Source organism: Collinsella aerofaciens, from assembly GCF_964243765.1.
In the GTDB taxonomy this organism is placed as follows: Bacteria; Actinomycetota; Coriobacteriia; order Coriobacteriales; family Coriobacteriaceae; genus Collinsella; species Collinsella aerofaciens_BU.
Genome location: NZ_CAXTGI010000005.1, coordinates 57,672 through 173,014, shown reverse-complemented (window position 1 = coordinate 173,014; position 115,343 = coordinate 57,672). Strand labels below are relative to the sequence as shown.

The following is a 115,343-nucleotide window of genomic DNA, read 5'->3' as shown; positions in this document are numbered from 1 at the left end:
CGCGACGGCTTGGAGCTCTTGTTGGTCAGAATCTCGACACGGTCGCCCGTCTTGATCTCGTGCGTGAGCGGGGCCACCGCACCGTTGATCTTAGCGCCTACGCAGTGGTTGCCGACCTCGGTATGAACGGCATAGGCAAAGTCGAGCGGCGTGGAGCCGGCACGAAGCGCCATGACCTCGCCCTTGGGCGTAAAGACGAAAATCTCCTGATCGAAGAGGTCGACCTTCAGCGAATGCAGGTATTCCTTGGCGTCGGTGATCTCATCAGACGCAGCCCAATCGAGCGAATGTTTGAGCCAGTTAATCTGGTCGTCCAAGCGCTGGGCATCATTGGTCTTAGACGCGGACGATCCGCCCGACTTCTTATATAGCCAGTGGGCGGCAATGCCGTACTCGGCCTGCTCATGCATCTCGTAGGTTCGAATCTGAATCTCGAGCGGACGAGCCGTGGGGCCGATAACCGTCGTGTGGAGCGACTGGTAGTTATTGACCTTGGGCATGGCGATATAGTCTTTAAAGCGACCGGGCATGGGGTGCCATAGTGTGTGCACCGCGCCGAGCGTGGAGTAGCAATCGCGCACCGAATGGGTAATAACGCGCAGCGCCACCAGATCGTAGATCTCAGAGAACTCCTTGCCCTTGCGCTTCATCTTTTGATAGATGGACCAATAGTGCTTGGAACGACCGTTGATCTGGAAGTCCTCCAGGCCAATGCGGTTGAGCTCGTCGGTGAGCGTCTTGATAGTCTCGGCCAGATAGCGCTCGCGAACCTCGCGCGACTCAGCCACCATGCGCGCAATGCGCTGGTAGGCATCGGGCTCCAAGTAGAAGAAGGACAGGTCCTCGAGCTCCCACTTAATAGAGCTCATGCCCAGACGGTCGGCCAGGGGCGCATACACGTCCATGGTCTCGCGAGCCTTAAACAGGCGACGGTCCTCACGCAGGGCTGCAAGGGTGCGCATGTTGTGCAGACGGTCGGCAAGCTTAACGATGATGACGCGGATGTCCTTGGACATGGCGAGGAACATCTTTCGCAGCGTGAGCGCCTGTTTCTCGTCCATGCTGTCGACTTCGATGTTGGTGAGCTTGGTCACGCCATCGACAAGCTCGGCCACCGTATCGCCAAACAGGCCGGAAACATCGGCAAGCGAGGTCTCGGTATCCTCGACGGTATCGTGCAGCAGCGCGGCGCACACCACATCGCAGTCCATCTTGAGATCGGCCAAAATGATGGCCACCTCGACGGGATGGTTGATGTACATCTCACCCGAGCGGCGCTTTTGGTTGCAGTGCTTCTCGGCAGCAAAGCAATAGGCCTGCTCCACCTTAGAAAAGTCGTCCTCATTCATATATTTGAGGCACAGGCGCTCCAGCTTGTCGTAGCTGTCCGCCATAATCTCGGGCGGCAGCTCATCGGCATGCTTATAGTGCTCCATCTCCGAGAACGGCTGGAGGGCGGAATCATGGGCGGTACGGGCTGCGGCATCCATCGAGGTCCCCTTCCCCTAGGCCCGCGGTACGATCGGGCGGTTAACTTTGGCTAGCATATCAGAAGCGCACGAATCGAGCGCCCAACTCCGGAAAGCCGAGAACTCCATGCGCGAACGCAAGCCCTCCAAATAGCGAATTGACCTGCTCAATTGCACACGGCCGGGGTTTTCGGCCATCGCGATGCGACGGGTGTCGTCAAACCCCGAAACGCGACAGAAGCCAAGCTCTTCGAAGATTCCCAGGCCACTTTCCACCGAGCGCTCGTCGACCGGCGTGCGGGCATCGATGGCAAGGCACATCTGCGCGATGTCGATATCGCTCGCGCTAAAGGAATCGTCCCCGGTCTTGCCGCGGTTGGAGCGCCACATGGTTTGCAGCGCGCGATAGAGCGTGACGAGCTCGTCGCGCTCGGGCGCATAGCAGTCGAGTAGGCGCTCGTTAATGCGGGCGTCGCGCGACGAATAGAGCAGGTGAATCACGGCGGGCTGTCCATCGCGACCGGCGCGGCCACTCATCTGGTTAAACTCAATCGCGCCAAACGGCATGTGATAGAGCACGACATGGCGAATATCGGGAAGGTTGACGCCCTCGCCAAAGGCAGAGGTCGAGACGATGCAGCTGAGGCTTCCGTCTCGGAATGCTTCCTCCACGCGGCGGCGATCGGAGCGCGCAAGCCCCGCGTTATAGAACGCGATATGGGTTGCGCAATCGGGCACACGCTTGCGCAACGTCTTGGCGAGCGCCACGGACTGGTCGCGCGAATTGACGTAAATGACGGTCTTCTCCCCCGTCGCCACGATCGACACCAAACGGTTCTCGCGGCTCGCAAGGTCGCGGTTGTCCTCGAGCTGCAGGTTCTCGCGCACCGTCTCGTCGACCACCGTGCGAGTGATCGGCAGCATGCGGGCAAGCTCGGCCACGACCGGAGCCGTCGCGGTGGCCGTCGCAGCCATAACAACCGGGTCGCCCAGGGCTTTGAGGATATCGGGCATGTCGAGATAGGCGCTGCGGTCGCCGCCCTTGGCAAGGCCGGCGTGGTGCGCCTCATCGATAACGACAAAGCCGATGCGGCCCGAACGCGCGAAGCGGTCACGGTGGATAGATAGGAACTCGGGCGTCGTGAGCACGATACCGGTGCGGCCCGAAGCTAGGCCGGCGAACACATCATCGCGTGCGGCCTCCACGGTCTCGCCGGTCAGCACGCCAACGCCAATGCCAAGCGCTGCCATCGTCGACGAGAGGTGATAGGCCTGGTCGGCAACAAGCGCACGCAGCGGATAGACAAAGATGCTCGCACGTCCGCGAAGGACAGCCTCGCGCGCAGCATGTACATGGAAGATGAGAGACTTGCCGCGGCCCGTTCCCATAACGGCCAAGACGCTCTGGTGGTCGGCCAAGGCATCGAGCGCCTCAACCTGCGCGCGGTGCGGCTGGTTCGATCCGATAAAGCTATGGATAAGCGAGCGCGTGAGCTCGGTATAGGAAAGCTGGGCGAGCGTCTCGCGCTTACGCGACTCCAGGCGCAGGCCGGAATCCGCCGGCTGCACGCCACGACGAAGCTCGCATGCCGGATCGTCGACGCTGGGCAGCGTGGTATCGCGGACCAGAACATCCTTGATCATGAGCTTGGGCTTCACACGCCCCTGCCAATGCTCGGCAACGGCCTCGAACACCAAGTCGACAGCGCTATCGCAGTTGATGAGCTTATCGATTTGCGGCACGCGGAACATAATGGCCGGCACACTCGCGGCGCCATCGGTCGCCACAAAGCGCATATGCTCGCCGGTTTTGCCCACCACGGCGCGGTCGCACATCGTCACGCCCTCGGCAGCCAGCAGCGGCACCTTGTTGCCCTGGCCAAACGGCTCAAGGCGGGAGATCTGCTCGATGGTCTCGATATTCAGCTCGGAAAGGTCGACGGTGGCGGCGACCTCGTCGGTGTCTTCAAAGTCCTCGGCGGGAAGCTCGGACAGCACGGCGGAAAGGCGGCGGCGGAACTCATCGAGCTTGGATGCCTCGATGGTCACACCCACCGCACCGGCATGTCCGCCGCGACGAATCAGCAGGTCGGAACAGCGCTCGACGGCGTCAAACAGGTTGACCTTGCCCACCGAGCGACCCGATCCGCGCGCAACGCCGTCCTCAATCGAGAAGAGCAGCGCCGGCACGTGATAACGGTTGGTCAGGCGGCTCGCTACGATACCCTTGACGCCCTCGTGCCAGCCCTCGCCACCCACGACGATTGCGCGACCGCCGTCATAGGTCTCCTCGACCTTTGCCATGGCGTCGCGTGTGAGCTCCGCCTCGATCTCGCGGCGCTGACGGTTGATTTCCTCGAGCTCGGCTGCCAGTGCACTTGCCTCGATAGGATCGCGGGCAAGCAGCAGGTCGAGCGCCAGCTTGGGATCAGCCATGCGGCCGGCAGCATTCAGACGAGGGATGAGCGAAAACGACAGGCCGTCGGCCGTAATGGTAGAAAGGTCGGCCTTGGCAAGTGCGGCAAGCGCGATATAGCCGGGACGGGCCGTCACGCGCATCTGTTGGATGCCCTCGGCGACCAGTGCGCGATTCTCGGGCGTGAGCGGCATCATGTCGGACACGGTGCCCAGCGCCGCGACCTCGATCAGCGAACGCCAATACGACGGCTTGCCCAAACGCTCGCCCAGGACCTGCACCAGCTTGAGCGCCACACCGGCACCGGCAAGCTCGCGCGAGGGACCCTCGTCCTCGAGCTTGGGGTCGGTCAGGGGCACGCCCTGCGGCACCTGGTCGGACGGCTCGTGATGGTCCGTGACCACCAAATCGATCCCCAGGCTCTCCAGATAGGAGACCTCCTCCTTGGCGGCAATGCCGTTATCGACGGTCACGATCAGGTTGGGTTGGGCGAGCTCGTTGACGCGGTCGAGCGCCGCACGCGACAGGCCGTAGCCCTCGTCAAAGCGATGCGGAATAAACGGCGTGACGTTGGCGCCAAACGAACGTAGCGCCTCGGTCAACAGACAAGTCGACGTAATGCCGTCGACGTCAAAATCGCCAAAGACCGCGATGTGCTCGTGGTTGCGAATAGCGCGCTCGACGCGGTCGGCAACGACCGCCATGCCCGGAATAATGAGTGGGTCGGCCCAGTCGCGATCGAGCGAAGGCGTCAAAAACAGCTGGCCTTCCTCGATGGATGTTATGCCGTGCGCAACCATAATGCGCGCCACCAGCCCGGGTATGCCCAGGCCAGCCGAAAGCTCCTTTTCGAGCTCGGGGTTTTGCTGAGCGACCGCCCAGCGATGCGTCGTCTTAAGCGATGACATAGGCGCCCACCCCCGATAGGGGCAGGTCGCCGCGATACCTCTCACGGTTCATAGCGATGAGTCCTCTGTGTATGCCCGCTTCGGCAGGCAGATCTGTTGAACGGATTTATTATACCGTGCAGAGCAGACGCAAATCGCCGCAGCACGCCGCGGTTTCGGTAAACGATGCCGGTAATAGCCCCGAAATATTCGAGCGTTTCTGACGCACGGACGCATGCGAGCGTCTAGCATATCCATTCAAAACGGGTTCACGGGCAAAGGGAGTCACAAGCGCATATGAAGCAATGGGTTGGACTGGGCAAGTTTCTCGCGGGGCACATGCAGGTCATCGTTCCGATTTGCGTGGCACTCGGCGTGCTCTTTCCCCAACAGATTGGCGTACTCAAGCCCATCGTTCCCACCTTGTTTGCCTTTATGACGTTTCAGGGTGCGCTCAGCAACACCTTTCACCAGGTAACCGAGGTGTTCCGCCGTCCGTTGCACCTAGTCTTGGCGCTGCTCGTCTCGGCGGTGCTTATTCCCATCGCGGCGTATGCCATGGGGTCACTCTTCTTTGGCTCCAACCCCAACCTTGTCTGCGGCATTGTGCTCGAATACAGCGTGCCCGTGGCCGTCACCGCTTTTATGTGGATCAGCATGTTCGGCGGCAACGGCCCGCTCGCGCTCACCATCATCCTGACGTCCTCGGTCATCTCACCTGTGACGATTCCGCTTACGCTCAAGCTCCTGCTGGGCGCCACCGTCTCGATCGACGTGCCGAGCATGATGCAGAACATGGCCTTTATGATCGCCATCCCCGCTGTGCTCGGTATTGCCATCAATGAACTCACGCGCGGCTGGGGCCACGAGAAACTCTCTCCCGTGCTCTCGCCCGCCTGCAAGTTCATGATGATGGGCGTCATCGCGTCCAACTCCACCGCTATGAGCGAGTACGTGCTGCACATAAACGCGGTGCGCCTGGAAGTCGCCCTCTTTATTTTGGTCTTCGCCATCAGCGGCTTTGTCGTCGGTTTTCTGGTCGCACGTGCGCTGCATCTGCCATATAGCGAGACGACTACCATGTGCTTTACCTGCGGCATGCGCAACATCTCTTCGGGTGCCGTCATCGCCACGCAGTACTTTCCGGGCGAGGTCGTGTTCCCCATCATGTGCGGCACGCTGTTTCAGCAGGTGCTGGCCTCGATTATCGGGCATCTCTTTGAGTGCCTAACCTGCGAGGAGCGCACCAAACAGCGCAAGCGGGTCGAAGCCGGCCGCGACGCCATGGCGCGCTAGGCTGTGCGCATTACGCGGGTGTTAGTCTTGCTATACGAGCGTTTCCAGATGCGCACGCAGACGCTCAGCATCGATATCGAGCGTCGTCTCGGCATTGACTTGGGCCAAACGATAGCCGACAAAGTAGGGCGAAACCACCCAACGCGGCAGCGCCTTGGCAATGGTCCGACCGCCCAGGTGATAGAAGAACAAGTTGTACGACTCTGCGCGACCACCGTGGTGCTCGTTTAGGATATAGCGCAGAGCTACCTGGATCGCATCGGCAAAGAGATCCGCCTCGGCTTGGTCTCGTGCGTCATCGCTGGCGGCGATTCCCTGCGGGGCTGAAACGTTGATCTCAAAGAACCCCATGATCGGTTCGGCTGAGATATTGACCGAGATTCTCCCCTGTTGCCAGACATTGATGCCTTCGAAATTGGCGGAAGCCAGCGAAGCATAGCCGTCTTCCTGCTCCAAACCCACAATCTGCATGTGCGGATGGACCAGACTGCCGCCCGAAAGTGGGCCCTTGTTCTTGTACATGAGAACGCTGCGATACTGTCGGGAGTCAATCATCCGCTGCCAGCAATCCAGGGCAAACCGCATAACATGATGCAGCTCGTCCGGCGCATAGGTCACCAGGTCGGCGTCGTGGTCGGACGACTCAATCAATACGGTCTGGCGAGTGGCCCGCAAGGTCTTAAACTTATTCTCGAGCCAGATGCAGCCACCGTCGCGCCGGATGATATTGGCGAGTTCCTCGGTATCGCAAAAGGGGCACGCGGTGCCGGGACGACGGTTGTCGTCGGGCTTACCGTTCGCCTGCTGAACGTCAAATACCAGCGCCACGGGTTATACCTCCAGCGGCACGATCTTGGTGCCATGGAGTTCGGAGACGCCCAGTGCCGCCGCCACGGTATCGCGATTGGCCGTGGAAATGCCGCCACCGGGAAGAATGGTCAGGCGGTCGCCCGCATACTCGATTAAACGAGCCAGGTGATCGAAATTATCCTCGATCGACGTACCGGCCGCGCCGCCATGCGTGAGGATGCGCGTAACGCCGCAGTCGGCAAGTGTATCAATCGCATCGAGCTGAGCCTCGGGCGAAAGCTGGTCAAATGCCATGTGGAAGGTGATGTCAAGGGACTCGCGCTTGCACTCCTCGGTCGCGCAGCCCGTAGCCATCACGAGGGCGCCGAGGGTGAGCTCGTCGAGCGCCCAGCCGCCGGCACAGGGCTTGCAGCAGCCAAAGACCAGGCCGTCAACGCCGGCGCTCACGGCAAGACCCAAGTCCATCTCCATCATGCGCAGCTCGTCCTGGTTGTAGTGAAAGTCACCGCCACGCGGGCGAATCATGCACATCACTCGCGCGTCATGCTCGTGAGCATAGCTGACCGTAGTGCTGATAACGCCGGCCGAGGGCGTGGTACCACCGACGGCAAGGTTGTCGCACAACTCGATGCGCTTAGCACCGGCATCGATAGCCGCCGGCACACGCTCAAAGTTCTCGGCACAAAACTCGTACAGCATAGATAGCCCCCAGGAGACATTTCGATTTTCACACGGCATTGTCGCACGTTAAATAGCAACCCGCACGATGGAACAAAACCTTGACAAGGAGTGTCCCAAAGTGCCGGCACATAAGGAACGTCCCCAGGTGCCACCTTGAGCGATGGGTACTCATTTAAGTACGTCCCCAATGAGTACCCGCAGGGGACAGACAGACCGGACTCCCTATACGACAACTGTTGACATCATATACTATGTGTCATATAGTAGGTGTTACACAGTATACTACGAAAGGAGGTGTGCGGATGGAGGCACAGATGAAGCGCGGCTTCCTCGAGGCCTGCGTGCTCGCGGCCGTCTCGGGCGAGGAATCCTACGGCTATCAGATCGTGAAGGACGTGCCCGCGAGTATGGGGCTCACGGAATCCACGCTCTATCCGTTGCTCAAGCGCCTGGAGAAGGCGGGCTGCATCACCGCGCGCTCCGCCGAGCACAACGGGCGGCTGCGGAGGTACTACCGCATCACGGACGCCGGGCGCGAGCGTATCGCCGAGTTCCTCGCCGAATGGCCATCCGTGCAGGAGATCTACCGTTACGTGGAGGGGGCGCACCATGACGCGCGATGAGTTCTTGAACCGGCTGGGCGAGCTTCTGGCCTGCCTGCCGGCAGATCAGGTAAAGGAAACGCAGGAGTTCTACGCGGAGGCCATCGCCGACCGTATGGAGGACGGCATGACGGAGGCCGAGGCTGTGGCCGCCATGGGCACGCCCGGTGAGGTCGCCGAGGCAACGCTCGACGAACTGCCCGCCGTGCCGCGCGCGATCGCGAGGACCAAGCGCAAGAGCACGGCACTTCTATGGGCGCTCGCCATCGTGGGCTCTCCGGTATGGATTCCGCTGCTGCTCGCGTTCGTCGCCGTTGCCGCTGCAGTCTACATCTGTATTTGGGTTCTTGCGCTCTGCGTGTGGATCGTGGCCGCGGCATTCGGGGGCGCGGGCCTGGTAGGGCTCCTGTTCGCCGTGGACGGCATCATTATCGGGCATGTTCCGTACGTTTTGGCCTCGATGGGAATGGGATTCGCTTCCATCGGTGTGGCGCTCCTCACGGGAGCCGGCGCCTGGACGGCGTCCAAGCAGATCGCGCGCCTCTCTGCCCTTTGGGCGAAGAAAGCCGTTTCGCCCTTCTGGAAAGATCGAGGCAATAAGAGCCGCATGGGCGCCGAAGCGGCGCCGCTCACGGCATAGGAAGGAGTGCAAACATGTCCAGCGTAAAAAGGATTTACCTTGCCGTAGCGGGTGGGCTTGTTGCCACGGGGCTCGTCCTGGCTGCTATCGGATTTGTGGCCTCCGGCTTTAACCTCGCTGTGCTCAACACGCAGATCGACCTGCGCGATGACACCATCATTCTGGGTGGTGTTGAAATAGACGACCCGACAGGGCTTCCACTCATCGAGCAGCTTGCCGAGGTCGGCGAGATCCATATTGGATCTGCAACGACTGGTTCGTCTTCTCCTCGCAAATGATCGAGCTCGTAGCAGCCGTCCCCCCCTTCGGGCGCACCACGACGGGCATGAGCACGCCGCGCTCGGAGCCTTTTTGCGAGACCTTCCGTCACGCTCTTCCTGCGTGGTGAACCGGTCATCGACCGACGAGAGGCTGATGGGAATCTCTCGACTTCGGGCCAATCCCGCTCACCGATCTGGTCTTCCTTCGTGATGCGCACATAAGCGAGCAGACACCGCGCAGAGCTTCAGCGCGGCCGCACTTCCACGTCTATGACGGAGGTGCCCGGCGGCGTCTTGGCGATCCCCTTGTTTGCAGGCGTTAGCGCGTGGGGATCGCCCACTCGGGGGTCGAGGTCGCCGAGGACGGCGGCGAACCTCGCGGTGTCATTCGACATCGCGAGGTTCCCGGACCATGACCACCTGGCCTCGTACCGCGGCATAGCCCCAAGGGTGAGGAGCTTCGGCACGTCGATCAGGGCGCCCGCGCAGCGTCGGCCGGTCCGCCGTTCGGCAGAACGGCGGAAGTCCCTAGCCGCCCAGGTAAGCCTTGCGGACGTTGTCGTCGTGCAGGAGCTCTTGGCCGGTGCCGGTCATGGTGATCTTGCCGGTCTCGAGCACGTAGCCGCGCGTGGCGATTGAAAGCGCCATCTGGGCGTTCTGCTCGACCAGAAGCACCGTGGTACCGGCCTTGTGCAGGTCCTCGACAATCTGGAAGATCTGCTCAATCAGAATCGGCGCCAGACCCATGGAAGGCTCATCGAGCATGAGCAGCTTGGGGTTGCTCATAAGGGCGCGCCCCATAACGAGCATCTGCTGTTCGCCGCCCGAAAGGGTGCCGGCGACCTGGCGACGGCGCTCCTTAAGGCGCGGGAACTGCTCGTAGACGCGCTCAAGGCCCGGAGCCACCGTGGACTTGGGCTGCGTGTAGGCGCCCATCTCCAGGTTCTCCTCGACCGTCATCTGCAAAAAGGCGCGACGGCCCTCGGGAACCTGGGCCAGGCCCTTGCCCACCAGTTTATCGGCAGGCGTATGGGTAATGTCCTCGCCCATAAACTTGATGGAGCCGGTCTTGGAACGCAGCAGGCCCGAGATGGTTTTAAGCGTCGTGGACTTACCGGCGCCGTTCGCGCCGATCAGGGCCACGATCTCGCCCTCGTTGACGTTAAAGGAGATGTCCTTGATGGCGTGGATAGCGCCGTACCAGACGTTGATGTTGTAGACGGAAAGCATCGGCTCTGCCATTTAGTTCTCCCCCTTATCCTGCTTGCCCAGATATGCCTCAATTACGGCATCGTTGTTCTGGATCTCCTCGGCCGTGCCCTTGGCGATGACCTTACCAAAGTTGAGCACGCAGATGCCCTCGCAGATGTTCATGACGAGCGACATATCATGCTCGATAAGCATAATGGCGATGCCAAAGGTGTCGCGGATCTTGACGATGTTCTCCATGAGCTCCGCAGTCTCGGACGGGTTCATGCCGGCGGCAGGCTCGTCGAGCAGCAGCAGTTTGGGGTTGGTGGCAAGCGCGCGGACGATCTCCAGACGACGCTGGGCGCCGTAAGGCAGCGAGCCGGCCTGCTCGTTTGCCAGGTGCTCCATATCAAAAATGGACAGCAGCTCCATGGCGCGCTCGTGGGCGGCCTTCTCGTGCTTCCAATACGTCGGCAGGCGCAGCACGCCCTCAAAGCCGGAGTAGCGCTCCTGGTTGTGCAGACCGACCTTGACGTTGTCCTCCACCGTCATGGTGTTGAACAGGCGAATGTTCTGGAAGGTACGGGCAATACCCATGCGGTTGACCTGATAGACCGACTTGCCCGAGGTGTCCTCACCGTCGAGCAGGATGGTACCGTGCGTGGGCTGGTACACCTTGGTGAGCAGGTTGAAGACCGTGGTCTTACCGGCACCGTTGGGACCGATCAGACCGGCGATCTCGGTCTTACCGATGGTCAGGCTAAAGTCGTCGACTGCCTTAAGGCCGCCAAATTCAATGCCCAAGTGGATGCACTCGAGCGCCGGGCGCTGGCCCAGGTCGCGGTCGGGAACGATGGCGCCAGAAGGATACGGGACCATCTTGCCCTTGTTGAACTCAAATTTACTGGGCATCGGCTGCCACCTCCTTCTTGGAAGCAAAGCGGTCCTTAATGCGTGCGAAGAACGCCTTGAGCTGCGGGTTGTTGGTAAAGATCATGACCAGGATCAGCACGATGGCGTAGATGAGCATGCGGTAGTCCGAGAACTGACGGAGCAGCTCGGGAAGCACCGTGAGCAACGCCGCCGCGATGACGGAGCCGCGCATATTGCCCAGACCGCCCAGGACCACGAATACCAGGATGAGGATGGACGTGTTGAAGTCGAACTTGGTGGCGGAGAGCTGCGAGAAGTTACCGCCGAAGAGGGCTCCGGCAGCACCGGCGAGAGCGGCGGAAACCACGAAGGCGATCATGCGGTACTGGGTGACGGAGATACCCACGGACTCGGCAGCGATCTTGTTGTCGCGCACGGCCATAATGGCACGGCCGGTACGGCTGCGGACCAGGTTGAGTACAATCACGAGCGCGACCATGACCAGGATGGCGCCGGCAAGGAAAGTCGAATAGGTCGACACGCCCGATGCGCCCTGCGCGCCCTTGATGATGGCGGTGCCGTCCTCGAGCAGGTGCAGGTCGTCGATCGTGGAGTTACCCGTGATGTTAAAGATCACATGCAGGCCGCGGGAGTCGACGCCCACAATGAGGCAGGTGACGATCTCTTTGATGATCTCGCCAAAAGCCAGGGTCACGATGGCCAGATAGTCGCCGCTCAGGCGCAGGACCGGGATGCCGATCAAGAAGCCCAGGATGGCGGCAGCGATGGCGCCGACCACGATACTGATGATAAGGCGCACCGGATCGGAGGGAACGGCGCTCTCCAGCGCGACCGCGGTAACGATTCCCGTATAGGCACCGACACTCATAAAGCCCGCGTGGCCCAGCGACAAGTCGCCCGCGATGCCGACGACGAGGTTAAGGGAGATGGCCATGACGATATAGGCCGTGATGGGAACCAGCTGACCGGCGATCATGCGCGGAATCATGTGGTTGGACTGCATAAAGAACACGATGGCGAACGCCACAAGGCACATGGCGTACGTAACAAAGTCGTGACGCGTCTGCTTGTCTTTAAGAAACTTCATAACGCTCACCTACACCTTCTCGGGGACGTACTTGCCCAAGAGGCCGGCAGGCTTGACGAGCAGGACGATGATCAGAACACCAAAGACGATGGAGTTGGCAAGGCTCGTGGAAATGTAGGCCTGCGCCATCGCCTCGATGATGCCGATGAGAATGCCACCGACAAAGGCGCCGGGGATGGAGCCGATACCGCCGAAGACGGCGGCGTCGAAGGCCTTGATGCCAGGCATGGCACCCGTCGTGGGCTGCAGCACCGGCGAGTAGGAGCACAGCAGCACACCGGCGATGGCGGCAAGGGCAGAGCCGATGGCAAACGTCATCGAGATGGTGCGGTTGACGTTGATGCCCATGAGCTGAGCGGCGGCCTTGTCCTCGGACACGGCGCGCATGGCTTTGCCCATCTTGGTCTTACCTGTAAAGAACATCAGGCCGGCCATGATAACCAGACAGGCGACGATGGTGACGAGCGATACGGCGCTCACGTTGAACTTGGCCAAGAACTCCGGCACCGGGAAGGTGACGAGCGAAGTGAAGTTCTTGGGCGTGGCGCCCCACAGAAGCTGCGCGGCATTCTGCAGGAAGTAGGACACGCCGATGGCCGTGATCAAAACGGCCAGCGGGCCTGCTTGGCGCAGCGGCTTATAGGCCAGACCCTCAATGAGAACACCGAGAACCGTGCAGGCCACGCAAGAGAGAATTACAGATGCCCAGCCCGGGAGGCCGAGATACGACGTGGCGCAGAACGAGACATAGGCACCGACCATGATGACGTCGCCGTGAGCGAAGTTCAGCATCTTGGCGATACCGTAGACCATGGTGTAGCCCAACGCGATGATGGCGTAGACGCTGCCCATGGACAGGCCGTTGACCAGGTATTGGATAAAGACCGTCATGTTCCACATCCCCCTTTCGAATAGGTTTCCAGTTGATGTATGAAACAGGGACGTTACACTGTCCCTAGATACCAAGCAAGCAGGGAAGGCCAAAACCTCCCCTGCTTGGGATCAAAACCGCTCTATGTAAGGCGGTCTATTAGGCCTGTACGTACTTGCCATCGGTGATAACGTACGCCGTGGGGTCCTTCTGGACCTGACCCTTATCGTTCCAGGTGAGCTTGCCGGTCAGACCGTCAACGGTAATCTTGAGCATAGCCTTGGGCAGCTTCTCGGCGACCTCGGTCGGGTCGGCGTCGACACCAAGACCGGCCTCCTTGAGGGCCTCGGCCACCGCGTGCACGCCATCGTAGGCGTCGGCGGCAAACTGGTCGGGGGTATCGCCGTACTTATCCTTGTAAGCGTTGACGAAGTCGGCGTTCTTCTCGTCGTCGGCGGAGAACGGGGTCATGAGCAGCAGACCCTCGGCAAGAGAAGTGTCGAAGCCCTCAACGCCCAGGATGCCGTCCATGCCGTCGCAGCCCATCATCTTGACGTCGTAGCCCATGTCCTTGGCGTTCTTGAGCAGGACCGAGGCAGGCGTGTAGTAGATTGGCGCAAAGATCATGGTGGCGCCGGCCTGCTTGGCCTTGGTCAGCTGGTTGGTAAAGCTCGTGGCGGAGTCGTCCTTAAAGGTCTCCTCGTCGACAATCTCGAGCTTGGACTCAGCGGCCTGGGCCTTAAAGGCATCCGCGACACCCGAAGAATAAGCGTCGCCGGAGTTATAGAACAGCACGAACTTCTCGTCCGCATACTTCTGCGCCAGGAACTTGGCAGCGTTGACGCCCTGGTTGGGGTCGGTGAAGCAAACCTGGAAGACGCAATCCTTGCCGTCGGTGACGTCCTCGGAGGACGCGGACGGGGTGATCATGAACGTCTTGGGGTCGTTGCCGCACTCTGCGGCAACGGCAACCGACGCACCCGTGGTGGTCGGGCCGACAAGGGCCTGCATGCCCCAGTCGAGCAGGGTATTAAAGGCGTTGACGGCCTTCTCGCCGTCGGCCTGGTCGTCCTCGGCCTTGCTGGCAAGCGGCAGCTCCTTGGTGGAGAAGTCCTTGCAGCCAAGCTCGACGCCCTGGGTAACGGACTTGCCGTAGGACGCGGCGGCACCGGTCAGCGGGCCGATGGTGCCGATCTTAAACGAAGCGTCGCCCGAAGCGGAACCGCTGTCGCCGCCGTTGGAGGAGCAGCCAGCTAGAATGGACATCGCCCCCAGACCTGCTGCGCTCGCGATAACGCTCCTGCGATTCATAACAGGGTTCAATGACTTACCGGTGAGGCTCGACATGCGGCTCTCCTCTCAAATCTCGTCGGGTTTTGGTTACCCGACAGGCCATCCTTCGCCGTGTTCGGCGTTCGCAAAATAGTAGACGCTTTAGTTGAGAAAAGTGGCGATTATTTCAACTTTTCTTTTGTTTTGTCCGTTTATCCATAGTTATGCGTATTTCTATTGGTTTATGCAGTTTAGACACTTTATTGTGTAAAAGTAATGTTTCCATTCTGTTACAAGCGTCCCCGCCCTGATTAAAACGGCCTCACCGGTAGCGCTTTATGCGCACTTAGGCGGCGATGTACTTGCCGTCCTGGATCACATAGGCTGTAGCGGGCTTCTCGACTTGGCCCTCGTCGTTCCACGTGAGCTCGCCCGTCAGACCCTCGATCTTGATCTTGCGCATGGCCTTGGCAAGATCGCCGGCAATGTCGGCGCCGTCGGCCGTAATGTCGATGTTTGCCTTATCGATAGCCTCGACAATCGCATGGACGCAGTCATAGGCATCGGCGGCAAACTGGTTGGGCGTCTCGTCGTAGGCGTCCTTATATGCCTTGACGAAGTCGGCGTTCTTCTCATCGTCGGCAGAGAACGGGGTCATGAGCAGCACGCCCTCGGCAAGAGAGCTGTCGAAGCCCTCGACGGAGAGCAGGCCGTCCATGCCGTCGGTACCCATGAGGGTCATGTCGTATCCCATGTCCTTGGCGTTCTTGAGCAAAACGGACGCCGGCGTGTAGTAGATCGGCGCAAAGATGAGCGTGGCGCCGGCCTCCTTGGCCTTGGTGAGCTGGTTGGTAAAGCTCGTGGAGGAGTCGTCCTTAAAGGTCTCGGTATCGACGACATCAAGTTTGGACTCCTTGGCCTGCTCGGCAAAGGCATCGGCAACACCCGAGCTGTACGTATCGCCGGAGTTGTAGAACAGGGCGATCTTGGCGTCTGCATACTTCTCGGCCAAGAACTTCGCGGCGCTGGCACCCATGGTGGGATCGGTGAAGCAAACCTGAAAGACCGTTGTCTTATCCTTGGTCACGTCGAGCGACGAGGCCGAAGGCGTGACCATGAGCATATCGTCGGCAATCTCGCCCGAGACGGCGACGGCAGCACCGGTGGTGACGGGGCCGACGAGCGCCTGCATGCCCCAGTCGCACAACGTATTGAAGGCGTTGATGGCCTTCTCGCCGTCGGCGACATCGTCCTCGGACTTAAGCGAGAGTTTGAGGTCCTTGGTCGAGAAATCCTTGGCGGCAAGCTTGGCACCCTTCTCGGCCGAAACGCCATAGGTTGCCGCGGCGCCGGTCAGAGGGCCGATGACACCGATCTTGAAGGTCTTGCCGTCATCGGCGGAGCCGCCGTCCGAGCCACCCGACGAACAACCAGCGAGTGCCGCGGTGCTGCCGAGCGCCGCGGCGCCGGCGAGAAAGTTCCTTCGGCTGAGCGTGCTGTTGATGTTGAACATGGTGTCCCCCTTTTTCGCTGGCCGCAGTGCGGTCGTCTTGCGGTACGGGGCAAACCTTATGGCGCAAACGTTGACAGTTTGTTACGGAGTTCCGTTTGTAGCGAGCATGTTTCCAATGTTTCCGCAGCGTTTCGGGGGTGCCGTTTTGTGCGACTCCTGTTGCCTGGCGAGCACGCGCCCTCGGTTCACGCTAGAATGCACTCAACCTTTAAGCGGTTAATCCATCCATAAGATGCACGAAGGAGCTATCTATGAGCGAATCCCTGCGCACCGTGAACGTCGGTCTGATCGGTCTGGGAACCGTCGGCGGCGGCGTGGCCCGTCTGATCAAGAGCCACCACGATGAGTACCTGGCAGCCTACGGCATCGACCTTAAGCTGACCCGCGCCTGCGCGCTTGCCTGGGAGCAGGCCGAGGCAGCCGGTATTGAGCACGAGGCCTTTACGAGTGACTGGCATGACGTCGTCACCGACCCCGCCGTCGACATCGTCGTCGAGCTGATTGGCGGCGAGCACCCCGCGACCGAGATCTTCACCACCGCCTTTGAGCACGGCAAGCACGTCGTCTCTGCCAACAAGGCCCTGCTGGGCCGCCATGTCGAGACGCTCGCCGAGAAGGCGCGCGCGTGCGGCGTGCAGATTAAGTGCGAGGCCAGCTGCGGCGGCGGCATCCCCATCGTGAGCACGCTCGAGCACGACCTGGTGGGCAACAAGATCCTGACCATCGCCGGCATTCTCAACGGTACCACCAACTATATCCTGTCGCGCATGGACGCCGAGGGCGCCGATTACGCCGACGTACTTGCCGACGCACAGGCCAAGGGCTATGCCGAGGCCGACCCGTCCGCCGACGTCGACGGCTTCGATGCCGCCAGCAAGACGGCCATCCTCGCCTCCATCGGCTTTGGCACCCGCGTTACCACCGATGATGTGTACCAGCAGGGTATCCGCACCATCGGCGCCGAGGACATCGCCCAGGCCCGCGAGCTCGGCTACACCATCAAGCTGCTCGGCATCGCCCGCAACACCGACGCTGGCGTCGACGTTCGCGTGCATCCCACGCTGATCCCCGCAGACCATATGCTTGCCAAGGTCAACGGCGCCATGAACGCCGTCTACGTGGTAGGCGACGCCGTGGGCGAGACCATGTTCTACGGCGCGGGCGCAGGCTCCTTCCCCACCGCGAGCGCCGTCGTGGGCGATATCCTGTCGCTCTCCGAGCAGATCAGCCGCGGCGTGGCTCCGCTGCCCGAGATTGAGCCCTATGGCCACAACCTCACCTTTAAGCCCATGGACGAGCTCCAGACCAAGTACTATGTGCGCCTGAAGGTCGCCGACCGCGTGGGCGCCCTGTCCGAGACAGTCGACATCTTTGCCAAGCACAACATCTCGATCTCGCTCATCAACCAGGTCGAGGACGGCAAGTCGGGCGTCAGTGATGCCTGCTCGGTCATCTTCCTGACGCACCGCGCGCTCGAGAAGGACGTCCAAGCTGCCGCCGCCGAGCTTGCCGGCGTCGACTGCGTGGCCGAGGTCGCCAACGTCCTGCGCATCGAGGACGTCGAGGCCTGGACCGAAGGCGTTATGGCGAACTAGCCCAACGCTCGCCTAGCAATACGCGCCTTGAGGGCTCCCGTCCGATGTGGGACGGGAGCCCTTTTGTCACCTGCCCTAAGCACAACGGCAGAGCATATTTGCGCGAGCCGCTCATCGGTAACGCGGGCTACCGTTCACCGATATGCAAACGCGGCCGATTCCGACTACCGCTACGCTGTGCTGCGAATGTCCGCCCGCGATGAGAGGAAGCACCATGTTGCTCGAGGGCAAGAAAGCAATCATCACCGGAGGCACACGCGGTATCGGCTATGCCATCGCCTGCCGTTTTATCGAGGAAGGCGCTGCCGTCACCGTCTTTGGCTCGCGCCAGGAGACTGCCGACACGGCCGTTGAGAAGCTGACAGCCGCCTATCCCGACGCCAAGGTCTGGGGTCGCTCCTGCGATCTCACCTCGCTCGAGGCCGTGACTGAGGCCTTTACGCAGACCGCAGCCGACATGGGCGGCTTGGACACGGTCGTCAACAATGCCGGTATCTCCCAGCGTTCACCCCTCTTGGACTACACGGCCGAGGAGTTCGCAAAGGTCATGGACCTTAACGTCGTCGCCGTCTTTAATGGCCACCAGGCTGCCGCCAAGATCATGACCGAGGCCGGCCACGGCGGCACCATCACTACCACAAGCTCGATGGTCGCCAAGTACGGCCAGCCCTCCGGCGTCGGTTACCCCACGTCCAAGTTTGCCGTCAACGGTATGGTCCAGTCGCTCTCGCGCGAGCTCGCTCCCATGGGCATCCGCGTCAACGCCGTCGCCCCCGGCGTGACTAAGACCGACATGGTCGCCAACCTGCCCGAAGAGGTCATCAAGCCCATCATCGCCACCATTCCGCTGGGTCGCATGGGCGAGCCCGAGGATGTCGCCAACGCCTTTGTTTTCCTGGCGAGCGACATGTCCTCCTATGTCACGGGCGCCGTGCTCCCCGTCGACGGAGCCGCCCGCTCCTAAGGAGCCACAAGCTTTGGCTTCAAGCTTCAACATAGCTCAACCAAAAAGGCGCGCCGTCTGAATCAACTGCAGACAGCGCGCCTTCTCCTGTTATGAAAGGGAAACTATGTCCCAGTATTTCGGATCAGAACGGGGCACGGTTTCCCCCAGGACCTCCTTGCGGAAGCTGCATCCCACTCTGAGCGCCCATTCCGGGACACAGCTTCCCAACGGCCCCCGTTTCGGAAACCACATCCCGTTCCGAGCCTTCAAAGCGGGACGCGGCTTCCCCGAGAAAGTATCGACTACTTACCGTCGTCGTCTTCGGCTTCTTCGCGCGCATAGAGCTCCAGCATGCGGCGGCGGTATTCGCGCACAGCGAGCTTGGCGCGCTCCAGGCGGCGGCGCTCACGCGGAGTCAGCTCGGACGGGTCGACCTCGTCTCCATAGGTCTTATCGGCAAGCAGGTGCGCCGCGTCCACGATGCGGGCATCGATGTGGCCGCTCGCCGCCTCGGCGGAAAGACGCTCGGCAATCGTATCGAGCGTAGGCAGGCCCTCGAATACGCGACCATGGCCATGCGAGGTCAGCAGCTCGTGCTCGCGCGCGAGCAAGCTCGCTAGGTCGTGGTGGGCGCGCAAGATGTCGAGCGCATCGGATGGATGCTCGGCAACCTCTGCCACGGCGGCGACCGGTGCGGCATCCACCACGCGGTAGAAGAGCTGCGCGAGCAATGGCATCAAGAACACCGTGATGGCACCGGCGGCAACCATGACCGACGCAATATCTTGCGACAGCGCGCCCGCGTTGACGGCAACGCTCGTAACGGCAACGATGATCGGCAGCGCCGTGGTGCAGTACAGGGCCACGGTAATGCGACCATACGCCGACACATCGCGCGTCGCAGGACAAATGCTCATGGAAATAAGAATGGGCACGGCACGAATAATCAACAACGCCACGATAAAGCCCGCGAGCAAGCCCGGGCGCGACGCCACGGCCGTCAGGTCGATCTTTGCGCCCGACACGGTAAAGAACACCGGAATCAAAAAACCGTAGGCCAGACCGTCGAGCTTGGTCTCGAGCGTATGGTTGCCCTCGGGGATGATATAGCGCAGGACAAAGCCAGCGGCAAAAGAACCCAACACGATGTCGAGATCAAAGACAGCCGAGAATGCCACGAGCGTGACCAGGATGAGCACCGTCAGGCGCACGAAGGTCTGCGACGTGGTATCGGCGCGCTCCTCAACAAATGCAAAGAAGCGGCTGCCGACGCGCTTGGAGCGGCTCGGGACCACGGCCAGCAACACGCAAACCACCGCAAACAAGCCAAGGATAACGAGCGTTTGGATGCCAGTGCGGGCAGACAACAGAACCGACATGGCGAGCACGGGACCGAGCTCGCCCCAAGTGCCATACGCGAGAATCGAGTCGCCCACGCGCGTGCCGGTGAGCGAGCGCTCACGCATGATGGGCACAAGCGTACCGAGCGCCGTCGAAGTGAGGGCAAGCGTCACGGCGATACCGTCGAAATGACTGACTGAGAACCACGGGGTAAAGCGCACGGCAAGCCAGGCGATACCAAACGTGACGACCCACGTCGCCAAGCCGTAGCGCCCCTCGACGCCCGTGATGCTCTTGGGGTCGATCTCAAAGCCGGCAAGCAGGAACAAAAAGGCCAGGCCCAGCTCGGACACAAGCGAGACCTCAGCATCTACATGGATGACGCCGAGCATATGGGGTCCCAGTACCGCGCCGAGCACGAGCAAAAAGACCGTCTCGGGAACGGGTTTTCCGGGAATCGCCGAGGCGATAAAAGGACTCGCAAAGGCCACGAGTGCGATGATGGCGAGCGAAATGAATGCCATGTGATGCCTTTCTCTTGTTTGCGCTTCACTGTAGCACCCTCGCCGTCCTCAACGCGCCGCGAGCTGTCGTATCATAGTGAGGTTTACAAACATGTGGCTCAAGGCGACCGCAGGGCAGACCCCGCAAACCGACCGCTGCCGCATACCGTACCGTACGCCCAACCGATCAGGAAGGCAGGAACCAATGGTCTCTCGTATCTACGTGGAGAAGAAACCCGGGTTCGACGTCGAGGCTCAGCAGCTCAAGGGCGAGCTGACCGAAATCCTCGGCATCAAGGGCATCGAGGCCCTGAGGATTATCAACCGCTACGACGTCGAGGGCATCGACAAGGAGCTTTTCCGGTCCTGCGTGCCGACCGTCTTTAGCGAGCCCCAGGTCGATGTGACCTACGACGAGCTCCCCGCAAGCGATGACGCCGTCTTTGCCGTCGAATTCCTGCCTGGCCAGTTTGACCAGCGCGCCGACTCCGCCAGCGAGTGCGTGCAGCTCATCAGCCAGGGCGAGCGCCCCGCCGTGCGCTCCGCCAAGGTCTATATGATCTCGGGCGCTCTGGACGAGGCCGCCATTGATGCCATCAAGCACTACGTGGTGAACCCCGTCGAGGCGCGTATCGCCTCGCTCGACCTGCCCGAGACGCTGTACATGGAGACCCCCGAGCCCCAGCCCGTCGAGGTGCTCGACGGTTTCCGCGAGCTCGACGAAGCCGGCCTTGCCGCCTTTATTTCCGAGCGCGGCCTTGCCATGGACGAGGCGGACATCGCCTTCTGCCAGCAGTACTTCCGCGATGAGGATCGCGACCCCACCATCACCGAGATCCGCGTGATCGACACCTACTGGTCCGATCACTGCCGCCACACCACCTTCGGCACCGTCCTGGACGACGTGACGATCGACGACGCCGTGGTGCAGCAGGCCTTCGACCGCTACATGGAGATGCGCCACGAACTCGGTCGCGACACCAAGCCCGTCTGCCTCATGGACATGGGCACCATCGGCGCCAAGTACCTCAAGAAGACCGGCGTCATGACCGATGTCGACGAGTCCGAGGAGATCAACGCCTGCACCGTCAAGGTGAAGGTCGATGTCGACGGCGAGGACCAGGACTGGCTGTTCCTCTTTAAGAACGAGACCCACAACCACCCGACCGAGATCGAGCCCTTCGGTGGTGCCGCCACCTGCGTGGGCGGTGCCATCCGCGACCCGCTGTCGGGCCGCAGCTACGTGTACCAGGCCATGCGTGTCACCGGCGCCGGCGACCCCACCGTCCCCGTGTCCGAGACGCTCGAGGGCAAGCTGCCGCAGCGTAAGCTCGTGACCACTGCTGCCGCCGGCTACTCCAGCTACGGCAACCAGATCGGCCTTGCCACCGGTCAGGTCAACGAGCTCTATCACCCCGGCTACGTCGCCAAGCGCATGGAGGTCGGCGCCGTCGTGGGCGCCACCCCGGCAAACCACGTGCGTCGCGAGTGCCCCGCCCCCACCGACAAGATCATCCTGTTGGGCGGCCGCACCGGCCGTGACGGCATCGGCGGTGCCACCGGCTCCTCCAAGACCCAGAACACCGAGTCCATCGAGACATCGGGCGCCGAGGTCCAGAAGGGCAACGCCCCGGTCGAGCGCAAGCTGCAGCGCCTGTTCCGCCGCGGCGATGCCTGCCGTCTGATCAAGCGATGCAACGACTTTGGCGCCGGCGGTGTCTCGGTCGCCGTAGGCGAGCTTGCCGACGGCCTGTATGTCGACCTTGATACCGTGACCAAGAAGTACGACGGTCTTGACGGCACCGAGCTCGCCATCTCTGAATCCCAGGAGCGCATGGCCTGCGCCGTCGCCGACGGTGACGTCGAGGAGTTCATGGGCTACGCCGCCGAGGAGAACCTGGAGGCGACCGTTATCGCCGAGGTTACCGCCGAGCCGCGCATGCGCATGGCCTGGAACGGCGTCGCCATCGTCGATCTGTCCCGCGAGTTCCTCAACTCCAACGGTGCGCCCAAGCACCAGGTCGCCCACGTCTGCGCCCGCAGTGTGTGGCAGCCCAGCTGGGCCGGTACCACGCTCGCCGAGCGCATGACCTCGCTCGTCACCGACCTCAACGTCGCTTCCAACAAGGGCCTTTCCGAGCGCTTCGACTCCACCATCGGCGCCGCGACCGTGCTCATGCCCTTTGGCGGCAAGACGCAGCTCACCCCAAGCTCGGCCATGGTCGCCAAGTTCCCCGTGGACGGCGAGACCACCACGGCGAGCGCCATGGCATGGGGCTTCAACCCCTATCTGATGGAGGCCGACCAGTTTGCGGGCGCCTACCTGTCCGTGGTCGAGTCCATCGCCAAGCTCGTTGCCGCCGGCTTTGAGCACAAGCGCACCTACCTCTCCTTCCAGGAGTACTTCGAGCGCCTGCGCACCGAGGCCGAGCGCTGGGGCAAGCCCATGGCTGCCGTCCTGGGTGCCCTTATGGCCCAGGTCGACCTGGGTGCCGGCGCCATCGGCGGCAAGGACTCCATGAGCGGTTCGTTTGAGGACGAGGCCGGCGAGCTCAACGTTCCGCCGACCCTGATCAGCTTCGCCGTCGCCGTGGGCAAGGCCGCCCGCGCCGTCTCGCCCGAGTTCAAGGGCCTCACGCACCGCGTCGTCCGCATCGCCCCCGCCACCTACGGCGAGGATTACCGCCCCGACGCCCAGCAGCTGCTCGCCGCGTTTGACGCCGTCGAGGCGCTCACCGCCAACGGCAACGCCCTGGCCATCTCCACGCCCGGCTACGGCTGCGGCGCCGAGAGCCTCTTTAAAATGTGCGTCGGCAACCAGATCGGTATCGAGCTTGCCGAGGATGTGGACGTGGAGAGCCTCTTCACCCCGCTCTACGGTAGCTTTATCGTCGAGCTCGCCGAGGATGCCGAGCTGCCCGAGGTCGCCGACGGCGTTGTCGTCGAGCCCCTGGGCACCACCGTCGAGGGCTATGTCATCGACACCGGCTCCGAGGTCATCGAGCTCGCCAAGCTCCAGGAGGCCTGGGAGAGCGGCATCGAGGGCGTCTTCGCCTACCGCAGCGCCGGCGAGACCCCCGAGGTCGAGACCATCGACTTCCGCGCCAAGGATATCCACGTGTACGGCGGCGCCAAGATCGCCCGCCCGCGCGTGATCATCCCCGTGTTCCCCGGCAACAACTGCGAGTACGACAGCGCCCGCGCCTTCCGTGCCGCCGGTGCCGAGGCCGACACCTTCGTGATCAACAACCTCACGCCCGAGGCCGTCGCCGAGAGCACCCACGAGCTTGCCCGCCGCATCCGTGCAAGCCAGATCGTTATGATCCCCGGCGGCTTCTCGGGCGGCGACGAGCCCGACGGCTCTGCCAAGTTCATCACGGCGTTCTTCCGCGCTCCCGAGGTCACCGAGGCAGTCCGCGACCTGCTCAAGGCCCGCGATGGCCTGATGCTGGGCATCTGCAACGGCTTCCAGGCCCTGATCAAGCTCGGTCTGGTGCCCTACGGCGACATCGTCGACGCCACGCCCGATGCGCCCACGTTGACGTTCAACACCATCGGTCGCCACCAGAGCCGTCTGGTGCGCACCCGCATCTCGTCCAACTTGTCCCCGTGGCTGTCGCAGTGCAGCCTGGACGACCCCTACACCGTCGCCATCAGCCACGGCGAGGGCCGCTTTGTCGCCAATGACGAAGTGCTCGCCCAGCTGATCGCCAACGGCCAGGTCGCCACGCAGTACGTGGGCGAGAACGGCAAGCCCAGCATGGATCTCTCCGTCAACCCCAACGGCTCCGCACTCGCCATCGAGGGCATCACGAGCCCCGACGGCCGCGTCCTGGGCAAGATGGGCCATGCCGAGCGTCGCGGCGACAACCTGTACCGCAACGTGCCCGAGCATGTCCCCGGCGATAAGTTCATGCCGATCTTTGAGAGCGGCGTGGCCTACTTCGCTTAAACCTTTCCCATCGGGTACAATCCCCTCGGGTAACAACACCCGCCACCGACACATCCGGTGGCGGGTTCTTTTTTGCTTCGCGCATGCAGGAAGGACATCATGGAAAGCCGCAAGCCGTATCTCGCCACCCTGCCCGGACTCATCCTGGGTTGTCTTGTTTGCTGTGCACTCTGGGGATCGGCCTTTCCCTGCATCAAGATCGGCTACGCACTCTTTGGTATCCCGGCGCACGATAGCGCCTCGCAGCTGCTCTTTGCGGGCTTGCGCTTCACGCTTGCCGGCGCCCTGGTTATCGTTGGGATGAGTGCGGCCCAACGCCGCCCCCTCATTCCGCAGGCTCGCGACATCAAGCCCATCTTTGTCTTGTCGCTCTTCCAGACTATCGGGCAGTACTTCTTTTTCTATCTGGGCCTCTCGCGCGCCAGCGCCATGTCGAGCTCCATCATCGAGGCCAGCGCCAACTTCCTCGCAATCCTCTTTGCCGCCCTGGCATTTCACACCGAGAAGCTCAATACGGCCAAGGTGCTTGGCTGTGCGCTGGGCTTTGCCGGCGTCGCGCTCGTCAACCTCTCGGGCGCAGATGGCACCTTTGGCTTCAGGCTCGATGGCGAGGGCTTTATCCTAGCCTCCACTGTCGCGGGTGCTCTTTCGACCTGCCTGATCGGCATCTTCTCGCGCAAGCACGACGGCGTCTTGCTTGCCGGGTGGCAGTTCTTGGTCGGCGGACTGGTCCTCACCGCCATCGGCTTTTTGATGGGCGGCGCGCTCTCCCCCACTGAAATCGCCCCCGCCATCGCGCTCATTATCTATATGGCACTCATTTCCGCCGTCGCGTACTCGCTATGGTCGCGTCTGCTTGCCGTCAACCCCGTCAGCCGTGTGTCGGTCTTTGGCTTTATGAATCCAGTCTTTGGCGTACTGTTAAGCGCGCTGCTGCTCGGCGAGGGCGCTGGCACGAGCCCTGTGACCGTACTTGTTGCCCTGCTGTTGGTCTGCGGCGGCATCATCATCGTCAACAGGCCCAAAAAGGCCTAATGAACTGCCCTTATTTAGCAGAGCGGATTCACATACTTTAGTTTAATGGAGTACATCGGAGAGCCGAGGGCCGCCACGCACGCCAGCGTGTGCCCCTTTTCCTAGCGTATCTGAACGCCGGCTTTCTTCTTCTCGCGCTTTACGCGGTAGAGCTCCGCGTCGGCAGCACGAAGCAAGTCTTGCCAGGTATCGACGCCATCACCAACCCGTGCGTAGCCGATGGACATCCGCAACAGATACGGAACCTCGGCGCGCGCGAGCTCATCGTTGATTGTCGCGCACAGATGCATGATATCCTGTTCCGCCACTGCCTTTTGGAGCACCACGAACTCATCGCCACCATAACGTGCGATAAAGCCGCCAGACGCCGAGCAGACTTCTTTGAGCGCAGCGGATATGACCTGAAGAGCGTGGTCGCCCTCCACATGCCCATAGCGATCGTTAATCTGCTTAAAGCCGTCGGCGTCCATCATAAGCAGATATACATCTTCGGCCTGATCCACATTTGAGAAGAGCGACAGCATATAGGTCTCAAAACGGTTGCGATTGTTAAGTCCAGTCAACGGGTCGGTCGAGATGAGCTGCTCCTGGTAGATGATGTAGAGCAGCAACATGCTAATCATTATGCCGACACAAAGGCCGGGCACCGAGTATACGACCTGAAAGGTACCGCCCACCAGGGCCGGAATGGCGAAAAATGCCAAGGTTCGATAGATGGCCTTCGTCTGCAGGCTCTCGACCCTGCGAGATTGCACAAATGCATGCAGGGACGTATGTATAACGTAACAGTAGCTGACGATGGGCTGGATCATATAGGCAAAGCCGCGACGATACACGCCCTGCGAATCGATATAGAACAGGGCGTGCGTCCAGTAACTGGTAAACGCCAGCACGACCACCAGAGCCGTAGGCAACGCAACAAGCACCACCCTATAGCGCGAGGTCAAAAGGCGAGAACCCTGCACCGTCTCGGAATAGATAAACCAAATGAGACACGCGATAGCAAAGAGCGAAAACGAAACCGCGTTGGAAATCCAGTTGGCAGCAATGCCCAACGTGCCGTCCACACCGTCCGAAAGCGTCCAGATCATATCGAATAATATGTACGCGGCAGAGGTGTAGCCCAGCATGCTAAACAATAGCTGCTGGGTGCTCGAGAACAAGGAGCGACGACTTCGCACGGCAAGCCCGATAAGAACAATCATGCATAGCACGAATATCTCAATCTTGAGTGCCTTAACCACTAGCGCCATCCCTTCAATACCCAAGTGGTCAGAATCGCCCAATTCGAATCAGGGCAATACACACCCCTTTACTCCGCAGGGGTAAAGGGGATAATAGCAGAGCGCCCGAACATCACTGCAAAACAGTTTCTGTTCGGGCGCCCATACGGCGCGAATTGCACACGCCGGCATCATTGATGGGTATCGATTGCTACTCGCCATCGATGTCAGCCGCGACGGCCTCCTCGATGGCCTCGACACCGACAGGCGACAGATCCTCCTTGCCTTGGCAGAACTTCTTGTCGACCCAGCCAGTCAGAATCGGAGCCATGATCGCCGTGATGATAACGGCGGTGGCGATCTGAGCGTACGCGGTGGGCGCAAGCTCGGCGTAGCGCGGTGCGACCTCGGCGAGGGCAACCGGTGTGGTCATAGCCGTGCCGGCAATGGTGGAGCAAGCCACAGCGGCCTTGCCATTGCCGCCGCACAGACGCTCGAACGCAAAGGTGATGGGACCGACGACAAACAGCGTGACAAGGCCCAGCAAGATGCCGGAAATACCGCCGGTGATAAAGCTCGACAGGCTCATGGACGCACCGAGCTGAAATCCGATGACGGCAATCGCGGGATTGGCACCGGGAACCAGCAGGTTCTTGATAAACGGGAACAGGTTGCCCAGAACCATGCCAATAACGAGTGGCAAGATAGAGCCGATAATGGTGCCAATGGGAATGTTGGCGAGGCCGGAAACACCGAGGATGATCATCGTGACGGCGGGGCCGGCCGTAAAGAACAGGATACCCACGGCGCCCTGCTCAGACTCATCACCGAACTCGCCCATGATGCCCGTATAGAGCGCCATGTTGCAAAACGTGATGCCGCCGATGATAGACACGGAGCTCAGACCCAGGAAGTTGTCGTTAAAGAAATATGCCACGCCCAGGCCGAGAGCCGCTGCGACGACCAGCTTGGGAATCAGCACGACGATGCCGGTCTTGATAGCGCCCGGCGTGGACTTAAAGCTGATGCCGGCGCCCACAAACAGCAGGATCGCGGCGACGATGGTATTGGAGCCACCGCGGCAGGCAGCCGTAAAGAAGCCGCCGATCTCAAAAACCTGCGGGCAGAAGGTGTTGAGCAAAAGACCGACGATCATCGGATAAATCATGATGTCGCCCGGGATGCGCGGGACCTTGAATTTCTTTTGCTCGTTGGCGGTTGCTTCCTGTGCCATGAAACCCCCATTTCCGCTGACGGGGTACAAAAGCCCACGTCACGCTTTGCTACAGTAAAGTTTGACCATGGTACCAGAAGAAATAGACCAGCTCGGTGAGAAATTCGATTCGTTGGACAGGGGCGCTAAACGTGCCCCGCTCTTATATGAGGCTCAAAACGATATAGAACACGATGCCCGAAACACAGCACCACAGCATCGATTTTGTCTTGACCGCCACGGCCACGACGCCGGCAGCCGCAATCCAGGGAACCAAGGCAGGCCAGGGTCCCGCGTCGAACGCGCCGGGGCTCACCAAGTCGTTGGCGACCAGCGCGGCAAAGGCAGCGGGCGGGATATAACCCAGGGCCTCGGTAATGCGGGGCGACAGCGTTCTCCCGCGCAAGGCAAACGCCGGCGCGATGCGAAAGAACGCGATAGCAGCCCACGACAACAGCCACAGAACCAAGAACTCGTTAACGGGCATCGCGGGCACCTCTTCCGTCTAATACAGCATCGCACGCCAGCGCAATGGCAATGCCGACCACGACGCTTGCCAGCACGGCAATATTCGTGAGGCCCAAGAACTTGCATACGGCGACGGACACCGCGCCCGAAACCGCCGCGACAACGTTGCCGCGCGACAGCCGCTGCGAAAAGAGTAGACAGATAAAGAGCGACGTGCAGACGAAACTCGCAATAGCGGTGGGAACATCGACAACGGCACCGACGATGGCACCCATCGTGCACGAAGCGCCCCATGTCGCGATGAGGATCACGTTGAGCACGAAGGATTCGCGCGGGCCCCAATCCTCCCCCTCAACCAGCTTGGCAAGCGAGATGCCGTATGCCTCCTCGGTGAGCGTCGCGGCAACAGCCAGCGTCTGACGCTTCGAGGCGCCCGCCAGATGGGGTGCGATCGATGCCGAGTAAAGAGCGAAGCGCGAGGAGATGGCGGCGACGCTCGCGATAATCGAAGGTGCCGGTACGCCCGCCAGCCAAAGATTGCAGATCATAAACTGGCCGCTGCCCGTCACAAACGTGCTGCTCAGAGCAAAGACCATCCAGGGCTCCATTCCCGTCTGCCCCATGATCATTCCGCACGGCGCGCCTATTGCAACATAGGTAAGCATCACTGGCCAGACGATTTTAAAGATCCTAGGGACCATGCCACTCCCATTCTGGTAAGTCGTCTGCAGCGCGCCTTGCAACGCAGCAGAAATATCAACCGGTGGCAATAAAGTTCACCTACAATTGCCACCGGATCGAAAGACACAACTTTTTAGGAAGTCATTATGACAGCTATCGATCGAGACCGGGCGCGCGCGGCCTTCAAAAGCTACACCGATGCCTACGACGCCACTAACCCACGCATCGCGCTCAAAATCGAGCATACGTACCACGTGGCCGAGGCATGCGATGCCGTAGCGCGCGAGCAGGGCTGGTCGTCAGAAGATATTGACCTGGCATGGCTTTGCGGCCTGCTACACGATATGGGCCGCTTTGAGCAGTTGCGGCGCTGGGACACCTTTAAGGACGCCGAGAGCATGAGCCATGCAGCGCTGGGCATCGAGGTCCTCTTTGGCGAGAATCCCGCCGATGCACCCGCCGTAACGAGCATCCGCGACTTTATCGATGACCCGGCAGAAGACGAGCTCATCCGAGCGAGCATTGCCTATCACAGCGATTTCCGTCTACCCGCACAGCTCGACGAGCGCACGCGGAGCTTCTGCGACATCGTGCGCGATGGCGACAAGATCGACATTATGCGCACCATCGCCGACAGCACCGTCGACACCATCCTCAAAGTGGATGAGGACGCGTTTCTGGCCAGCCGTTTCTCGGCACCGACGCTGGCCGCCTTTGACGAGCACCGCTGCGTCACGCGCGATGAGCGCGATGAGCCCGCCGACTTCTTGGTGGGGCTTATCTGCTTTATGTTTGAGCCCGTCTATCCGGCAAGCCGCGCGCTGGCGCGCGAGCAAGGCGATATCTACCGCCTGCTCGACGCGCCCTTTGGCATTACGCGGCCCTTTACCGACCCCGCCACGCAGGCAACCTGGAGCCGCCTAAAGGACGAGATGCGCGACTGGCTGGCGCGTGCCTAGCGCTCAAACTGGGCCAGCAGCTCCTCGACGACCTCGACGGCATCACCGACAACCTTGTACTGGGCAGCACCAAAGATGGGGGCATCCGGGTCCTCGTTGATGGCGATAATGCACTCCGCCCCACCGATGCCGGCAAGATGCTGGATGGCGCCCGAAACACCGATACTCACGAGAAGCTTGGGCGAGACCGATACACCCGTCTGGCCAATTTGGTGGCGATACTCCAACCAGCCTGCCTCCACAATGGGACGCGTGCAACCAAGCTCGGCACCCAGGGCATCGGCGAGCTTTCGCATCAGGGGCAGATTCTTCTTGGAGCCGATGCCGCGGCCCACCACGACCAGACGCTCGGCATCGGCAATTGAGGCCTGCTGTCCCCACTCCTCGGCGGGAATCGAGATCTCGACGCGGGCCTTAACGTCATCCGCAAGCACTACCTGGGTAATCGTGCCGGAGCGGCTATAGTCAAACTCGGGCGCCTTAAAGATGCCGGGGCGCACCGTTGCCATCTGAGGACGGTGGTTGGGGCAGATAATGGTGGCCATCAGGTTGCCGCCAAACGCCGGGCGCGTCTGCTGCAGCAGACCCGTCTCCGTATCCATAGAAAGCACCGTGCAATCGGCCGTAAGACCCGTCTGCAAGCGCACGGCCACACCGGGCGCCAGCTCGCGACCAAAGGCGGTCGCGCCGTACAGAATGGCCTCGGGCTTGCGCTCGGCTACCAAATCGCAGATCAAGCGAGCGTAGACCTCCGCGTCGTTCTGACGCAGGCGCTCGTCACGACAGACCAGAACTTCGTCCGCACCGGCGCAAATCAGATGCTCCAGGTCCCCGAGTGAGCCCTCGGGGCTCATGCCGACCAGTGCCACCAGACGGCAGCCGCGGGCATCGGCAAGCTCGCGCCCCTTGCCCATGAGCTCGAAGGCCACGGATGCAACGGCATCGTGCTCGTCAGTCTGCACGAAGATCCAGATGTCTCGATATGCGTCAAGGTCTGCCGCGCCGGCGGCCTCGTCGCGCTCAATCGAGATGGCGTTGACGGGGCAGGCGTCGACGCACCCACCGCACAGGATACAGCCGTCGGTTACGCGGGCACAGCGATTGGGGCGCTCACCCTCCACCACAATGCCGCCCGAAGCACAGGCGCGAACGCAGCGACCGCAGCCGATACAGGCTTCGCTATCGATAATCAGTCCGCTCATCTACGCCATCCCCTCGATAATCTTGGCAAGCTTTGCCGCCTGCTCGGACGCCGTCCCCTCAACGGCCTCGCACGTTTGGTCGCGTTCGGGCACAAACGAGCGCACGACCTGCGTCGGCGATCCGGCAAGGCCGCAACGAGAGGGGTCGGCGTTTACGTCGGCAGCGCTGGCCACGCGCACGTCTGCATCTTCGGCCGCGCGAATACCGGCAATGCTCGGCATACGCAGCTGGCCGATCTCCTTGGCGGTCGTCATCGCGCACGGCATCTCCAGGTACACCGTCTCCTCGCCAGCATCGCAACCGTGGACAAGCGAAAGCGAACCGCACGTTGCAAAGCCGGCGCTCTGCACGCAGCTCACATCGGTCACGCAGGGAATCTCGAAGGCGCCGGCAAGCTCGGGGCCAATCTGGGCAGTATCGCCATCCACCGCCATCTTGCCGCAGATGAGCAGGTCGAAGTCCTCGTCGAGCGCCTCGATACCGCACTTGAGGGCATAGGTGGTTGCCAGGGTATCGGCACCTGCAAAGGCGCGATCGGTTAGCAGCAGCGCGTCATCGGCGCCGCGGGCGATGCAGTCGCGCAGCAGCGATTCGGTCGCGGGGATGCCCATCGACACCACCGTCACACGCACGTCCATGCCAAAGCCGATAAAGTCGTCCTTCAGCGCTAGCGCACATTCGAGAGCACTTGCATCGAAGGGATTAATGACCGCCTGCTTGCCATCACGCACGATAGTATTGGTCTTGGGGTCCATCTTGACCTCGGTGCTTCCGGGCACCGCCTTGACGCACACCGCCATATGGAAATCACTCATCTTCACGCGCCCCCTTTCTGGACGAGTTCATCCAAGAGCTTCTCCGTAAACAGGTTGCCGCGACCCAGCTGGCCGGCAGGATCAAGCTGGAGTTTGAGACGCGCCGACTCGACCATGGCCTCGTGGCCGTACATCGTCTCCAAGAAGCCCGCCTTGATCTTGCCGACGCCGTGTTCGGCAGAAACGGCACCGCCCATGGCCGTGACCTCGGAAGCCCACTGGGCAAAGAGCTCTCCACCACGACGGTAGTCTTGCGCATCGCGCGGCAGGATGTTCACATGCAGATGGTTGTTCCCGATGTGTCCCCAGGCAGCAGACTCAAGCCCGCTTTCGGCCAGCGTGCGGCGATAGAGGGCCACGACATCGGCAAGGCGTGCATTGGGCACCGACATATCCGATCCCAGCTTGGTAATGGTGGGGTCGGTGCGGCGACGCTCGTCAATGAGCATGTTGACGCTCTCGGGCACCGCGTGGCGGAAGAACCGCTGGCACTCGCGATCGACTTCGGTGCGGGCGACCCATGTCGCATCGTCGCGGCCGCCCGCAAGCTCCAGCACCCATCCCAAGTGGTACAGCTCCTCGGTCGCCTGCGCCTCGTCATCGCAATCGAGCTCCACGTAGACACATACCTTGGCCTCTTTGTCGAGCGCCGGCAGCGAGGCAAACGCCGTCGACTGCTCGCGCTGGCGACGTAGAATATCCAGGGCGCCAGCATCGAAGTACTCGATGGCAGCCGCATGGGACAGGACAGGGCGCACGGAATCGGTAAAGGACACCGCCTTGTCCTCGCTATCGAAAAAGCAACTCACATCCCAAACGACCGCAGGCGCCGCCTGCAGGGCAATCTCGAGCTCGGTGATAACGCCGAGCGTGCCGCACGCGCCGATAAAGAGGTCGATGGCGTCCATATCGTCCGCAACGAAATAGCCTGAGGCATTTTTTGTCTCGGGCATGGTATAGCCGGGAAGATCGAGCTCGAGCGTACGGCCCTCTGCCGTCACGAGCGACAGGTGGCGGCCCTGGGCAAAAGCCTCGCCGCGCTGAAGCTCAAGCAAATCGCCATCAGCCAGCGCGACGTGGAGTCCCGTGATATGCGGGCGCATGGGGCCGTAAGCGTAGCTGCGGGCGCCGGAGGCGTTGCATGCCGCCATGCCACCCAGACAGGCAGATGCCTCGGTGGGATCGGTGGGAAAGAACTGCTCGGGGGACTCTTGGAACTCCTCGTAGGCCTCAAGCGATGCCTGGTCCCAACCAGCAGTCGGCAGCACCTTCTTGCTCAGCTGCTTGCGCAGCTCCGAGAGCACAACGCCCGGCTCCACGCGCAGCAGAAATTGGCCTTGTTCATCGCGGCGAAGGCCCAAGTAGCGATTCATACGGGAAGTATTGAGGATATGCCCGCCGTGGGGCACGGCACCGGCGGCAAGGCCGGTTCGGGCGCCCTGAACCGTTACCGGGACACGCTCGGCATGGAGCTTTTCCAAAATGGCACGGAGCTCGTCTTCCGTTGTCGGAAACGAGATGCTCGAGGCCTCGCCCGATGCGCGAGACTCATCGCGACCATACTCTTCGAACTCGTCGGTGAAGGGTTTGATGGTTGCAGACACGCGAACTCCCCCTTTAGCTAACTACAGTGTTTGCAGGGAGATGTTACCGCATCGTTTCGTCGACGTGTTCGAGACCGTCTCCATAATTGGCGATTTTTACGTTCGTGCAATTCGGCGAGCGGCTTGATTTCCTCGGCAGACGATGCTTTTGACACTTATGGCCCCGCCGTCGCCGACCGCGCGATTGACGCTCGAAAAAAGTTGGAGTATTTTTTGCCGCCTTCTACCTGCGGAGACGCCAATCCGTCAAGCATTTGGTCAGAAATTGGTCAAGTAGCGGCTGATACGGTCGGCGTCGACAGCCAAAACCGATAGAAGTTTTGGCCCAGAAGCAGGGAGGTTCCCATGGCATATTACTGGCCCCAGTACGGCATCGCCATCGAAGTCGACGACGATCCCCATCTCCTACCTTTCGACGAAGAGGCATTCCCCGATACGACGGTCTACCACGTTACCACCGATGTGATCTGCGACCCCGAGTCGTTCTCGGCGCTCGCCCACCACATCGCGCATATCCACGACATCGAGCTCCCTCCCGACTTCGACGAGCTCGTCTACTCGCGCCGTCTGATGCTTCACATGCTCTTTGGAGCGGACCCGTCCACCTTTGCGCGCGTCTATACCACCAAGGATGCCGCATGAGCGCGAAGAGGCCACCCCACTTTGTAGGCCTGGGTCGTCGCAAGAAGCTCATCGTTGCCTGTTTGGCCATCGTCTGCGCCCTTGTCGCCGTAGGACTATACGCTTGGCAGTCGCAGCCCGTACCCGAGGCGGGCGCTTCGGTTACGACGGCCGAGGGCAAAACGCGTCAGGAAATCCAAGATGAGCTCGACGCTATCGTCCGCGACAACATGATGACGATTTCGGTCGCGCCGGTCGCTCAGCTGCAGGAGGACGGCAAGCTGCGCGTCAACGTGCAAAACGTCCAAGACAATAAATTTCCCCAGCGATTCCGCGTCATCCAAAACGACGAGACCATGTACGAATCCGGTGTGGTCGAGACCGGCAAGACAATCGAGACGTGCCCCGCTGGCGACATCAAAGAAGGCGAGGCGTACATCGAGATCCAGGCACTCGATGCCAAGACCCTCGACAGCCACGGCAATCCGACACGTGTCAAGGTACGGGTTGAGCAAGCCGAGAACTAGCTTTTTCGGCCGACGCGGCACCGCACGCAATTCACCAGCATTCGTCCAATCATCGCGGGGACGGCCCGCGGCGAATAGAAAGGAACGACCATGGACATCACCAGGAACATGAACGGAGCCAGAGCGCTCGTCGTTGGCGCAGGGCTCGCGCTCGCGCTCGCAATGGGCGCCGCCCCGACGCCAGCTCTGGCAGCCGGGCGCGTTGGAACCACGAAAGTAATGGTCAGGACCGAGATCGACAACGTAGAGTTCAAAGTTCCGACGGTTATTCCCTTCGTCGCCAAGGCCGACGGCACGCTTCAGGGCCCCTCAGAAGACGCGACCACCATCGACAATCATTCGGCCTACGGCATCCATGTCACCAACATGAAGATCGACGCCATGAACACCTGGACCATTGCCGCCGACGCCAAGGCCGGAACCGCGCAGAATTCCATCGACTTTAAGGTCGGCCCCGACGGTGCACTCCAGAACGCCAGCGCCGCAATGCAGGAGACGGGCCTCGATCTTTCCAAGAATGCAGCCTTCGACATGGGCTACCAGGGCATTGCCGGCGGCACGGACAAAATTAAGCTCAAGACAAGCGGAAACGTCGCCCGCGTCACGCGCGACATCTTCCGCGTAACCGGCGAAGGCGATCAGGTTGCAACGATCACCTGGACGGTCGAGCCCGGTGCGCACACGGCATAAGGCCGTCGCCCTGGCCGCCGCCGTCAGTATCCTAGCGTTTGGGCCAGCCATGGCCTTTGCCCAGCAAGAACAGGCGCAGGCCGCCACGCAAGTGACGGTCGACCTCTCGGAGCTCGACCGCGGCAACTGCAAGGAACCGTTGGCACAGACAGACGACAGACGATGGCTCTTGGCAGCAGGCGCCACGGCAGCAGGCGCGGGAACCGCCGGCCTCGGTCTGCACATCAAACGCAGCCAGAAACGAAACACGGACAGGCCGCACTAAATTAGCTAAGGAGACCCCATGGCATCGAAGAACCTTTTGCCCGTCGTCGCACTCTGCGGCGCGCTCGCAACCGGAACGCCTGTCGCCGCTTGGGCGACTCCCGTCATGGCAGACTCCTTACCAGCAGCCCTAAGCTCCGCACCAAATCCGTCGAGCGCCATTGCGTGCAAGCGTTTTTCGATCGCACAGGCCGCAATCTCAACCTCGGGATGCCTTCGTCGTAATACGGACGGCTCGATAGTCGTGGATATCAATCGTTCGAACAAGGCAAACGGCTCCCAGGCGGGGTGCGCCGTCTGCACGTGGCGCTCGATTGTGCTCGATGCAGATGGCGATCCGTGCGATTTGGGGTTGCGCATCGATATCGCTTCGGTCGATGACTCGGCGAACGGAGCGAAGGTCGCCTTCGACGGTGCGTTTTTCGAGAAAGGAGGCGGTATATGTCTGGGCTGCGCCGCCGCGAATGCAGACGATGTGCAGCCCACCCTCTCATTCACGGCATCGCTGCGGCTGACCAAGGCGGGCACCGATGCCATCGCGGCGGGAGAAGCATCCCTGCTGTTCTACGCCGCCAGTACCGAAGACACAGACATTCATTTCGAGAAGCCGGCCGGATCGCTCGGCCTTACGCGCGGGACGGAGGCAGGCCCTATTGCGATCGATACCCACACGCTAGGCAGGCAACGCATTCTTGCCGACCCGGCGCTTCTCGAGATGGAGTGGAACGGATCCGGAGCCGTCGGGATTGTCCCCTCCGCGCTTGACGCCAAGACGCTCCCCTCAAACGACGAACCCATCAACGCAACCATACAAGAAGAGAGCACGGACAAAGAAGCAGGTGCGGGCGACACGCCGTCGCCGACAAACAGCGTCCCAGCTTCTTTCGAAGCACCGAATGAGCCCGCTACCGGTCCAAACGATCCCGAGCTCGCGGGCAGTCTGGGGCTTGCTGATCCTCAGGAGATCGATGAAGGTAACTGCTGCGTGCTTGCCGCCCTCGACCACACAGAGGTCATCGATGCTGCAAACATCGAAGTTGCCGCCGTCAATCAGCCCGTCCGCAAGTCGGCCATCATCGCATTTCCCGAATCCATCGAAGTCGTCTTTTTGCCATCGGGCGAGGTCGTGGCCCCAACACTGCTCACCTTGTTGGGCGCCAAGAATACTCGAAACGAAATTAAAAAGGTCACGGTTGTCGACCCTGCAACCACCGCTAAACTGCGTCTATACGCCGTTGCCCCAGACGGAGGCAAGACCTTGGAATTCGATGGCGACACACTTCTAGCCTGGCGACGTCTGGACATTATGCAAGACGTCTCGTATCAGATCGAACTCGAAGGGTTTGATCGTGCCCGCGATGCCAATATCATCGCCGCGGCTATTGAATCCCCGCAGCGGCTTATGACACTGCGCTTTGACTACTACCCCTATGTCCCGACAACCACCTGAGGCTTAAATGCTGCGCATCATTCCTAATACCACTTATATAACGTATTAGATGAGTCGCGATGTGCCTCGCATTTCGTTCTGCTACGATTGCCACGTTGGCATCAATACAGGAGGGCTCATGCCGGGCTTGGGAACAATCATCAACGTTGCGCTTTTAGTTGCGGGCGGTCTTTTGGGATTAGCGGGCGGCCGCTTCATTACACCGCGCATCCAAGACACGCTCATGAAAGCATCGGGGCTGTGCGTCCTGTTTATCGGCCTGGGCGGCACCATGCAAAAGATGCTCATCATCGATGGAAAGGCGCTAGCGACCACCGGTACCACCATGCTCATCGTCTCATTTGCGCTCGGTTCGCTCATCGGCGAGGCCATCAACTTGGAGGCCGCCATCGAGAACCTTGGCGAATGGCTCAAGCGCAAGACTGGCAGTGAGGGCGATAACGAGTTCACCAACGCTTTTGTCTCGACTTCACTCACCGTGTGCATCGGCGCCATGGCCATTGTGGGATCGATCCAGGACGGCCTGCTCGGCGACTGGTCAACGCTTGCCCTCAAGGGCGCACTGGACTGCATCATCGTCTGCACCATGACGGCCTCGCTTGGCCGCGGCTGCATCTTCTCCGCCCTGCCCGTCGCCGTGTTCCAGGGGACGATCACGTTGTTTGCCGGCGCGCTCTCCCCCATCATGACCACAGCAGCCCTCAACAGCCTTTCGCTCGTAGGCTCCATGCTCATCTTCTGCGTCGGCGTCAACCTCATCCGTCCTCAGACCTTCCGCACGGCCAATATGCTTCCCTCCGTCGTCATCGCCGTCATATACGCCCTCCTGTTCTAAATCTATCAACGCAGCGGTATCTCGAACATCTGTTTGATGCTGTGCTATGATATGAGGTCACCGTAGCTGCGTTCGAGAGGAGGAGCGGTGGCCGACCAGGACATCAAGATGCTCATCGAGCGCATTATGGCCGAGGCCCGGACCCATCAGTCCGCCCGCTTCTCAAACGAAACCTACGCAGACGAGCCGATTCTCAAAACCGGCCGACAGATGCAGAATTTCCTCCCCGACCAGTACCGTAAAATGCGCGAGATATCGCGCTGGCAGGATGATCCCAAGGGCGGTGCGGGCCGCTGGCTTTCGGAAGCCGAGCTTTTTTACCGCCAGGGCCTGCTGATGGCCGACTTTGAGGACGACTGTCCCTACAACGGCACCTTTAAGTCGTACTTTCCCACCTACAACGCCATGAGCGACCGGCAGCTGCGCGGCTACTTTACCTGGCGTGCCCAAGTCCGCCGCGGAACCGTCGAGGAAACGTCTACGTCCTTTGCCTTTCTGTATCTCTATGAGCTGATTTGCGGCATTGGCGTAGATAATCCGCTCGATGGCTTTAACAAGATCAAGACTTTTTGGGATGTCTATCGCGCCTTCGAGCCCGGCATCGACCGGTTTGCGCGCGTGTGGCTGCAAGATTACGCCGTGTTCCACGGGCTCGACCCCAAGCTGCTTCGTGACTCTAAAACCGTCATGTTCGATAACGCCCTTATCGAGCTGCGACGCGCGGCGCGAGACCTTGTACCGGCACCGGCACCGTCCGGCCAGACCCCTAAGCGTCGCAAAACCTCCGAGCCCACGCTCCCCCTTCCGCCCGATGAGGTGCGCGAGGAGCGACTCATGGCCGCCATCAACGCCCTCTCCACGTACAACCTAAGTAGCTCGCGGCTCGACCGCAGCCACCACCGCGATCTGCGCCACGTGGCGTGCGCCGTGTATGTCCGCATGGCGCGCTACTATGACACGCACCGAAAGACCGGCATCGTGGCAAGTTTATTTGGGGAGGAGACGGCCATGCCCTACACCATGTTTGCCTCGGCCGTATTCTTTGCGCCCGAGCGCCACGAGGACTGCGAATACCGTCTGGACCCCATCCATATCTACCGTTGCCAAAACGGTTTTTGGGAATGCATGCGGATTCACGGTAGCAGGCAAAAGAGCACCAAGCTCGGTGAAATGATGCGCGCCTGCGACCAACGCCTGCGCCTGGCGCTGGACCCCGCCCATCCCCTTAAGGAAGAAAAGGTCCCCAAATATCTGGCCAAGATTATCGATGACGAGATTGTGGCATGGCTTTCGTGGGACGCCGCACACCAGCCCGTCAAGATCGATATCGATTTGAGCCAGCTGGGGCACATTCGGAGCGCTGCCGCACAAACGCGCGAAGCGCTTTTGATCGACGAGGAACGCGAGGACGGCGCGTCCGCAGAAGCCGAGGCAGCGGACTCAGGGCAACCGGAAGCCGAGCCTGCGGCCGCCGCGACGGTCGAGGCGGTCGCGGCGGCCGCAGGGCAGGACGAGTCCGACGAGCCGACCATATCCACCGAACAGTTTGGTGTCGTAGCACCGCTTCTCGCACCGACGCCCGCGTTCGCAGCTGCTGCGCCCGCTGACGCCACGAACGAACTCGCGCCCGCCGCAGACGCCTATCTCCGCGCGCTGCTCGAGCACAACGCAGTACAGGCGGAATCGGCGGTAGTGCAATCGGAGCAGAGCGAGGACATGCTCGTCGATACCATCAACGAGGCGCTCTTTGACCTGGTGGGCGACACCGTAATTGAATTTAGCGCGGCAGGGCCGCAGATTATCGAGGACTACGAAGCAGACGTGAGAGGATACCTAGACCATGAGTGATACCGCATCCGCAGCACCTCGCGTGCCCAAGCGCGTCGCTGCCGTCATTCTCAACTCGCTCAAGGGCGGTGTGGTCCCGCGCATCGGCCTTCCTTACATCACCGTAGGGCGCGAGGTCGAGATCCGCGCCCTGCTCACCGATCTGAGTCTCATCGCCGACGGTGGCGCGAGCTTCCGCTTTCTGGTCGGTCGTTACGGCGCCGGCAAGAGCTTTTTGCTCCAGACTATCCGCACGCACGCCATGGGCGAGGGATTCGTCGTCGCTGATGCCGACCTGTCGCCCGAGCGCCGCCTGCAGGGCGGTCAGGGACAGGGCCTTGCCACCTACCGCGAGCTCATCCGCAATATATCGACCAAGACGCGCCCCGAGGGCGGCGCGCTCAACCTTATCCTGGATCGCTGGGTCGCCTCGTGCGCCGACGCCGACGAGTCTGCCGTCAATGCCCAACTGGCCCCGCTCGAGGAGATGGTCCACGGCTTCGACTTCACCCGCATGCTCCGCCGCTATCGCATGGCCGCATCCGGGGGCGACGAAGAGGCCATGAGCCGCGTGACCAAATGGATTCGCGGCGAATACCGCACCAAGAGCGAGGCACGCGCCGAGCTGGGCTCCTCGACCATCATCAGCGATGACGACTGGTACGACTACGTTAAGCTCATTGCGCGCTTTTTGGTCTGCAGCGGCTACAAGGGCATGCTGGTGCTCATCGACGAACTCGTGAATCTGTATAAGATTCCCAACGCCATCACGCGCCAATACAACTACGAGAAGATCCTGACCATGTACAACGACACGCTCCAAGGTAAGGCGCAGTACCTGGGCATGATCATGGGCGGCACGCCAACCTCCATCGAAGACCGCCGCCGCGGCGTGTTCTCCTACGAGGCCCTGCGCAGCCGACTCGCTCAGGGCCGCTTTGCGCGCGAAGACCTTAAGGACATGCTCGCGCCCATCATCCGCCTGCAGCCACTCACCTACGAGGAGCTGCTGGTGCTGATCGAAAAACTCATGCAAATTCACGCCGGCTACTTTGGCTGGACGCCCACGCTTACCGAGAACGACTTGGTGGACTTCCTCAAGATCGAGTTCGGTCGCGTGGGGGCCGACACGCATCTGACGCCGCGTGAAGTCATTCGTGACTTTATCGAGCTGCTCGACATCCTATGCCAAAACCCCGACGCCAACGTGGCCGAGCTGCTGCAAAGCGTCGGCGGCGACGCGTTGGCGCCGGCAACCGCAACAGGCGACACCGATACCGCAGGCGGCGACCGTAACTTCGCCGAATTCACCATCTAACCTGCCAATAAGGGACAGGTTTATTTTGGCAGGTTTTATCTGGGCAAACGTTGAAGCAGTAATGCAGCAAGCCGTTGCCAGCCGCGTTGAGAGATTCGTTGTTGAAAGGAGGCCCCGTGAACGCCTTTGACCGCTACGCCCCGTTTATCCAAGACTTCATCTACTCCCACGATTGGGAGAGTCTGCGCTCCATCCAGGTTGCGGCGGCAGATGCCATCTTCAACACGCAAGACAATGTGCTCCTGACGGCATCCACGGCATCTGGCAAAACTGAGGCGGCCTTCTTTCCCATCCTGACCGAGTTTTGGGAGAACCCGCCCGCGAGCGTGGGCGCCCTCTACATTGGCCCCCTCAAGGCGCTCATCAACGACCAATTCGTCCGCCTCAACGACCTGTGCGAAGAAGCCGATATCCCCGTCTGGCACTGGCACGGAGATGTCTCGCAGTCGCACAAAGCAAAGCTCATCAAAAAGCCGAGCGGTATCCTACAGATTACGCCCGAATCACTCGAGGCACTCCTGATCCACAAGCACATGGCAATCCCGCGCATGTTTTGCGACCTGCGCTATGTGGTTATCGACGAGGTTCATTCGCTTATGCGCGGCGACCGTGGCGGGCAAACGCTCTGCCTTATCGAGCGACTCTCGCGTATGGCAGGCGTGCAGCCCCGCCGCGTCGGCCTTTCTGCTACCATCGGCGACCCCGAGCGCACGGGCGCCTTTCTCTCACAGGGAACGGGACGCGATTGCGTTATCCCCCGTTTTGAGGAGCCGCGCCGCGTGTGGCGTATCTCCATGGAGCACTTCTACAACTCGGGCCCCCAGGCACAGCAGCGAAGATTCACGAGCACAGGCCCGCAGGAAGCTGAGGTGCTCGCATGCGAGCGCATTGAGGCGGCACCACCCGCGGCGCTGCCCGCCGGCGCCCAAGACATGCGCCACAGCGGACAGCTCACGCAAGAGGAGCGCCGTCAACGTCGCGAGCAGGCACGGGGCAAGGCTGCCCCCAAGGACCGTCGCACTTCCTCGGCTCCCGAGGGCGAAGTCGACATCCCGCAGGCAACCGAACAGGCGCTGCTCAACCCCACCGACACCGCACCTGACAACGCCGACCCCGGCATGGGCTACATCTTTGAACATACCCGCGGCCGCAAGTGCCTGGTCTTTGCCAACTCGCGCGAGGAGGCAGAGGCCGTGTGCTCCGTGTTACGCAGCTACTGTGAAAACCGGCACGAGCCAGACCGCTTCCTCATCCACCACGGCAACCTCTCGGCATCGCTACGCGAGACCGCCGAGGAGCTCATGCGCGACGAAGAACAGGCGCAGACAACCGTCACCACCTCCACGCTGGAACTCGGCATTGATATCGGTCGCCTGGAGCGCGCGTTCCAGATCGATGCGCCGTTTACCGTCAGCTCCTTTTTGCAGCGCATGGGGCGCACAGGCCGCCGCGATCTTCCACCCGAGATGTGGTTTGTCATGCGCGAGGAGGAGCCCGAGCCGCGCACGATGATGCCCGAAACGATACCCTGGAAGCTCCTGCAGGGCATCGCACTCGTACAACTCTATCGCGAGGAAAAGTGGGTCGAGCCACCCGAGCTCGATCGACTCCCCTACAGTTTGCTCTATCACCAGACCATGTCGACGCTCGCCAGCACCGGCGAGCTCACACCGGCCGAGCTTGCCCAACGTGTGCTCACGCTCAGCTATTTCCACCGCGTCTCGGCCGATGACTATCGCGTACTGCTGCGCCACCTTATCAAGATCGACCACATCCAGGTCACCGAGGGCGGCGGGCTCATCGTGGGCCTCGCGGGCGAGCGCATCATCAACAACTTTAAGTTCTACGCCGTGTTCCAGGAAAACGAGGAGTTTACCGTTCGCAGTGAGTCGGCCGAGTTGGGCACGATCGTCAATCCCCCACCGCCTGGTGAGCGCATTGCCATCGCCGGACACTGCTGGATTGTCGAGGAAGTGGACTGGAAGCGTCATACCGTCTTTGCCACACAGGTAAAAGGTCGCGTGCCTGCCTACTTTGGCGACTGCCCCGGAGACATCAATACGCATGTACTCGAGCGCATGCGCAAGGCGCTCAACGAGCACGCGGCATATCCGTACCTCATGGGCAACGCGCGGTCACGCCTTGCACAGGCTCGTCATACCGCCGAGATTTCGGGCGTGGGAACCAAGCCGCTCATTAACCTGGGCGGCGACACCTGGGTGCTCTTCCCCTGGCTGGGTAGCTACGCCTTTTTGGCACTCGAGCGCATGCTCAAGATCAAGTGTGCCGCGGAACTGGGCCTTCGCGGACTCGACCCTTCACGCCCGTACTTTATGCAGTTTAAGATGAAGGCCGACGAGGAGACGTTCTTTGAGGTACTCGCCGCCGAGGCCGAAAAGGACTTCGATCCCATCGAGCTCGTCTATCCCGGCGAGGTGCCTTATTTTGACCGCTACGACGAGTTTGTTCCCGAAGAGCTCGTGCGCAAAGGCTTTGCCGAAGGCGTGCTCGACACCGAAGGCATGAAGCAGCGCGTTCTCGGCTGGCGCGACCACACCTAAGACGGGACTGACTACTCCCAATAGGCTAGTCGTGGAGAGCAGTGCCAAGGAAGTCGGCGTCGAAGGGCACGGCTTCGGCAAAGGCATAGTCGCCGTCACTGGCAATGAGCAGGTAGTTTTCCTCGCCGCCAAACTCCGCATCGCCGCATGGGACCACCCAGGCGTGGGCGAATACCTCGAGTGCCGTGGCAGCGCAGTCGCGCAGGAACGTCACGTCGCTCCCCTCGTTTGCGCTCACGATATTGGCAACGTAGATACCCCCGGGGTTCAGGCTGCCTCGCACCAGGCGCAGCGCCTCAACCGTCGCCAGCTCGCGTACGGGCTCGGCACCGCCAAAGCAATCGCTCACGACCACATCGTAGCGACGATGACCCACGCTCGTCACGCCCAGATACGAGCGAGCCTCAGCGGTAATCACCCGCAGGCGGTCGCCCACCATGCGCTCCAGCTCGTCCAGGTAAAACCAACGACGTGCCAGGCGCGTAATCTCGGCATCGTACTCAATGACGTCCATGCGCAAGCCCTCGTGCGACATCAGCGCAAACTTGGGATAGGCAAACCCGCCGCCGCCCAACATGAGCATGCGGTCGATACCGTGACCATAGGCGTCATGCATTGCGCGCTCGGCCTCAAACGCATCGTCAAACGCACGATAGTACGCAAAGACGGGCTCCGCCCAACACTCGCCAACGTAGCTTGCGCTTTGGTAGACGCCGCCTTGCACCAACACGCGAATCTCATCGCCGCCCTCATCGTGCACGCGTTTCACACGCGCCAACCCATTGCGGGTTCGCGCAACCTGCAGACAGGCAGCACGAACAGCGACAGCGGCCGCACCAAGCGCTGCGGCTCCCAGGGCAACGCCGGCAACGACGCCGGCAGAAACACTCGGCTTGTTCATTTAGAGCTCCTTTTGCAGATAGAGTCCGTGGTCATAAAAACCCAAATGGCGATAGTACTCGCGCGTACCGATCGCGCTAATCACGTTGATACGCGCATAGCCCGCATCCCGGGCAATATGGCACGCACGCTCCACCAGCGACCGTCCCAATCCATGGTGCTGCGCCGCCTGGCCTTGATCCCCCACGCGCGCCGCCATGCCATACACGTGCACCTCGCGAATCATCGCCTCCTCCGGCCCCGTCGGCAACTCGTCCGCATGCGCGGCAACAAACGAACGGTCGGGCAGCGACAGGCGCAAAAAGCCGGCAATCTTGCCTTCGGGCGTCACCCACTGCAAAAAGCGCTCGTAAGTCACCGGCGTCTCGTACGCTACTTCCTCGTCAAGGGTCAACTCATCCAGGTCGGCACCCGCGGTACTGATCTCGCGATAGCGAATCTCACGCACCGTCGCACCGTCACCCCGAGCAGCCAGGCGGTTCTCAACGAGCTGACGCAGGTTGGGCTTCTTGTTGCCCACCATGATGTCGTCGGAACTAAAGTCGCGAATCATGCGGCTAATGCGGCAGAACGCCGGCGTCACCACGATGTCGTCGGCCAATACATCGAGCAGCTCTTCCTCGGTATAGGGGCGCCACTCGCCACGCTCGTAACAACCCACCAGGCGCGAACCCTCGATGAGCGCACACGGGTAGACCTTGACCTCGTCGGGCATAAAGGCCCCTTCGGCCATAAAGCGCTCGTAGTCGCGCTTGTCCCCCTCGGGCGTGGCGCCCAGCAAGTTGAGCATAAAATGCGCGTGGATCTTAAAGCCAAACAGGCGCGCAAGCGAAAACGCCCGCTCGATCTGTGCCACCGAAATACGACGCTCATTGATATCGAGCAGATGCTGGTCAAGACTCTGGATACCCATCTGGATCTTGGTGCAGCCCAGGCGGCGGATGAGCGTGAGCGCCTGCGGCGTTACGGCATCAGGGCGCGTCTCGATAACGAGTCCCACCACGCGGTGCTTCGCCGTCTCGTTGATGCGCTGCTGCCGCTCAAGCTCTTTCATCGTCGCCGTCTGCCACTCGGCGACCTCGCCCCACGGCGTGCCGGAGCCGTATAGTCGACGCACCGCGCGATTATAACCACCCACGGCGGCATCCACACGCCCCTGCTCGTCGGCAACGCCGGCAGCAAGCTCAGCCTCATCAGTCGCAATGCCGGCAGCCCGATAGCGTTCGCGGCGCTCCGCCACCACCGGCGGCAGGGCATCGGCGGGAGCGTCATCGAGCAGGCGCCCTGCCTCGGCACGGCTGATGCCCGGACGCGCCAACATGGGGTTTGCCGCCACGCCGGCGACGGCATCGTCATTGAGCGCACGGAAGAGCTCCGACATAAACCATGCCTGATACCCTTGCGGATAGTCGCTCCAGGTACCACCGAGCACGATGAGCTCGATCTTATCGGTCGCATGCCCCATCTGCGAAAGTGCGGTCAGACGAGCACTCACCTGCAGATACGGATCGAAGCAGTTTTGCTCTGCACGGGCGCACGCCGGCTCGGCATGCAGATAGCTTTTAGGCATGCGCAGGTCGTTGGGGCAAAACAGGCAATCGCCCGAGCACGGCCAGGGCTTGGTGATGACGGTAATGGTCGCCACGCCCGAAGCCGTGCGGCGCGGCTTCATACGCAGCACCTGCAGCAGCTGACGCTCCAGTTCGGCATCGACATTCCACCCAGCCCAACGAGCCGGCTCCTCACGTTTAATCCGCTGGTAGAAGGGCAGCAGTCGGCGCTTGGCCAGGTCGCGCTTGTCGGCACCCTCGCGGCGTGCCTCGGCATGTATCAGTTTGACGAGCGCCTTGTCGTCTACAGTCTCGCCGCGACGCAGGGCCTCGAGTATGTTCAAAATAATCTGTTCCATGACCCCATTGTAAAGGCAAAGGCGCCGAAGCCGACCACGGCCCCGGCGCCTCCATCAAAGAGTATGCCTATATGCACCGATCTCCGAAAACCGCCCATCACTCCGATTCGAACGACATGTCGCCCGAACCGACCTTAAAGCGATACGTGGCAGACTTATCACCGTTGTCGAATTCATGATTCAAAGTGGTCTCGCCATCGTAGCCAAGCGGAAGGAAATCACTCTCGAAGTCACCGCTGCCCACGGTGAGGCGCGCCTTAAAGCCCGTAGAGTTCGGAACCGTTATCTCCACATCGCCCGAGCCCACGCTTACATCCATCGACTTCGCGGGGGCCTGGTAGAGCTCGAACGTCACATCGCCCGAACCGACCTCGGCATTCAGGGTGTCGGTCACGGTACCCGCAAACTCGACGTCTCCCGAGTCCAACGTCAAATCGAAGTCGTGGCACGCAATGTCCGTGATCGTCAGGTCTCCCGACCCCACATTCGCCGTAATGCCGACCAGGTTATCCGCAACATCCCGCGGCAGCTCGATGGTGACCGAACGATCGATAGCGCGCTCGTCATCGCAGTCGAACTGGCTAATCTTGAGTGTAGAGCCCTCGATCTTGGCTAGATTCTGAGTGGCGGCATCGGAAGCAGATGCCCCCTTTGCAACGTGCCCGCTTTCGATGACACGCACCGGTCCGCCAGAGACACGTTTAACCTCGACCGTTCCCGACGTCACATCCAAGTCGAGCGATTGGAACGCGTCTTCGTCAAAAGTCGTGCTCGAAAGCTGCTGAGGCCGAGCGGAATAGTTACCGCTATCCAAGAGATCATCGTCGTCAAACATATCGTCCATACCAGACAATCCGGGTACAACATCGTCGAGATCCCACGGGCCATCAAAATGAATCAATATCCGCGAAGTGCCAAAGACAAGCCCGATAATGAGCACAAACGCCCCGATGCCAACGCCCAGGCGCACCTTAGACTCACGCGAGAGCTTCATCATTCATCACCCTCTTTGACGCTCGGCTCAGCGGTGGTCGCGGTAGCCACGTCAGTATCAGCCGCGGCAGGAACGTCCTGCACCTGAGCCTTAGCCGCCACCGGCGCCGGGCCAACCTGAATATCCCCGCGCGCCCAATCGCCATCGAGTGCACGCGCCACCCAGTGATAAATGGGGATCGTAAAGAAGATCAGCGCGGCAAAGGGGCCGGCACCAAACGGGAACATTAGCAAAAAGAACAGCAGCCAGCACACAGCCCAATACGGGAACGACTGGAATGGCCCCTTCACCGGAGTCGAGCCAACCGCACCGCCACTCGTCGCCTGCGCCGTAGCGGCATTGGCGGCCTGCGCGCTCCAACTTGCAGCTTGCGCCGCCTTGGCCGCAGCGTCACTTGCCTGCGTTGCCGCCTCGGTAGCGCGCGCCGCCGCCTCGTGGGTGCGGGCACGCTCTGCCGCCTCGGCTTCGCGCTGACGGGCGCGGTCCTCGTTCTCAAACTCGATATCGTCCTCAATCTCGTCGCTCGGATTGAGCAGCTCGTCCAGACTCACGCCATAGAGTTTTGCGAGCGAGATCAGGTTCTCGGTATCGGGAGAGCTCTCCGCGCGCTCCCATTTACTGACCGCCTGGCGCGACAGTCCCAGCTTTCGTGCAAGCCCTTCTTGGCTAAAACCCTTGCTGCGACGAAGGTCGGCGAGCCGCTGCGCAGTTTCTACATTCATGGTTCCTCCTACGTGATTGCCAGCCGTGCCGCCGGACCGTTTTTGTTCTTAGGCGCCTTGCACAGTTAAAAATCTATCCGCCACCGCCAAAAGTATGCCACCTATTCTAGTGAGATTTTTGACAACCGGCGGTTGCGGGTGCATATGAGCTGCGGAAATGTGTCCAAACAAAGCAATGACCCGTAGCTTGGTTGTCCCCGTTGCGGCGTTAACGGTAGTATGGTCGTACTATTTATTCCGCACCGCCAACGGAGGGAGTTCCGCGCCGTGAACCGCGATTTCGCCTCATCGCTCATCCAGCTCAACAACACGTTCTATCGCGAGCACTCCGCCTCCTTTTCCGATACGCGCCAAGCCCCGTGGCCCGGCTGGGTGCGCACCATGGACATCGCGCTCGGACAGCTCGACGTCGCCACCATCGAGCATCCCGTCCGCGTCTTCGATCTTGCCTGCGGCAATATGCGATTCGAGAACTTTGCCGCCGGCGGCGCACTTGCCGCCAAGGGCGTCGACGGCGCAAACCCCTCGGCAGATGCCAGCTGCCCCTTCGAGTTCTATGGCGTCGACTCTTGCCAAGACCTGGCCATCGATGCACATGGCCACGCCCTGCGCATTCCCAACCTGCACTTCCAGGAACTCGACGTGCTCGACGCCCTCATGAGGCTCAACCCCGCCGAGACACCCGACGTGCTTTTCGACGCCCCGCTCGCCGATATCTCGGTCTGCTTTGGCTTTATGCACCACGTGCCGTCGTGCGAGTACCGCGTACGCGTGCTCGACGCCTTGGTGCGCCAGACGCGCCCGGGCGGCATCATCGCCATCAGCTTTTGGGAGTTTATGAACGACGAGCGCATGGCGCGCAAGGCCGTTCGCGCCGAAGCCCGCGCCGAACTCACCCCGCCGTTTGAGGGTTACGATTCCGCGCAGTTTGAAGCCGGCGACCACCTCATTGGCTGGCAAAACGACCGCCACGCCTACCGCTATTGCCATCACTTTGACGATCAGCAGATCACCGACCTGGTGCGCGGCGTCCGTACGTTCTACAAGAGCGGCGAGGTCCCCGTACGCGAGCTTGAGCGTTTCCATGCCGACGGTCGTAGCGGCGAGCTCAACCGCTATGTGATCCTCAAGCGGCTGTAGGCATCGGCGACTCGCCGCCGAGCCGCACCGCAGCTTTTGGGCAAACTATGCCCACCCCTTTCCAACCCATTGACGGAACGCGCGGCTATGCGTTCCACACGTATGACCAAGGAGCCTCATGGGAGCCGTCCACGTTCGCACGCCTAAGAACTTTGTGCTCGAGGAGCGCCTGGAGCGCTACGCCGATGCGATTGAGACGAACCCCGAGGCCTATGCCGGAGATTGGCGCAAGGCCTGTGCGCCCGCAGGCAGCAAGCCTTTCGAACACCTTCACCTGGATCTTGGTTGTGGCAAGGGAACGTACCTTGTAGAGCGCGCGGCCCACGAGCCAAACACGCTCTTTATCGGCATGGACCAAGAGCCCATTTGCATCGCCTACGCCGCGCAGAAAATCTGCGAGCAGGAGCTGTCCAACGCACTCGTCCTGCCCCGAGGTGCCGCATCGCTGCCGCAGCTGTTTGCCGCAGGCGAGCTCGACGCCATAACCATCAACTTTCCCACGCCGCAGCCCAAGGCCAAGTACGCCAAAAAACGACTCGTCCATGTCGACCACCTGATGCTCTACCGCCCGCTCTTTTCAGCCGGCGCTACCGTCACGCTGCGCACCGACAGTAAGCCACTGCGCGACTACGCCCTGGGGCAGTTTGCCGCGGCCGGCTACGACACGCTTTGGGTAAGTGACGACGTCCGCCGCGACCATCCCGAGCATCCCGAGACCGAGTACGAGCGCCGCACGCGCGAGATGGGTGCCGCCGTCTACGGCACTTGCGCCACACCCGGCGCGCAACCCAGCGATGAACAGCTCGCGGCGGGCCGCGCGCAGGAGCAAAGCCTTGCCTGCTACCTGCCCGAAAACCTTGATGAGCTCACCTATGTACCTCTGGGCATGGAAGAGGCCGTCGAGAACTTTAAGAACCGCGCCCGTAAAGGCAAGAAACGCCTGCCTCAGGAACGCTAGCACCGCGCGCCCATTTCCTGCATTTTCTCGCCCGCTGGCACCCCGCGCCGCCGCTACGCCATAATAGTTGACGGACAAACGGCGAGAGAAAGCAACCACATGGCACAGACCACGACAGATATCACCGCCAGCACCGTTTCCGGCGCCGGCGCCGCCAGCTCATTCTCGGGTGGCACGGGAACCGAAGCCGAGTTCGGCTCGCTCGGCGCGCTCTCCCCCACCTGGTGGGAGCCCGAGGACGGCAGTGAGCCCGAACCATGGCTCACGCCCGATCAGGCCTTCGAACGCTTCTTTGAATGGACGAGCGGCCGCGGCATTGAGCTGTGGGATCACCAAGAAGAGGCCCTCATGGACCTGGCAGCCGGCGATCACGTCATTTTAGGCACACCGACCGGCTCGGGTAAATCGCTCGTCGCGCTGGGCATGCTCTTTATAGGCATGGCACAGGGCAAACGCTGTTATTACACGGCCCCCATCAAGGCCCTGGTCAGCGAAAAGTTCTTCGACCTGGTACAGGTACTCGGCCGCGATAACGTCGGTATGATAACCGGTGATACGCACATCAACACCAAAGCACCCGTCATCTGCTGCACGGCCGAAATCCTTGCCAACGATGCGCTGCGCGAGGGTGAGGACGCCGATGTGGGCTGCGTGGCCATGGACGAGTTCCACTACTTTGCCGACCCCGATCGCGGTTGGGCCTGGCAGGTGCCGCTGCTCACCCTGCCCCACACGCAGTTTATGCTCATGAGCGCCACGCTCGGCGATGTCACTGCCATCGCCGCCTCACTCGAGGAGCACACCGGCGCTGCTTGCGACTTGGTTGTCGACGCCCCGCGTCCTGTTCCGCTGAGCTACGACTATGTGACGACCTCCCTCGAGGGCACGGTCGAGCTCGCCATGCGCCGCGGCGAGGCCCCGCTCTATATCGTGCACTTTAGCCAGGATGCCGCCCTTGCGACGGCACAGTCGCTCGCCAATTTTGGCATCGCCAGCAAGGAGCAGCGCGAAGCCATCAAAGAAGCGGCAAAGGGGACGAGCTTCTCGACGGCCTTCGGCAAGATCCTCAAGCGCTTGCTCGGCTGCGGCGTCGGCGTGCACCATGCTGGCATGTTGCCGCGCTATCGCCTGCTGGTCGAGCGCTTAGCTCAACAGGGCCTGCTGCCCGTCATCTGCGGTACCGATACGCTCGGCGTCGGCATCAACGTACCCATCCACACCGTGGTGCTCACCGCGCTCACCAAGTTCGACGGCTACAAGATGCGTCGTCTGCGCGCCCGCGAGTTCCATCAGATTGCCGGTCGCGCCGGCCGCTCGGGCTTCGATACCGAGGGCATGGTGATTGCCGAGGCACCCGAGCACGAGATCGAGAATGCCAAGCTCATGGCCAAGGCGGGCGACGACCCCAAAAAACTCCGCAAGATCAAAAAGAAGAAGCCTCCCGAGGGCTTTGTCACCTGGAACAAGCAGACCTTTGAGCGCCTGATCGAGACGCAACCCGAAACGCTCAAGCCGCGCCTTCGCATCACACACTCCATGGTGATTAGCGTGGTCGAGCAGGGCGGCGACGCTCGCGCCCGCGTGCACGACCTCATCGAGACAAGCCTGCAAACGCCCGAGGAAAAGGCAAAGCTCGAGGTTCGTGCCGACGAGATCTTCGCCACGCTCATCGACTCCGGCGTCGTCGTGCGCACCGAGGTGCCGCCCGCACCTGACGCTCCGGCTGACGCCGCGCCGGACATCGACTACGCGTTGACGGTCGACCTGCCCGAGGACTTTGCGCTCGACCAGCCGCTCTCGCCGTTTTTGCTTGCCGCGCTGGAGCTGCTCGACCCCGAGAGTGAGACCTATACCATGGACCTCATCTCGATGGTCGAGGCTACGCTCGAGGACCCCAAGCAGGTATTGCGCGCACAGGAGCGCGCTGCGCGCGACCGCGCGATGGCCGAGATGAAGGCCGACGGCGTCGACTATGAGGAACGCCTGGAGCGTATCCAGGATGTCAGCTACGAAAAGCCGCTCGAGGACTTACTCGATGCCGCCTTCGACAAGTACTGTCAGGAAGTACCCTGGGCCAACGACTACCAGCTCTCGCCTAAAAGCGTCCTGCGCGACATGCTGGAGAGCGCGAGCGACTTTAAGGGCTATATCCAAAAGCTCGGCATCGCCCGCTCCGAGGGCATTCTGCTGCGCTACCTAGCCGAGGCCTACCGTTCCCTCGATCGCACCGTACCCATCGAGAAGCGCGACGAGCGCCTGCGCGACATCATCTCGTGGCTGGGCTTTGTGGTGCGCTCGGTGGACTCGAGCCTGGTGGACGAATGGGAGAACGCCGGCAACCCGGCAGCCCTCGATGCCGCACCGCCGCAGGGCATCGACGAGGTCGTGGCAGACCGCCGTGGCTGCACCCTGCTGGTGCGCAACGCGCTCTTCCGCCGCGTGACCCTTGCCGCCCGCGAGCACATTCGCGACCTGGGCGAACTCGACGACGACTGGGGCATGAGCGAGATCCGCTGGCAAAAAGCACTCGACGCCTACCATGAGCAGCACGAGGAAATCCTCACCGACGGAGATGCCCGCAGTGCCGCAATGTTTTCCATCGATGAGTCCGACGAGAAGACCGATCACGTGTGGCACGTGCATCAGATCTTTGCCGACGAGGATGGCGACCACGACTTTGGCATCATGGGCGACGTCGACCTGGATGCCACGCAAGACGGCGGCGAGGTCATCTTCAAGAACTACCGTGTCGGCTTTATCGAGGACCTGCTCGAAGACTAGCCGGGCGCAATGGGACGAAACGAAGCGGGGCCGCTGGCAACATCGCCAGCGGCCCCGCTTTTCGTGCGATACGCTATCCCCTACTCGGCATCCTCGACCTCATACGAATCCGCCTCGGCTGGCTCATCGTTTGTCTCTGGCGCAGCCCCGCGCGCCTCGTCAAAGGCGGCCTTCATGGTCTTATTGCCCCACGTGAGTTTGCGAATGGTAAGATCGTCGGCTTTCTTGTTGGCAAGGCGCAGATTGTTCTCGGAGGACAGCAACGCCTCCTTGGTTTTCTGCAGGTGGCTAATCGTCTTGTCGATCTCATCGATCGCCGTTTGGAACTTGCGGCTCGCGATCTCGTAGTTGCGGCCGAAGTCGTTCTTGAACTTCTCCATCTTGGCCTCGAAGTTCGTGACGTCGATGTTCTGCTGTTTGTACTCCGCCAGCTCCTGCTTATAGCGCAGCGAACCCATGGCAGCGTTGCGAAGAAGCGTGATCATGGGAATGAAAAACTGTGGGCGAATCACGTACATCTTCTCGTAGCGATAGCTCACGTCCACGATTCCTGCGTTATAGAGCTCGCTCTCGGGCTCGAGCAGCGTGCAGAGCACCGCGTACTCACAGCCTTTCTGGCGACGATCGTGATCGAGTTTCTTAAAGAAGTCCTCGTTTTTATGCTTGGTCGCGGTCTCGTCATTCTCGTTTTTCATCTCGAACATAATCGAGATGACCTCGTTGCCGCTCGCGTCGCACTCACGGAAAATGAAGTCGCCCTTGGTGCCCTCGGACGCATCGTTATCTTTCTCGAAGTACGCGTTAGGAAACGCCGTCATGCGCAGACGGTTAAACTCGGTCTCGCAATGCTGTTCGAGCGACTCGCCCACCATCTTGGTGGACAGGCGGACCTTCATGTCCTTAAGGCGCTCAATCTCTTCATCCTTATAGCGAATCAGCTCATCGCTCGCGCGCTTGGCTTGCGCAAGCTCGAGCTCGTGTGCCGCCTTGGCCTGCTCCTCGCGCGAATCGCGCACCGCCAGCTCGCTCGTCAGTTTGGCACGCGCCTCGTCGCGCTCTCGCTCCGCCGCGGCAACCGCCTCCGACAGATTCATTTTTGCCCTCAGTTCCTGCTCGCGCAGCTGGGCGCGCAGCCCCTCGGCCTCCTGCTCAGACTGAGCCTTTGCGGCGGAAAACTTCTCCTGCACCTTAGCCTGATAGTCGGCAAGCGTGCGCTCGGCCTCGCTGCGAGCGGCATCGAGCTCGCGCTGTGACTCAGCCGCGGCAGCGGCAAGCGCCATCTCCTGGGCCTTGTCCGCTGCGGCAAGCTTGGCCTGCAGCTCGGCAATCTGGGCATCACGCACAGCCACATCGTTTTGGGCAGCGTTGCGCGCCGCTGACTCGGCAAGCTTTGCTTCGTCATCCTTGCGCTCTAGCTGCGCACGCAAGTTATCGACTTCGCGTTGGAGCTCAGCATTCTCCTTTTGAGCGTCGGCGCGGGCCTCGACCGCCGCGCGCTGGCTTGCGCTCTCGCGCTCCGCGGCAGCGCCCTCGAGCTTGGCGCGCAGCTCGGCAAGCTCGGCATCGCGCTTGGCGACCTCTTGTGCCAACTGTTGAGCTGCAGCGTTCTTTTGCTCGACAAGCTGAGCGTTACGCTGAGACTCCGCCTTTTGCAAAGCGGCCGTCGAGCGCGAGCGCTCAAGCTCCAGCGCCTGCTCGCCCTCGCGCTGGACTGCCTTCACACGCTCTGCCAGGTCGTGCGAGAACTCGGCATCGCGCACTTGCTTGACGATATCCGCATAGCCGGACGCATCGACCTTAAATACTTCGCCGCAATGCGGGCACTTAATCTCGTTCATGGCAGCTCCTCGATGGACGCAAACTTCAACCGCATACACTCTACCGCGCCGCACGGACAAAAAAGGCGCCGCCGCCATAATGGCAACGGCGCCAGAACCACCACAAAGGTGACTGTCCCCTTTGTGGTGGCTTGGATCCTTACAGGTCGCGGTAGTCGATCAGGCGAAGATCAGGTTGAGACTCAAGCCAAGTGCGAAGCTCGGGGTCGATCAGCGCATCGACTTCCTTGGTGCGGTCGGTCGTAAGCGAGCTGCTCTCGAGGATAAAACGATCGAGATAGCCCGGATGGCACACAAAGACGACCGTCTCGCCGTCCTCCATCTCTCGAACCGCCTGCATAATCGAGTCCTTGGGTTCGTAGCCCGGCTCCATCGAGTGCATCACCATCCGCAGGTCGGTATCTCCGCAATGCACCACCGCCGTGGGGTCGAAGCTCGCCTTTTGCTCCTTAAGGCCCAGCTCTTGGGCAACCGTCGAGATCGCGCGGTTAAGGTTTTTGCTCATGACGGCATGGGCCTCAAAATAATCGGGTTCGCGGCCCACGATCTCGACAAAGCGGTCATGCTGCGCGCGAATCTCGATGCAGGCCTCGTCGAAGTCTATCAACTCCTCGCCGCGCTTAAAGTGCTCGCGGAAGGTACGGCTGCTATGGAACTCACCGCTCTCGTTGAGCATGCTCGGAATGAGCGCCGGGTCGGCACACGGCTTGCCCAGGCATACGTTGGTATGCTGGCCCACCGCAATGCCGGCATCCGCCACGAGCGACCAGCCGCGCTCAGCTTCGGGCATATTGGGCATCAGGCCCGCCGAGCGCACCAGGCCCTCATTGATACTGCGGGCAATCCCCAAGTCAACGGCATACGAATAACCAATATCATCGGCACGAATGAGCAATTGCTTCATATTGACCCCCATCTATGGAAAGGGGCACTTGAAGTGCAACCAAGTGCCCCAGGCAATTATCTTACCGAACAGATGCTTTAAGCCTTAGCGGCAGCAGCGTCCTCATCGAGCTGCTCCTTGGTAAAGCCGAAGAAGTAGGCGATGGCGGCAGCGGCAACAAATGCAGCGCCCGATGCAACGCATCCCCAGACGAGATTGGCAGTTCCGCCGGCAACATATCCGGTGATGCCCAGAATATTCGTCGCGCCCAAAACATACGTCGTCACATTGGTAAGAGCCGCGATCAGGCCGCCGATAGCGCCGCCGGCAACCATGGCACCCAGGCAGCGGGTGTACTTAAAGCCGCAGCCATACAGCGCGGGCTCCGTCACGCCGCCGACAATGCCAGAGAGCGAGAAACCAAGCATGGCGCCCTTTTCGTCAGTCTCCTTAAGGCGCAGGAAGGCGCCGAAGGCCATGCCCCACGTAGCGAACTGAGCGATAGCGCCCGCGACCATAACGCAGGAGTCAGAGCCCATGGTGAGCAGCTGCACAATGCCAAGGGTAAGCAGGACTTGGTGCATACCGGTCATAACCAGGAACTCCCAAAGCGCGGCAATGGCAACGAGGGAGATGACCGTGACGATACCGCCGGTGTTGCCGAGGCCGAACATAAAGTTACCAACCGCGTTGCCCAAGATAGAGCCAATCGGAGCCAGCGCGCACAGCGAAACGGGAATCATGACGGCCAGAGTACACACGGGCACAAACACCGTAGAGAGCATGTCGGGAATGATCTTCTTCATGAACTTCTCAACGACCATGAGTACCGGCATGGACAGAACCATGGGGAGAACGGTGCAGGAATAGTTGTTCAGCTGAGCCGGCAGCACACCATAAATCATCGTGGTCGTAGCACCCGAATCCGCCGCAGCGTTGACCAGCGTCATGAACTCGGGGGCAATGAGCACGACGCCGAGCATCATGCCGAGCGGCTGGCTGCAGCCGAGCTGCTTTGCGGCAGCCCAACCCAGATAAACGGGAAGGAAATAATAGCCGGCGTTGTAAATCCAGTTGTAAAAGAAGTTATAGATGTCGGAATCGGCAGACCAGATACCGAGCATGCCGTCGCCGCAAAGCACGGCAATGGTACGGAACATGGCGGCGCCCATGATGATGGGGATCGTCATAACCATTGTCTTGGACAGGTAGTTGAGGGTCTTCTTGCCCGCAGTCTTGACCGTCAGCGGCTCCTTGGTGCCGCCATCGAGGTCCTCGTCAATGGAACCTTCACCCTTAACGCCCAGCGCAATGGCGGCTTCATAGACCTTCGGCACGTTCTGGCCAATGATGACCTGATACTGGCCGCCAGACCACTGTGCGCCCAGCACGCCCTTGATCTTCTTCACTTCATCGTCATTGGGAATGGACTGATCCTTGAGGTTCAGACGCAGGCGGGTCATGCAGTGCGTCGCGTTCGTCACATTGGAGGCGCCGCCGACGGCAGCGAGCACGTCCTCGGCAATCTTCTTGTTATCGACAGCCATGTCGAATCCCTTCTCTTCCAACTAAAGGCTCGTGGGGCTTCATGGCACCAAGACACACGATTCCGCTCGCGCCTGCGCAGCGCGCGATGCCCGTTGGCAAGAGATTTCATTGCATGTGATTCCCGGGTGGATCGACATGAAAAAAGCCCCGCGCACAACCGACAGAGACCCAATAATGGTCTCGACAGAATCGGTAGTGCCTCTCGGAGCTGCGCCGTGAGTAACACCCAACACACGGCGAGTATATGCGGCAGATGCGTTCGTTGCGGCTCAGATTACCGACGAACGGTAGCAAACGACCCGCGAACGGTCGCCATGACGGAAAGGAAATACCAGAGAGCCTATTTATCCGAGTGGACAGAAGCCACGCGATTCACATGCATGATCAGATAGACGAGCTCTTCTTGGGCCAATGGCTCGCCAAAGGTCTCTTGAATCAGATTGTTGACACGATGAGCGCAACGCGATGCCGCCGGATATTGCTCCACGAGCACGTCGTAGAGACCGGAGTTCTCAGTATCTATCGGTTCTTTCTTTGCCACGCGGTCGAGCAGATAGCGCACATGAGTGGCAAAGCGAGTAAAGGCAAACGACGAGCGATCGACCGTCACGCCCAACTCTTCTTGAATAATCGCGACCGTCATATCGAGCAGTCGCTCCTCGTGCTGCTCGGCAAGCACGCGTCGCTCGCTCGGCCTAACCGATGCATTAACAATCGACATGGCAATGCCCGCGGCCTCGCTTCGGGGCATACGCACCCGGAAGCTTTTCTGAATGCCCCGAACAGCCAGCTCGCCCAAGCGGTATTCGATGGGATGCAGCTGCTCCAGGTCGCGCTCGAGCGGCAACGACACCACCATGTGTTCGCGGGCGCGCTTAATAGCAAACTGAATATGGTCTGCCAATGTAATGGGAAGGTTTGGGCTCAATTCATACGAAAGCTGCCCGGTTGCGATATCTGCCAGCTGGGCGGAAAACTCCAGCACCTCGGGGTCGACCTCGTCGATAAACGCCAGGTACTTTGAATCGATGCCGTAAAAGGTGCGTGTAACAACGTCCAGATCGACCTCGTGCGGCATCTCGCCAAAACCGATGCCACGACCCAGCGCGATAAGCTGACGCCCCGCGCCGTCTTCGCAGATGGCAGCGTTGTGGTTAATGCGCTGGATAGCCTTCATGGAATCATCGCTCCTACTAAAACGCGCCGCGCAGACCATCCGCGCGGCGCGTTCATTCTACCTGCACTTGCAGCTATAGTCCAAAGAAGCCAAGGATCTGGTCGCGGCTTACGGGCTTGTAATCGTTAGCGTCGAGACCAACGTCATAGCGCAGAATCGAGCGCTCGCGATCGCGATTGCGCGCGTTGGTGCGGTCTCCCCTGCTGTGGATATGCCCGTGCAGCATGATGGCGCCGCGCGCCTTGCCATTCCAGCTGAGCATGGGGTAATGGCTCAGTACCAGCCTGTGCCCGCGAGCATAGCCGGGCGCAATCTCAAGATAGTCGCGCACCTCATCCCAAATGTGCGGCGCGTCCGGATCTCCCCAATCGCCATCATGGTTACCACGGATGAGCGTCACGTTCTGGCATTCGATGCGCTCGCGCAGGCGCACTGCCTCCGCCATGGGCAAACGATACGTAAAGTCTCCCAGGATATAGAGGCGGTCGTCCACAGCCACGCACTCATTGATGGCATCGATGACCTTGCGGTTCATCTCCTCGACCGAATCAAACGGTCGATCCATGTCGTGCAAGATATTCGTATCGCCCAGGTGCAGGTCGGCGGTAAACCACATCATCGTCTCTGTCCTCATTTCGCAACGCGTATAAGACCTGTTTAGTATACAGACGCAGCGATACGACGGTTACCCAAAGAGCCCGCCGAACAGACCTCGGCGGCGCTTGTCCTGCTTTTTCGAAGCGTCATCCTGAGCCTTCTTGCCCTGTCGCTTTTTACGATCTTGCTCCAGCTCATCGTCATCGAGCAGTAAATCCCACTCAAACGGATCATCCGTCAAATCGAACAGGTCATCGTCATCAAACACGTGCGCCTCCATTACCGATTAGAGAGCATCCACAACATAGTTGAGAAGTCTACGGGCCCGTGCGGACACAAATTCATCCTATCTGCGTCTTTCAATCGTTTGCCGCAACGCTTGCGCGACAAGGCGCTTGTGGATAAGATAGGAACACGGATGGCACCCGTTGCCGCGGGTCTTGCCAACTCCAGTACACGTTTACATCGTGAGAAGTGGCCGTCTTCGCTTATGCGGGGGCGGCTATTTCGTTCGGCCGATAAACAGGCCAAGCTCGATAGCCGCGATCAACAACGCCAATAACGAAATAACATCGCTTACGTTCATACCAAATCCCTTCTAAAGGGAGTTGGCCCATCCGTGCTCCATAGCAGTAGTCTAACGCAAAATGCGGGTAATAGGAACATCTGTTCGTATTACCCGCACCCTTTTCTAATGCACAAACATGCGCACGAACTTGTGCTTCCAGCTTGTGTAAGGGGCATAGCGGAACGGCACGTCCAGCCACGTTGCCTTGTTCACGATGCTCTTCTTGTGGCTAAACGTATCGAAGCTCTCGCGTCCATGGTACTGTCCCATACCGCTCGCCCCCATGCCGCCAAAGCCCATATGGCTCGTGGCCAAATGCATAATGGTGTCATTAACACAGCCACCACCAAAGGGCACGTAACGCACAAAGCGCTGCTGAACCTCACGGTCTTGGCTAAAGATATACAGGGCCAGCGGCGTCGGACGATCCGTAATAAACGTCTCGGCCTCGTCTAGGCTCTCAAACGACAGCACCGGCAAGATGGGGCCGAAAATCTCCTCCTGCATTACGGCGTCCTCAGGCGCCACGCCGTCCAAAATCGTCGGCTCAATCTTGAGCGACGACTCGCGCGCGGTACCTCCCAGCACAACCTTGTCGGGGTCGATCAGCCCGCGTACGCGCGCGAAATGCTTGGCGTTGACAATATGACCGTAATTCTCATTGTCGAGCGGATGCTCGCCAAACATGCGGCGGGCCTCCTCCTTGATGAGGTCCAGCAGCTCGTCGTGCACGCGCGCATCGACCAGCAGGTAGTCGGGCGCCACGCAGGTCTGCCCCACGTTGAGCCATTTACCAAAGGCGATACGGCGTGCCGCGACCTTCAAGTTAGCCGTCGCATCCACGATGCAGGGACTCTTTCCGCCCAGCTCAAGCGTCACGGGTGTGAGGTTTTTACTTGCACGCTCCATGACGAGCTTGCCGACCGGAACGCTACCGGTAAAGAAGATCTTGTCCCAGCACTCATCGAGCAACGCTTCGTTTTCGGCACGCCCGCCTTCGACGACCGTCACCAAGCGCGGATCAAATGCCTCTTCACAGATTTGCTTGAGCACCGCGCTCGATGCCGGAGCATAGGCGCTCGGCTTGATGACCACGGTATTGCCCGCGGCAAGGGCGCCGGCGAGTGGCTCGAGCGTCAGTAAAAACGGGTAGTTCCACGGAGCCATGATGAGTGTGACGCCATAGGGCACGGACTGCGTCTTGCACACACTCACGGCGTTGGCGAGGTCACACGGACGCAGGCGCGAGCGACTCCATCGAGCCACATGCGCAATCTGATAACGAATCTCGGAAAGCGAGGTGCCGATCTCGCACATATACGCCTCGTCATGCGACTTTCCCAAATCGGTCTTGAGCGCATGGGCAATATCGGCCTCGTGGGCCCGCACCGCATCGCGTAAACTCACGAGCGCACGACGTCGAGCATCGACATCAAACGTGGCGTGCGTCTTAAAATAGGTGCGCTGATCGGCAACGATGCGCGCGATTTCCTCGGTGTTCATGGGCCCTCCTAGTTCTCGTCTTCAAACATACCACCCGCAACGACCTCGTACATACGCTCGAGCTCCAAACGGTCCATCAAAAGTGGAACGGGGTATAGCGGATTGGCCTCGGCATCGGCATGGGCCGCCATTTGCGGAATATCGGAGCGGCGAATACCCGAGACATATTTGGGGATTCCCAGGGCCTCGTTCATGCGGTCAACCCAATCGATAAAGGCCTCGGCCGCCAGGCTGTCCTGCGCGGTAGCCGGCGCAATGCCCGCCATGCGAGCAAGATCGGCAAGCTTGGGGGCGGCGGCGTCACCATAAGCGCGAAGCATGTGCGGCAGGATAATCGCGTTCGCCAAACCGTGCGGAATTCCGTATCGGCCGCCCAGACTGTGCGCGATGGCATGCACATATCCGACATAGGAGCGGGTAAACGCAACGCCCGCCTTATACGCCGCCGAAAGCATATTGCGACGAGCGCGCATGTCGTCACCATGCTCATAGGCCTCGAGCAAATTGTCATGGATGAGCTGCACCGCCTGTCGCGCCATCTTGCGCGTATAGGGCGTAGTGCTTCGCCCGATAAAGGCCTCGACGGCATGCGTCAGGGCATCCATACCCGTCTGTCCCGTAATGGAGGCGGGCAGGCCGCGCGTAAACTCGGGGTCGTGCACCGCAAAGCGCGGGATAAGCACAAAGTCGTTAATGGGGTACTTGTAGTGCGTCTCGTCATCGGTAATTACCGCCGCGAGCGTGACTTCGCTTCCCGTGCCTGCCGTGGTGGGAACGGCGATGAGAAGCGGCAGGCGACGATGAATCCGCAGCAGGCCGCGCATCTTGTTGATGGGCTTGTATGGCTGCGCAATGCGCGCCCCCACACCCTTGGCGCAGTCCATGGCCGAACCGCCACCAAAGCCGATAATGGCCTGGCAGGCGCTCGCGCGATACAGGGACGCCGCTTCCTCCACGTTTGAGACCGTGGGGTTCGCACGTGTTTCGGCATAGACCGCAACGCCAATTCCCTTGGACGCGAGCGCTGTCTCGAGCGGTGCCGTGAGCCCCAGACGGGCAATGCCGGGATCCGTCACGATAAGGACCTTCTGGATCGAGCGCTTTTGAAGCACCGCGGGCACATCCTCGGCATGCTCTAAAATGCGCGGCTCGGTATAGGGCAGGATTGGCAATGCAATGCGAAAAACCGTCTGATATGTTCGACACCAGGCACGACGGGCTAGATGCATAAAGGAAACTCCTTCATTTGTTGATAGGTCAACATTTGCTCGACCGATTGTACTCATCGGAGGTCGCACGAGGTCTAGCAATCGTTAATCAATCAACATCTTCACATGCCCAAAATTGTTTTATTAAAAATCATTCCTAATAGGCTTCACATTCGGTCGCATTTATGGATAATAGAACTCGTCAAGACGCACGTCCGGAGAGGGCCCTTACGGGACCGGACGAGCGCGCCATCGCCATCGATCGAAAGGATCGAATTATGAAGTTTGTTTGCCCCGTTTGCGGTTATGTGGAAGAGTTCGACGGCGACCAGCTGCCCGAGGATTTCAAGTGCCCCCAGTGCGGCGTTCCCGGCTCTCGCTTCCTGAAGCAGGAGGAGGGTCAGCTCGAGTGGGCTGCCGAGCACGTCGTGGGCGTCGCCAAGATGGAGGGCGTCTCCGAGGACATCGTTGCTGACCTGCGCGCCAACTTTGAGGGCGAGTGCTCTGAGGTCGGTATGTACCTGGCCATGGCTCGCGTCGCTCATCGCGAGGGCTATCCCGAGATCGGCCTGTACTGGGAGAAGGCTGCCCACGAGGAGGCCGAGCACGCCGCCAAGTTCGCCGAGCTCCTGGGCGAGGTCGTGACCGACTCCACCAAGAAGAACCTCGAGATGCGCGTTGAGGCCGAGAACGGCGCCACCGCCGGCAAGACCGATCTCGCCAAGCGCGCCAAGGCCGCTGGTCTCGATGCCATCCACGACACCGTGCACGAGATGGCTCGCGACGAGGCTCGCCACGGCAAGGCTTTCGCCGGCCTGCTAAAGCGCTACTTCGGCTAAGCCAAACGCCTGAGAGACATTCTCTAGCTTTATAAGGCCCGGACCGCATGGTTCGGGCCTTTTTCGTGTCTTGCAAACCAGTTAACGTCCCAAAAATAGGACCACCTTTGACATCGGCTTCGCGTCAAAAACTAAGTGAGTGGCCTTTTGGGAACTTGTCGAGCAGACCACCCGTATTGCTTTATAAAACCGCAGGTAGATAGCTTGCCGCAAAACAATCTGGTCGCCATCACGCTAAAAGTCTACTCACTTAGATTTGCAACCGTCCATGATCGGGCCTTTTTGTGTCTAACGGGCATCTTTTTGTCGATTTCTCCCAGTTTTGACCAGTCAACGAATAGCTCAGACCGAAGTAATGCCTCGGCCCCTTGCTCCTCCAAGCTTTTATCGCGATATTCAACATCGAGCAACCTGCATACGGCCTTAACAATCGCATGGAATCTATCATCATCGGATATCTGTCCGTGTGTCAGGAGAAATACATCGTAGCCCATGGCCTGAAGCGCCGTCATGCGGTCGGCGTCACGCAAACCATCCCCGGCTCGCCCGTGTGAGCCCTTTCCTTGGCATTCAATGGCCACCTGTCGCTCTCCGTCCGGCGAAGAAAGAAGTAGGTCGATATATACACGGGACTTGCCTACAATCGCCCGAGCACTTGCGCTTAGCGCCACTTCGACATTGAGCTCTATGCCGCAAAAACCTTCGCCTCCCAATGATCGTGGCAACCCAAGCAACAAATACGTCTCAACCTCAAAAGGCGATGCGGCACCCAGTGGAACGAGATGCGATACCGCGACAAATCGCTTGCCGTAACGCATCCCACAAACATCTGAACAAAAACGGTCAAGATCTCCGTCCAAAACCAAAGCGTCGCGCCGCCACAAATTTGAGGCGGCACCGTCCTCGGACGGGCAACGTGCCCAACCAAAGGTTGCCGGAATCGCGCCCGACTCAATTGCACGCGAAAGCTCTGCCTCGAGTGCTGCTGGCAAGGCACAAACCGTAAACAAGCCGCACATCTCCGCCAATACCAAAAGCAGCTGGAGATCCGTCAGATGCCGCGACATGATGAATGCCGTCAGCAAAGGAGATGTGACCAAAAACCCATGTTCCGTTTCCAGCACGGATTCCCTGGGAAGCTCACCAAGGAACAGCCGTTGCCTAACGCTGGCAGGACAAGTCCGCTTATTTCTCGTCCCAACCAATGTATGCAACGGCAAGCCGAGCGCAACCGCAGCCGTCGGGTTACGGGCGAGGCCATATCGCTGCCGGTCTTCTTCCGGTCGTGGAAGTGGCGGACACAAAGCGAGGGCTTGAGGAGGCAAACGCCAGTACCTAAAAGCCGATATGTCACAAAGTAGATCCTTCATAGGCACAGGAAAACACGGATTTCAACCCGGGTACTCCCGCATTGGCGCAAACGTACCGAAAAGGGCGCCGAACGGACTGTTAAGTTTTCAACAGCCTTCCCCAACTGGCCAAAAGCTTGCCAAGAACTGGACGGAGTCCTGTTGAAAACCCGCTATTTCTCTCATGCGGAAGCTTTGCACAGCAAGTGAGTAGGCTTTTTGGAAACTCCCGAGCAGGCAGGCCATCTTGTCTTGCAAAGCCGCAGGTAGACGACTTGCTGCAAAACGGTCTGGTCGGCATAACGCCAAAAGTCTACTCACTTAGGCTAGAGGGCACCCCCATTAGCTGTGATTCCAGGGTGTTTAGCGCATTTGGACTCAAATCGTCATACTGGACAAGGATTCGAGCCAAGTTTTTAGGGACAGATGCGCCATCGGCACACCAAAAGCAGTCACCGATATCGATATAAGGGATATTCGAGCGCATAAGTGCCCGCGTAAAAGAGCTTCCGCCCGCGCCACGCTCCGCAACCACGATGCAGTAAAGGCCCGCGTCTGCATGCTCGATCGAGACCTCTCCTGCCGGAAATACCTTCCGCACAAGCGCCATCAGGCCATCACGCGCCTCGCGAGCACGAACGCGCACGCGGTTCACATGTCGCTCGTAATCACCCGATTCCAGCAAACGCGCCAAAGCGACCTGGTCAACAGAGCTCACCGACGAGGCGTAGAAACCAAGGTTGCGCCTAAACCGCTCCATTAACTCATCGGGCAACACCATGTACGCCAAACGCAACGCCGATGAAAGGCTCTTCGAAAACGTGTTGGTGTAGATAACCGACTGGGCGGCATCGATCGACGCGAGCGCGGGAATCGGCTTCCCGGCAAGGCGAAACTCACAATCAAAGTCATCTTCGATGAGATACCGACCTGGTCGCTCGGCGGCCCAGCTCAGCAGCGCATAGCGACGTGCAACGCTCGTCACAAGGCCGGTCGGATACTGATGGGACGGCATCAGGTGAAGAACATCGGTCCCAGTTTTCTGCAGAGCGCTCAGGTCCACGCCGTCGTCATCCAACGGGATATGTCGAACTTCGCAACCCATAGCCTGGTAGATGCGCGTCAGCCGCAAATAGCCCGGATTCTCAACGGCATATACCTTGTCGGCTCCAAGCAGCTGAACCAACATGGTATCGAGCAGCTGGGCGCCCGCACCGATAACAATGTTGTCGGGATCGACATTCATGCCCCTTGTCCCGCGTAAATGGTGAGCAATTGCGCGTCGTAGCCGAGCGGTGCCCTGTGCCGGCGCAGTCGAAAAGATTTCGCGTTCGTCTTCGGATGCCAGCGTCGCCCGCAGTGCGCTTTGCCAAAGCCGCGCCGCCTCCAAAGTGGAAGGAGAAAGCGCATCGAATCGCTCGACCTGTCCGTTGACATCACGCGCACTGGGGCCCACAGAGACGGCATCTCGGTCGATGCCCTCCGCAGCCAAAGCCAAGACCGGTGCATCCGGAAGCTCGCAAGCGTAGTAGCCACGACGCGGCATTGAGCAAATATAGCCCTCGGCAAGTAGCTGGCTATATGCGTTCTCGATGGTAATGACACTGATTCCCAGATGACTGGCAAAGGCGCGCTTAGACGGCAGATGCTCCCCCGCCGCAATGCGTCCAGCAACGATATCATCTCGAATTTGCTGGTAAACATACTCATAGAGCGATGCTTCGCCGCGATTTTCCAAATTGTAGTCAAGCATGGGCATCACCTGACCTTATCGAATCATTCAATCTGGCATTAGTCTGACCTTGTTATTATCTCGAAAACTGAGTATTTCGCCATACCCAGCTCCCCGATAGGATGTTCCGTCAAGCAATGTACATGCCAACCAAGGGAGCAACCATGGCAGAACAGACCAGCAAGGCCGATCGCGTCAAACTCAATCGCGAGCTCGCGCAGATGCTCAAGGGCGGCGTCATCATGGACGTCACCACGCCCGAGCAGGCACGCATCGCCGAGGAGGCAGGCGCCTGCGCCGTCATGGCTCTCGAGCGCATCCCGGCCGACATCCGCGCCGCCGGCGGCGTGTCGCGCATGAGCGACCCCAAGATGATCAAGGGCATCCAGGAGGCCGTCTCCATCCCCGTCATGGCCAAGTGCCGCATCGGTCACATCGTCGAGGCGCAGATCCTGCAGGCCATCGAGATCGACTACATCGATGAGTCCGAGGTTCTCTCCCCCGCCGACGATGTCTACCACATCGACAAGACCCAGTTTGACGTCCCGTTTGTCTGCGGTGCCCGTGACCTGGGCGAGGCGCTGCGCCGCGTCGCCGAGGGCGCCACGATGATCCGCACCAAGGGCGAGCCGGGCACGGGCGACGTGATCCAGGCCGTTCGCCATATGCGCAAGATCCAAAAGCAGATCCGCGACGTTGTTGCCCTGCGTGACGACGAGCTCTTTGAGGCAGCCAAGCAACTGCAGGTGCCGGTCGAGCTGGTCCGCGAGGTCCATGCCACGGGCAAGCTTCCCGTCGTGAACTTTGCTGCCGGCGGTGTGGCGACCCCCGCCGACGCCGCGCTGATGATGCAGCTGGGCGCCGAAGGTGTCTTTGTCGGCTCGGGCATCTTTAAGAGCGGCGACCCCGCCAAGCGCGCAGCCGCCATTGTCAAGGCCGTGGCAAACTTCACCGACGCCAAACTCATAGCCGAGCTTTCGGAGGACCTGGGCGAGGCCATGGTCGGCATCAACGCCGACGAGATCGAGATCATCATGGAGGAGCGCGGGCGCTAGTCCAACAGAAAGGATCGCACATGAGCGATTACGCAGACCAGACGGTCACCGTGCTGGCGGTCCAAGGTGCTTTTGCCGAGCACGAGGCAAGGCTGTCCGAGCTGGGCGCACGTTGTATTGAGCTGAGGCAGGCGGCTGATTTGAAGCAGGACTTTGACCGTCTGGTACTTCCCGGCGGCGAGTCTACCGTTCAAGGGAAGCTGCTTGCCGAGCTTGGTATGCTCGATGAGCTTCGCACCCGCATTGTTGAGGGCATGCCCGTCCTGGGCACCTGCGCCGGCTTGATTCTGTTGGCGCGCGATCTTGCCGCCCACGACGATAAGGGGACGCCGCGCTTGGCAACCATGGATGTGCTCGTTGAGCGCAATGCTTACGGCAGACAGCTCGGCAGCTTTCGCACCAAGGGGCAGGTAGGCGGTATCGACGGTGAGGTGCCGCTGACGTTTATCCGCGCGCCCCGCATCGTCGAAGTGCACGGCGACACTGAGGCCCTAGCCGAAGTCGACGGTCGCATCGTCGCCGCCCGCCAAGGCAACCAGCTCGGCGTCACCTTCCACCCCGAGCTCGACGAAGACACCCACCTCCACGAACTGTTCCTGCAAATGTAGGCAGAATTTAAACGAGCGTGGATTTTCGGACATACAACAAATGAGAGTGGATAATCTCCCACTTTGAGCTTGAATGCAGGCTCAAACCGGGAGATTATCCACTCTCATCCTATGTAGTCGTTGGGGACGCTCTTAAACGACTAGTCAAACAAGAACGTCCCCAACGACCATATTGCGATAGACGACCACGTTTGCCCAGATAAAACCGACCAAAATAAACCTGTCCCTTTTTGGTAGGTTTGGATCAAGGCGACGCCGATGCCTTGGTACCGACAGCGAAAACCCGCCAGAGCGAGCAAGGTGCCTTGAAACGAGGCGGCATTGATCTTTTGGTCATGCCGCCGAAGTTGAAAGGCAGATTGCCGCCCTGGCGGGTTTGCAGCGTCGAGCAGTTACGGCGTTTGGTAAAACGCCGTAACTCAACTAGAAGCGGTTGCCGCGGAAGCCGCCACCGTTGCGGCCGCCACGGTCGCCACCGCGACCGCCGCGGTCGTTACCACGGTTGCCGCCGAAGCCACCACGGTTGCCACCGCGATCGCCATAGCCACCACGGTTGCCACCAAAGCCGCCGCGACCGCCACGGTCGCCGCCACGGTCGCCAAAGCCGCCACGGCCACCGCGATCGCCGCCGCGACCGCCACGGTCGCCGCCACGGCCACCGCGATCGCCAAAGCCGCCGCGACCGCCACGGTCGCCGCCACGGCCACCGCGCTCGTCACGGCCGCCGCGAGGACCGCGGTCCTCGTCCAGGCCCATGGCGACGAGCGGAGCGATAACCTTATCGAGAGCGGCCATCAGCTCGGTAGCCTCCTCGTAAGAAAGCTCGGGCAGGAGCTTCTCCTTCTTGTTGGCAAGCTCGACCAGGCCCTCAGCGGCATCCTCGGCAGCGAAGACAACGATCTTGCGCATATCGCCCTCGGCGTCGTCGATGCGGCCGACCAGATCGGCAGCCTCGGCCTCGGCCATCAGGCCATCGAGCTCACGAAGGCGCATGCCCAGCAGGTCGGACATTTCCTTCTGCTCCATCTTGGGCTTGAGGTCAAGAAGCTTGATGGCGCGCTCGATGTTCGCCATGCGCTCGGCCTTGGCCTCCTCCTCCTTGGAAATAGCAAAGCGACGGCTGCGCAGCAGGCGGGCGGCCTTCTGCATCTTGTCCATCAGCTCTTCGTCATCGTAATCAGCGGCGGCCTCGACAACCTCGGCCTCCTCCTCGGCGGAAACCTCGTCAGCAGCCTCAACCTCGGCAGCTTCGGTCTCCACGGTCTCGACTGCCTCGACCTCGGCAGCCATGGTCTCGTTCTCGGTCTCGTTCATGATCTCTTCGTTCTCAGACATGAGACTCCTTCTTGGCCCTCTCGGGCATCATCGCCCCATTCGCGGGGCCCGTCGCGCACTCTTTGCGCTTTAAACATTCATGCCTCTCGGCAAAACGCCCATTAGTTTATGGTGTCGCCATCCAATCTAGCTGCAGAATCTATGTGCACACATTAATGCGACATGTGCGACTCGCGGCGGGCGTACACCAGCGACACCGCGAACCCAGCCACGGCAATCACGGCCGCCACGCGCACGGCAGCCGCAAATCCGATCGCCTGGGCAACGTCTGCCGCAACGCCAGTGGCGCCGGCAACCGCCGCAGAACTCGAAAGCAGACCGATAAACAGCGATGGACCAAACGACGCGGCAATCATGTTCCACGTGTTGAGCAATGCCGTTCCGTGAGGATGCTCAGCGGCAGGCAGCGTCTCCAAGCCGGCCGTCTGCGAGGGGCTCAGCACTAAACCGACGCCAGCATACACCACAATGGTCAGTGCCACGACGACGCCGATGTTCATGCTTGCCGCCGTCATCGAAATGGTAGTCTGCCCCACGGCAATCAGGGCAAAGCCGACCGGCAGCAGCGGCCATGCGCCACGGGCGTCCATCACGCGTCCGCCCACAATCGAGGTCACGGCGTTGCAGGCAATCGCCGGCAAAATGAGCAGGCCCGCAACAAGAGCGGTCATGCCGTATGCGCCCTCAAAATAGAGCGGCAGCAAAACGCTCATCGAGAACGTCGTCATCATCGACACCACCACAAGCAGGCACGCAGGCCAAAAACGAACGCTCGCCATGGGGCGCACGTTGAGCACCGGATGTTCGAGCTTGAGCTGGCGGACCGCAAACAGGCCAAGCAGCACCACAGCGGCGAAAAGCGTCACGATACCGGTCATCACATTGGTCGAGAACTCGCCTACGGAATATACAAACGCCGTGATTCCGGCCGCTAGCAAAGCAACCGACAGAATATCAAGCGTAGTGTTCGAGCGCTCTCCAACATTCCGAACGAGCTTTGCTGCCGCCGCGGCGACCACGACACCGCCCACCAGCGGCACTACGAACACCGCCCTCCAGCCAAACAACGTGCACATAAGACCGCTGATCACGGGACCAAATGCCGGCCCTAGCGTAATGCAGGCACCGCCCAGGCTCAGATACAGACCGAGCTTCTCGCGCGGGGCGCAAGACAGCACCACGTTCATCATGAGCGGGAACAAGATGCCCGATCCCGCAGCCTGCAAAATACGGCTTGGCAGCAAGACGGTAAACGTTGGGGCGACCAGGCACAGGACTTCTCCGGCGACCAGGCATCCACATGCGAAAAACAGCAGCTTGCGCGTCGAGAAGCGACCGGAAAGAAAGGCCATGATGGCCGTAAAGATCGACGTCACGATCATGTAGCCCGAAACAAGCCACTGCGCCGTGATGGCACTCACCGAAAAGGCTGCCATGATGTCGTGCAACGCCACGTTAATGATGTTCTCGTTAAACGCGGCAACAAAGGCTGCGATATACATAACGACGAGAATTGCCGCAGTGGCCGATGACGTTACTTGAACTTGTTGCTGAGATTTGCTCCCCATGCATTTCCTTCCTCTTGGAACGACAGTCGTATCGCCCCAGAGGAACAGTCCAGGGCGAGGATGAGCCCTAGACTTACGCCAGACGCCGCACGCGACGAGTCTGGCAACATGGTCCAACGTCGAAAGATTGTAACGCGAACGCGCAGCTTTCCTTCCGCGCTATTATTGAAAGTCCACGAAAGCATGAGACATGAGGAGCCCTCCATGATTAAGCCCATCATGAAATCCGAGTTCTTTTTGCGCCTGCCTTCCGAAGACGCGGGACCCGACGATGCCGCGACCGGGCAGGACCTCCTGGATACGCTCCATGAGCATGAGCACGAGTGCGTGGGCCTTGCCGCCAACATGATTGGCGTGCGCAAACGCATCATCTGCGTAAAGGACGGCAACAGGGCGCTGCTGATGTACAACCCTCAAATTCTTGAGCAGGTCAATTCCTATCAGACGAGCGAAGGATGTCTCTCGCTTTCCGGCGAGCGCCCCTGTACTCGCTATCGCCGCATTAAGGTTGAGTATTTGGACGAGAATTTCGTCCACCGCATCAAAAACTTCTCGGGCTACACCGCCGAGATCATCCAACACGAAATCGACCACTGCAACGGGATTGTTATTTAGACAGCCAGGGTAACGATGCAGGTTGAGCACACGACAGCGAGCGAGCCGCATTTGCGCCAAGGTGACGTGAAATGAGAGGGCGCTGACCTTCTGGTCGCGCCCTCGAAATTGAACGTCAGATTGGCGTGAATGCGGCTCGCGCAGCGTCAAGTGGTCCGCCGTTCGGTAGAACGGCGGAACTAATTAGCTCTGGCGGTAATGATCGAAGAAGTCGGCGAGGTCTTCGAGCGACTCTTTGAGCACTTCCATGCGCGGCAGGTACACGATGCGGAAGTGGTCGGGCTCACCCCAGTTAAAGCCGCCGCCGCGCGTGATCAGGATCTTCTTCTCGTGCAGCAGGTCAAGAGCGAACTGCTCGTCATCGGTGATGTTGAACTTTTTAACATCCATCTTGGGGAAGATATAGAACGCCGCACGCGGCTTGACCACCGAGATGCCGTCGATCTTGTTGAGTGCCTCATACACAAAGTTGCGCTGCTCGTAGACACGACCGCCGGGGCGGATGTAGTTGTTAACAGACTGATGGCCGCCGAGCGCCGTCTGGACGATTGACTGAGCCGGCACGTTGGAGCACAGGCGCATGTTCGAGAGCATGTTGATGCCCATAATAAAGTCGCTCATGCAGCGCTGGTTACCCGAAAGCACCATCCAGCCAATACGATAGCCCGCGATCATGTGCGACTTGGAAAGGCCGCTAAAGGTGACGCAGGGCAGGTCGGGGGCGAGCGAGGCAATCGAAACGTGCTCGTAGCCGTCCATGCACAGGCGGTCGTAGATCTCATCGGCAAAAATCATGAGCTGGTGCCTGCGCGCGATCTCAACGATGCCCTCGAGTACCTCGCGCGGATAGACCGAACCCGTGGGGTTGTTGGGGTTGATGATGACGAGGGCCTTGGTCGCGCTCGTGATCTTGGACTCCATATCCTCCAGGTCGGGATACCAATCCGCTTGCTCATCACACAGATAGTGAACGGGATGACCGCCGGCAAGGGTTGCGCACGCCGTCCAGAGCGGATAGTCGGGGCTGGGGATCAGAATCTCGTCGCCATTGTCGAGCAGCGCGTTCATCGAAAGCTGAATGAGTTCGGACACGCCGTTGCCCGTGTAGATGTGCTCCATCTGAACATTGGGCAGGCCCTTGATCTGCGAGTACTGCATGATTGCCTTGCGCGCAGAGAACAGGCCGCGCGAGTTGGAATAGCCTTCGCAGTCGGGCAGCTGCTGGCGCATGTCCTTAATGACCTCATCGGGCGTGCGGAAGCCAAAGGGCGCCGGATTACCGATGTTGAGCTTGAGAATACGCTCGCCCTCGTCCTCCATACGGGCGGCCTCGTCGACGACGGGGCCGCGCACGTCATACAGGACGTTATCGAGCTTGGTGGATTTTGAAAAAGTACGCATGGTGGTGCTCCTTGGAATTTGAGCTGAGGGATGGGGTTCGGGCTTGGGTACGTTGCGAGGCGATGATTCCTCGCCTTGATCGGCGTCACCGGCGAGCAGCCAGGAAACATCGACCTCCAAAATACGAGCGAGCAGCTCTGCCACATCGCGCCGCGGGATCGTCTTGCCGCTCACATATTGGCTCATCTGACTCTTGCCGAGTTTTTTTCCGAGCATCTCCGATGCGCGGATTACGTCCGACTGGCGAACGTCGCGATCGGACATGGTCTGTCGCAGGCGATCGCTAAACGTCTCTTGGGCCATTAGAACCTCCTTGCTGGCAAAGTTCAATTTATAGAACACGAATTGAACCTAAGTTCAATTTAGGCAGCAGTATAGCGCCGTACCTTATTCGGAAGTTCAATTTCACAAGAAAACGTACCGAACTCCGAGATTTGCCCAAGGCGGACAATGACGCGCACGCGTTTAGAGATATTCAAGGAATCGAGCGGCGGCAAGCGAAACGTCAGCCGTGCGATATATCGCGTTGATCTGCCGATGGGGATGTCCCTCGAGCGGACGCACGGCGACATCGAACTGACAGCGGCGCAAGATGAGCGCCGGAAGAATACTCACGCCCAGACCGTCCTCGACCATGGCCATAATCGCATAATCATCCCAGGTCGATAGCTTAGAACGCACCGCCAGACCCGCGCGGCGAAACAGCGGCGTAATCTCGTCGTCGCTACCGCGTTCCAGAAGAATAAACTGCTCGTTGGCCAAATCGGCAAGGGAAACGACCTCCGCGGTGGCAAGCGAGGAGTCCGCTGGCACCACGGCCATCAGCTCGTCTTGCACCAACGGCCGCGACGCCATGCCGGCGCCGCGTGGCTCGCGCGGAATAAAGCCCAGGTCGCAGCGGCCTTCCGCCACCCATTGCTCAATCTCGGAGTAATCACCCATCAGCAGCTCGTAATCGACATCCGGATGATCGGCGCGAAAGCGCGCAATCACCGGCGGCAGTACATGGGTCGCCACACTCGAAAACGTACCAATGCAGATCTTGCCGCGCATGAGCCCACGCATCTCGTCCACGTGTCGCTGCAGGCGGCCAAACTCCTCGCAGAGCGCCTCAACCGCCGGCATGATCTGCCGCCCATCGGCAGAAAGCACCACACCCTCGCGGCTGCGGTCGAGCACCTTAAAACCCCAATCGGTCTCAAGGTCGCCCACCATGCGGCTCACGCCCGACTGCGAATAGCTCAGCCGCTCGGCGGCGCGCGTAAAACTGCCGGCCCGCACCGTCTCGAGCAGCACCTGCATCTTTTGAATATTCGTTTCCACGGCACCCCTCCACCTTTACATGAGTTTTTGTCATGTTATCCATGCATTATATTCGCTTTTCTTCTAAAGCCAGTTCACCCATAGTGAACATGCTCGGATATAGAGGGGATGTCAGCACATGAACAACGGATTGTTTACGTACTTAGCAGCATTGCTATTGTTTGGCTCCAACGGCATCATCGCCGCTGCCATCGCGCTGCCGAGCTCCGATATCGTACTGTTGCGCACGTTTTTGGGCGCTCTCACCCTTGCCGCCGTCCTCTTCATAACCAAGCGCCATAACCTGCAGGCTCCGTCTCGCCCCCGCGAGGCCGCAGCGCTCATCGTCTCGGGCGCCGCGCTGGGCGCCAGCTGGATTTTTCTGTTCCGCGCCTACCAGACGATCGGCGTCGGCGTATCCTCGCTGCTGTACTACTGCGGCCCCATCATCGTTATGGCCCTCTCCCCGCTCATTTTTGGCGAAAAGCTGACCGGCAGCAAAATCGCCGGCTTTATCGCCGTCGCCTGCGGTGCTTTTCTCATTGCAGCGCAAGGTCTAGGCGGCAATATGCCCATTGCGGGCATCGTCTGTGGAATCGCCTCGGCCTTCTGCTATGCATTGATGGTCATCGCCAGCAAGGGTGCGCCTCACATCGAGGGCCTCGAGAACTCCGCACTCCAAGTGAGCGCCGCCTTTGTGACCGCACTGGCCCTCACGCTCATCACGCAGGGCGCTCCCTCGTTCCTGTCCGCCGGCGTCGCCGCCAGCATTGATTGGCGCGCCGTCGCTATGCTCGGCGTCGTCAACACCGGCATTGGTTGCCTGCTCTACTTTAGCGCCGTCGCCAAGCTGCCCGTTCAGACCGTCGCCGTCGTCGGCTACCTCGAGCCGCTTTCGGCGGTCGTGTTCTCAGCCGCCCTTTTGGGTGAAGCCATAACACCGGTCCGCCTGATGGGCGCCGCGCTTATCATCGGCGGCGCGATTTTTTGCGAACTCGCCGGCAAACGCGCAAACGCCAAGGCTGGCATCGCCCAGATAGCACGTGCTTAAAAGCCCCTGCTTTGAAATGCTACCTGCGTAGATAAATAATCCCCAGCTGAGGATTATTGTCTAAAATAACCCGATGTGCCAAACTGCTCTTGTATGTATAAAGACGGCATAAAGTTTTTTGTCCTAGACAGATAACCGGATGTCTAAGGGAGTCCTCGTGGCACACAACAAACTGGAGGCAAACCTCCAAGACCAGCGCGGGCAAGGCGGGCACGGAGCCATCCCCCTCTCCGCTGGCATGCTGCTCGTAACGCTCGGCGTCGTCTATGGCGACATCGGCACGAGCCCCATGTACACCATGAAATCAATCGTCGCCAACAACGGCGGCATCGGTACCGTCAGCGAGGACATGATCCTGGGCGCGCTTTCGCTCGTCATCTGGACCATGACGCTCGTGACCACGGTCAAGTACGTGGTAATCGCCATGAAGGCCGACAACCACAACGAAGGCGGCATCTTCGCCCTGTTCAGCCTCGTACGCAAGGTGGCACCATGGCTGATTCTGCCCGCCATGATCGGCGGCGCGGCGCTGCTCGCCGACGGCATCCTCACCCCCGCCGTCACGGTCACCACAGCCATCGAGGGTCTACGCACCATCGAATGGGGCCATGCGCTGCTGGGCGACGGCCAGACCAACGTCATCATCATCACCATCATCATTATCTGCGGCCTATTTGCCATGCAGCGCGCCGGCACCTCGTCAATCGGCAAGCTCTTCGGCCCGCTCATGACGCTGTGGTTCCTGTTCCTGGCAGGCGCCGGTCTGTTCAACATGCTCGGCAACCTGTCCATCTTGCGCGCGCTCAACCCCATCCGCGGCATTATGTTCCTGTTCTCGCCCATCAACCATTCGGGCATTATGGTGCTCGGCTTTGTCTTCCTGTCGACAACCGGTGCCGAGGCACTCTACTCGGACATGGGCCACGTGGGCAAGGCAAACATCTATGCATCCTGGCCATTTGTTAAGGCGGCCCTTATCCTCAACTATCTGGGTCAGGGAGCTTGGCTACTCGCCAATAACTCCAACCCCCAGATGCTCGCGATGGATATCGTCAACCCGTTCTATATGATGCTCCCCGAGCCCCTACGCCCCTTTGCCATCGTGCTTTCGGCCGTGGCGGCCATCATCGCCTCACAGGCGCTCATCACCGGCTCGTTCTCGCTGGTATCCGAGGCAACGCGCCTCAACCTTATGCCGCACCTGCGCATCCACTACCCCAGCGACACCAAGGGCCAGCTCTATATTCCGCTCGTCAATAACATCATGTGGGTCGGCTGCATCTTCATCGTGCTGCTGTTCCAAAACTCCGAGCGCATGGAGAGTGCCTACGGCCTCGCCATTACCGTGACCATGCTTATGACCACCACGCTTTTGACGAGCTATATCGCCGGCATTCTCAAGCACAAGCTGGGCGCCTGCGTCTTCGCCCTGCTCTTCGGCGCCATTGAGCTGTGCTTTTTCGCCTCGTGCCTCACCATGTTCTTTGACGGCGGCTATGTGATGATCTTCTTGGCCGCACTGCTGTTTGGCCTTATGTATGTGTGGCGTCGCGGCACCGCCATCGAGCGCACGCAGACGATTCTGCTGCCCGTCTCCAAGTACATCGACCAGCTCAATCGCCTGCGCAATGACGAGACCTATCCCGTGCTCGCCGACAATCTGGTATTTCTCACCAACAGCCCCGACCCGCTCACACTCGACCGCGACGTGCTCTATTCCATTCTGGACAAGCACCCCAAGCGCGCCAAGGCATATTGGTTCATCAACGTGCACGTTACCGACGAACCCTATACGCACGAGTATTCCGTCGAGACCTTTGGCACGGACTTTTTGTTCCGCGTGCGCCTGGACCTGGGCTTTAAGGTCAACCAGCGCGTCAACGCCTATCTGCGTCAGATCGTCGGCGACTTGATGGCATCGGGCGAGCTGCCGCCGCAACATCACACCTACTCCATCTATGAGACGCGCGGCAACGTAGGTGACTTCCGCTTTTGCATGCTGCGCAAGATGCTTGCCCCCGAAACGGACATCAACCGCAATGACCACCGCGTGATGGCCATCAAGTACGCCGTCCGCCGCGCCTGCGGAAGCCCGGCACGCTGGTACGGTCTCGAGAACTCGGCCATCATCATTGAGTACGTACCGCTCTTTGCCCGCATGCGCCCGGCCGTCAAACTTGTGCGCACCCAGGTGCCGCTCGAGGTTCAGATCGAAGAGGCCGAGGAAATGGAGGTCGACATCTTCTCGGACGACTTGGTCAACGGCAACGAGGCCGGCAAGAGCATGAACGTCGATCCCACCGAGCTGCTCGAGAGCGTCGCCGATACGCCCGAACAGCAACTCGACGGACTCGAGAGCACCCAGTTCAACGACGCCAACTTCTAACACGCCACCAGCCATTGACGACAACGGCCTCGCATCTCATAAGAGGTGCGAGGCCGTTTTATGTCGCAACGGACCAGTGAGCTACGAACGACGCGGCTCGGGAACCACGAGCCTATCGGGGCTCGCGCCCTCGGCATCCATCAGGCTCACGTAACGAATCGACGGATCCCCATACATCGCGTAGTAATAATTGCCCGTGCGCGCGCTAAAGCATCCGGTATAGATAGTCTTCTCGAACTTGCCATCGCCCATCCTGGACGCCCCCTCAATCATCACCACGCCCTCGAGCGAGCGGAACATGCGAACGACGTTTTCGGTCTCGCTCTCCTTTTGCGGGTAATTGGCATTGAGGTACGCCGCCTTTACAAAACGGCTCGGCGAATAGCAATCGCCCGGAATGCCGCGCATGCCGGCACCGGCTCCATAGGGCTTAAGCTCGGCGCCACGCCATGTCGCCGTCTGCGGAAAATCGCTTGTGGCGGTGATATAGGTGCGCAGGTTTTCCATGTGCCACGGGAAGGTCGGCTGGTTGGCAAGGGTGTCGACCGGATCGTCGTATACATGCAGGCCGTCAGCCATCATCTCGACCACGATGCTGCGCTGGCTGTCGCCGATAATCCAATGGAGCAGCGACACGCCCAGCCCCTCTCCGGCAGATTTGGCGACAATCACCGTGTCGCGCAGCGCGGCCTCGACCTCATCGACCGTCGAGAACGTCGCTGCCACCCACAGGGGAAACTCATAGGCCGCGATATTGTTCTTGCCGTCGACAGGGCCCTCGGCATACTCGGCATAGCCGGGAAAGTTGAGCCCCGCCACAGCCAGACCCGCATCGTTACCACAGTCGAAAAACATGGGATAGTTCTTGTAATCGATGCACATGCCGATTACCGCGTGTGCCGCCGACGCATCGTCGATAAACGAATACGGAATGTGAAACCCGCGCGGCATCACGCGAACCTGTTGGCCGTAGTCAAAGCTCCAGTCGAGGTTGCGGCCCAGATACATGTGGCCAGAATTATCGGTAAATCGAATGCTCGTACACATAGCGCCTCCTAGCTTTACGTTCTTGCTAAGGTTATTGTCACCAAACAAAAAGGCGCTAAACACAAAAGCCCGGACATGACAACAATGTCACGCCCGGACCAAAAGAGACGAAGTGCGGTGCTTTGGTCCCCTTAGACCAACTTTCCAAGACAGTGGTCGATCATATGCTGGACCATCTGCGCCTCAAAGCCCGCGTAGTCGCGGCGGCACTCCTTCATCTTGCCGTCGACGATCTGGTCAAAGGCAACCTTGCACTTGATGTAGCGCGTGGACTTGGTGACCTCCTCGTGCGTCAGGCAGCTCTCCTCCATCTTGCTGGCGCCCAGGCCAAACACCAGACGGGGGTTGTAGAGCACGTGGGGCTCGCCGGCATCGTCCAGGTAGACGCAGACCTTCTTGGTAACGCCAATCTGATTGGCGGCCAAGCAGCCGGCATCATCGAGCGACTTGATGGTATCAATCAGATCCTGAGCGACCGATTCGTCCTCGACAGTCGCAACCTCGCAACGCTGAGACAGGATAGCCTCGTCGCGGCAGAGCTCTTTAATCATACGTTCCTCCATAGGGGTCGTTGTAACCGCTTAAGTATACGGTACCTACACAATTTCATGCGAAAGATACCGCCCGTCCGTTACAAACCGCCGAACATCAACATGTGAGGAACACCAACTTCACAAAGGCGATATAGTGGGTGAGTTCGTGTCAATCGGCCTAAACTCGGGGCCGAACAAGGAAAGGGTATGCATGGACGAACTATTTCACGTCAGTGAGCGCAAGTCCACAATTGGGACCGAACTTCGCGCTGGACTGACAACATTCCTGGCGATGGCCTACATCATCGCCGTCAACCCCGCGGTACTCTCGGGCGCTGGCATCGATGCGGGAGCGCTCGCCTGCGCCACCTGCCTGGGCGCCGGCATCATGACCATCTGCATGGGCATCTTCGCAAACCGCCCGCTCGCCTGCGCGTCGGGCCTGGGCATCAACGCCATGATCGCGGGCATCGCCACCACCATGTGCGGCGGCGACTGGCACGTGGCCATGAGCGTTATCTTCCTCGAGGGCATCGTCATCTTGCTGCTCGTCCTGTGCGGCCTGCGCGAGGCCATCATGGACGCCATCCCCGTGGTCCTGCGCCACGCCATCTCGGTGGGTCTGGGCCTGTTTATCGCCATGATCGGCCTGTGCGACGCCGGCATCATCACCGCTGGCGCCGGTACGCTTGTCGGCCTGGGCGACATCACCTCCCCCACCTTTATCGTCGGCATCATCTCCATCGTCGTGACGGTCGCCCTGGCTTCCCGCAACGTGCCGGGCTCGCTGCTCATCGGCATCATCGTCGCCGTTATCGCCGGTATCCCGCTGGGCGTCACTCATGCGCCCGAGGGCCTCATCGCACCGCTCGACTTCTCGACCTTTGGCGCCCCGTTTGCCAGCACCGCCGATGGCAACATGGCCATCGTGAAGGTTCTGACCGACCCGATGCTGCTCGTCGTGGCCTTCTCGCTGCTCATGAGTGACTTCTTCGACACCATGGGCACCGCGATGGCCGTCGCCAAGCAGGGCGAGTTCCTGACCGAGGACGGCAATGTCGAGGACATCCGTCCCATCCTGGTCGTCGACTCCGTGGCCGCTGCTGCCGGTGGCTTTATGGGCGTCTCCTCCATCACCACTTTCGTCGAGTCCACGTCCGGCGCTGCCGACGGTGGCCGCACGGGTCTCACCTCCGTCACCACCGGCGTGCTGTTCATCCTCGCCGCGTTCTTCTCCCCCATCGTCACCATCGTTTCCAGCGCCGCCACCTGCGGTGCTCTGGTCTACGTCGGCTACCTCATGATGAGCGAGGCCTCCGAGATCGACTGGTCCGACGTGTCGCAAGGTTTCCCGGCGTTCATGATTGTCGCCGGCGTGCCCTTCACTTACTCCATCTCTGCCGGCATTGGCCTGGGCTTTATCGCCTACGTGATCGTCGCGCTCTTTAAAGGCGAGGCCTCCAAGATCAAGCCGCTCATGTGGATCGCAGCACTTGCCTTCCTCGTCTACTTCTTTGTAGCGTAGGCGCAAGATTTGCAATACCAAACAGCAAAGCGCGGAGTCGCATCGAGCGGCTCCGCGCTTTGCTTTTAAAGCCAGGCGCCACACGGACGCGCGATGTATTGCTTCGCAAGTTTTGGACGTTTTGCTCTCCAAACGGCACTACCGCCGGCTACATCCTGCAGATATGCTGGGCGTAATCGCATAGGCCCTATGAGGATGGGAGTAACCATGGCCGCCTTGTTCACGACCCCCAAGCGCAATGACAAAACCTCTGGAGCCCATTTTGTCGAGCCCGACGTGCGCCGTCGCACGCTGCTCGCACACGGCAGCTGGCGCCGCGTGACACGCCGCATCGTTGTAGGCGCCGTATGCGCGCTCACGGTAAGTTCGCTGCTCATGCCGAGCGTCTCGCTCGCGGCCGAGTGGGTGGACGTCGGCGGCACCCAATACAACGCCGGCACCGCGGCGGGCGACGCCGCCGGCACCTGGAGCTGGGACGGCGCCGACGACATGAAGCTCAACGGCTATAACGGCGGCGCGATCGAGGCAGCGGGCAAGCTCAACGTGAGCTACGAGGGCAACAACACCGTCACTAACGACAACGGCCGCGGCATCAAGGTTAAGGATGGCGCGAACGAGAACGCCGAGCTTAATATTCAGGGCGACGCGTCCAGCACGCTCAACGTGACATCTTCTCGTGACGCCATCACTTCCGTCGGCAACATCAACATCGACGGCGCTGGCACTGTCAACGCCACGAGCACCGAGCACGATGCCATCGATGCCGGGGGCGATGTCACCATCAAGGGCTCGGGAAACGTTAACGCCACGGGCGATTCGGATGGCATCAGGGCCGACGGCAACATCACGATCGACAACAGCGGAACCGTCACCGCCAAGGCCACCGAGGATCAGGGTATCGATGCTAACGAGAACCTCATCATAAAGGGCGGCGGCAAGGTAGAGGCAAGCTCTATCAAAGACAATGCGATTTGGGCCGACGGCAACATCGAGATCTCGGGTGGCAGCCAGGTCAAGGCAAGCTCCGAGGAAGACGCCGCCATCGACGGTAAAAACAGCCTCACGGTCACGAACGCTTCCCTCAACGCAAGTGGCGTTGGGTATGGCATCTATGTCTACAAGGGCATCACGCTCGATGGCGCGACCGTGACGGTCCGCGCAAGCTCAGATGGCGGGGAAGCCAGCGCACTCTTCACCGATGAGGACGACATCGTCATCAAGAACGGCTCGACTGTGGATGCGCTCGCAGAAGGCAGGTTCTCGGTTGCAATCTCCACCAGTAATTTCTACTCCGACGAAGCGGGTGGCCATATCTACATCAGCGACTCCGTTGTCAAGGCCATAGCCCGCTATGCCGAGACCGGCGGCGACGGCCCCGACCACTACAGTGGAGACCAAAACGACGAAATCATCCCTGAGTCCGAGGGCCTGAACATCGGCATCTTCGCGCAGACCGAGAAGGGCATCACGCCCGCGACCATCTCGATCGTCCGCAGCAAGGTCACGGCCGAGGGAGACACGGCGGCTATCTTCGCCCTTGCCATGAGCGCGGACGGCAAGGCGATCGGCACCATCGAAATCAAGGACGCCACCATCCAGACGCCTGCAGGCGGCAAAGTCATTGACTATCGCAACAAGGAAGAGCTCAGCGACGGCATCGTCTACGAGGCGGGGCAGACCATCGGCACGGGCGATGCCACGATTGACTCCCCCTATGACGCCGCTGTCGCCAAGAGCACGGTCATCGTGCCTCCCGAGGAGACCAAGCCCGAGGAAAAGCACGGCAAGACCAAGCCCGAGGGTTCCAAGTCCGAGGGCACGAAGACAACCAAGACCGTTGCAGTTGCAGCCAAGGGAGCCAAGACCGTCGGCAAGCTCGCGGCAACCGGCGACACCTCGAACGCAGCCATCGTGGCAGCCGCCCTTGCGGGAACAGCCGCCATCGCCGCAGGCGCCCTGGCGAGTCGCAAACGCTCGTAAACACTTTTTCGCACAGGACGGGTGGATCGCAGCCCTTGCCTTCCCCGTCTACTTCTTCGTAGCGTAAGGGCAAGGCTGCAAAAGCTGAACAATAAAGCGCGGAGTCGCCATGCGGCCCCGCGCTTTTCTTTTAGCGTTGGTCCCTGCGCCGGCGTGCGGCCTATTTCTCCCCCATTTTGGCCATTTTGCCCTCCAAACGGCACTACCGCCGGCAACATCCAGCAGATACGCTGAACCTAGCCGTATAGGCCCTATGAGAACGGGAGCAACCATGGCAGCCTTGTTCACGACCCCCAAACGCAATGACACTACCGCCGGAACCCATGTTGCCGAACCCGACGTTCGCCGTCGCATAGGACTCGCGCACGGCAGCTGGCGCCGCGTGACGCGCCGCATCGTCGTAGGCGCCGTGTGCGCGCTCACGGTGAGCTCGCTGCTCATGCCGAGCGTCTCGCTCGCGGCGGAATGGGTCAAGGTCGGCGAAACCAAATACAACGCCGGCACTGCGGCGGGCGACGAGACCGGCACCTGGTCGTGGGACGGCGCCGACGACTTGAAGCTCAACAACTATAACGGCGGCGAGATCCAGGCCGCAGGCAAGCTCAACGTGAATTACTCGGGAAACAACATCGTCACTGCCGACTGGATCAAAGGCATCAAGGCTTCTCATGGCAAGAATGAGAACGCCGAGCTCAATATCCAAGGCGACGCGGGCAGCACGCTCAGCGTGACATCTACTGAGGACGCTATCCTCTCCACGGGTAATATCAACATCGACGGAGCCGGATCCGTCAACGCCACGAGCGCTGGGTTTGATGCCATCGACGCCGAGGGCGATCTCGCTATCAAAGGTTCGGGCAACGTCAACGCCACGGGCGTATCGGATGGCATCAGGGCAAACGGCAATATCACGATTGACGACAGCGGGGCCGTCACCGCCAGGGCTACCAAGGACAAGGGTATCGGAACCGACAAGAACCTCACCATCAAGGGTGGCGGCACAGTCGAGGCAAGCTCAGCCGATGGTGAGGCCATTTGGAGCGGCGGCAACATCAATATCTCGGACGGCAGCCAGGTCAAGGCGAGCTCCGAGAAAGACGCCGCCGTCGAGGCCAAGGGCAGCCTCGCAGCCACAAACGCCTCCCTCAACGCAAACGGTGTTGAATATGGCGTCTATGCCCACAAGGGCATCACACTCGATCATGCAAACGTGACAGTCCGCGCGAGTAAAGGCAGATACGGTGACGCCATTGCCCTCTTCACCTACCAAGACGATATCGTCGTCAAGAACGGCTCCACCGTGGACGCGTTTGCGGAAGGCGAGGTTTCGGCTGCATTCTCCACCAGAAACGATCGACCCAACGAGGAGGGTGGCCACATCTACATCAGCGACTCCGTTGTCAAGGCCATAGCCCGCTATGTCGAGAACGGCGACGGCCCCATCCCCTACAGCGAAAACCAAGATGGTGAGACGAGCCCCGAGCCCCAAGGCGAGAACATCGGCATCATCGCCCAGACCAGCGAGGGCGTCACACCCGCAGTCATCTCGATCATCCGCAGCAAGGTAACGGCCGAAGGAGATACAGCGGCAATCTTTGCCCGTGCCATGAGCGCTGACGGCAAGACAATCGGCACCATCAAGATTGAGAACGCCGCCATCCAGACGCCCGAAGGCGGCAAGGTCATTGACTATCGCAAGCTCCGTGACGGCATCTACGAGGCAGGCCAAGCCATCGGCACGGGCGACGCTGTGATCGACTCCCCCTATAACGAAGCTGTCGCCAAGAGCATGGTCATCGCACCTCCCGAGGTAGCCAAGCCGGAAGACCCCAAGCCCGACGAGACCAAGCCCGCAGAAAGCAAGCCCGCGGAGTCCAAGCAGAACCCCAAGCCTGAGGGCTCAAAGCCGACCAAGGCCGTTGCGGCTTCAATCACGAAAGCCAAGACTACCGGCGTGCTCGCGGCAACCGGCGACACCTCGGGTGCGGCCATCGTGGCAACCGTCCTTGCGGGAACAGCCGCTATCGCCGCAGGCACCATGGCGAGCCGCAAGCGCTCTTAGACGCCTCTGCGCACATGGCAGCTCCCGCGAAGGCCCCGAGTCCCAGCACCGTTTAACAACGCCACCGCCGAGCTCCCCTCCGGCGGTGGCGTTTTCCATATGCGTCCGCAGGGTATGCACGAGATTGTCTTTGGTCTAGCCCAACCTGCATGAGCCGGCGTGCGACAATGGGGGCCGTCGATATCACAACGCCGAGAGAAGCCCGTCATGGAAGCGCATCAGAAGCAGATAACCGTTTATTCAGAGTGTGCGGAAGGCGCACCTGTCATTTACCTCCCCGTGGTTGTGGGCGACGGTAATGAAGTCTACGAGCGCTGCCGAGAGCTCGACTGCCCACCGTTCACCCTTGTCGCCATTGGCGGACTCGATTGGAATCGTGAGCTGAGCCCCTGGGTATGCGACGGTACCGTGCGCGATGCCGAGCCCTTTGGTGGACAGGCCGCTGGTTTTCTTGACGAGTTGTTGAAGCAGATAATCCCAGAGGCCGAATCATCGCTCCCGCAACCGCCCACCTGGCGCGGCGTTGCCGGCTACTCGTTGGCGGGTCTTTTTGCACTGTGGGCACTTTGGCAAACAGATGTCTTTGAGCGCGCGGCGAGTGCATCGGGGTCGCTGTGGTTCCCCGGCTTTATCGACTACGCGCGCGAGCGCACGATGACAGCTACGCCCGACGCCGTCTATCTGTCACTCGGCAAAAAGGAAACCAAGACGCCCAACCGCATGATGCGGCACGTACTCGACGATACGCGCGCGATGGAAGAGCTGTTTATCGAGCGTGACATTCCAACAACGCTGGAGCTCAACCCCGGCAATCACTTTACCCAAACTGACCTGCGCATGGCACGCGGCATCCACTGGATACTGACGCATTAAAAATGGCATCCACGCGTACATACGCATGGACGCCATTTTTAATTTGGCTGAACGCAGCTGCTATTCAGCAGTCTCCTCAAGCTCGGAAGTATCGAACTCAAAGTCGTTACCGGGCAGGATGGCGTTGAGCACAATGCCCACCAGCGAGCCCACGGCAAGGCCCGAAAGCGAAATCGTCACGCCGCCCAGCTCCAGCACAATGGCGCCGGTGGTACTGTAGGCAATGCCGAGCGAAAGCACGAGCACCAGAGCCGCCACCAGCACGTTGCGGTTGTTCTGGAAATCAACCTGGTTCTCGATGAGGTTACGTACACCAACGGCGCTGATCATGCCGTAGAGCACGAGCGACACACCGCCGATAACGCACGCCGGCATGGCGGCAATCACCGCAGCAAACTTGGGGCAGAACGAAAGCACAATGGCACAGCAGGCGGCAATGCGAATCACGCGCGGGTCGAACACGCGCGTCAGGGCAAGCACACCGGTGTTCTCACCATACGTCGTATTGGCAGGGGCGCCAAAGAGCGATGCCAAGATAGTCGCCAGGCCATCGCCGAGCAGGGTACGGTGCAGACCGGGATCGGCAATGTAATTGCGTTCGCAGGTAGAGCCAATGGCGGAAATATCGCCGATGTGCTCAATCATGGTCGCAAAGGCCAGTGGCATGATGGTGATAATGGCCGTCGTGGCAAGACTGCTATCGAACTGCGGTCCAAAGAGCGCAAACACGGTGTTGTCCCACACGACGGGCAAGCCAACCCAGGGGGCGGCTGCGACGCCAGAGAAGTCGACCTCGCCCAGCGCGGCCGCAACGGCATAGCTCACCACAACGCCCAGCAGAATCGGCACGATCTTGACCATGCCGCGGCCCCAAATGTTGCAGATGATGATCACGACAACGGCAATAGCAGCAACAAACCAGTTGGTCTGGCAGTTAGCAATGGCAGAGCTTGCCAGGATCAAGCCGATGGAAATGACGATGGGGCCAGTCACCACCGGCGGGAAGAAACGCATGACACGCTTGGCGCCAAAGGCGCGGAACAGGGCCGCAAGCACCGGATAGAGCAGGCCGGCACAAGCTACGCCCAGGCAAGCGTAGGGCAAAAGCTCAGCCTCGCCGTTGGGCGCAATGGCGGCATAACCCGCGATAAAGGCAAACGAGGAGCCCAGGAACGCGGGCACCTTACCGCGCGATAGAAAATGAAACAGCAGCGTGCCGATGCCGGCGAACAGAAGCGTCGCCGAAACGGAAAGGCCGGTGAGCACGGGCACGAGCACCGTGGCTCCGAACATCGCAAACATGTGTTGCAAACCCAACACAAACATGCGCGGGCGGCCGAGCGACGATGCATCGTAGATGGCATCGGTGACGGCGGGCGTCGAAGACTGGGACATGGAAGTCCTTTCGAATGGAAGGGCGATCAGGCATATCGGATAACCTGCCCGAACGATACGATTCGAACCATTGTACGCGATATGCAGTACCTCGCACGCGCCGCCACCTGCAAACGCTAGCGCTATTTCCAAACGCGCTCGGCAATACGCCTGACCAGCGCAATCTTTGCCCACTGCTCGTCCTCGGTCAGCTTATTGCCGATCTCGCAGCTGGCAAAGCCACACTGCGGAGACAGATACAGGTTCTCGAGCGGCACGTACTTTGCCGCCTCGCGGATGCGCTCGACGATAACATCCTCGTTCTCGAGCTCTGCCGCCTTGGTGGTCACCAAGCCCAGCACGACCTTCTTGCCGGGAGCAACGTACTTGAGCGGCTCAAAACCACCGGCGCGGGGCGTGTCGAACTCCAGATAGAACGCGTCAACGTCCTCATGCGCAAACAGGTACGGCGCGATGGGGTCGTAGCCGCCCTCAAAAGCGTAGGTGGAGTGGTAGTTGCCGCGGCATACATGCGTGTTGATAACCAGATCGTCGGGCTTGCCCTCGATGGCGGCATTGTTGAGCGCCACGCCCAGCTCGCTTACCTTTTGCAGGTCGACCGGGCTCATGCCGGTTTTGGCAACAAAATCGGTATCGCAGTAGATGCCCCAGGTGCAGTCATCAAACTGGATGTTGCGGCAGCCCGCGGCATACAGGTCAGCAATCACGGTGCGGTATGCTGCGGCAATGGCATCGACGAGCTCTTCGTCGGTCTTGTAGACGGCGTGCAGACTCTCCTGCTGGCCATCGCAGCGGTCGAGTGTGACTTCGGAGAACGTCTGGATCGGCGCCGGAATGGTCTGGCGCGCGACCTGGCCCTCTCCCTCGAGCGACTTGATAAATTTGAAGTGCTCGACGAACGGATGATTCTCGCCGCTAATGGGACCGGTTACCACGGCGGTGTCGGCGGTAGTCTCCTCATCGTGGAACATGTAGCCCGTGCGCGAGGCGCGGCGCTCAATGCCGTTGAGGCCCCACATAAAATCGAGGTGCCAGTAGCTGCGGCGGAACTCGCCATCGGTAATCACCTGCAGGCCGGCAGCCTTCTGCTTGGCCACTAAGTCGCGGATGGCCTCGTCCTCGACGGCCTTAAGGCCGGAAGCGTCGAGTTTACCCGCGACATAGGCGGCACGGGCGTCCTTTACAGCCTGCGGACGAAGAAAACTGCCGACGATATCGGCACGAAACGGCGCGTTCGGTTGAATCGAAGTGCTCATAGATATCTCCCTTTGCATTGGTTGCTTTACTGGGACAGAGTATGAGCGCTCATATGGACATCGTAAAATATATGTTTATAACAGTTTGATATAGATGCTTCCTATATCAGTTTGGACTGCCATAAAGAGATTTGACCCGCGCAGAACGCAGCAGTCTAGATGTGCTGACGAATCGCTTCGATATAGGCCTGCCCGTAGCGCGTAAGTGTCGTGTTCTTGCGCGTGATGATGCCAATCTCCATGTACTCGTCTACATCGAGCGGAATCGAGATAATACCGGGGCCGTTAAGTTCATGGCTGATCACGCCCGAACACACCGTGTAACCGTTAAGGCCCATAGCTAGGTTGAACAGCGTCGCACGGTCGCGCACGCGGATATTCTTGCGGCGCTCAAAGGTCGAGGTCAGCTCCTCGGAATAGTAAAACGAGTTGTAGCTGCCCTGCTCATAGGACAGGAACGGGTAGTCTTCCAAGTCCTCGAGCGTCACACTCGAGCGACCCGCCAGCGGATGGTCGGAGCACACAAAGACATGCGGCGTAGCGCAGAAGAGTCCTTCGAATACGAGCTCGTTGGCCGCCAGCATGCGCTCGATGACCTCGCGATTGTGCTCCGACAGATACAGGATGCCGAGCTCGCTTTTCATATGCGCGACGTCCTCGATAATCTCGTGGGTCTGCTCCTCGCGCAGGGTAAAGTCGTAGCGCGCGGCATCGAACTCGCGGATCACATCGACAAACGCATTAACGGCAAAGGAATAATGCTGGCAGCTCACACTAAAGTGCGGCACCTGCTCGGACGTGCCTTTGTACTTGCCCTCGAGCAGGTCGGCCTGGTCGAGCACCTGGCGCGCGTAGCCCAAGAAGGTCTCGCCTTCCTCGGACACAATGACGCCCTTGTTGGTGCGCTCAAAGATGTGTACACCCATCTCGTTTTCGAGATCGCGAATTGACGCGGTAATCGAAGGCTGCGACACAAAGAGCCGGCGCGAGGCCTCGGTGATGCTGCCGCATTCGGCAACTTTGACGACATATCTGAGCTGCTGGAGCTTCATGGCTTTCTCCCTAGACGTTCGTGACGTCGAAACCCGTCGCGTCCATCTGACGCATAAACGACGGCATCTCCCCCGTCGCGGCGCAGGCGGCAATCTGATGCAGAGCCCCGGCAACCGCATCATCTGCCGCAGCGCCGATATGCCAGCGCGCGGCAGCCGTGACGGCCTCGTTGGCATTGGCGACTGCAACGGAATTGGGAACGGCATCGATCATGGGCAAATCGTTATCGGAATCGCCGAATACGGCCACCTCGTCGGGCGTCAGGCCCAAAGCGCGCGCCAGCTCCAGCGCAGCACAGCCCTTGTCCCAGCCGGTCGGAAGAACGTCGAACAGGCGCACGCGGTTGTTGGGAAACACGAGCGAGAGCTCCGGCACCTCGGCGACAACACGCTCGCGCAGCTCGGCGAGCTCCTCGCGCGAACGGGCACTCCAGATATTCGCCTTGTATACCGGGGCATCGTCAACGACAGGGCGACAGGGAGCCTCTTCGCCCTTGAGCCACGCGTTGCCGCCTGACTCCATGGCGCGACGCACACGCTCGGGATCGCTTGTCACGCAATAGGCGTCGTTGTCCCAAAAGTCATCACCCAGACGGTAGACCTTCAAATAGGTATCGTCGGTCTCTTGCTCCAGGTAGTCGGCCAGGCGCATAAGGGCATCGTTATCAGTTGCGCGCGAGGCAACCGCCTCGCCATCGACAAACATCACCTGGCCGTTGCAAAACGCACCGGTCGAGAAGCACTCGGAGCGATTGCGGAACATCCAGCTCATCGCGGACGGCTGGCGACCCGAAACCGGGCCAAAATGCAGGCCCGCCGCCTGCATGGCATGAATGCCCTCGATGGCGCAGTCGCTGGCGCCATCGTGTCCAGCAGGAATCAGCGTATCGTCCATATCGGTCAGCACAAGTTTGATCATAAGGTCCCCTCGGTCATTCTTTATCCCGTCTATTGTAACGACCTGCCAATAAGGGACAGGTTTATCTTGGCAGGTTTTATCTGGGAAAATGCAGCGCCCCTGTTGCCACCTGCCAAAATAAACCTGTCCCATATTGGCAGGTGCGCTAGTATAGGGAACAACAGATTCGATGCGGGAGTGCCGGCGGTGCAAACCACAAGGCTGAGAGGGCATAGGGCCCAATCCTTTGAACCTGTCAGTTAATGCTGGCGTAGGGAGCATGCCGCCTTTACAGGGGCGCTGTCTATGCACAGCGCCCCTTTTCTATGCCAAGGAGGCATGTGCAGTGATTGATTCGGAACAGCTTAAGCAACATATGGTCAAGGCCGTAGAGGAGATTCGAGCCACCAATCCGATGGCCGGCTCCATCACCAACACGGTGACGATCGACTTTGTCGCCAACGCGCAGCTCGCCGTGGGCGGTTCGGCCGCCATGGTCTATCTGCCCGACGAGGGCGAGGCGCTCGTTGCCGGCGGCGGCGCCATCTATCTCAACATGGGCACGCTCTTCCCCATCTACGAGCAGACGATTCCCCGCGCGGCCAAGGCGGCACACGACGCCGGCAAGCCCTGGGTGCTCGATCCGGTGGGTCTGGGCATCGGTAGCCTGCGCACCCAGCTGGTAAACGAGCTCAAGCAGTACAAGCCCGCCATCGTACGCGGCAACGCCTCCGAGATCATCGCACTCTCCGGCCTGTGGGGTCTTGAGGGCGAGTCGGCCGATCTGAGCCGCGTACGTGGTGTCGATACCACCGACACGGTCGACGCCGCCCGCGATGCCGCCGTGGCGCTCGCTCGCTACACCGGCGGCGCCGTTGTGGTCTCGGGCGAAGTCGACCTGATTACCGACGGCACGACCGTGGCCAAATCCCACGGCGGCAGCCCGCTCATGTCCAAGATCACCGGCTGCGGTTGCTCGCAGGGCGGCGTGCTGGCCGTGTACGCCTGTGCTACCGATCCGTTTACGGCAGCAGTCTGCGGCACCGCCGTCTACAACGTTGCCGGCACGCGTGCCGCCGCCGTCGCCGATGCCCCGGCAAGCTTTAAGGTCGCCTTTATCGACGAGCTCTACCGCGCAACCGCCCAGGATATTGCCGACAACCGACTCGAGCTCGAGGAGGCATAAGCCATGTCCGAACCCGCAACCAATGCCGGCATGAACACGCTCGTCGCCGTGGCCATCGCCCCATGCGGCACCGGCGACGAGCTGTCCGCCGAGGTCGCCGAGGTCGTGCGCGTCATTCGCGAGAGCGGCCTTCCCAACCGCACCACCTCGATGTTCACCGAGATCGAGGGCGACTGGGACGAGGTCATGCAGGTCGTGCGCGACGCGACCTTTGTGTTGGCGAGCAAGGGCATCCGCACCGAAGTCGTGCTCAAAGCCGATATTCGACCCGGATTTACCGACACCATGACCGGCAAACTCAAGCGCATGGAAGCACAGATCAAAAAGCAGGAGGAAGCACAATGAGCATCCGCGACAACCTTGATATCTCGGCTTATCTGGTACTCGGCCCCGAAAACACCCTCGGACGCCCCGTGGGCGATGTGGTGGCCCAGGCACTCGACGCCGGCTTTACCTGCATCCAGGTGCGCTCCAAGGTGGCAAGCGCCCGCGAGATCATTGCGCTGACCGACGACGCCGCGCAGGCAATCGCACAGGCCGGCAAGACCGGTCAGGTCGCCCTGTTAATCGATGACCGTCTGGACTGTGTGCTTGCCGCGCGCGAGCAGGGCATTGCCGTCGATGGCGTGCACGTAGGCCAGAGCGACATTCCCGTCGAGGTCTGCCGCAAGCTGCTGGGCCCCGATGCCATTGTGGGCCTTTCGGCCCGTTGCGAGGAGATGCTCGAGTACGTCAAGACCGCCGACATGAGCCTGGTCGACTACCTGGGCATCGGCCCGCTCCACGAGACCGAGACCAAGCGCGACTGCGGACGCGCGGCCGACGGCTCTATCATCACCAAGAGCTTTGAGGACCTTGCCGCACTCCACGCGGCAAGCCCCGTGCCCATCGTGGTGGGCGGCGGCGTTAAGACGGCCGACTTGCCGCAGCTTAAGGCCACCGGCGTCGACGGCTTCTTTGTGGTAAGCGCCGTCTGCAGCGCCGACGACCCCCATGCCGCAGCCAAGGAGCTTGTCGACACCTGGCAGCAGGCATAAGCATAAGTCGAGCAGCCGATTCGCAGCTTCATATCTTCAGCAATGGAAAGCGCATCCCAGTTTGGGCCTCCATTCCGGGATGCGCTTTCCGTATGCGACCCTTACCCCGCCAGATACGCTTCCAACGCCGGCAAAGTCGCCTCTGCATCGTGGCGGCCGACCTGGTAGATGCGCTCGAGCTCATCCGGTTCGCGGCACAGCGACGGCACCTTCACCGATTCGCTCGGCCGCACCACAAAGATTTCCCCGGCAGCCTCTCGACGTGCCAGGTCATCGAGCGTGGCATTGTAGACCTCATGCCGATGCTCAAGCGCTGCAACAAACTCCGGATAGTGACGGAACACGCGCCGCAGCATGGGCATCACGCTGTTGGGCTGCTTCACAAAGCCCGCCGGCTGCGTGAGTACCACGATATTGCGGTCATACCCCTGCGCAAACAGCCATGCGCTGGGAATAGAATCAGCCACGCCACCATCCAGATACTTATGCCCGTCAATAGCAACGGGACGCGTCGCCACAGGAATGGCAGACGACGCCCGGATCCACTCGATATCGCGCTCGTCGCCATACGGTAGATCGTGGTAGACGGCCTTGCCCGTCTCGATATCGGTACACACGCACGTAAATCGCATGGGGCAGGCGCGATACGCCTCCAAGTCGATGGGATCGCGCTCGATAGGCACCTCGTGATAGGCAAAATCGGCATTGAACATATCGCCGGTTCGCAGCCAGCTGGTCACGCTCGCATAGCGCTTGTCGGCGCAATAAGCCTTGTTGTAACGAATGGCACGGCCGATCTGGCGCGATTTAAAGTTGTAGCCAAACGCCGCGCCCGCCGAGACACCCACCATATGGTCGCAGGTCAAACCGCGCTCCATCCAAACGTCGAGCACGCCCGCCGTATACATACCGCGGTAGCCGCCTCCCTCGAGCGCAAGCCCCACCGTGCGCGTCGTATCCGGCTGTGCCATGTGACCATCTCCGTTCCTGCGTTTTAAAACGGGACAAGTATACCCGTCAACATATATCGACTCAGTCGCATTTTTCATGCGCACCCAGGCGTTGCCGTTTGGCGAATAATAGCCGCCCACAGCATGTGCGCCCATATATAATTGTGCACTGTTGTCTATACTACTCAGCTGTTATCAACAGCGAACATTAGCCGGCAAAGTAACTCAACAACGCAGCAAGGCGGGGGCCTGGATACACGCAAGGCGCCGAGCAACGACGCGTGTACACTACGAGCTCGCCCGACGCCATCCGCCCCGACCTCAGAAAGCCGCTTACAACATGGACACCGCCAGCAATTACACCGAAACGCTCGAAAAGACCGTCCGTGACCTTCTCGAGCGTCAGGATGATCTGATTAGGACGGCCTTTACCGACCAGCTCACCGGACTTGGCAACCGCGGCGGCTTTGCCCGTTCCCTAGAGGAAATCTGGGAGCAGGAACTGCCCGTGACCATGGCGTTTATCGACATCGATAACCTTAAGCACTGCAACGACGTCTTTGGGCATGACGAGGGCAACCGCTATATCTTGCAGGTAAGTCTCTATCTCAAGCTGTATATGAAAGTGGACGAGGCGGCGTTTCGCATAGGCGGCGACGAGTTTGCCATCCTGTCTACGATTGCGACCGAGGACGACCTCGCCGAGCGCCTGGAACACTGCCGAACGGTCCTACTCAAAAACAACGATTCCGAGATGCCTCACTCGTTTAGCTACGGAGTGTCGCACGCCGACCCCGCCCTGGGTGAAGTCTCCAATCGCATGACACTCGATGCCGACCATCGCATGTACGACTACAAGCTACGCCATGCCATGCATCTTGATCGACGCAATATCGCGCAAGTCCACACCGACGACTTCGAAATAAGCGATCGCGTTTTTGACGCCTTTTCGATGCTCAACGAAGGCCGTTATTGCTTTATCGAGAACTTGGACAAACATCGCACCCTATGGTCACAAGGCGCCCTGCGCGATCTCGGTCTTCCTTCTGAGCATGTAGACAACTGCCACGATTACTGGAAAACGCGCGTCCACCCCGATGACCTTGAGGCCTACATCAACGACATCGACCAAATCTATAATGGCTCCAAACACCGCCGCGTCATGCAGTACCGCATGCGCAATGCCGCGGGCGACTACGTCCTCTGCCGCGCTCGCGGGTTTCGCATCGACGGCGACGGAAATACCCCCTCGCTCTATGTCGGCGAACTTGTTAACCACTCACTCGCCGAGACCGTCGACGCCGCCACGGGCCTCGGAACGCAGCGTATGCTGATCAACGCTATCGATGCCTGCCGTCGCGACCGTTGCGAGACGGGGCTTATAGCGGTCCGCGTTTGTGGCACGGCAAAGTTCAACGAGCTCTACGGGGCCGAGGCTGTCGACAACATGCTCGCCGAATACGCAGGCCGCATGCTATCGATCACCCGCGGCAGAAGTCGCGTCTTCCGCTCGCGAAACGCCCAGTTCGTCGTGCTCAGCAACGATCTGGACCACGAGGCATTCGAGCAACTGACCCATCATCTTAAAGAGGCCGTTTTCGCTCCTGTTCGAATCGCGAACGACACCATTACCCCCGTCTGTCTTGTCGTCCCGGTCTTTTACGAGCGCTTAATCAATCAAGCGACCGCTGTTTTAGGCGAACTCGACCGTCGTCTTCGCGCCGCCGGCGGGCTTGCACCCAACGACAGCCTCCCCATACCCGAGATTGAGCGTAAAAGCGCCGTCGCCGAACGCATCGATACGCTCACGGGCCTCTATCGACCCAGCGAGTTTATGCGGCGTGCCAACGCATTTCTTAAGACAAGGCGCGACGCCGCTTGGTGTATCGCCACCGTCGACATGGGTCATATGCGACTGTTCAACGAATGGCACGGACAGGCCGAGGGCGACCGCGTGCTCGCCGATGTGGGCACGGTCCTCAAAGACATCGAAAATGCCGAGATGGGCGTCGCAGGATACTGGGGCCAAGACGACTTTTGCATTCTCATCCCCTTTGAGCACAACACCGTCCATCAAATCTATAACCGCGTTCGTGCCGCCGTGGCCAAGCATGATGACGGCGTGGGTTTCTGGCCGTCCATGGGCGTTTGCCCCATCGACCCCAACGAGGAAATCACCATCGACGCGCAGGCCAAGGCCATGTTTACCAATCGGCGCGCCAAAAACGATTTTAAGGATCGCATCGCCGTCTTTCGCCCCGAGGAATACAAGCGCGAGGTGGCGTTTCACCGCACCCTCACCGAGTTCCAGTATGCGCTCTCAAACGACCGCATCACCTACTACCTGCAGCCCCAGGTTGATATGGAAACCGGCGAGATCATTGGCGCCGAAGCACTCACCCGCTGGATTGACAAGGACGGCTCTCTCATTTCGCCCGCAACGTTTATCCCCGCACTCGAGGAAAGCGGCTTTGTGGTGACGCTCGACAAGTACATTTGGCAGGGTGTCGCCTCGTGGCTGCGCGGGCGCATCGATCGAGGACTTCGCGTGGTTCCGGTCTCGCTTAATGTGTCGCGCGTGGATATCCTTGCCTGCGACGTTGCCGAACATATGGGGACGCTCGCCGCCCAATACAACCTACCGCCCGAGCTCATGCGTATCGAGATCACCGAGACGGCTTATACGGGGGAGTCCGAGGCCGTGGACAAACTGACAGCCGACCTGCACACCCGCGGCTTCTCGACCTATATGGACGATTTTGGCACCGGCCAGTCCACGCTCGCGATGCTCAAGAACGTCAACGTCGACGTCATCAAGCTCGACCGCACCTTTGTGCCCACCGACCGCGATCAAGGCCGCAGCGCGCAGATCGTGTCATCGATGCTCGAGATGGCGCAGTCGCTCCATCTGCCCGTCGTGGTCGAAGGCGTCGAGACAAATGAGCAGGCAAACATACTACGCCACATGGGCGCCCGCTACGCTCAGGGCTTCCTCTACTACCGCCCCATGCCGGCGAATGATTTTGAGGCATTGCTCGATGGTGGCAAAAACAACTGATACGCTCGCGCGCAAAACACCACCGCCGAAGGGGACATTTGTCTCCATTAGCTAACTTATATCCCCAATTCAAACCGAATTGGGGATATGATACAAACCGTTGTTCTGCCCAAGGAGGTTATTCATCATGAACGAGTCATATCGCTTGGGCGAGCAATCGATTATTGCCTATCTTCAGCGACTTGCGAATGGTGTCTCGACCGCCGAACTCGATGTTTCCGTGCTGCCTGCTGAGCTACGCGCCGTTGGTGAGCAACTGCAAAAGACGCATGCCATCCTGCAACAAGAGCGCCAGCTGCTTGAGTGCAACGCCTATATCGATCCGCTCACCAACTTGGACAACCGTGGCGGACTCGACCGTCACGTCGAGCAGCTCTGGCGCAAAGGCGACCCCTTCACCTGCGCCTATATTGACATCGACCATCTCAAGCATTGCAATGATAGGTTTGGCCACGCCGAAGGCAATCGCTATATTCTGAGCATCTGTCGCACGCTCTCCGAAACCATGGAGCACGATGAGATGCTGTTCCGTATCGGTGGAGACGAGTTTGTGCTTATCTCGCTCTCTGCAAACGAGACTGAACTCGAGCAGCGCTTGGAGCAGGTACGTGCCGGGCTGATCGAGGCGAGCTCAGGTGGCAAGGCGCCCATGATCGCTAGCTTTAGCTTTGGCTGCTCGCGCGTCAATCCACTTGCCGGCGACACGCGTCGCCAGATGACGATGGATGCCGATCGCAAGATGTATCGCTATAAGCTTATGCATCGTGTGCAGCAACCGAAAGACAATGACGCGCCGCCACACCCAATTGCCGAGCAGCTTCCGTGCAACGACCGCGTATTCCAAGCGATCTCTATGAGCTCCGAGACGCGCTATCCGTTTATCCTCAATCTCGATACGGGCGAATCACAATGGTCGGTTAATGCCGTACGCGATTTTGACCTGCCCTCCCAGCATCCCTACAACTCACTCGACTTGTGGCTTGCCCGCGTTCACCCCGAGGACCGCGACAACGTACGCGCCGAGCTCGACATGGTGATAAACGGTACGTGGCACTTCCACTACATGCAGTATCGCGTGATGGATGCCACCGAAGCATACGTGCTTTGCGACTGCACGGGCTACCGCTTGGACGGCACCGATACCGAGCCCAACATGTACGTGGGCATGATTATCAACCGCAGCTTGGCAGATACGACCGATTCCGTGACCGGCCTGGGCGACATCCACGCCCTGGTCAACGCCATTGGCGAAATGCGTCGCGTCGCGCGCAAGGCGGGCTTGGTCGCCATTAAAATCGACGATATCGCTCAGGTCAATGCCCGCTTTGGCTTTGATGCAGGCGACCGCGTTTTGGCGGAGAGCGCCGCCTGCCTCATGGATTGTTCGCGCGGTAAGGGTCGTCTGTTCCGCTCGACCGGACCGATGTTCGTGGCGCTTTTCGACGAATTCGATCCCGAAGAGACCGACGCGATCGCAAAGGAAATCGAGCGGTTCCTGGGCTCTCCCGTGCTCTTTGGCTCGTTTGAATATCAGCCGCCCCTTCGCGTGGCCACGCTTCATCTGGATACCGTCGACCGACAGCCCGTTTCCATTTTGAACGAGCTCAAAGTGTTGCTCGGGAAAGCCGTGCAGGTGCCAGGTACCAAACTGGATTAGCACCACGCCCGCACCGCCTCCCCCATCGTGCGATAATCCTCTGCAGAAGTCACCAACAGCAGAGGGAGTTTGTGATGAAGGTTCTTTTGGTCAATGGCAGCCCCAAGGCAAACGGCAACACCGCTCGCGCGCTCGCCGAAGTCGCCGAGCAACTTAAAGCCGAGGGCATCGACAGCGAGGTATTCCAACTGGGCGCCAAGCCCATCCGCGACTGCATCGGTTGCGGTCAGTGCGGCAAGCTTGGCGGTCGCTGCACCTTTGACGACGACGTGGTGAACGAGCTCATCGCTGCCGCCGAGCAGGCAGATGGCTTTGTCTTTGGCTCCCCCGTCTACTATGCGCATCCCAGCGGACGCATCCTCTCGGCTCTCGACCGCGCATTCTATGCTGGCAGCAAGGCCTTTGTGCACAAGCCGGGTGCCGCGGTCGCCGTCGCCCGTCGCGGCGGCACGTCGACCACCTTCGATGTACTCAACAAATACTTCACTATCAACCAGATGCCCGTGGTGGCCTCCACATACTGGAACAACGTCTTTGGTGCCATGCCGGGCGAGGCCGCCCAGGACGCCGAGGGCCTGGCCACCATGCGCAACATCGGCAAGAACATGGCTTGGCTCCTGCATTGTATCGAGGCAGGGCAGGCTGCCGGCATCGAAGCCCCCGAAGCCGATCGCGAGCGCACCAACTTCATTCGTTAGAACGGCGGAACATGAATATCCAGATTTTTGGCACCAAGAAGTCCTTCGATACCAAGAAGGCCCAGCGCTATTTTAAGGAGCGCCGCATCAAGGTGCAGTTTATCGACCTTAAGGAAAAGGAGATGAGCAAAGGCGAGCTCACGAGCGTGATGCAGGCGGTCGGCGGCATCGACAAGCTGCTCAACCCCAAGGCCAAGGACGAGGAGACGCTCGCGCTCATCCAGCACCTCATCCCTAGCCAGCGCTTCGACAAGTTGCTCGAGAACCAGCAGGTTCTAGCCGAGCCCATCGTGCGCAACGGCAAAAAGGCCACCGTCGGTTATTGCCCCGATGTATGGGGAGCCTGGGAGTAGCCTGTGTTATTTGCCGGCGCGTGGGTATAAGAGCAGGCGTTTGGCATAAGATTCAACTGTAAGCCATGTCTAACAAAGGAGGGCACATGCCCAACAAACCCGTGAAGATCATCATGCTTACCGGATACCTCGGTGCCGGCAAGACCACACTGCTCAACCACATCCTCGCTAACGACGGCGGCATCCGCGCCGCCGTGATCGTCAACGATATCGGCGAGATCAACGTCGACGCCAGCCTCATCGCCGACGGCGGCCTTTCCGAGACCGACGACCTCATCCCGCTCACCAACGGCTGCATCTGCTGCACGCTTTCGGACGACCTTGCCAACCAGCTGCAGGGCATCGCCGATTCGGGCAAGTTCGACTACATCATCATCGAGGCCTCGGGTATCTGCGAGCCTATCCCCATCGCCTACACCATCTCGAGCTTCTGCGACGAGGCCAAGGTGGGCGGCCAGCCCAAGCTTGCACTCGACAACATCGTGGCTGTGGTCGATTGCGCCCGCATGTACGACGAGTTCAACGGCGGCCGCGACCTGTTGGCCGAGGATATCGACGAGGACGACATCGAGAGCCTGCTCATCCAGCAGATCGAGTTCTGCTCCACGCTGATCCTTAACAAGACCGATATCGTGAGCCCTGAGCAGATTGCCGAGCTCAAGGCTATCGTGCGCAGCCTGCAGAAGGACGCCGTGATTGTCGAGGCCCAAAACGGCGAGGTCCCCATGGAGGAGCTGCTCGACACCGACCGCTTCGACTTTATGCGCGCCTACAACTCCGCCGCCTGGATCGAGGCCATGGAGCATCCCGAGGAGCACGACGACCCCGAGGTGCTCGAATACGACATCGAGACCTTTGTGTACTCGCGCCGCAAGCCGTTTGACCTGCAGAAGTTCACCGATTTTGTTGAGCAGGAGTGGCCCGACGAGGTCATCCGCGTCAAGGGTCCGCTGTGGCAGGCCAGCAATCCGGACATGTGCTACATGTTCGAGCAGGCCGGCCACCAGATGCGCCTGATGGAGAACGGCCTGTTCGTTGATTCCGCACCCGAGGGCGAGAAGCAGAAGATCATCGACGAGAACCCCGAGATCATGCAGATTTGGGACGACGAGACGGGCGACCGCATGACGAGCCTGTGCATCATCGGCCGTCACATGGACAAGGATGCGCTCATCGCCTCCCTCGATGCCTGCCTGACCGACTGGCACCGCGCCTAGGTTTATCCAAGCGGGCATTTTTCCGCCTACGTAACCGCCAAACCACCACGAAGGTGCCTGTCCCCTTCGTGGTGGTTTTTCGTTCTGAGCCAAGGAGATTCATGTTCAACATTGTGCTGTATGCGCCCGAGATTCCGGCCAATACGGGCAATATCGGCCGCACCTGCGTGGTTACCGGCGCCCGCCTGCATCTGGTGGAGCCGCTGGGGTTTTCGCTCGACGACAAGACGGTGCGTCGCGCCGGCCTGGGCTACTGGCAAAATTTGGACGTGACGACCTATGCCGGCTGGGAGGATTTCCTTGCGCGCAACGGCCTCTCCCCCGCCGACGAACGCCTGCATCTGCTGACCAAAAAGGCGCGCCGCACCTATGCGCAAAGTACCTACCGCGACGGTGACTTTTTGGTCTTTGGCAGCGAGAGCTCGGGGATTCCCGAGCCACTGCTTGCCGCGGCGCCCGAGCGCTGCGAGCGCATCCCCATGTTGCGCGATTGCGACTCGCTCGAAAACGCCGACGCCTGGGAGGCCCACGAGGAGTCGCTCGGGCATACCGAGGACAGCCACGAAGCCATCCTTCGACAGGATATCTGCGGCAACTTCGTCGACCCGGACGACTACCGCATCAGCGCTCTCAACCTCTCCAACAGCGCCGCCATCGTCCTCTACGAGGCCCTGCGCCAAACAGGCTTTCCGGGAATGTGACAAAGGAACTGTCCCTTTGTCACATTCGGTTATAGGTAGCGGCCGGTGATGCTTGCGGGGCAGGCCACGATGTCGCCCGGCGTGCCGGCGCAGACGATTTGCCCGCCCGCGTCACCGCCGCCCGGGCCCATGTCGATCACATAGTCGGCGTTGCGGATAAGGTCGAGGTCGTGTTCGATCACGACAACTGTGGCGCCCTTGGCGACGAGGCCGTCAAACACACTCAGCAACACCTGAACATCGAGCGGATGCAGGCCGATCGTGGGCTCGTCAAATACGAATACGGCATCGTCCTGCACGCGGCCCATCTCGCTCGCAAGCTTAAGACGCTGCGCCTCGCCGCCCGAAAGCGCCGGCGTGGGCTCACCGAGCGTGAGATAACCCAATCCCAGGTCGTGCAAGGTCTGCAAGCGCGCCTGTACCTTTTTGAGTCCCAGCGTGGCGTCGAGGGCCTCGTCCACACTCATGTCCATGAGCTGCGGCAACGTCAGTAAGCTCCCGTCCTTGCCCTCGCGATGGATATGCGAAGCCGCGTCTGCATAACGTGAGCCACGACATGCCGGACAGACGATCTCGACGTCGGGCAAAAACTGCACGTCGAGCGATATCGAGCCCGTGCCATCGCACGTAGGGCAGCGCAAAGCGCCAGTGTTGTAGCTAAAGGCGCCCGCCTTGTAGCCGGCTGCCTTGGCCTCGGGCGTACGGGCGAAGGCGCGACGCAGCTCATCATGGATGTCGGCATAAGTCGCCACCGTCGAACGCACGTTGGCACCGATGGGCGTGGCGTCTATCAGGTTGGCACGTGCAATGCCCTCGGCATCGACCCAACGCACGTGTTTTGGCAGGCGCTCGCTGGCTGCCTGCGCCTTAAGTGCCGGGATGAGTGTCTCGAGCACCAACGTCGTCTTACCCGAACCCGAAACGCCCGTCACCGCGACAAGGCGACCGCGCGGTATATCGACTTCGAGCGGTTTGACGGTATGGATGGCATCGGTCGCCATGCGGATATGGCCCTGGTCGAACATTTCGTCGTCAGGCACCTGCGGACGCAAGCGCTCAGGCTCCGAGCGCAAAAATGGGGCGATGCGACTGCCCTGCGATTCTTCGACCTCGCCTACCGCGCCCGCGGCGATCACATTGCCGCCGCCTGCTCCGGCAACGGGGCCCATCTCGACCAGATAGTCGGCTTCCGCCAGTACGCGCGTGTCGTGGTCGACAACGACCACGGTGTTGCCGTCATCCACCAAATCGCGCATCACGCCTACCAGGCCGTCGACATTGGCAGGATGCAAGCCAATCGAGGGCTCGTCCAGCACATAGAGCACGCCCGTCGATCGGTTACGCACCACGCGGGCGAGCTGCACGCGCTGACGCTCGCCCGTGGAGAGCGTGGCACCGGCGCGGTCGAGTGAAAGGTAATCGAGGCCCAGATCGACCAGTCGACGGGCCGTGCTCAAAAACGAATCGCAGATATCCGTCGCCATGGGCTGCATCTCGGCCGGCAAGGATGCGGGCACCCCGCGCACCCACTCAATCGCCTCACCCAGCGTCATAGCCGCGGCCTGCGCCAGATTGATACCGCGCACCTGGGGATGGCGTGCGGCCTCGGAGAGACGCGTGCCGCCACAGTCACGGCATGGCCCCTCGCGCAAAAAGCGCGCCACGCGCTTGAGGCCCTTGTCGTCCTTAACCTTGGCGAGCGCATTCTCGACGGTATAGACAGCGTTGTAATAGGTAAAATCGAGCGGCGTGGCGCCCTCGCCGTTTTTGGGAACGTAGAGAATGTGCTTTTTAACCGCCGGACCGTGGAACACGATGTCGCGCTCTTGAGGCGTGAGCTGGTTAAACGGCACGTCGGTGCGCACGCCCATCTCGCCGGCTACCTGCTTCATCAGATCCCACATGAGCGTACCCCAGGGAAGCACCGCGCCTTCGTTGATGGTCTTTGACTCGTCGGGCACCAGGCTCGCTTCGTCCACCTCGCGCATGACACCGGTGCCGCCGCAGGTAGGGCACGCACCGCCGCTGTTAAAGGCAAGGTCCTCGGCACTCGGCGCGTAGAACTCGCGGCCGCATGCGGGGCACGTGAGCGACAGGCCCGCAGCCACGTTAAGGCTCGGCTCCACACGCGCCCCGCAATGTGGGCACACGTGATGGGCACAGCGGCTAAAGAGCAAACGCAGACTGTTGTTGAGCTCGGTCATGGTACCAAAGGTCGAGCGCACGCCTGGCACACTGGGACGCTGATGCAACGCGAGTGCCGCCGGTACGTGCAATACCTCGTCCACCTGGGCGTGCTCGGCCTGCGTCAGGCGACGTCGAGTATAGGTGCTGAGCGCCTCCAGGTAACGGCGCGAGCCCTCGGCATAAAGAACTCCCAGCGCCAGCGAGCTCTTGCCCGAGCCCGACACGCCGGCAATGCCCACGAGCCTCCCCAGCGGAATATCGATATCGATGTCCTTGAGATTGTGGACACGTGCACCGCGCACCTCGATAGCCTGCGGGCTCATCTTCTGTTCCGTCACCTTTATCACCCTACTCATGCCATAAAACGCGGTCGCGGATATACTCGCCCAGCATGGGCACGGTAAATCGGACGAGGCCGTATCCGGCAGCCTCGATGACGCGCTCGCGAATCAGGCTTGCGCGATATTTGCTCGCCCAGCTCTGGGTGCGATCGCAGCGCTCAATGATATCCGCCATGCGAGTCGGTTTGCCCTCGTCAACCGCCATGGCCTCGATAAAAAGGCGCTGTGGACTGCGCAGCCCGTAATACAGAGGCGCGTCAACCGCTTCGTAGAACTCGGAGACGGCATCCGCATGCCCATCCTCGACATCGTGCCTTTCAATGACCTGCGAGCCACGCCGGACGGCAGAGCGCCACATGTAATAGCCCACCAGCTGAACCATATAGGGATGCCCCATGCTCTTGTGTGCCGCAAGGTCCGCTGTCTCCGCGTCAACGTAAAGACCGGCGTCTTTGACCGTCTGGACATATGAATCGCGCACCTTGGGCAAAGATATCGCCCCCAGCGTACGCTGCTGGGCACGCCGCAAAAACGTCACGCTCGGCTCTTCGAGCAGATCGTCAACCATACTGGGTAAGCCGGCGAACACCAGCGCAAGACCGCGCTGGTCGCTATCGGACAAGCCCGTGGCATCCTGGTCTCCGAGCACCTGCTGATAGAGAACGGCAAGAGCCGCCAGCTCCTCGATAGACGCAGATTGCGCCTCGTCAATCGCAAACAGTATGCCCTTGCCTGGACCGAGCTTCTTGAGGCGCTCGTTGACCAGCCCCCGCAACGTCTCACCCTTTGCCCGCGCCGCCTCGACCGACATCCGGCCAAACGAGGGACCGAACTCCATTGACGTCACAACGGGTTTATTCGAGCGAAGCGCGTCGGCCAAGCGGTCGCATAAGCCAAGCGAAGCGGAATCGGAGACAACCGCCCATCCGTGCTCATTGGCTAGACGTTGCAGCTCCCTCAGGAGAACCGTCTTGCCGCAGCCGCGGTTTCCCGTAATGAGCATGAGCCTACCCGGCGCTCCGGCGCCGTTATCGAGCCCTTCCTCGAAATCTTCGATGACCGACTCGCGACCGATGAGCATTGGAGGCCGCTTGCCAGCCGTGGGCTTAAAGGGATTTGGATTCATGTCGGCCTCCTCGGATTGGCAAACGCTGTTAATAGTTATACCAACTTATACCGAGTTATACCAATAGCGTGTGAAAAAGGAACCACCCCTCTATCACCTATTGCCGAAAAACTCGGCGTCTGCCGCTCGCCAGGGGCGGAAGGTGGCGGGATCGATCTTTACGTGCGCCGCGGCGGGTACGTCGTACCATTTGACCGTGTAACCGGCGCCGTGAGAGCAAAAGACCGAATCGGGCGTGTTGGGCAGATCGGCCTCGGGCTCATAGGCGGCCGTCTCGATTACGCGCTCGGCATCATGGCAAGCCGCATAACCGGCGAACTCCAGGTACAGATGGCCGCGACCACTCGTGTAGGCAGCCACCTCCAGCGCGTAATCCTGCATCTCGGATGCTGGCACGCGACCCACAAGCTTCGCTCGGTCTCCCGCCATCGTCGGCGGCTCGTACTCGGCACTCATGCGCGTGGCATCCGAGAGCGCCCGGCCCACGCACTCCCCCGGCACCTCGAGCTCAAAGTGGTACCACGGCTCCAACAGCACCGCCGCGCCGGCCTCGCGCGCCTGCATCAAACCCTGGCGAATCGCGCGGTACGTGGCCTGGCGAAAATCGCCGCCCTCGGTGTGTTTGGCATGCGCACGCCCGCCCGTGAGTGTAATGCGCACATCGGTGATGGGCGAGCCGGTCAGCACGCCCAGGTGATCGCGCTCCATGGCGTTGGTAAGCGCCAGGCGCTGCCAGTTTAGGTCGAGCTCGTCGGTCGAGGTCACGGTGCCAAACTGCACGCCCGAACCTGCTGGCAACGGCTCCAGGCGCAAATGCACCTCGGCATAGTGGCGCAGCGGCTCAAAGTGGCCCACGCCCTCGACCGGCTGCGAAATAGTCTCCTTATAGAGAATGCCGCCGGGCTCAAACTCGACCGCAAGGCCAAAACGATCGGCCAGCACGCGCTGCACGACCTCGAGCTGCACGGCACCCATCAACTGCAGGTGAATCTGCTCAAGATGCGTATTCCAGCTTACGCCGAGCATGGGATCTTCGTCCGCCAACTCAGTCAATGCTTTGAACACCGTATGGACATCGTGTTCGCCCGGCAGCACCGTATAGGTGAGGACTGGCGCAATGACGGGCGCATCGCCCGCGGGCTCCGCGCCCAGGGCGTCCCCTGGGCGAACGTGCGCAAGACCCGTCACGGCGCAAATTCCACCAGCGGCAACCTCTTGGGCAAGCTCATACTTCTCGCCGTTATAGATGCGCACTTGATCGACCTTCTGCTCCCATGCCTCGGCACCGAAGTGTCCATCGATCATCTGTTTTGCACGCAACGTGCCGCCGGTCACTTTAACCCAAGCCAAACGCTCGCCGTGATCCCCGCGGCTGACACGATAGACGCGCGCGGCAAACTCCGGGAGCCACGCCTGTTCACGCATCAGCGTGCACATGCCATCCAACAGCTCGTCCACGCCTTGGTCCTTGAGCGCCGAGCCGGCAAAGCAGGGAAAGAGCTTGCGCTCGGCAACCATGCGCGACAGCGTTGCGACAGAAAGCTCACCCGCTTCAAAAAACTCCTCGAGCGCCGCCTCGTCCAACGCAGCAGCGTCCTCCTGAACGGCACCGCCCGCCAACAGTTCGTTGGCATCCAGACAGCCTTCGGAAAGACGCTGCCCAAGTTGTGCCAGCAAAACATCGCGGCCGGGATTCTCCAAATCGATTTTGTTGATAAAGATGAACGTCGGGATGTCATAGCGCGCAAGCAGGCGCCACAGGGTTTCGGTGTGCCCCTGCACGCCATCGTTGGCGCCCACAACCAAAATCGCGTAGTCGAGTGCGCGCAATGTACGCTCCGCCTCGGCAGAAAAATCGACATGCCCCGGTGCATCCACGAGCATGACGCGGGCATCGCCATGGTCGAGCACGGCCTGCGACGAGAAGATCGTGATGCCACGCTCACGCTCGATCGCGTTCGTGTCCAGGTACGAATCGCCATCGTCCACGCGTCCGCGCTTGCGAATGCGGCCCGCGTTGAACAGCATGGCCTCGGCCAGCGTAGTCTTGCCGGCATCGACGTGCGCCAAGATTCCAACGACCGCTTGCTTCGACATGGCTCTCCTCTTATTGCCAGCCCATCGCACGCGGCAACGGGCATCCTCGTTCCACACTGGATGATACAATTTACAGGCCGGCGGGCGAAGCGGGCCCTATCCCCCGACCGAGCTCATCGCCCCGCGTTGCCGCGCGGCGATTTTCGTAGGTTCGCGCCTTGCGAAAGCCGGCACCTCCCCTTTTGCCCGCCCGGTCTCATCTGAGGCGGTAACAATGCGAGTCCCACAACGACGCGTTTACCAAAAATGGCCCCACTCGGGGTCATTTTTTATTTGAGCTGGGTGATGATACGTGCCTTGGCTCCTACGCCTCGCGCAGCCAATCAAACGCGACACGCGCCGTGCCGTCGGACACATAGACGATACCGATACGCTCGAACCCCGCCTTGGCGATGGCGCCCTGCATGGGCAAGTTGTCCTCGTGCGTGTCAATACGCAGATGGTCGGCGCATTCCTTGGCAAAGGCAAACATCGCCGCCGCGATACCGTGCACGGTGCCGTCGGATGCCACGCGATGCAGCACGGCATACGGAGTGTCGCTGCGCCATTGACCGTCCTCAATCACGTCATAGCACTCGTCCGGACCCGGTAAAAAGGCAAACGTCGCCACCACGCGGCCGTCGACTTCGCACACGTAACTGCCACCAGCGGCAATATCGGCAGCCAGCTGCTCGGCCGAAGGCGTGCCCTCGGGCCACTGCGTGGCGTTGCCATGCGCGCGCATAAAGGCGCGGGCCGCGTCATAGATAGCCATGACGGCGGGAATGTCGGTATCGAGGGTTTTTCTGATCATCACGCGGCGACCTCACGTTTATTGGTATCACTTTGATTGAGCAATGATACCAACGTTTGGAGAGGAGCGCGAAGCAGATGGGGAGCAAAAAGCGAGCCGCCTGGTCAAAAGCCAAAAGCGAGTTTTTGGGCGCTGCCACCGGCGGCGATATGAGCGACCTGTTTGCACGCGAGGACGAGCGCCGCGACGCCCTGGACGCCGAGCGCGACGAGGCTTGGCGCTATAAGTCGTGCGAGCGCAAAAACCGTTACGACACACGCGCCGAAGCCGAGGCCGTTATGGCCGACTGCGAAAACCGCGGACGGCGTGGTTTGGCCTGCTACAAATGCGAATACTGCGGCGGCTGGCACCTGACGTCGCACCCTTGGAAATAGACCCCGCATCGGCACGGCGCTGGCGAAGCGCCAGCCATCGTGCACAAGCTACGGGCGCGGCGGCACCAAAACATCGTAACGAACGGCCTTGCCCGCAAGCTGATAGCTCGGCTTAACGCCGGCAAGCAGCGGCCCCTTCACCGGTCGCTTGATAACGACCTTGCGCGGGTGCACCGCAAGCGCAGCTTCGACCAGCGTCTCCTCGTCGGCGCACGGCTGCTCCAGATGGTGCAAGAGCTGAAACTTCTTTTTCACCGCCGCGCTCTTGGTGCGCTCGGGAAACATGGGGTCCAGATACACCACGTCGGGAGCCGCGAGCTCACCTTGCTTGATCAGCTCGGCCGTATGGCGAAGACCGGCAATGCTGTCCTCGCCCGCATGTAAGCGCATGCGCGCCACAGCAGCCGCAAGCGCCGGATCATCTGCCGCGCGATCCAAGGCGTCCTTGAGGAGTGCCGCGATTACGCAATCCTGTTCATACAGATCGACGGTAAAGCCCGCGGCCGCCAGCAGCAGCGAATCCTCACCAAAGCCCGCCGTGGCATCAATCGCCCATGGGCGCTCGATGCCTTTTGTGCGCGCAACCTTTACCAGCAGCTCTTGCTGCAGGCGGCCCTGCTTGAGTCGTGGCAGCATGCGGCCAAAATCGGCGCGCAGTTCCATCGTGCCGTCGGTGAGCGTGAGGCCCTCGGACTTCCCGGTCAGCTCAAGCCCCGCGGCCCGAGCAACAGAAAAGGGATCGACGACGCCCATGGACACTCCTTAGCAAACAAAACGAATACGTGAGCGCCACCTCAGTTGGCACCCAACCGTCCGTTATTGTCCCACATGCGACATGGTCCACAGCATCCCAATGCAAAGCACCGCCATCAATCCCGTGCACACGGCAGCGATCACAGAATCACCCATGCGCCTTCCCAACGACCGCGGTTCACGCACTTGCTCTGGTCCGTACATCATGGCTCCTCCTTAGACTCACTTCTTATCACGGCCTCATCATCGCAGCGCCGCACATGAGCTGCCATCGATTTGACTTACAGCTGGCTTTCCTTTTTGAAAGATTGCCCTGCACAGGCGAGAAGCGCTTTCTAACACACACGCCGTCACGTTGAACTACAATGTGCTTCACGATATGTGCAGCATATGGGACGCGCCAGACTGGCAGCGCCCGAATCGAAAGGACTACCTATGAGCGCCGCGCGCAAGACACTCAAAATCCTTGCCCTCATCTATTTTGTTTTGGGCATCGCCAGCCTCGTCATCGGTATCACCGGCATCGCAACCGGCAAATTTGAATCCGTCTACGGATCGAACGCCATGCTCGCCGCGGTCGTGCTTGTCGCCAAGGGCGTTATCGACCTTGCCGCAGGTGTTGCGGGCATCAAGGGCGCCAACAAGCCTTCGCAGGTGGATGGCGCGTTTAAGCTCGGCATCGTTGCCGCAATCGCCACGATTGCGCAGGCTGTGCTCACCCTTCCCGCGCTCGGCGGCAGCGCCGTCAATATTGGAGCCTTTGTCATCGTGGTCTACGACCTGTTCTTTGTTCAGCAGGCACACGCCGTCAAGGCCGAGAACAAGGACCGCCTGTAAGCGCTCACTTCTCATAGCCTCTGCAGCCAAGTAACTAAAAGGGCCGATCGCGCATATCCGCGGTCGGCCCTTTACGTTTGCCCAGATAACACCTGCCAAAATAAACCTGTCCCTTTTTGGCAGGTTGTTAGCTGTGACGGTACTCGGCGATGATGAAGTCGATGTCGGTTTGAAGGGTGTCCAGGTTTGCCAGGCGCTCTTTATCGGCAGGGCGCGTGCGGTAGTAGTACGGCGTCATTTGGAACACCGCCTCGATGTCAGCCTGGGTCTGGAGCGTAATGTTCGCAAACACCCGCTGCGTTCCGACCAACTCGAGTTCAGTGGTCTTCGGCAGCTTCTCGTCATTGAGATATGGCGTGTCGTAGAGCACCTCTTTGAGGCCAAACAGATGCCGAGCACCCGGCACCACGGTATAGAGCGAGCCCTCTGGCGCCAGCACGCGGGCAAATTCGCGCTCGTTAAAGGGGGCAAAGAGCTCGGTCACCATATCGAAGGCGCCATCGGCCACGGGGATAGCCTTCATGTTGGCCACGAAGTAGGTCGCATCGCCGCGCTTGGCGGCCAGGCGCACCATCTCTTTGCCCAGGTCGAAACCGTAAGCATCTACGCCCGGCACCGCACCCATGGCGCTGGTGTAGTAGCCCTCGCCACAGCAAATATCGAGCAGCGTCATGGGGCAGTTCGTAGACGCGGCACGTCCAGACACCCGCTCGCGCACCAGCTCGACCATCGTATCGCGCAACGGCGCGTAGTATCCACGGTTCAGAAAGTCACGACGGCTGCGCGCCTGCGACTTGGGATCACCCATGGAGTCGCCGCTCTTGGACGAGCGCAGCAGATAGAGATAGCCCTCGCGCGCACGGTCAAATCGGTGTCCGCCCGCGCATGCAGCACCGCGCTCGTCGTCCACCAACGGTTCATGGCAAACGGGACACAACAACATGGCAACTCCTTAGCGCGAACAACACAACGCCCACCATTGTCGCACGCCTTCCCCACCTAGTCATAGAAGAGACAAGGAGTGTCCCCAGCTGCCGGCAGAAAAGGAACGTCCCTAAGTGCCGGCTGGCTGCATTAGGAGTATCATCGTCTGCGCAAATAAGCACGAAAGAGCATATTAGAGATTGAGAGCGTATGGCAGACACCGCATCTAAGCACATTGACATGACTACCGGCTCGCTGTGGCGCAATATTCCCCTGTTCGCCTTCCCCGTAGCCGCCACGAGCATCTTGGAGCAGCTGTCGAACCTCATCGCCACGGTCATCATCGGCAACTTCTCGGGCGACCAGGGAACCCTCGCCATGGCGGCGATCGGCTCCAATGTTCCGCTTACCAGTCTTATGCTCAACCTGTTTATTGGCATGTCGCTTGGCTCCAACGTGGTCATCGCCAACGCTATCGGCCGCAACGATCAGAACATGGTCAAACGCGCCGTCCATACCTCGATTTTAATGGCGCTCGTGGGCTTTGTCGTCATCGCACTGGGCGAGATCTTTGCCGAGCCCATGCTCGCTGCGCTCAACGTGCCTGCCGAGACCATGCCGCTCGCTTCGCTCTACCTGCGCGTCTTTTTGCTCAGCATGCCCTCGATCTTGCTCTACAACTTTGAGGCCGCGATCTTCCGCTCCGTCGGCATCACCCGCATGCCGTTGCAGGCACTTGCCGTGTCCACCGTCCTCAACATTGGCCTGGACCTCATCTTTGTCCCCGTACTCCACTGGGGCGTCGCGGGCGTCGCCATCGCCACCGCCATCGCCTACACCGTCAGCGCCGCTACGCTCTTTATCCGCCTGCTCAAGACCGACTCCGTCGTCCGCGTCACCCCACGCGACTTAGGCTTAGACCCCGTCGCCCTCAAGCGCATCGTCAAGATCGGCCTGCCCGCCGGCATCCAAAGCGCTGTCTTTGCCGTCGCCAACATCATCATCCAGTCCGCCATCAACAGCTTGGGCACCGAGGTCATGGCGGCATCGAGCGCTGCCATGAGCCTGGAGTACGTGTGCTACAACCTGCTCAACAGCTTTAGCCAGGCCTGCACCACCTTTGTGGGACAAAACCACGGTGCCCGCCAAATCGACCGCTGCACCAAGACGCTCAAGGTCTGCCTGGTCGAAGGCGGTATCGTCGCGCTCACCACCATCGTCATCATCGTAGGCTTGGGACGCGAAATCCTGGCGCTGTTCAACAGCGACCCCAACATCGTCTCGATCGGCTATATCCGCGTGTGCTCGATCTTCCCTGCCTACGCCTTTAGCATGTTCTACGAGAACATGTCCGGTTACCTGCGCGGCTTTGGCATCTCGCTCATGCCAGCCCTCATCACCATGATCTGCGTCTGCGGTATCCGCTTCTATTGGGTGTTCTGCGTGTTCCCGAACTTCCGCACCTTTGCGAACATCATGATGGTCTACCCCATCAGCCTGGGCACCACGGCGTTCTTTATGGTCGTGGCGGTATTGCTCTGCCATCCGGCACGCACCTATCGCGCCACCCAAGCCAAATCGACAGCCCGCTAAACACCGCACTCAATGTCACGCCAGTCATTAATTGACAATATGCGAGCTCATATAGTCGATAAAACGCCTCGTGGCGATAGGCATGGTGTCCCAGCTGCGCCAAGCTGCCACCACGTCGCGCGAGGGAGCGTGCACGATGGGACGTACGCGAATATCGGCTCGCATGCCCTCGACGGTACGGCGATACAGCATGCTCACGCCTAGGCCCTCCTCCACCATCGCCATGATGGTGTAGTCGTCGGTAACCTCACTCGTCACGTGCGGCGACAGCCCGTGCGCCGCGAATGCATCGAGCACCAGGCTCTGTTCGCCCTCGTCCAGCAGCACAAACGACTCTGACGCCAGGTCGGCGAGCGTTACCTTTTCCTTTGCCGTCAGCGGATGCGCGGCCGGCAGCAGCGCCACCAACTCGTCGTGATAGACCACGCGCTTCTCGAGCCCGGCGGTAAATCCGCGCGCCGTAAAGCAAAAGTCAACCACGCCATCGTGCACCCACTGGGCGTTGCGCGTGTAATCGCCCTGCTTGAGGGTAAAGTGCACGCCCGGATGCAGAGCCCCAAAGTCGCGAATCACGCGCGGCAATACGGTGCGGCTCACGTTGGTAAACGTCGCAATGCGAATGTCAGTCGACGAAAGCCCCAGCAACTCCTGCCGTTTGCCCTCAAGCTCGGCCTCGGCAGTTACAATCTGGCGCAGATACGGCAGGTACTGCTTGCCGTCGCGCGTAAGCGAGACACCTTGCTTACCGCGCTCGATAAGCGTGGTGCCCAGCTCACGCTCGAGCGCCTTGACGGCCTGGCTCACCGCGCTTTGCGTATAGCCCAGCTCGTCCGCCGCGCCCTTAAGACTGCCGCAATCGACCACCATACACACAATCTGATACCGCGATGCCATCGTGCCCCCCCATTGATGTAGCCATAAAACGTTTTGCCAGCGCTTTTTCCGCTTACATTAGTATTTCTTAATCATACTGAAGATACATTCGCTTTACTACATCCACATCTGGGAGCAGAATCCTTTTTGCGAAACCGTTCTGTAACAAAAGGAGTCCCATGGATCGCAAAAAAGCAATCGCGCTCTCATTTTCCGTTCCCGTCGCATGGGGCTTTTCGTACCCCCTCATGAAGATCGGCATGGACAGCATGAACGCCACGAGCATCGTTGCGCTGCGCTGCATCATCGCCTTTGCGGCCTGTCTGCTGCTCTTCCACAAGCGCGCTTTCCGCATCAATCGCGACCTTATGGTTCGCGCCGCCATCATCGGCGCCGTCATGGCAACCGAGCTCACCTGCATGTGCCTGGGCTCTAGCCTTACTTCCGCCTCCACCGCCGGCTTTTTGCAGAGCCTGACGGTCGTGATCGTGCCGTTTGCCAACGCCGCCCTGCTGCGTCGCGCCCCCGAGCGCAAGGTGCTCGTCGGCACCGCCATCGTCACCTGCGGTATGCTGCTGCTCTCGGGCGCCGACTTTACCAGCCTGAATCCCGGCGCGATCATTATGTTGCTCTCAGCCTTTATCTATGCCAGCCACATTATCGTAGTCAAGCGCTTTGTCGAAGAAGTCGACCCACTGGCCCTGGGTGTTTGGCAGCTGGGTTTTGGCGGTCTGTTCTCGGGCATCGCCGCGTGCACCTTGGGCAGCTTCACGCTTCCCAGCACACCCAACGAGATCGTCGTTGTCGTCGCACTCGCACTCATCTGCTCTGCCTACGGCTTTATCACCCAGACGCTCGTACAGCCCCACGTGCCCGCCGAGACCACGGGCTTTGCCTTCTCGCTCGAGCCGGTCTGCTCCGCCGTCTTCTCGTTTTTCCTGGTTGGCGAGGTCCTGAGCCCCATCGCCTTCTTTGGCGCCGCCCTCATCCTCACCGGCGTCATGGTAGCAACCGTCGAGCTCCCGCGCCTTCGCTCGCAAGGACACGCTCACATGGCAGGAGCACCCGAGCGCGTCTCGTAGACCCCACTCTTCATACAGCCGCGGCATAAAGGCAACCGGTGCGCCTTTACAATAGATGCCGACATAGCATCTGCCATAAAGGAGTTCCATGGACACCGCAACGCGCGACCGCAACATAGCAACTTGGTTGGGCGATGCGCCGCAGCCGGTACGTGACACGACGAACCAGCTGCTCGAGCGCATCGCCCTTTTGCGTGCCGAGCAGACCATCTACCCGGCACAAGACGACATCCTCAATGCCCTCGCCTACACGCCGGCAGACCACGTCAAGGTTGTCATCTTGGGTCAAGACCCCTATCACGGACCCAACCAGGCAATGGGGCTGTCGTTCTCGGTCCCCGCGTCGCAAACCAAGTTGCCGCCGAGCCTGCGCAACATCTATAAGGAACTCAACGCCGATCTGGGTTGCCCCATTCCCGCCACGGGAGACCTAACCCCATGGGCACAACAGGGCGTCCTGCTCCTCAACACCACGCTCACCGTGCGCGAGCATGCCGCCAACTCGCACGCCAAACTGGGCTGGAGCACGCTCACCGACTATGTTATCGAACGCTGCTGCCTGCTGCCCCAACCGGTCGTCTTTTTGGCATGGGGCCGCTTTGCCCAGCAGATGGTCGAGGGCAAGCTCGCCGCGACCAGCGCGGGCAGAAAAACCAGCAAGTTCTGCCTTGCGTCCACTCACCCCTCGCCGCTTTCGGCAAACCGCGCCACGGCAGGACTCCCCGCTTTTATGGGGTCGCGCCCCTTCTCGGCAGCTGATCGGCTACTCGAACAGCACGGCTCGACCCCCGTCAACTGGACTTGCCTCGGCTAAAAACCGATACATCAAAAACGCGCCCGACGGCTTTCCATCGGGCGCGTTTCCTATTCGGGCCAAATAAATTGTGTGCGGCCGGCCTCGCCGCCATCGATCAGCAGGCTCTGCCCGGTCATAAAACGGTTGGTCACGCCCACAAAGTAGATCCACTCAGCGATCTCCTGGGCGGTAGCCCAGCGCTTAAGCGGCGTGAGCTCCATAATCTGGTTCCACAGGTGCTCGTCTTCCATCACGCAACGGTTGAGCGGCGTGATAACGCCGCCCGGGTCCACACTGTTGGCGATGGCCTGCGGTGCTAGGCGGTTTGCAAGGTTCTTGGTGTAGGCGATAACGCCGCCCTTGCTGGCGGCATAGGCGGGAAACTCCGATCCCGTATGTCCGCTCGCCGACCCCACATTGACCACGGATTTGATAGCCGCTGTCGGCTTGGCAGCAAGCCCCTCCCCCACAAAGGCGTAGCGTTCGGTCACGTTGATGGTGCCACGCAGGTTGGCGGCAATGTCATCGGCCGAATCCTGTACACCGGCAACGTTCACGATTACCTGAGGCTCAAGGTCGCCTGGAAACGAGTTAGGCTCGCG

97 protein-coding genes and 1 riboswitch (2 of these 98 cut by a window edge) are annotated in these 115,343 nt (G+C 60.4%); of the genes, 46 read left to right on the top strand and 51 right to left on the bottom strand.

All coding sequences use genetic code 11. The features are described 5' to 3' along the window. Both ACESSC_RS05410 and recJ read right to left on the bottom strand, forming a co-directional pair. Nucleotides 1–1,490, bottom strand: the 5' portion of a protein-coding gene (locus ACESSC_RS05410) for a RelA/SpoT family protein (RefSeq protein WP_373161700.1). Its footprint begins 871 nt before the window's first position; only the first 1,490 of its 2,361 coding nucleotides appear in the window; it begins with the start codon at nt 1,488–1,490; its stop codon lies beyond the left edge, outside the window. Between the two features lie 15 nt (nt 1,491–1,505). After that, nucleotides 1,506–4,793, bottom strand: coding sequence for a single-stranded-DNA-specific exonuclease RecJ (recJ, locus tag ACESSC_RS05405; RefSeq protein WP_373161699.1), 3,288 nt, complete (start codon nt 4,791–4,793; stop codon nt 1,506–1,508). Between the two features lie 276 nt (nt 4,794–5,069). Here recJ and ACESSC_RS05400 point away from each other — a divergent pair, with 276 nt between their 5' ends. Next, nucleotides 5,070–6,068 (top strand): bile acid:sodium symporter family protein, encoded by a 999-nt coding sequence (locus tag ACESSC_RS05400; protein ID WP_373161697.1) that lies wholly within the window; start codon nt 5,070–5,072, stop codon nt 6,066–6,068. A gap of 30 nt (nt 6,069–6,098) precedes the next feature. Here the strand turns inward: ACESSC_RS05400 and ACESSC_RS05395 are convergent, their stop codons facing one another. Both ACESSC_RS05395 and ACESSC_RS05390 read right to left on the bottom strand, forming a co-directional pair. Then, the gene (locus ACESSC_RS05395; protein WP_117736940.1) at nt 6,099–6,896 is read right to left on the bottom strand and encodes a DUF4931 domain-containing protein; all 798 of its coding nucleotides are present in this window, start codon (nt 6,894–6,896) and stop codon (nt 6,099–6,101) included. 3 nt (nt 6,897–6,899) lie between these two features. Then, on the bottom strand, nt 6,900–7,577 hold the full coding sequence (locus ACESSC_RS05390) for a copper homeostasis protein CutC (protein ID WP_373161694.1): 678 nt from the start codon (nt 7,575–7,577) through the stop codon (nt 6,900–6,902). A gap of 284 nt (nt 7,578–7,861) precedes the next feature. Between ACESSC_RS05390 and ACESSC_RS05385 the strand changes: the two genes are divergently transcribed. From ACESSC_RS05385 to ACESSC_RS05370, 4 genes are all read left to right on the top strand, one after another. Continuing rightward, nucleotides 7,862–8,182, top strand: a complete 321-nt coding sequence (locus tag ACESSC_RS05385; protein WP_187362357.1) for a PadR family transcriptional regulator — start codon at nt 7,862–7,864, stop codon at nt 8,180–8,182. A gap of 4 nt (nt 8,183–8,186) precedes the next feature. Next, nucleotides 8,187–8,801, top strand: coding sequence for a DUF1700 domain-containing protein (locus ACESSC_RS05380; protein WP_373161692.1), 615 nt, complete (start codon nt 8,187–8,189; stop codon nt 8,799–8,801). A 14-nt stretch (nt 8,802–8,815) separates the two neighbouring features. Next, complete coding sequence (locus ACESSC_RS05375) at nt 8,816–9,079, top strand: hypothetical protein (RefSeq protein WP_089573305.1); 264 nt, start codon at nt 8,816–8,818, stop codon at nt 9,077–9,079. Between the two features lie 252 nt (nt 9,080–9,331). After that, nucleotides 9,332–9,700 (top strand): transposase, encoded by a 369-nt coding sequence (locus tag ACESSC_RS05370; RefSeq protein WP_373161691.1) that lies wholly within the window; start codon nt 9,332–9,334, stop codon nt 9,698–9,700. On the opposite strand, the gene ACESSC_RS05365 is transcribed toward ACESSC_RS05370, so the two are convergent. The 6 genes from ACESSC_RS05365 to ACESSC_RS05340 form a co-directional block, all read right to left on the bottom strand. Further along, nucleotides 9,590–10,303: an ABC transporter ATP-binding protein gene (locus ACESSC_RS05365; protein WP_199407859.1), complete on the bottom strand. Its 714-nt coding sequence runs from the start codon at nt 10,301–10,303 to the stop codon at nt 9,590–9,592. The genes ACESSC_RS05370 and ACESSC_RS05365 overlap by 111 nt on opposite strands. Then, nucleotides 10,304–11,164 (bottom strand): ABC transporter ATP-binding protein, encoded by an 861-nt coding sequence (locus ACESSC_RS05360; RefSeq protein ID WP_089573307.1) that lies wholly within the window; start codon nt 11,162–11,164, stop codon nt 10,304–10,306. Further along, entirely contained in the window at nt 11,154–12,233 is a 1,080-nt protein-coding gene (locus ACESSC_RS05355) for a branched-chain amino acid ABC transporter permease (protein WP_118328781.1), read from the bottom strand. The genes ACESSC_RS05360 and ACESSC_RS05355 overlap by 11 nt, the downstream gene beginning before the upstream one ends. A gap of 9 nt (nt 12,234–12,242) precedes the next feature. Then, on the bottom strand, nt 12,243–13,124 hold the full coding sequence (locus ACESSC_RS05350) for a branched-chain amino acid ABC transporter permease (protein ID WP_117757685.1): 882 nt from the start codon (nt 13,122–13,124) through the stop codon (nt 12,243–12,245). Between the two features lie 139 nt (nt 13,125–13,263). Further along, complete coding sequence (locus ACESSC_RS05345; RefSeq protein ID WP_118328782.1) at nt 13,264–14,451, bottom strand: ABC transporter substrate-binding protein; 1,188 nt, start codon at nt 14,449–14,451, stop codon at nt 13,264–13,266. Nucleotides 14,452–14,722: 271 nt separating this feature from the next. Continuing rightward, entirely contained in the window at nt 14,723–15,889 is a 1,167-nt protein-coding gene (locus tag ACESSC_RS05340) for an ABC transporter substrate-binding protein (RefSeq protein ID WP_373161688.1), read from the bottom strand. Nucleotides 15,890–16,140: 251 nt separating this feature from the next. Here ACESSC_RS05340 and ACESSC_RS05335 point away from each other — a divergent pair, with 251 nt between their 5' ends. Together ACESSC_RS05335 and ACESSC_RS05330 are read left to right on the top strand one after the other, a co-directional pair. Continuing rightward, nucleotides 16,141–17,484 (top strand): homoserine dehydrogenase, encoded by a 1,344-nt coding sequence (locus ACESSC_RS05335; protein WP_118333891.1) that lies wholly within the window; start codon nt 16,141–16,143, stop codon nt 17,482–17,484. Nucleotides 17,485–17,698: 214 nt separating this feature from the next. Continuing rightward, nucleotides 17,699–18,448, top strand: coding sequence for an SDR family NAD(P)-dependent oxidoreductase (locus ACESSC_RS05330; RefSeq protein WP_117645711.1), 750 nt, complete (start codon nt 17,699–17,701; stop codon nt 18,446–18,448). Nucleotides 18,449–18,732: 284 nt separating this feature from the next. On the opposite strand, the gene ACESSC_RS05325 is transcribed toward ACESSC_RS05330, so the two are convergent. Then, on the bottom strand, nt 18,733–20,295 hold the full coding sequence (locus ACESSC_RS05325; protein ID WP_373161685.1) for a cation:proton antiporter domain-containing protein: 1,563 nt from the start codon (nt 20,293–20,295) through the stop codon (nt 18,733–18,735). A gap of 184 nt (nt 20,296–20,479) precedes the next feature. Between ACESSC_RS05325 and ACESSC_RS05320 the strand changes: the two genes are divergently transcribed. Both ACESSC_RS05320 and ACESSC_RS05315 read left to right on the top strand, forming a co-directional pair. Continuing rightward, nucleotides 20,480–24,226 (top strand): phosphoribosylformylglycinamidine synthase, encoded by a 3,747-nt coding sequence (locus tag ACESSC_RS05320; protein ID WP_373161682.1) that lies wholly within the window; start codon nt 20,480–20,482, stop codon nt 24,224–24,226. Between the two features lie 99 nt (nt 24,227–24,325). Further along, nucleotides 24,326–25,261 (top strand): DMT family transporter, encoded by a 936-nt coding sequence (locus ACESSC_RS05315; protein ID WP_373161679.1) that lies wholly within the window; start codon nt 24,326–24,328, stop codon nt 25,259–25,261. Between the two features lie 101 nt (nt 25,262–25,362). Here ACESSC_RS05315 and ACESSC_RS05310 read toward each other — a convergent pair whose 3' ends face one another. From ACESSC_RS05310 to ACESSC_RS05295, 4 genes are all read right to left on the bottom strand, one after another. Next, a complete protein-coding gene (locus ACESSC_RS05310) occupies nt 25,363–26,505 on the bottom strand; it encodes a GGDEF domain-containing protein (RefSeq protein WP_158566189.1) in 1,143 nt (380 codons plus the stop codon). Nucleotides 26,506–26,695: 190 nt separating this feature from the next. Then, the gene (locus ACESSC_RS05305) at nt 26,696–27,718 is read right to left on the bottom strand and encodes a 2-keto-3-deoxygluconate permease (protein WP_373161677.1); all 1,023 of its coding nucleotides are present in this window, start codon (nt 27,716–27,718) and stop codon (nt 26,696–26,698) included. A gap of 142 nt (nt 27,719–27,860) precedes the next feature. Continuing rightward, the gene (locus ACESSC_RS05300; RefSeq protein ID WP_117563496.1) at nt 27,861–28,184 is read right to left on the bottom strand and encodes an AzlD domain-containing protein; all 324 of its coding nucleotides are present in this window, start codon (nt 28,182–28,184) and stop codon (nt 27,861–27,863) included. Then, nucleotides 28,174–28,830 (bottom strand): AzlC family ABC transporter permease, encoded by a 657-nt coding sequence (locus ACESSC_RS05295; RefSeq protein WP_255413342.1) that lies wholly within the window; start codon nt 28,828–28,830, stop codon nt 28,174–28,176. The genes ACESSC_RS05300 and ACESSC_RS05295 overlap by 11 nt, the downstream gene beginning before the upstream one ends. A gap of 162 nt (nt 28,831–28,992) precedes the next feature. Between ACESSC_RS05295 and ACESSC_RS05290 the strand changes: the two genes are divergently transcribed. Then, entirely contained in the window at nt 28,993–29,805 is an 813-nt protein-coding gene (locus ACESSC_RS05290; RefSeq protein WP_373161674.1) for an HD domain-containing protein, read from the top strand. Here ACESSC_RS05290 and ACESSC_RS05285 read toward each other — a convergent pair. Genes ACESSC_RS05285 through ACESSC_RS05275 form a run of 3 tightly spaced genes read right to left on the bottom strand, consistent with a single transcriptional unit; the run spans nt 29,802 to nt 33,427 of the window. Further along, entirely contained in the window at nt 29,802–31,007 is a 1,206-nt protein-coding gene (locus tag ACESSC_RS05285; RefSeq protein ID WP_117563499.1) for an electron transfer flavoprotein subunit alpha, read from the bottom strand. The genes ACESSC_RS05290 and ACESSC_RS05285 overlap by 4 nt on opposite strands. Continuing rightward, nucleotides 31,008–31,823: an electron transfer flavoprotein subunit beta/FixA family protein gene (locus ACESSC_RS05280; RefSeq protein ID WP_373161672.1), complete on the bottom strand. Its 816-nt coding sequence runs from the start codon at nt 31,821–31,823 to the stop codon at nt 31,008–31,010. Between the two features lie 2 nt (nt 31,824–31,825). After that, complete coding sequence (locus tag ACESSC_RS05275; protein WP_373161669.1) at nt 31,826–33,427, bottom strand: FAD-binding oxidoreductase; 1,602 nt, start codon at nt 33,425–33,427, stop codon at nt 31,826–31,828. Between the two features lie 345 nt (nt 33,428–33,772). Here ACESSC_RS05275 and ACESSC_RS05270 point away from each other — a divergent pair, with 345 nt between their 5' ends. The 9 genes from ACESSC_RS05270 (at nt 33,773) to ACESSC_RS05230 (ending at nt 43,520) form a co-directional block, all read left to right on the top strand. Continuing rightward, entirely contained in the window at nt 33,773–34,069 is a 297-nt protein-coding gene (locus ACESSC_RS05270) for a hypothetical protein (protein WP_152068378.1), read from the top strand. After that, nucleotides 34,066–34,575, top strand: coding sequence for a hypothetical protein (locus tag ACESSC_RS05265; protein ID WP_342995603.1), 510 nt, complete (start codon nt 34,066–34,068; stop codon nt 34,573–34,575). Before ACESSC_RS05270 ends, ACESSC_RS05265 begins: the two co-directional genes overlap by 4 nt. Before the next feature lie 90 nt (nt 34,576–34,665). Continuing rightward, on the top strand, nt 34,666–35,265 hold the full coding sequence (locus ACESSC_RS05260) for a hypothetical protein (RefSeq protein ID WP_089573324.1): 600 nt from the start codon (nt 34,666–34,668) through the stop codon (nt 35,263–35,265). After that, nucleotides 35,249–35,530 carry a hypothetical protein gene (locus tag ACESSC_RS05255; protein ID WP_117640550.1) on the top strand — a complete coding sequence of 94 codons (282 nt, stop codon included), beginning with the start codon at nt 35,249–35,251 and terminating at the stop codon, nt 35,528–35,530. Before ACESSC_RS05260 ends, ACESSC_RS05255 begins: the two co-directional genes overlap by 17 nt. 18 nt (nt 35,531–35,548) lie before the next feature. Next, nucleotides 35,549–36,979 carry a hypothetical protein gene (locus tag ACESSC_RS05250; protein WP_373161667.1) on the top strand — a complete coding sequence of 477 codons (1,431 nt, stop codon included), beginning with the start codon at nt 35,549–35,551 and terminating at the stop codon, nt 36,977–36,979. Between the two features lie 118 nt (nt 36,980–37,097). Then, the gene (locus ACESSC_RS05245; protein ID WP_172622415.1) at nt 37,098–37,814 is read left to right on the top strand and encodes a DUF554 domain-containing protein; all 717 of its coding nucleotides are present in this window, start codon (nt 37,098–37,100) and stop codon (nt 37,812–37,814) included. Nucleotides 37,815–37,901: 87 nt separating this feature from the next. Then, nucleotides 37,902–39,662 carry a TerB N-terminal domain-containing protein gene (locus ACESSC_RS05240; RefSeq protein WP_373161665.1) on the top strand — a complete coding sequence of 587 codons (1,761 nt, stop codon included), beginning with the start codon at nt 37,902–37,904 and terminating at the stop codon, nt 39,660–39,662. Beyond that, nucleotides 39,655–40,959 (top strand): ATP-binding protein, encoded by a 1,305-nt coding sequence (locus ACESSC_RS05235; RefSeq protein WP_373161663.1) that lies wholly within the window; start codon nt 39,655–39,657, stop codon nt 40,957–40,959. Before ACESSC_RS05240 ends, ACESSC_RS05235 begins: the two co-directional genes overlap by 8 nt. A gap of 116 nt (nt 40,960–41,075) precedes the next feature. Continuing rightward, a complete protein-coding gene (locus tag ACESSC_RS05230; protein ID WP_373161661.1) occupies nt 41,076–43,520 on the top strand; it encodes a DEAD/DEAH box helicase in 2,445 nt (814 codons plus the stop codon). Nucleotides 43,521–43,545: 25 nt separating this feature from the next. Here the strand turns inward: ACESSC_RS05230 and ACESSC_RS05225 are convergent, their stop codons facing one another. The 4 genes from ACESSC_RS05225 to ACESSC_RS05210 form a co-directional block, all read right to left on the bottom strand. Further along, nucleotides 43,546–44,421, bottom strand: coding sequence for a spermidine synthase (locus ACESSC_RS05225; protein WP_373161659.1), 876 nt, complete (start codon nt 44,419–44,421; stop codon nt 43,546–43,548). After that, nucleotides 44,422–46,329 carry an elongator complex protein 3 gene (locus tag ACESSC_RS05220; RefSeq protein ID WP_373161657.1) on the bottom strand — a complete coding sequence of 636 codons (1,908 nt, stop codon included), beginning with the start codon at nt 46,327–46,329 and terminating at the stop codon, nt 44,422–44,424. Nucleotides 46,330–46,426: 97 nt separating this feature from the next. Next, a complete protein-coding gene (locus ACESSC_RS05215; protein WP_373161655.1) occupies nt 46,427–47,326 on the bottom strand; it encodes a DUF4097 family beta strand repeat-containing protein in 900 nt (299 codons plus the stop codon). After that, on the bottom strand, nt 47,323–48,045 hold the full coding sequence (locus ACESSC_RS05210; protein ID WP_373161653.1) for a helix-turn-helix domain-containing protein: 723 nt from the start codon (nt 48,043–48,045) through the stop codon (nt 47,323–47,325). Before ACESSC_RS05210 ends, ACESSC_RS05215 begins: the two co-directional genes overlap by 4 nt. A 267-nt stretch (nt 48,046–48,312) precedes the next feature. Here ACESSC_RS05210 and ACESSC_RS05205 point away from each other — a divergent pair, with 267 nt between their 5' ends. The 3 genes from ACESSC_RS05205 (at nt 48,313) to ACESSC_RS05195 (ending at nt 52,924) form a co-directional block, all read left to right on the top strand. Beyond that, nucleotides 48,313–49,185: a class I SAM-dependent methyltransferase gene (locus ACESSC_RS05205; protein ID WP_349124983.1), complete on the top strand. Its 873-nt coding sequence runs from the start codon at nt 48,313–48,315 to the stop codon at nt 49,183–49,185. Between the two features lie 118 nt (nt 49,186–49,303). Then, nucleotides 49,304–50,143, top strand: a complete 840-nt coding sequence (trmB, locus tag ACESSC_RS05200; protein WP_373161650.1) for a tRNA (guanine(46)-N(7))-methyltransferase TrmB — start codon at nt 49,304–49,306, stop codon at nt 50,141–50,143. Between the two features lie 99 nt (nt 50,144–50,242). Next, nucleotides 50,243–52,924: a DEAD/DEAH box helicase gene (locus ACESSC_RS05195; RefSeq protein WP_373161647.1), complete on the top strand. Its 2,682-nt coding sequence runs from the start codon at nt 50,243–50,245 to the stop codon at nt 52,922–52,924. A gap of 80 nt (nt 52,925–53,004) precedes the next feature. On the opposite strand, the gene ACESSC_RS05190 is transcribed toward ACESSC_RS05195, so the two are convergent. The 8 genes from ACESSC_RS05190 to ACESSC_RS05155 all read right to left on the bottom strand — a co-directional run bounded on the left by ACESSC_RS05190 (nt 53,005) and on the right by ACESSC_RS05155 (nt 62,267). Next, complete coding sequence (locus ACESSC_RS05190) at nt 53,005–54,762, bottom strand: DUF2130 domain-containing protein (protein WP_373161646.1); 1,758 nt, start codon at nt 54,760–54,762, stop codon at nt 53,005–53,007. 139 nt (nt 54,763–54,901) lie between these two features. Further along, the gene (locus ACESSC_RS05185; RefSeq protein WP_373161644.1) at nt 54,902–55,666 is read right to left on the bottom strand and encodes a ChbG/HpnK family deacetylase; all 765 of its coding nucleotides are present in this window, start codon (nt 55,664–55,666) and stop codon (nt 54,902–54,904) included. Between the two features lie 77 nt (nt 55,667–55,743). Continuing rightward, nucleotides 55,744–57,192: a PTS transporter subunit EIIC gene (locus ACESSC_RS05180; protein ID WP_373161643.1), complete on the bottom strand. Its 1,449-nt coding sequence runs from the start codon at nt 57,190–57,192 to the stop codon at nt 55,744–55,746. A 341-nt stretch (nt 57,193–57,533) separates the two neighbouring features. Further along, nucleotides 57,534–58,370: a PRD domain-containing protein gene (locus ACESSC_RS05175; protein ID WP_373161641.1), complete on the bottom strand. Its 837-nt coding sequence runs from the start codon at nt 58,368–58,370 to the stop codon at nt 57,534–57,536. A gap of 73 nt (nt 58,371–58,443) precedes the next feature. After that, nucleotides 58,444–58,989: a metallophosphoesterase gene (locus ACESSC_RS05170; protein ID WP_373161638.1), complete on the bottom strand. Its 546-nt coding sequence runs from the start codon at nt 58,987–58,989 to the stop codon at nt 58,444–58,446. A 66-nt stretch (nt 58,990–59,055) separates the two neighbouring features. Next, a complete protein-coding gene (locus ACESSC_RS05165; RefSeq protein ID WP_161194591.1) occupies nt 59,056–59,235 on the bottom strand; it encodes a hypothetical protein in 180 nt (59 codons plus the stop codon). A 423-nt stretch (nt 59,236–59,658) separates the two neighbouring features. Beyond that, nucleotides 59,659–61,038 (bottom strand): aldehyde dehydrogenase, encoded by a 1,380-nt coding sequence (locus tag ACESSC_RS05160; RefSeq protein WP_373161636.1) that lies wholly within the window; start codon nt 61,036–61,038, stop codon nt 59,659–59,661. A gap of 8 nt (nt 61,039–61,046) precedes the next feature. Beyond that, nucleotides 61,047–62,267, bottom strand: a complete 1,221-nt coding sequence (locus ACESSC_RS05155) for an iron-containing alcohol dehydrogenase (protein WP_373161634.1) — start codon at nt 62,265–62,267, stop codon at nt 61,047–61,049. 257 nt (nt 62,268–62,524) lie between these two features. Between ACESSC_RS05155 and ACESSC_RS05150 the strand changes: the two genes are divergently transcribed. After that, the gene (locus tag ACESSC_RS05150) at nt 62,525–63,085 is read left to right on the top strand and encodes a ferritin family protein (RefSeq protein WP_022094328.1); all 561 of its coding nucleotides are present in this window, start codon (nt 62,525–62,527) and stop codon (nt 63,083–63,085) included. Nucleotides 63,086–63,327: 242 nt separating this feature from the next. Here the strand turns inward: ACESSC_RS05150 and ACESSC_RS05145 are convergent, their stop codons facing one another. Then, a complete protein-coding gene (locus tag ACESSC_RS05145; RefSeq protein WP_117817290.1) occupies nt 63,328–64,209 on the bottom strand; it encodes a hypothetical protein in 882 nt (293 codons plus the stop codon). A 538-nt stretch (nt 64,210–64,747) separates the two neighbouring features. After that, entirely contained in the window at nt 64,748–66,193 is a 1,446-nt protein-coding gene (gene pdxR / locus ACESSC_RS05140) for a MocR-like pyridoxine biosynthesis transcription factor PdxR (RefSeq protein WP_373161633.1), read from the bottom strand. A 137-nt stretch (nt 66,194–66,330) separates the two neighbouring features. Here pdxR and pdxS point away from each other — a divergent pair, with 137 nt between their 5' ends. Then, on the top strand, nt 66,331–67,221 hold the full coding sequence (gene pdxS, locus ACESSC_RS05135; RefSeq protein ID WP_373161630.1) for a pyridoxal 5'-phosphate synthase lyase subunit PdxS: 891 nt from the start codon (nt 66,331–66,333) through the stop codon (nt 67,219–67,221). Nucleotides 67,222–67,241: 20 nt separating this feature from the next. After that, the gene (gene pdxT / locus ACESSC_RS05130) at nt 67,242–67,829 is read left to right on the top strand and encodes a pyridoxal 5'-phosphate synthase glutaminase subunit PdxT (protein WP_373161628.1); all 588 of its coding nucleotides are present in this window, start codon (nt 67,242–67,244) and stop codon (nt 67,827–67,829) included. A gap of 423 nt (nt 67,830–68,252) precedes the next feature. On the opposite strand, the gene ACESSC_RS05125 is transcribed toward pdxT, so the two are convergent. Beyond that, nucleotides 68,253–69,164, bottom strand: coding sequence for a hypothetical protein (locus ACESSC_RS05125; RefSeq protein WP_117774394.1), 912 nt, complete (start codon nt 69,162–69,164; stop codon nt 68,253–68,255). Between the two features lie 152 nt (nt 69,165–69,316). Then, nucleotides 69,317–70,732, bottom strand: a complete 1,416-nt coding sequence (locus ACESSC_RS05120) for an MFS transporter (protein WP_373161625.1) — start codon at nt 70,730–70,732, stop codon at nt 69,317–69,319. 204 nt (nt 70,733–70,936) lie between these two features. Here ACESSC_RS05120 and ACESSC_RS05115 point away from each other — a divergent pair, with 204 nt between their 5' ends. After that, complete coding sequence (locus tag ACESSC_RS05115; RefSeq protein ID WP_373161622.1) at nt 70,937–71,347, top strand: peptide deformylase; 411 nt, start codon at nt 70,937–70,939, stop codon at nt 71,345–71,347. Nucleotides 71,348–71,530: 183 nt separating this feature from the next. Here ACESSC_RS05115 and ACESSC_RS05110 read toward each other — a convergent pair whose 3' ends face one another. Continuing rightward, complete coding sequence (locus tag ACESSC_RS05110) at nt 71,531–73,051, bottom strand: aminotransferase class I/II-fold pyridoxal phosphate-dependent enzyme (RefSeq protein ID WP_117563530.1); 1,521 nt, start codon at nt 73,049–73,051, stop codon at nt 71,531–71,533. Between the two features lie 162 nt (nt 73,052–73,213). Beyond that, a complete protein-coding gene (locus tag ACESSC_RS05105) occupies nt 73,214–74,071 on the bottom strand; it encodes a LysR family transcriptional regulator (protein ID WP_373161620.1) in 858 nt (285 codons plus the stop codon). Between the two features lie 118 nt (nt 74,072–74,189). On the opposite strand from ACESSC_RS05105, the gene ACESSC_RS05100 reads away from it, so the two are divergent. Beyond that, on the top strand, nt 74,190–75,101 hold the full coding sequence (locus ACESSC_RS05100) for a DMT family transporter (RefSeq protein ID WP_117647433.1): 912 nt from the start codon (nt 74,190–74,192) through the stop codon (nt 75,099–75,101). 139 nt (nt 75,102–75,240) lie between these two features. Beyond that, a complete protein-coding gene (locus ACESSC_RS05095) occupies nt 75,241–77,487 on the top strand; it encodes a KUP/HAK/KT family potassium transporter (RefSeq protein WP_118448785.1) in 2,247 nt (748 codons plus the stop codon). Between the two features lie 81 nt (nt 77,488–77,568). On the opposite strand, the gene bsh is transcribed toward ACESSC_RS05095, so the two are convergent. Continuing rightward, nucleotides 77,569–78,534 (bottom strand): choloylglycine hydrolase, encoded by a 966-nt coding sequence (gene bsh, locus ACESSC_RS05090; RefSeq protein WP_117629622.1) that lies wholly within the window; start codon nt 78,532–78,534, stop codon nt 77,569–77,571. Between the two features lie 131 nt (nt 78,535–78,665). Beyond that, nucleotides 78,666–79,085, bottom strand: a complete 420-nt coding sequence (locus tag ACESSC_RS05085) for a peptide deformylase (RefSeq protein ID WP_117647429.1) — start codon at nt 79,083–79,085, stop codon at nt 78,666–78,668. 193 nt (nt 79,086–79,278) lie between these two features. On the opposite strand from ACESSC_RS05085, the gene ACESSC_RS05080 reads away from it, so the two are divergent. The 4 genes from ACESSC_RS05080 (at nt 79,279) to ACESSC_RS05065 (ending at nt 85,507) form a co-directional block, all read left to right on the top strand. Continuing rightward, nucleotides 79,279–80,592, top strand: coding sequence for an NCS2 family permease (locus ACESSC_RS05080; protein WP_316369132.1), 1,314 nt, complete (start codon nt 79,279–79,281; stop codon nt 80,590–80,592). A 207-nt stretch (nt 80,593–80,799) separates the two neighbouring features. Next, the gene (locus tag ACESSC_RS05075; protein ID WP_373161616.1) at nt 80,800–82,572 is read left to right on the top strand and encodes an LPXTG cell wall anchor domain-containing protein; all 1,773 of its coding nucleotides are present in this window, start codon (nt 80,800–80,802) and stop codon (nt 82,570–82,572) included. 271 nt (nt 82,573–82,843) lie between these two features. Beyond that, nucleotides 82,844–84,634, top strand: coding sequence for a hypothetical protein (locus ACESSC_RS05070; protein ID WP_373161614.1), 1,791 nt, complete (start codon nt 82,844–82,846; stop codon nt 84,632–84,634). Nucleotides 84,635–84,841: 207 nt separating this feature from the next. Continuing rightward, nucleotides 84,842–85,507, top strand: a complete 666-nt coding sequence (locus ACESSC_RS05065) for an alpha/beta hydrolase (protein WP_373161612.1) — start codon at nt 84,842–84,844, stop codon at nt 85,505–85,507. 60 nt (nt 85,508–85,567) lie between these two features. Here ACESSC_RS05065 and ACESSC_RS05060 read toward each other — a convergent pair whose 3' ends face one another. The 4 genes from ACESSC_RS05060 to ACESSC_RS05045 form a co-directional block, all read right to left on the bottom strand. Continuing rightward, nucleotides 85,568–86,902, bottom strand: coding sequence for a uracil-xanthine permease family protein (locus ACESSC_RS05060; protein ID WP_373161609.1), 1,335 nt, complete (start codon nt 86,900–86,902; stop codon nt 85,568–85,570). A gap of 122 nt (nt 86,903–87,024) precedes the next feature. Then, the gene (locus ACESSC_RS05055) at nt 87,025–88,158 is read right to left on the bottom strand and encodes a 5-methyltetrahydropteroyltriglutamate--homocysteine S-methyltransferase (protein ID WP_233539875.1); all 1,134 of its coding nucleotides are present in this window, start codon (nt 88,156–88,158) and stop codon (nt 87,025–87,027) included. 155 nt (nt 88,159–88,313) lie between these two features. Beyond that, on the bottom strand, nt 88,314–89,210 hold the full coding sequence (locus ACESSC_RS05050) for a LysR family transcriptional regulator (protein ID WP_117563541.1): 897 nt from the start codon (nt 89,208–89,210) through the stop codon (nt 88,314–88,316). A gap of 10 nt (nt 89,211–89,220) precedes the next feature. Continuing rightward, a complete protein-coding gene (locus tag ACESSC_RS05045; protein ID WP_373161607.1) occupies nt 89,221–90,129 on the bottom strand; it encodes an HAD-IIB family hydrolase in 909 nt (302 codons plus the stop codon). A gap of 163 nt (nt 90,130–90,292) precedes the next feature. Continuing rightward, nucleotides 90,293–90,403: riboswitch (TPP riboswitch) on the top strand. 51 nt (nt 90,404–90,454) lie between these two features. Here ACESSC_RS05045 and thiM point away from each other — a divergent pair. The 3 genes from thiM to ACESSC_RS05030 are packed head-to-tail and all read left to right on the top strand — an operon-like array spanning nt 90,455 to nt 92,331. Beyond that, nucleotides 90,455–91,294 (top strand): hydroxyethylthiazole kinase, encoded by an 840-nt coding sequence (gene thiM, locus ACESSC_RS05040; protein ID WP_233543262.1) that lies wholly within the window; start codon nt 90,455–90,457, stop codon nt 91,292–91,294. A 3-nt stretch (nt 91,295–91,297) separates the two neighbouring features. Next, a complete protein-coding gene (locus tag ACESSC_RS05035; RefSeq protein WP_229030451.1) occupies nt 91,298–91,639 on the top strand; it encodes a thiamine-binding protein in 342 nt (113 codons plus the stop codon). Next, nucleotides 91,636–92,331, top strand: a complete 696-nt coding sequence (locus ACESSC_RS05030; RefSeq protein ID WP_117803763.1) for a thiamine phosphate synthase — start codon at nt 91,636–91,638, stop codon at nt 92,329–92,331. The genes ACESSC_RS05035 and ACESSC_RS05030 overlap by 4 nt, the downstream gene beginning before the upstream one ends. Before the next feature lie 101 nt (nt 92,332–92,432). On the opposite strand, the gene ACESSC_RS05025 is transcribed toward ACESSC_RS05030, so the two are convergent. Beyond that, on the bottom strand, nt 92,433–93,302 hold the full coding sequence (locus ACESSC_RS05025; protein WP_195246888.1) for a patatin-like phospholipase family protein: 870 nt from the start codon (nt 93,300–93,302) through the stop codon (nt 92,433–92,435). A gap of 319 nt (nt 93,303–93,621) precedes the next feature. Here ACESSC_RS05025 and ACESSC_RS05020 point away from each other — a divergent pair, with 319 nt between their 5' ends. From ACESSC_RS05020 to ACESSC_RS04995, 6 genes are all read left to right on the top strand, one after another. Next, a complete protein-coding gene (locus ACESSC_RS05020; RefSeq protein ID WP_373161604.1) occupies nt 93,622–96,339 on the top strand; it encodes a bifunctional diguanylate cyclase/phosphodiesterase in 2,718 nt (905 codons plus the stop codon). 127 nt (nt 96,340–96,466) lie between these two features. After that, a complete protein-coding gene (locus ACESSC_RS05015) occupies nt 96,467–97,996 on the top strand; it encodes a diguanylate cyclase domain-containing protein (protein WP_089572908.1) in 1,530 nt (509 codons plus the stop codon). Nucleotides 97,997–98,070: 74 nt separating this feature from the next. After that, complete coding sequence (locus ACESSC_RS05010; RefSeq protein ID WP_089572906.1) at nt 98,071–98,694, top strand: flavodoxin family protein; 624 nt, start codon at nt 98,071–98,073, stop codon at nt 98,692–98,694. Nucleotides 98,695–98,705: 11 nt separating this feature from the next. Further along, complete coding sequence (locus tag ACESSC_RS05005) at nt 98,706–99,047, top strand: arsenate reductase family protein (protein WP_373161600.1); 342 nt, start codon at nt 98,706–98,708, stop codon at nt 99,045–99,047. 86 nt (nt 99,048–99,133) lie between these two features. After that, nucleotides 99,134–100,264 (top strand): GTP-binding protein, encoded by a 1,131-nt coding sequence (locus ACESSC_RS05000; protein ID WP_373161598.1) that lies wholly within the window; start codon nt 99,134–99,136, stop codon nt 100,262–100,264. Nucleotides 100,265–100,365: 101 nt separating this feature from the next. Beyond that, nucleotides 100,366–100,965, top strand: a complete 600-nt coding sequence (locus tag ACESSC_RS04995) for a tRNA (cytidine(34)-2'-O)-methyltransferase (protein ID WP_117636890.1) — start codon at nt 100,366–100,368, stop codon at nt 100,963–100,965. Between the two features lie 29 nt (nt 100,966–100,994). Here ACESSC_RS04995 and ACESSC_RS04990 read toward each other — a convergent pair whose 3' ends face one another. The 4 genes from ACESSC_RS04990 to ACESSC_RS04975 all read right to left on the bottom strand — a co-directional run bounded on the left by ACESSC_RS04990 (nt 100,995) and on the right by ACESSC_RS04975 (nt 107,509). Further along, entirely contained in the window at nt 100,995–103,508 is a 2,514-nt protein-coding gene (locus tag ACESSC_RS04990) for an excinuclease ABC subunit UvrA (RefSeq protein WP_443985205.1), read from the bottom strand. Beyond that, nucleotides 103,501–104,619: a DUF8462 domain-containing protein gene (locus tag ACESSC_RS04985; RefSeq protein WP_373161595.1), complete on the bottom strand. Its 1,119-nt coding sequence runs from the start codon at nt 104,617–104,619 to the stop codon at nt 103,501–103,503. Before ACESSC_RS04985 ends, ACESSC_RS04990 begins: the two co-directional genes overlap by 8 nt. Before the next feature lie 93 nt (nt 104,620–104,712). Next, on the bottom strand, nt 104,713–106,716 hold the full coding sequence (locus tag ACESSC_RS04980; RefSeq protein WP_373161593.1) for a GTP-binding protein: 2,004 nt from the start codon (nt 106,714–106,716) through the stop codon (nt 104,713–104,715). A gap of 304 nt (nt 106,717–107,020) precedes the next feature. Continuing rightward, nucleotides 107,021–107,509 carry a GNAT family N-acetyltransferase gene (locus ACESSC_RS04975; protein ID WP_373161592.1) on the bottom strand — a complete coding sequence of 163 codons (489 nt, stop codon included), beginning with the start codon at nt 107,507–107,509 and terminating at the stop codon, nt 107,021–107,023. A gap of 77 nt (nt 107,510–107,586) precedes the next feature. Here ACESSC_RS04975 and ACESSC_RS04970 point away from each other — a divergent pair, with 77 nt between their 5' ends. After that, nucleotides 107,587–107,883, top strand: coding sequence for a hypothetical protein (locus ACESSC_RS04970; protein ID WP_055310006.1), 297 nt, complete (start codon nt 107,587–107,589; stop codon nt 107,881–107,883). 48 nt (nt 107,884–107,931) lie between these two features. Here ACESSC_RS04970 and ACESSC_RS04965 read toward each other — a convergent pair whose 3' ends face one another. Then, nucleotides 107,932–108,636: a class I SAM-dependent methyltransferase gene (locus ACESSC_RS04965; RefSeq protein WP_117805916.1), complete on the bottom strand. Its 705-nt coding sequence runs from the start codon at nt 108,634–108,636 to the stop codon at nt 107,932–107,934. A gap of 435 nt (nt 108,637–109,071) precedes the next feature. On the opposite strand from ACESSC_RS04965, the gene ACESSC_RS04960 reads away from it, so the two are divergent. Next, a complete protein-coding gene (locus tag ACESSC_RS04960; RefSeq protein ID WP_117805917.1) occupies nt 109,072–109,473 on the top strand; it encodes a hypothetical protein in 402 nt (133 codons plus the stop codon). Between the two features lie 127 nt (nt 109,474–109,600). Here ACESSC_RS04960 and ACESSC_RS04955 read toward each other — a convergent pair whose 3' ends face one another. Then, a complete protein-coding gene (locus tag ACESSC_RS04955; protein WP_373161590.1) occupies nt 109,601–110,416 on the bottom strand; it encodes a putative RNA methyltransferase in 816 nt (271 codons plus the stop codon). Between the two features lie 191 nt (nt 110,417–110,607). On the opposite strand from ACESSC_RS04955, the gene ACESSC_RS04950 reads away from it, so the two are divergent. Beyond that, a complete protein-coding gene (locus ACESSC_RS04950; RefSeq protein WP_373161586.1) occupies nt 110,608–111,990 on the top strand; it encodes an MATE family efflux transporter in 1,383 nt (460 codons plus the stop codon). A gap of 27 nt (nt 111,991–112,017) precedes the next feature. On the opposite strand, the gene ACESSC_RS04945 is transcribed toward ACESSC_RS04950, so the two are convergent. Continuing rightward, nucleotides 112,018–112,884, bottom strand: a complete 867-nt coding sequence (locus tag ACESSC_RS04945) for a LysR family transcriptional regulator (protein ID WP_373161584.1) — start codon at nt 112,882–112,884, stop codon at nt 112,018–112,020. A 158-nt stretch (nt 112,885–113,042) separates the two neighbouring features. Here ACESSC_RS04945 and ACESSC_RS04940 point away from each other — a divergent pair, with 158 nt between their 5' ends. Both ACESSC_RS04940 and ACESSC_RS04935 read left to right on the top strand, forming a co-directional pair. Continuing rightward, the gene (locus ACESSC_RS04940) at nt 113,043–113,945 is read left to right on the top strand and encodes a DMT family transporter (RefSeq protein ID WP_373161581.1); all 903 of its coding nucleotides are present in this window, start codon (nt 113,043–113,045) and stop codon (nt 113,943–113,945) included. Between the two features lie 88 nt (nt 113,946–114,033). Next, entirely contained in the window at nt 114,034–114,759 is a 726-nt protein-coding gene (locus ACESSC_RS04935) for a uracil-DNA glycosylase (RefSeq protein WP_373161578.1), read from the top strand. 50 nt (nt 114,760–114,809) lie between these two features. Here the strand turns inward: ACESSC_RS04935 and ACESSC_RS04930 are convergent, their stop codons facing one another. Beyond that, nucleotides 114,810–115,343: the 3' portion of an SDR family NAD(P)-dependent oxidoreductase gene (locus ACESSC_RS04930; RefSeq protein WP_373161575.1), read on the bottom strand. It continues 147 nt past the right edge of the window; only the last 534 of its 681 coding nucleotides appear in the window; its start codon lies off the right edge, out of view; its stop codon occupies nt 114,810–114,812.

What these genes read in the sequence shown, in the direction of transcription:
- ACESSC_RS05170 (WP_373161638.1), bottom strand. Translation starts at nt 58,989, where the DNA reads ATGATGTGGTTTACCGCCGACCTGCACCTGGGCGATACGAATATCTTG.
- ACESSC_RS05290 (WP_373161674.1), top strand. Translation starts at nt 28,993, where the DNA reads ATGACAGCTATCGATCGAGACCGGGCGCGCGCGGCCTTCAAAAGCTAC.
- ACESSC_RS05115 (WP_373161622.1), top strand. Translation starts at nt 70,937, where the DNA reads ATGATTAAGCCCATCATGAAATCCGAGTTCTTTTTGCGCCTGCCTTCC.
- ACESSC_RS05065 (WP_373161612.1), top strand. Translation starts at nt 84,842, where the DNA reads ATGGAAGCGCATCAGAAGCAGATAACCGTTTATTCAGAGTGTGCGGAA.
- ACESSC_RS05180 (WP_373161643.1), bottom strand. Translation starts at nt 57,192, where the DNA reads ATGGCTGTCGATAACAAGAAGATTGCCGAGGACGTGCTCGCTGCCGTC.
- ACESSC_RS05355 (WP_118328781.1), bottom strand. Translation starts at nt 12,233, where the DNA reads ATGAAGTTTCTTAAAGACAAGCAGACGCGTCACGACTTTGTTACGTAC.
- ACESSC_RS05070 (WP_373161614.1), top strand. Translation starts at nt 82,844, where the DNA reads ATGGCAGCCTTGTTCACGACCCCCAAACGCAATGACACTACCGCCGGA.
- ACESSC_RS05055 (WP_233539875.1), bottom strand. Translation starts at nt 88,158, where the DNA reads ATGAGCACTTCGATTCAACCGAACGCGCCGTTTCGTGCCGATATCGTC.
- ACESSC_RS05225 (WP_373161659.1), bottom strand. Translation starts at nt 44,421, where the DNA reads ATGAACAAGCCGAGTGTTTCTGCCGGCGTCGTTGCCGGCGTTGCCCTG.
- ACESSC_RS05085 (WP_117647429.1), bottom strand. Translation starts at nt 79,085, where the DNA reads ATGATTAAAGAGCTCTGCCGCGACGAGGCTATCCTGTCTCAGCGTTGC.
- ACESSC_RS05075 (WP_373161616.1), top strand. Translation starts at nt 80,800, where the DNA reads ATGGCCGCCTTGTTCACGACCCCCAAGCGCAATGACAAAACCTCTGGA.
- ACESSC_RS04975 (WP_373161592.1), bottom strand. Translation starts at nt 107,509, where the DNA reads ATGATCAGAAAAACCCTCGATACCGACATTCCCGCCGTCATGGCTATC.
- ACESSC_RS05245 (WP_172622415.1), top strand. Translation starts at nt 37,098, where the DNA reads ATGCCGGGCTTGGGAACAATCATCAACGTTGCGCTTTTAGTTGCGGGC.
- ACESSC_RS04945 (WP_373161584.1), bottom strand. Translation starts at nt 112,884, where the DNA reads ATGGCATCGCGGTATCAGATTGTGTGTATGGTGGTCGATTGCGGCAGT.
- ACESSC_RS05125 (WP_117774394.1), bottom strand. Translation starts at nt 69,164, where the DNA reads ATGTCTGAGAACGAAGAGATCATGAACGAGACCGAGAACGAGACCATG.
- ACESSC_RS05370 (WP_373161691.1), top strand. Translation starts at nt 9,332, where the DNA reads ATGACGGAGGTGCCCGGCGGCGTCTTGGCGATCCCCTTGTTTGCAGGC.
- ACESSC_RS05025 (WP_195246888.1), bottom strand. Translation starts at nt 93,302, where the DNA reads ATGGCACAGCCGGATACGACGCGCACGGTGGGGCTTGCGCTCGAGGGA.
- ACESSC_RS05330 (WP_117645711.1), top strand. Translation starts at nt 17,699, where the DNA reads ATGTTGCTCGAGGGCAAGAAAGCAATCATCACCGGAGGCACACGCGGT.
- ACESSC_RS04980 (WP_373161593.1), bottom strand. Translation starts at nt 106,716, where the DNA reads ATGTCGAAGCAAGCGGTCGTTGGAATCTTGGCGCACGTCGATGCCGGC.
- ACESSC_RS05120 (WP_373161625.1), bottom strand. Translation starts at nt 70,732, where the DNA reads ATGGGGAGCAAATCTCAGCAACAAGTTCAAGTAACGTCATCGGCCACT.
- trmB (WP_373161650.1), top strand. Translation starts at nt 49,304, where the DNA reads ATGGGAGCCGTCCACGTTCGCACGCCTAAGAACTTTGTGCTCGAGGAG.
- ACESSC_RS05325 (WP_373161685.1), bottom strand. Translation starts at nt 20,295, where the DNA reads ATGGCATTCATTTCGCTCGCCATCATCGCACTCGTGGCCTTTGCGAGT.
- ACESSC_RS05315 (WP_373161679.1), top strand. Translation starts at nt 24,326, where the DNA reads ATGGAAAGCCGCAAGCCGTATCTCGCCACCCTGCCCGGACTCATCCTG.
- bsh (WP_117629622.1), bottom strand. Translation starts at nt 78,534, where the DNA reads ATGTGTACGAGCATTCGATTTACCGATAATTCTGGCCACATGTATCTG.
- pdxT (WP_373161628.1), top strand. Translation starts at nt 67,242, where the DNA reads ATGAGCGATTACGCAGACCAGACGGTCACCGTGCTGGCGGTCCAAGGT.
- ACESSC_RS04970 (WP_055310006.1), top strand. Translation starts at nt 107,587, where the DNA reads ATGGGGAGCAAAAAGCGAGCCGCCTGGTCAAAAGCCAAAAGCGAGTTT.
- ACESSC_RS05295 (WP_255413342.1), bottom strand. Translation starts at nt 28,830, where the DNA reads ATGCTTACCTATGTTGCAATAGGCGCGCCGTGCGGAATGATCATGGGG.
- ACESSC_RS05360 (WP_089573307.1), bottom strand. Translation starts at nt 11,164, where the DNA reads ATGCCCAGTAAATTTGAGTTCAACAAGGGCAAGATGGTCCCGTATCCT.
- ACESSC_RS05270 (WP_152068378.1), top strand. Translation starts at nt 33,773, where the DNA reads ATGGCATATTACTGGCCCCAGTACGGCATCGCCATCGAAGTCGACGAC.
- ACESSC_RS05375 (WP_089573305.1), top strand. Translation starts at nt 8,816, where the DNA reads ATGTCCAGCGTAAAAAGGATTTACCTTGCCGTAGCGGGTGGGCTTGTT.
- ACESSC_RS05365 (WP_199407859.1), bottom strand. Translation starts at nt 10,303, where the DNA reads ATGGCAGAGCCGATGCTTTCCGTCTACAACATCAACGTCTGGTACGGC.
- ACESSC_RS05345 (WP_118328782.1), bottom strand. Translation starts at nt 14,451, where the DNA reads ATGTCGAGCCTCACCGGTAAGTCATTGAACCCTGTTATGAATCGCAGG.
- ACESSC_RS05185 (WP_373161644.1), bottom strand. Translation starts at nt 55,666, where the DNA reads ATGAAGCAATTGCTCATTCGTGCCGATGATATTGGTTATTCGTATGCC.
- recJ (WP_373161699.1), bottom strand. Translation starts at nt 4,793, where the DNA reads ATGTCATCGCTTAAGACGACGCATCGCTGGGCGGTCGCTCAGCAAAAC.
- ACESSC_RS05035 (WP_229030451.1), top strand. Translation starts at nt 91,298, where the DNA reads ATGTCCGAACCCGCAACCAATGCCGGCATGAACACGCTCGTCGCCGTG.
- ACESSC_RS05335 (WP_118333891.1), top strand. Translation starts at nt 16,141, where the DNA reads ATGAGCGAATCCCTGCGCACCGTGAACGTCGGTCTGATCGGTCTGGGA.
- ACESSC_RS04985 (WP_373161595.1), bottom strand. Translation starts at nt 104,619, where the DNA reads ATGAATCCAAATCCCTTTAAGCCCACGGCTGGCAAGCGGCCTCCAATG.
- ACESSC_RS04990 (WP_443985205.1), bottom strand. Translation starts at nt 103,508, where the DNA reads ATGAGTAGGGTGATAAAGGTGACGGAACAGAAGATGAGCCCGCAGGCT.
- ACESSC_RS05320 (WP_373161682.1), top strand. Translation starts at nt 20,480, where the DNA reads ATGGTCTCTCGTATCTACGTGGAGAAGAAACCCGGGTTCGACGTCGAG.
- ACESSC_RS05260 (WP_089573324.1), top strand. Translation starts at nt 34,666, where the DNA reads ATGGACATCACCAGGAACATGAACGGAGCCAGAGCGCTCGTCGTTGGC.
- ACESSC_RS05000 (WP_373161598.1), top strand. Translation starts at nt 99,134, where the DNA reads ATGCCCAACAAACCCGTGAAGATCATCATGCTTACCGGATACCTCGGT.
- ACESSC_RS05350 (WP_117757685.1), bottom strand. Translation starts at nt 13,124, where the DNA reads ATGACGGTCTTTATCCAATACCTGGTCAACGGCCTGTCCATGGGCAGC.
- ACESSC_RS05175 (WP_373161641.1), bottom strand. Translation starts at nt 58,370, where the DNA reads ATGAAGGCTATCCAGCGCATTAACCACAACGCTGCCATCTGCGAAGAC.
- ACESSC_RS05385 (WP_187362357.1), top strand. Translation starts at nt 7,862, where the DNA reads ATGGAGGCACAGATGAAGCGCGGCTTCCTCGAGGCCTGCGTGCTCGCG.
- ACESSC_RS04940 (WP_373161581.1), top strand. Translation starts at nt 113,043, where the DNA reads ATGGATCGCAAAAAAGCAATCGCGCTCTCATTTTCCGTTCCCGTCGCA.
- ACESSC_RS05095 (WP_118448785.1), top strand. Translation starts at nt 75,241, where the DNA reads ATGTCTAAGGGAGTCCTCGTGGCACACAACAAACTGGAGGCAAACCTC.
- ACESSC_RS05340 (WP_373161688.1), bottom strand. Translation starts at nt 15,889, where the DNA reads ATGTTCAACATCAACAGCACGCTCAGCCGAAGGAACTTTCTCGCCGGC.
- pdxS (WP_373161630.1), top strand. Translation starts at nt 66,331, where the DNA reads ATGGCAGAACAGACCAGCAAGGCCGATCGCGTCAAACTCAATCGCGAG.
- ACESSC_RS05050 (WP_117563541.1), bottom strand. Translation starts at nt 89,210, where the DNA reads ATGAAGCTCCAGCAGCTCAGATATGTCGTCAAAGTTGCCGAATGCGGC.
- ACESSC_RS05080 (WP_316369132.1), top strand. Translation starts at nt 79,279, where the DNA reads ATGGACGAACTATTTCACGTCAGTGAGCGCAAGTCCACAATTGGGACC.
- ACESSC_RS05400 (WP_373161697.1), top strand. Translation starts at nt 5,070, where the DNA reads ATGAAGCAATGGGTTGGACTGGGCAAGTTTCTCGCGGGGCACATGCAG.
- ACESSC_RS04935 (WP_373161578.1), top strand. Translation starts at nt 114,034, where the DNA reads ATGGACACCGCAACGCGCGACCGCAACATAGCAACTTGGTTGGGCGAT.
- ACESSC_RS05285 (WP_117563499.1), bottom strand. Translation starts at nt 31,007, where the DNA reads ATGAGCGGACTGATTATCGATAGCGAAGCCTGTATCGGCTGCGGTCGC.
- ACESSC_RS05305 (WP_373161677.1), bottom strand. Translation starts at nt 27,718, where the DNA reads ATGGCACAGGAAGCAACCGCCAACGAGCAAAAGAAATTCAAGGTCCCG.
- ACESSC_RS05015 (WP_089572908.1), top strand. Translation starts at nt 96,467, where the DNA reads ATGAACGAGTCATATCGCTTGGGCGAGCAATCGATTATTGCCTATCTT.
- ACESSC_RS05160 (WP_373161636.1), bottom strand. Translation starts at nt 61,038, where the DNA reads ATGAACACCGAGGAAATCGCGCGCATCGTTGCCGATCAGCGCACCTAT.
- ACESSC_RS05005 (WP_373161600.1), top strand. Translation starts at nt 98,706, where the DNA reads ATGAATATCCAGATTTTTGGCACCAAGAAGTCCTTCGATACCAAGAAG.
- ACESSC_RS05220 (WP_373161657.1), bottom strand. Translation starts at nt 46,329, where the DNA reads ATGGAACAGATTATTTTGAACATACTCGAGGCCCTGCGTCGCGGCGAG.
- ACESSC_RS04955 (WP_373161590.1), bottom strand. Translation starts at nt 110,416, where the DNA reads ATGTTGTTGTGTCCCGTTTGCCATGAACCGTTGGTGGACGACGAGCGC.
- ACESSC_RS05250 (WP_373161667.1), top strand. Translation starts at nt 35,549, where the DNA reads ATGGCATCGAAGAACCTTTTGCCCGTCGTCGCACTCTGCGGCGCGCTC.
- ACESSC_RS05010 (WP_089572906.1), top strand. Translation starts at nt 98,071, where the DNA reads ATGAAGGTTCTTTTGGTCAATGGCAGCCCCAAGGCAAACGGCAACACC.
- pdxR (WP_373161633.1), bottom strand. Translation starts at nt 66,193, where the DNA reads ATGCCCATGCTTGACTACAATTTGGAAAATCGCGGCGAAGCATCGCTC.
- ACESSC_RS04950 (WP_373161586.1), top strand. Translation starts at nt 110,608, where the DNA reads ATGGCAGACACCGCATCTAAGCACATTGACATGACTACCGGCTCGCTG.
- ACESSC_RS05235 (WP_373161663.1), top strand. Translation starts at nt 39,655, where the DNA reads ATGAGTGATACCGCATCCGCAGCACCTCGCGTGCCCAAGCGCGTCGCT.
- ACESSC_RS05110 (WP_117563530.1), bottom strand. Translation starts at nt 73,051, where the DNA reads ATGGCCCAAGAGACGTTTAGCGATCGCCTGCGACAGACCATGTCCGAT.
- ACESSC_RS05195 (WP_373161647.1), top strand. Translation starts at nt 50,243, where the DNA reads ATGGCACAGACCACGACAGATATCACCGCCAGCACCGTTTCCGGCGCC.
- ACESSC_RS05150 (WP_022094328.1), top strand. Translation starts at nt 62,525, where the DNA reads ATGAAGTTTGTTTGCCCCGTTTGCGGTTATGTGGAAGAGTTCGACGGC.
- ACESSC_RS05100 (WP_117647433.1), top strand. Translation starts at nt 74,190, where the DNA reads ATGAACAACGGATTGTTTACGTACTTAGCAGCATTGCTATTGTTTGGC.
- ACESSC_RS05300 (WP_117563496.1), bottom strand. Translation starts at nt 28,184, where the DNA reads ATGCCCGTTAACGAGTTCTTGGTTCTGTGGCTGTTGTCGTGGGCTGCT.
- ACESSC_RS05030 (WP_117803763.1), top strand. Translation starts at nt 91,636, where the DNA reads ATGAGCATCCGCGACAACCTTGATATCTCGGCTTATCTGGTACTCGGC.
- ACESSC_RS04965 (WP_117805916.1), bottom strand. Translation starts at nt 108,636, where the DNA reads ATGGGCGTCGTCGATCCCTTTTCTGTTGCTCGGGCCGCGGGGCTTGAG.
- ACESSC_RS04995 (WP_117636890.1), top strand. Translation starts at nt 100,366, where the DNA reads ATGTTCAACATTGTGCTGTATGCGCCCGAGATTCCGGCCAATACGGGC.
- ACESSC_RS05060 (WP_373161609.1), bottom strand. Translation starts at nt 86,902, where the DNA reads ATGTCCCAGTCTTCGACGCCCGCCGTCACCGATGCCATCTACGATGCA.
- ACESSC_RS05190 (WP_373161646.1), bottom strand. Translation starts at nt 54,762, where the DNA reads ATGAACGAGATTAAGTGCCCGCATTGCGGCGAAGTATTTAAGGTCGAT.
- ACESSC_RS05045 (WP_373161607.1), bottom strand. Translation starts at nt 90,129, where the DNA reads ATGATCAAACTTGTGCTGACCGATATGGACGATACGCTGATTCCTGCT.
- ACESSC_RS04960 (WP_117805917.1), top strand. Translation starts at nt 109,072, where the DNA reads ATGAGCGCCGCGCGCAAGACACTCAAAATCCTTGCCCTCATCTATTTT.
- ACESSC_RS05155 (WP_373161634.1), bottom strand. Translation starts at nt 62,267, where the DNA reads ATGCATCTAGCCCGTCGTGCCTGGTGTCGAACATATCAGACGGTTTTT.
- ACESSC_RS05265 (WP_342995603.1), top strand. Translation starts at nt 34,066, where the DNA reads ATGAGCGCGAAGAGGCCACCCCACTTTGTAGGCCTGGGTCGTCGCAAG.
- ACESSC_RS05390 (WP_373161694.1), bottom strand. Translation starts at nt 7,577, where the DNA reads ATGCTGTACGAGTTTTGTGCCGAGAACTTTGAGCGTGTGCCGGCGGCT.
- ACESSC_RS05020 (WP_373161604.1), top strand. Translation starts at nt 93,622, where the DNA reads ATGGACACCGCCAGCAATTACACCGAAACGCTCGAAAAGACCGTCCGT.
- ACESSC_RS05210 (WP_373161653.1), bottom strand. Translation starts at nt 48,045, where the DNA reads ATGAATGTAGAAACTGCGCAGCGGCTCGCCGACCTTCGTCGCAGCAAG.
- ACESSC_RS05215 (WP_373161655.1), bottom strand. Translation starts at nt 47,326, where the DNA reads ATGATGAAGCTCTCGCGTGAGTCTAAGGTGCGCCTGGGCGTTGGCATC.
- ACESSC_RS05280 (WP_373161672.1), bottom strand. Translation starts at nt 31,823, where the DNA reads ATGAGTGATTTCCATATGGCGGTGTGCGTCAAGGCGGTGCCCGGAAGC.